Source organism: Microbacterium sp. MMO-35, assembly GCF_037147555.1.
In the GTDB taxonomy this organism is placed as follows: domain Bacteria; phylum Actinomycetota; class Actinomycetes; order Actinomycetales; family Microbacteriaceae; genus Microbacterium.
Map to the genome: position 1 here is coordinate 114,153 of NZ_JBBCVH010000004.1, position 113,417 is coordinate 227,569.

The 113,417-nt window shown below is 71.6% G+C and carries 98 protein-coding genes and 1 tRNA gene (1 of these 99 only partly in view); 53 read left to right on the plus strand and 46 right to left on the minus strand.

What is annotated here, in order from left to right:
- Positions 1-498 carry the 5' portion of an RCC1 domain-containing protein gene (locus WFJ01_RS10245; protein ID WP_251445072.1) on the minus strand. Its footprint begins 693 nt before the window's first position, so 498 of the gene's 1,191 nt are visible here — the first part of the coding sequence; the start codon lies at positions 496-498; its stop codon lies beyond the left edge, outside the window.
- 104 nt (positions 499-602) lie between these two features.
- On the opposite strand from WFJ01_RS10245, the gene WFJ01_RS10250 reads away from it, so the two are divergent.
- Complete coding sequence (locus tag WFJ01_RS10250) at positions 603-1,346, plus strand: hypothetical protein (protein WP_251445069.1); 744 nt, start codon at positions 603-605, stop codon at positions 1,344-1,346.
- A gap of 15 nt (positions 1,347-1,361) precedes the next feature.
- Here the strand turns inward: WFJ01_RS10250 and WFJ01_RS10255 are convergent, their stop codons facing one another.
- Positions 1,362-2,561 carry an RCC1 domain-containing protein gene (locus tag WFJ01_RS10255; protein WP_251445066.1) on the minus strand — a complete coding sequence of 400 codons (1,200 nt, stop codon included), beginning with the start codon at positions 2,559-2,561 and terminating at the stop codon, positions 1,362-1,364.
- Positions 2,562-2,750: 189 nt separating this feature from the next.
- Between WFJ01_RS10255 and WFJ01_RS10260 the strand changes: the two genes are divergently transcribed.
- The 11 genes from WFJ01_RS10260 (at position 2,751) to WFJ01_RS10310 (ending at position 22,344) form a co-directional block, all read left to right on the plus strand.
- The gene (locus WFJ01_RS10260; protein ID WP_336628959.1) at positions 2,751-6,161 is read left to right on the plus strand and encodes a DUF7402 domain-containing protein; all 3,411 of its coding nucleotides are present in this window, start codon (positions 2,751-2,753) and stop codon (positions 6,159-6,161) included.
- An 84-nt stretch (positions 6,162-6,245) separates the two neighbouring features.
- Positions 6,246-9,635 carry a DUF7402 domain-containing protein gene (locus WFJ01_RS10265; protein WP_336628960.1) on the plus strand — a complete coding sequence of 1,130 codons (3,390 nt, stop codon included), beginning with the start codon at positions 6,246-6,248 and terminating at the stop codon, positions 9,633-9,635.
- A 244-nt stretch (positions 9,636-9,879) separates the two neighbouring features.
- Positions 9,880-14,376, plus strand: a complete 4,497-nt coding sequence (locus WFJ01_RS10270; protein WP_336628961.1) for a DUF7402 domain-containing protein — start codon at positions 9,880-9,882, stop codon at positions 14,374-14,376.
- A gap of 122 nt (positions 14,377-14,498) precedes the next feature.
- Entirely contained in the window at positions 14,499-15,176 is a 678-nt protein-coding gene (locus tag WFJ01_RS10275) for a glycosyltransferase family 2 protein (RefSeq protein ID WP_251445054.1), read from the plus strand.
- A gap of 8 nt (positions 15,177-15,184) precedes the next feature.
- The gene (locus WFJ01_RS10280; RefSeq protein ID WP_251445051.1) at positions 15,185-15,553 is read left to right on the plus strand and encodes a DUF2304 domain-containing protein; all 369 of its coding nucleotides are present in this window, start codon (positions 15,185-15,187) and stop codon (positions 15,551-15,553) included.
- The gene (gene glf / locus WFJ01_RS10285; RefSeq protein ID WP_295033428.1) at positions 15,553-16,689 is read left to right on the plus strand and encodes a UDP-galactopyranose mutase; all 1,137 of its coding nucleotides are present in this window, start codon (positions 15,553-15,555) and stop codon (positions 16,687-16,689) included. Before WFJ01_RS10280 ends, glf begins: the two co-directional genes overlap by 1 nt.
- Positions 16,686-18,728, plus strand: a complete 2,043-nt coding sequence (locus WFJ01_RS10290; protein ID WP_336628962.1) for an acyltransferase family protein — start codon at positions 16,686-16,688, stop codon at positions 18,726-18,728. The genes glf and WFJ01_RS10290 overlap by 4 nt, the downstream gene beginning before the upstream one ends.
- Positions 18,725-19,672, plus strand: coding sequence for an acyltransferase family protein (locus WFJ01_RS10295; protein ID WP_336628963.1), 948 nt, complete (start codon positions 18,725-18,727; stop codon positions 19,670-19,672). The genes WFJ01_RS10290 and WFJ01_RS10295 overlap by 4 nt, the downstream gene beginning before the upstream one ends.
- Complete coding sequence (locus tag WFJ01_RS10300) at positions 19,575-20,780, plus strand: SGNH hydrolase domain-containing protein (protein WP_336628964.1); 1,206 nt, start codon at positions 19,575-19,577, stop codon at positions 20,778-20,780. The genes WFJ01_RS10295 and WFJ01_RS10300 overlap by 98 nt, the downstream gene beginning before the upstream one ends.
- Before the next feature lie 29 nt (positions 20,781-20,809).
- Positions 20,810-21,604, plus strand: a complete 795-nt coding sequence (locus WFJ01_RS10305) for an ABC transporter permease (protein WP_251445039.1) — start codon at positions 20,810-20,812, stop codon at positions 21,602-21,604.
- Positions 21,604-22,344 carry an ABC transporter ATP-binding protein gene (locus WFJ01_RS10310; protein ID WP_251445036.1) on the plus strand — a complete coding sequence of 247 codons (741 nt, stop codon included), beginning with the start codon at positions 21,604-21,606 and terminating at the stop codon, positions 22,342-22,344. The genes WFJ01_RS10305 and WFJ01_RS10310 overlap by 1 nt, the downstream gene beginning before the upstream one ends.
- 67 nt (positions 22,345-22,411) lie before the next feature.
- Here the strand turns inward: WFJ01_RS10310 and WFJ01_RS10315 are convergent, their stop codons facing one another.
- The 4 genes from WFJ01_RS10315 to WFJ01_RS10330 all read right to left on the minus strand — a co-directional run bounded on the left by WFJ01_RS10315 (position 22,412) and on the right by WFJ01_RS10330 (position 26,801).
- Entirely contained in the window at positions 22,412-23,011 is a 600-nt protein-coding gene (locus tag WFJ01_RS10315; RefSeq protein WP_251445033.1) for a hypothetical protein, read from the minus strand.
- 6 nt (positions 23,012-23,017) lie between these two features.
- Positions 23,018-23,992: a glycosyltransferase family 2 protein gene (locus tag WFJ01_RS10320; RefSeq protein WP_251445029.1), complete on the minus strand. Its 975-nt coding sequence runs from the start codon at positions 23,990-23,992 to the stop codon at positions 23,018-23,020.
- Positions 23,993-24,102: 110 nt separating this feature from the next.
- Positions 24,103-25,398 carry an O-antigen ligase family protein gene (locus WFJ01_RS10325; RefSeq protein ID WP_336628965.1) on the minus strand — a complete coding sequence of 432 codons (1,296 nt, stop codon included), beginning with the start codon at positions 25,396-25,398 and terminating at the stop codon, positions 24,103-24,105.
- Complete coding sequence (locus WFJ01_RS10330; protein ID WP_336628966.1) at positions 25,395-26,801, minus strand: O-antigen ligase family protein; 1,407 nt, start codon at positions 26,799-26,801, stop codon at positions 25,395-25,397. The genes WFJ01_RS10325 and WFJ01_RS10330 overlap by 4 nt, the downstream gene beginning before the upstream one ends.
- A gap of 230 nt (positions 26,802-27,031) precedes the next feature.
- On the opposite strand from WFJ01_RS10330, the gene WFJ01_RS10335 reads away from it, so the two are divergent.
- The 3 genes from WFJ01_RS10335 (at position 27,032) to WFJ01_RS10345 (ending at position 32,117) form a co-directional block, all read left to right on the plus strand.
- Positions 27,032-27,349 (plus strand): WhiB family transcriptional regulator, encoded by a 318-nt coding sequence (locus tag WFJ01_RS10335; protein ID WP_251445020.1) that lies wholly within the window; start codon positions 27,032-27,034, stop codon positions 27,347-27,349.
- Positions 27,350-27,510: 161 nt separating this feature from the next.
- Entirely contained in the window at positions 27,511-30,723 is a 3,213-nt protein-coding gene (locus WFJ01_RS10340; protein ID WP_336628967.1) for a glycosyl transferase, read from the plus strand.
- Positions 30,720-32,117 carry a DUF5719 family protein gene (locus WFJ01_RS10345; protein ID WP_336628968.1) on the plus strand — a complete coding sequence of 466 codons (1,398 nt, stop codon included), beginning with the start codon at positions 30,720-30,722 and terminating at the stop codon, positions 32,115-32,117. The genes WFJ01_RS10340 and WFJ01_RS10345 overlap by 4 nt, the downstream gene beginning before the upstream one ends.
- Before the next feature lie 48 nt (positions 32,118-32,165).
- On the opposite strand, the gene WFJ01_RS10350 is transcribed toward WFJ01_RS10345, so the two are convergent.
- Positions 32,166-32,612, minus strand: coding sequence for a hypothetical protein (locus tag WFJ01_RS10350; protein ID WP_285814262.1), 447 nt, complete (start codon positions 32,610-32,612; stop codon positions 32,166-32,168).
- Between the two features lie 49 nt (positions 32,613-32,661).
- On the opposite strand from WFJ01_RS10350, the gene WFJ01_RS10355 reads away from it, so the two are divergent.
- Positions 32,662-32,868 (plus strand): DUF3499 family protein, encoded by a 207-nt coding sequence (locus WFJ01_RS10355; protein ID WP_336628969.1) that lies wholly within the window; start codon positions 32,662-32,664, stop codon positions 32,866-32,868.
- Between the two features lie 63 nt (positions 32,869-32,931).
- Here WFJ01_RS10355 and WFJ01_RS10360 read toward each other — a convergent pair whose 3' ends face one another.
- Positions 32,932-33,777 (minus strand): RDD family protein, encoded by an 846-nt coding sequence (locus WFJ01_RS10360; RefSeq protein ID WP_336628970.1) that lies wholly within the window; start codon positions 33,775-33,777, stop codon positions 32,932-32,934.
- Between the two features lie 16 nt (positions 33,778-33,793).
- Here WFJ01_RS10360 and WFJ01_RS10365 point away from each other — a divergent pair, with 16 nt between their 5' ends.
- Entirely contained in the window at positions 33,794-34,786 is a 993-nt protein-coding gene (locus tag WFJ01_RS10365) for a stage II sporulation protein M (protein ID WP_336628971.1), read from the plus strand.
- A 15-nt stretch (positions 34,787-34,801) separates the two neighbouring features.
- Here WFJ01_RS10365 and WFJ01_RS10370 read toward each other — a convergent pair whose 3' ends face one another.
- The 8 genes from WFJ01_RS10370 to WFJ01_RS10405 form a co-directional block, all read right to left on the minus strand.
- Complete coding sequence (locus WFJ01_RS10370) at positions 34,802-35,587, minus strand: aquaporin (RefSeq protein ID WP_336628972.1); 786 nt, start codon at positions 35,585-35,587, stop codon at positions 34,802-34,804.
- Between the two features lie 133 nt (positions 35,588-35,720).
- Positions 35,721-37,952: a catalase/peroxidase HPI gene (gene katG, locus WFJ01_RS10375; protein WP_336628973.1), complete on the minus strand. Its 2,232-nt coding sequence runs from the start codon at positions 37,950-37,952 to the stop codon at positions 35,721-35,723.
- Positions 37,953-38,044: 92 nt separating this feature from the next.
- The gene (locus WFJ01_RS10380) at positions 38,045-38,464 is read right to left on the minus strand and encodes a Fur family transcriptional regulator (RefSeq protein WP_292881260.1); all 420 of its coding nucleotides are present in this window, start codon (positions 38,462-38,464) and stop codon (positions 38,045-38,047) included.
- A gap of 74 nt (positions 38,465-38,538) precedes the next feature.
- A complete protein-coding gene (locus tag WFJ01_RS10385; protein WP_336628974.1) occupies positions 38,539-39,849 on the minus strand; it encodes a DUF58 domain-containing protein in 1,311 nt (436 codons plus the stop codon).
- Between the two features lie 19 nt (positions 39,850-39,868).
- Positions 39,869-40,792: an AAA family ATPase gene (locus WFJ01_RS10390; protein ID WP_292881893.1), complete on the minus strand. Its 924-nt coding sequence runs from the start codon at positions 40,790-40,792 to the stop codon at positions 39,869-39,871.
- Between the two features lie 182 nt (positions 40,793-40,974).
- Positions 40,975-42,204, minus strand: coding sequence for a DUF4350 domain-containing protein (locus tag WFJ01_RS10395; protein WP_292881254.1), 1,230 nt, complete (start codon positions 42,202-42,204; stop codon positions 40,975-40,977).
- Entirely contained in the window at positions 42,201-42,902 is a 702-nt protein-coding gene (locus WFJ01_RS10400; RefSeq protein ID WP_251444972.1) for a DUF4129 domain-containing protein, read from the minus strand. Before WFJ01_RS10400 ends, WFJ01_RS10395 begins: the two co-directional genes overlap by 4 nt.
- On the minus strand, positions 42,899-44,275 hold the full coding sequence (locus WFJ01_RS10405) for a glycerophosphoryl diester phosphodiesterase membrane domain-containing protein (RefSeq protein WP_336628975.1): 1,377 nt from the start codon (positions 44,273-44,275) through the stop codon (positions 42,899-42,901). Before WFJ01_RS10405 ends, WFJ01_RS10400 begins: the two co-directional genes overlap by 4 nt.
- Positions 44,276-44,496: 221 nt before the next feature.
- Between WFJ01_RS10405 and mtrA the strand changes: the two genes are divergently transcribed.
- From mtrA to hpf, 5 genes are all read left to right on the plus strand, one after another.
- Entirely contained in the window at positions 44,497-45,177 is a 681-nt protein-coding gene (mtrA, locus tag WFJ01_RS10410; protein ID WP_251444966.1) for an MtrAB system response regulator MtrA, read from the plus strand.
- A 63-nt stretch (positions 45,178-45,240) separates the two neighbouring features.
- Positions 45,241-46,923 (plus strand): MtrAB system histidine kinase MtrB, encoded by a 1,683-nt coding sequence (gene mtrB, locus WFJ01_RS10415; protein WP_251444961.1) that lies wholly within the window; start codon positions 45,241-45,243, stop codon positions 46,921-46,923.
- Positions 46,920-48,629: an LpqB family beta-propeller domain-containing protein gene (locus tag WFJ01_RS10420; protein WP_251444958.1), complete on the plus strand. Its 1,710-nt coding sequence runs from the start codon at positions 46,920-46,922 to the stop codon at positions 48,627-48,629. The genes mtrB and WFJ01_RS10420 overlap by 4 nt, the downstream gene beginning before the upstream one ends.
- Before the next feature lie 153 nt (positions 48,630-48,782).
- The gene (locus WFJ01_RS10425) at positions 48,783-49,460 is read left to right on the plus strand and encodes a ComF family protein (protein ID WP_292881241.1); all 678 of its coding nucleotides are present in this window, start codon (positions 48,783-48,785) and stop codon (positions 49,458-49,460) included.
- Between the two features lie 177 nt (positions 49,461-49,637).
- Positions 49,638-50,291: a ribosome hibernation-promoting factor, HPF/YfiA family gene (gene hpf, locus WFJ01_RS10430; protein WP_251444952.1), complete on the plus strand. Its 654-nt coding sequence runs from the start codon at positions 49,638-49,640 to the stop codon at positions 50,289-50,291.
- 63 nt (positions 50,292-50,354) lie between these two features.
- Here hpf and WFJ01_RS10435 read toward each other — a convergent pair whose 3' ends face one another.
- Positions 50,355-51,677 (minus strand): hypothetical protein, encoded by a 1,323-nt coding sequence (locus WFJ01_RS10435; protein WP_251444949.1) that lies wholly within the window; start codon positions 51,675-51,677, stop codon positions 50,355-50,357.
- Positions 51,678-51,736: 59 nt separating this feature from the next.
- Positions 51,737-52,354, minus strand: a complete 618-nt coding sequence (locus WFJ01_RS10440) for a PadR family transcriptional regulator (RefSeq protein WP_295032463.1) — start codon at positions 52,352-52,354, stop codon at positions 51,737-51,739.
- A gap of 256 nt (positions 52,355-52,610) precedes the next feature.
- Here WFJ01_RS10440 and secA point away from each other — a divergent pair, with 256 nt between their 5' ends.
- The gene (secA, locus tag WFJ01_RS10445) at positions 52,611-55,415 is read left to right on the plus strand and encodes a preprotein translocase subunit SecA (RefSeq protein WP_292881233.1); all 2,805 of its coding nucleotides are present in this window, start codon (positions 52,611-52,613) and stop codon (positions 55,413-55,415) included.
- 62 nt (positions 55,416-55,477) lie between these two features.
- Here the strand turns inward: secA and WFJ01_RS10450 are convergent, their stop codons facing one another.
- From WFJ01_RS10450 to WFJ01_RS10470, 5 genes are read right to left on the minus strand one after another with little or no spacing between them, the layout of a single operon-like run.
- Positions 55,478-56,899, minus strand: coding sequence for a DUF1116 domain-containing protein (locus WFJ01_RS10450; protein ID WP_336628976.1), 1,422 nt, complete (start codon positions 56,897-56,899; stop codon positions 55,478-55,480).
- Positions 56,899-58,446 (minus strand): acyl-CoA synthetase FdrA, encoded by a 1,548-nt coding sequence (fdrA, locus tag WFJ01_RS10455; RefSeq protein WP_336628977.1) that lies wholly within the window; start codon positions 58,444-58,446, stop codon positions 56,899-56,901. The genes WFJ01_RS10450 and fdrA overlap by 1 nt, the downstream gene beginning before the upstream one ends.
- 19 nt (positions 58,447-58,465) lie before the next feature.
- Positions 58,466-59,074: an ankyrin repeat domain-containing protein gene (locus WFJ01_RS10460; protein ID WP_336628978.1), complete on the minus strand. Its 609-nt coding sequence runs from the start codon at positions 59,072-59,074 to the stop codon at positions 58,466-58,468.
- Positions 59,071-60,378, minus strand: coding sequence for a cytosine permease (locus WFJ01_RS10465; protein ID WP_336628979.1), 1,308 nt, complete (start codon positions 60,376-60,378; stop codon positions 59,071-59,073). The genes WFJ01_RS10460 and WFJ01_RS10465 overlap by 4 nt, the downstream gene beginning before the upstream one ends.
- Entirely contained in the window at positions 60,378-61,370 is a 993-nt protein-coding gene (locus WFJ01_RS10470; protein ID WP_336628980.1) for a DUF2877 domain-containing protein, read from the minus strand. Before WFJ01_RS10470 ends, WFJ01_RS10465 begins: the two co-directional genes overlap by 1 nt.
- Before the next feature lie 152 nt (positions 61,371-61,522).
- Between WFJ01_RS10470 and WFJ01_RS10475 the strand changes: the two genes are divergently transcribed.
- From WFJ01_RS10475 to WFJ01_RS10485, 3 genes are all read left to right on the plus strand, one after another.
- Positions 61,523-62,467 carry a carbamate kinase gene (locus WFJ01_RS10475; protein ID WP_251444926.1) on the plus strand — a complete coding sequence of 315 codons (945 nt, stop codon included), beginning with the start codon at positions 61,523-61,525 and terminating at the stop codon, positions 62,465-62,467.
- A 62-nt stretch (positions 62,468-62,529) separates the two neighbouring features.
- Complete coding sequence (locus WFJ01_RS10480; RefSeq protein WP_251444923.1) at positions 62,530-63,186, plus strand: GntR family transcriptional regulator; 657 nt, start codon at positions 62,530-62,532, stop codon at positions 63,184-63,186.
- 97 nt (positions 63,187-63,283) lie between these two features.
- The gene (locus WFJ01_RS10485; RefSeq protein ID WP_251444920.1) at positions 63,284-64,504 is read left to right on the plus strand and encodes a pyridoxal phosphate-dependent aminotransferase; all 1,221 of its coding nucleotides are present in this window, start codon (positions 63,284-63,286) and stop codon (positions 64,502-64,504) included.
- Between the two features lie 12 nt (positions 64,505-64,516).
- Here WFJ01_RS10485 and WFJ01_RS10490 read toward each other — a convergent pair whose 3' ends face one another.
- Both WFJ01_RS10490 and WFJ01_RS10495 read right to left on the minus strand, forming a co-directional pair.
- Entirely contained in the window at positions 64,517-65,764 is a 1,248-nt protein-coding gene (locus tag WFJ01_RS10490) for an AAA family ATPase (RefSeq protein ID WP_336628981.1), read from the minus strand.
- Positions 65,761-66,378, minus strand: a complete 618-nt coding sequence (locus WFJ01_RS10495) for an SAF domain-containing protein (RefSeq protein WP_336628982.1) — start codon at positions 66,376-66,378, stop codon at positions 65,761-65,763. The genes WFJ01_RS10490 and WFJ01_RS10495 overlap by 4 nt, the downstream gene beginning before the upstream one ends.
- 97 nt (positions 66,379-66,475) lie before the next feature.
- On the opposite strand from WFJ01_RS10495, the gene WFJ01_RS10500 reads away from it, so the two are divergent.
- Positions 66,476-66,754, plus strand: coding sequence for a helix-turn-helix domain-containing protein (locus tag WFJ01_RS10500; protein ID WP_251444910.1), 279 nt, complete (start codon positions 66,476-66,478; stop codon positions 66,752-66,754).
- A 15-nt stretch (positions 66,755-66,769) separates the two neighbouring features.
- On the opposite strand, the gene WFJ01_RS10505 is transcribed toward WFJ01_RS10500, so the two are convergent.
- Positions 66,770-67,363, minus strand: a complete 594-nt coding sequence (locus tag WFJ01_RS10505) for a hypothetical protein (RefSeq protein ID WP_251444906.1) — start codon at positions 67,361-67,363, stop codon at positions 66,770-66,772.
- Positions 67,364-67,495: 132 nt separating this feature from the next.
- Here WFJ01_RS10505 and WFJ01_RS10510 point away from each other — a divergent pair, with 132 nt between their 5' ends.
- Both WFJ01_RS10510 and WFJ01_RS10515 read left to right on the plus strand, forming a co-directional pair.
- Positions 67,496-67,882 (plus strand): Rv3235 family protein, encoded by a 387-nt coding sequence (locus WFJ01_RS10510; RefSeq protein ID WP_251444902.1) that lies wholly within the window; start codon positions 67,496-67,498, stop codon positions 67,880-67,882.
- 64 nt (positions 67,883-67,946) lie between these two features.
- Complete coding sequence (locus WFJ01_RS10515) at positions 67,947-69,431, plus strand: sensor histidine kinase (RefSeq protein WP_336628983.1); 1,485 nt, start codon at positions 67,947-67,949, stop codon at positions 69,429-69,431.
- 86 nt (positions 69,432-69,517) lie between these two features.
- Here the strand turns inward: WFJ01_RS10515 and WFJ01_RS10520 are convergent, their stop codons facing one another.
- On the minus strand, positions 69,518-69,766 hold the full coding sequence (locus WFJ01_RS10520) for a WhiB family transcriptional regulator (protein WP_045249333.1): 249 nt from the start codon (positions 69,764-69,766) through the stop codon (positions 69,518-69,520).
- A gap of 251 nt (positions 69,767-70,017) precedes the next feature.
- Between WFJ01_RS10520 and WFJ01_RS10525 the strand changes: the two genes are divergently transcribed.
- A complete protein-coding gene (locus WFJ01_RS10525; protein WP_295032483.1) occupies positions 70,018-70,422 on the plus strand; it encodes a hypothetical protein in 405 nt (134 codons plus the stop codon).
- Positions 70,423-70,431: 9 nt separating this feature from the next.
- Here the strand turns inward: WFJ01_RS10525 and bcp are convergent, their stop codons facing one another.
- From bcp to aroA, 3 genes are all read right to left on the minus strand, one after another.
- Positions 70,432-70,908, minus strand: coding sequence for a thioredoxin-dependent thiol peroxidase (bcp, locus tag WFJ01_RS10530; RefSeq protein WP_336628984.1), 477 nt, complete (start codon positions 70,906-70,908; stop codon positions 70,432-70,434).
- Between the two features lie 163 nt (positions 70,909-71,071).
- Complete coding sequence (gene rsgA, locus WFJ01_RS10535) at positions 71,072-72,139, minus strand: ribosome small subunit-dependent GTPase A (protein ID WP_251444890.1); 1,068 nt, start codon at positions 72,137-72,139, stop codon at positions 71,072-71,074.
- A complete protein-coding gene (gene aroA / locus WFJ01_RS10540; protein ID WP_336628985.1) occupies positions 72,136-73,473 on the minus strand; it encodes a 3-phosphoshikimate 1-carboxyvinyltransferase in 1,338 nt (445 codons plus the stop codon). The genes rsgA and aroA overlap by 4 nt, the downstream gene beginning before the upstream one ends.
- Before the next feature lie 63 nt (positions 73,474-73,536).
- Here aroA and WFJ01_RS10545 point away from each other — a divergent pair, with 63 nt between their 5' ends.
- The 4 genes from WFJ01_RS10545 to WFJ01_RS10560 are packed head-to-tail and all read left to right on the plus strand — an operon-like array spanning position 73,537 to position 77,202.
- Entirely contained in the window at positions 73,537-74,211 is a 675-nt protein-coding gene (locus WFJ01_RS10545) for a sigma-70 family RNA polymerase sigma factor (protein WP_442927965.1), read from the plus strand.
- On the plus strand, positions 74,208-74,453 hold the full coding sequence (gene rsrA, locus WFJ01_RS10550) for a mycothiol system anti-sigma-R factor (protein ID WP_251444884.1): 246 nt from the start codon (positions 74,208-74,210) through the stop codon (positions 74,451-74,453). Before WFJ01_RS10545 ends, rsrA begins: the two co-directional genes overlap by 4 nt.
- A 59-nt stretch (positions 74,454-74,512) precedes the next feature.
- Positions 74,513-75,820, plus strand: a complete 1,308-nt coding sequence (locus WFJ01_RS10555; protein WP_336628986.1) for a GNAT family N-acetyltransferase — start codon at positions 74,513-74,515, stop codon at positions 75,818-75,820.
- 29 nt (positions 75,821-75,849) lie between these two features.
- Positions 75,850-77,202, plus strand: a complete 1,353-nt coding sequence (locus WFJ01_RS10560) for an APC family permease (RefSeq protein WP_336628987.1) — start codon at positions 75,850-75,852, stop codon at positions 77,200-77,202.
- 9 nt (positions 77,203-77,211) lie between these two features.
- Here the strand turns inward: WFJ01_RS10560 and WFJ01_RS10565 are convergent, their stop codons facing one another.
- Positions 77,212-80,910: a multifunctional oxoglutarate decarboxylase/oxoglutarate dehydrogenase thiamine pyrophosphate-binding subunit/dihydrolipoyllysine-residue succinyltransferase subunit gene (locus tag WFJ01_RS10565; RefSeq protein WP_336628988.1), complete on the minus strand. Its 3,699-nt coding sequence runs from the start codon at positions 80,908-80,910 to the stop codon at positions 77,212-77,214.
- Positions 80,911-81,157: 247 nt separating this feature from the next.
- Between WFJ01_RS10565 and WFJ01_RS10570 the strand changes: the two genes are divergently transcribed.
- The 3 genes from WFJ01_RS10570 (at position 81,158) to WFJ01_RS10580 (ending at position 85,130) form a co-directional block, all read left to right on the plus strand.
- Positions 81,158-82,621, plus strand: a complete 1,464-nt coding sequence (locus WFJ01_RS10570; RefSeq protein WP_251444872.1) for a GuaB1 family IMP dehydrogenase-related protein — start codon at positions 81,158-81,160, stop codon at positions 82,619-82,621.
- Between the two features lie 137 nt (positions 82,622-82,758).
- Positions 82,759-84,072 carry a hemolysin family protein gene (locus WFJ01_RS10575; RefSeq protein ID WP_251445392.1) on the plus strand — a complete coding sequence of 438 codons (1,314 nt, stop codon included), beginning with the start codon at positions 82,759-82,761 and terminating at the stop codon, positions 84,070-84,072.
- Positions 84,069-85,130 (plus strand): hemolysin family protein, encoded by a 1,062-nt coding sequence (locus WFJ01_RS10580; protein ID WP_295032496.1) that lies wholly within the window; start codon positions 84,069-84,071, stop codon positions 85,128-85,130. The genes WFJ01_RS10575 and WFJ01_RS10580 overlap by 4 nt, the downstream gene beginning before the upstream one ends.
- On the opposite strand, the gene WFJ01_RS10585 is transcribed toward WFJ01_RS10580, so the two are convergent.
- Complete coding sequence (locus WFJ01_RS10585; protein WP_251444866.1) at positions 85,131-86,198, minus strand: NADH:flavin oxidoreductase/NADH oxidase; 1,068 nt, start codon at positions 86,196-86,198, stop codon at positions 85,131-85,133.
- 107 nt (positions 86,199-86,305) lie between these two features.
- On the opposite strand from WFJ01_RS10585, the gene WFJ01_RS10590 reads away from it, so the two are divergent.
- From WFJ01_RS10590 to WFJ01_RS10610, 5 genes are read left to right on the plus strand one after another with little or no spacing between them, the layout of a single operon-like run.
- On the plus strand, positions 86,306-87,271 hold the full coding sequence (locus tag WFJ01_RS10590; protein ID WP_292881170.1) for an ADP-dependent NAD(P)H-hydrate dehydratase: 966 nt from the start codon (positions 86,306-86,308) through the stop codon (positions 87,269-87,271).
- Positions 87,268-88,626, plus strand: a complete 1,359-nt coding sequence (locus WFJ01_RS10595) for a hypothetical protein (protein WP_336628989.1) — start codon at positions 87,268-87,270, stop codon at positions 88,624-88,626. The genes WFJ01_RS10590 and WFJ01_RS10595 overlap by 4 nt, the downstream gene beginning before the upstream one ends.
- Positions 88,626-88,958 carry a thiamine-binding protein gene (locus WFJ01_RS10600; RefSeq protein ID WP_251444857.1) on the plus strand — a complete coding sequence of 111 codons (333 nt, stop codon included), beginning with the start codon at positions 88,626-88,628 and terminating at the stop codon, positions 88,956-88,958. Before WFJ01_RS10595 ends, WFJ01_RS10600 begins: the two co-directional genes overlap by 1 nt.
- A 9-nt stretch (positions 88,959-88,967) precedes the next feature.
- The gene (locus WFJ01_RS10605) at positions 88,968-90,209 is read left to right on the plus strand and encodes an MFS transporter (protein WP_292881165.1); all 1,242 of its coding nucleotides are present in this window, start codon (positions 88,968-88,970) and stop codon (positions 90,207-90,209) included.
- A gap of 59 nt (positions 90,210-90,268) precedes the next feature.
- Positions 90,269-90,916 carry an NUDIX hydrolase gene (locus tag WFJ01_RS10610; protein ID WP_336628990.1) on the plus strand — a complete coding sequence of 216 codons (648 nt, stop codon included), beginning with the start codon at positions 90,269-90,271 and terminating at the stop codon, positions 90,914-90,916.
- A 13-nt stretch (positions 90,917-90,929) separates the two neighbouring features.
- On the opposite strand, the gene metX is transcribed toward WFJ01_RS10610, so the two are convergent.
- The 3 genes from metX to WFJ01_RS10625 form a co-directional block, all read right to left on the minus strand.
- Complete coding sequence (gene metX, locus WFJ01_RS10615) at positions 90,930-92,138, minus strand: homoserine O-acetyltransferase MetX (RefSeq protein ID WP_292881159.1); 1,209 nt, start codon at positions 92,136-92,138, stop codon at positions 90,930-90,932.
- Between the two features lie 409 nt (positions 92,139-92,547).
- Positions 92,548-93,432 (minus strand): hypothetical protein, encoded by an 885-nt coding sequence (locus tag WFJ01_RS10620; protein ID WP_336628991.1) that lies wholly within the window; start codon positions 93,430-93,432, stop codon positions 92,548-92,550.
- A gap of 305 nt (positions 93,433-93,737) precedes the next feature.
- Entirely contained in the window at positions 93,738-95,060 is a 1,323-nt protein-coding gene (locus tag WFJ01_RS10625; RefSeq protein WP_292881153.1) for a bifunctional o-acetylhomoserine/o-acetylserine sulfhydrylase, read from the minus strand.
- Positions 95,061-95,228: 168 nt separating this feature from the next.
- On the opposite strand from WFJ01_RS10625, the gene WFJ01_RS10630 reads away from it, so the two are divergent.
- Genes WFJ01_RS10630 through WFJ01_RS10650 form a run of 5 tightly spaced genes read left to right on the plus strand, consistent with a single transcriptional unit; the run spans position 95,229 to position 98,707 of the window.
- Complete coding sequence (locus tag WFJ01_RS10630) at positions 95,229-96,035, plus strand: SDR family oxidoreductase (RefSeq protein WP_336628992.1); 807 nt, start codon at positions 95,229-95,231, stop codon at positions 96,033-96,035.
- 2 nt (positions 96,036-96,037) lie between these two features.
- Positions 96,038-96,757, plus strand: coding sequence for a Type 1 glutamine amidotransferase-like domain-containing protein (locus WFJ01_RS10635; RefSeq protein ID WP_336628993.1), 720 nt, complete (start codon positions 96,038-96,040; stop codon positions 96,755-96,757).
- Positions 96,757-97,446, plus strand: a complete 690-nt coding sequence (locus WFJ01_RS10640) for a uracil-DNA glycosylase (protein WP_336628994.1) — start codon at positions 96,757-96,759, stop codon at positions 97,444-97,446. The genes WFJ01_RS10635 and WFJ01_RS10640 overlap by 1 nt, the downstream gene beginning before the upstream one ends.
- Positions 97,443-98,018, plus strand: a complete 576-nt coding sequence (locus tag WFJ01_RS10645) for a GNAT family N-acetyltransferase (RefSeq protein ID WP_336628995.1) — start codon at positions 97,443-97,445, stop codon at positions 98,016-98,018. The genes WFJ01_RS10640 and WFJ01_RS10645 overlap by 4 nt, the downstream gene beginning before the upstream one ends.
- Positions 98,015-98,707, plus strand: a complete 693-nt coding sequence (locus WFJ01_RS10650; protein ID WP_251444828.1) for an aspartate/glutamate racemase family protein — start codon at positions 98,015-98,017, stop codon at positions 98,705-98,707. Before WFJ01_RS10645 ends, WFJ01_RS10650 begins: the two co-directional genes overlap by 4 nt.
- A gap of 21 nt (positions 98,708-98,728) precedes the next feature.
- On the opposite strand, the gene WFJ01_RS10655 is transcribed toward WFJ01_RS10650, so the two are convergent.
- From WFJ01_RS10655 to WFJ01_RS10680, 6 genes are all read right to left on the minus strand, one after another.
- Entirely contained in the window at positions 98,729-99,553 is an 825-nt protein-coding gene (locus WFJ01_RS10655; RefSeq protein ID WP_336628996.1) for an ABC transporter ATP-binding protein, read from the minus strand.
- Positions 99,550-100,338 (minus strand): ABC transporter ATP-binding protein, encoded by a 789-nt coding sequence (locus WFJ01_RS10660; RefSeq protein ID WP_336628997.1) that lies wholly within the window; start codon positions 100,336-100,338, stop codon positions 99,550-99,552. The genes WFJ01_RS10655 and WFJ01_RS10660 overlap by 4 nt, the downstream gene beginning before the upstream one ends.
- The gene (locus WFJ01_RS10665) at positions 100,335-101,222 is read right to left on the minus strand and encodes an ABC transporter permease (RefSeq protein WP_295033113.1); all 888 of its coding nucleotides are present in this window, start codon (positions 101,220-101,222) and stop codon (positions 100,335-100,337) included. Before WFJ01_RS10665 ends, WFJ01_RS10660 begins: the two co-directional genes overlap by 4 nt.
- Positions 101,219-102,172 (minus strand): ABC transporter permease, encoded by a 954-nt coding sequence (locus tag WFJ01_RS10670; RefSeq protein ID WP_292881129.1) that lies wholly within the window; start codon positions 102,170-102,172, stop codon positions 101,219-101,221. Before WFJ01_RS10670 ends, WFJ01_RS10665 begins: the two co-directional genes overlap by 4 nt.
- A 10-nt stretch (positions 102,173-102,182) precedes the next feature.
- Positions 102,183-103,715, minus strand: a complete 1,533-nt coding sequence (locus WFJ01_RS10675) for an ABC transporter substrate-binding protein (RefSeq protein ID WP_336628998.1) — start codon at positions 103,713-103,715, stop codon at positions 102,183-102,185.
- 112 nt (positions 103,716-103,827) lie between these two features.
- Positions 103,828-104,763, minus strand: coding sequence for an alpha/beta fold hydrolase (locus WFJ01_RS10680; RefSeq protein ID WP_336628999.1), 936 nt, complete (start codon positions 104,761-104,763; stop codon positions 103,828-103,830).
- 231 nt (positions 104,764-104,994) lie between these two features.
- On the opposite strand from WFJ01_RS10680, the gene WFJ01_RS10685 reads away from it, so the two are divergent.
- Both WFJ01_RS10685 and WFJ01_RS10690 read left to right on the plus strand, forming a co-directional pair.
- Positions 104,995-105,699, plus strand: a complete 705-nt coding sequence (locus tag WFJ01_RS10685; RefSeq protein ID WP_251444807.1) for a tyrosine-protein phosphatase — start codon at positions 104,995-104,997, stop codon at positions 105,697-105,699.
- A 74-nt stretch (positions 105,700-105,773) separates the two neighbouring features.
- A complete protein-coding gene (locus WFJ01_RS10690; protein ID WP_251444804.1) occupies positions 105,774-106,238 on the plus strand; it encodes an SIP domain-containing protein in 465 nt (154 codons plus the stop codon).
- A gap of 56 nt (positions 106,239-106,294) precedes the next feature.
- On the opposite strand, the gene WFJ01_RS10695 is transcribed toward WFJ01_RS10690, so the two are convergent.
- From WFJ01_RS10695 to WFJ01_RS10710, 4 genes are all read right to left on the minus strand, one after another.
- On the minus strand, positions 106,295-106,750 hold the full coding sequence (locus WFJ01_RS10695; protein ID WP_251444802.1) for a Fe-S oxidoreductase: 456 nt from the start codon (positions 106,748-106,750) through the stop codon (positions 106,295-106,297).
- Positions 106,747-107,559, minus strand: a complete 813-nt coding sequence (locus tag WFJ01_RS10700) for an arginase family protein (RefSeq protein WP_292881116.1) — start codon at positions 107,557-107,559, stop codon at positions 106,747-106,749. Before WFJ01_RS10700 ends, WFJ01_RS10695 begins: the two co-directional genes overlap by 4 nt.
- Position 107,560: 1 nt before the next feature.
- Entirely contained in the window at positions 107,561-108,301 is a 741-nt protein-coding gene (locus WFJ01_RS10705) for a PspA/IM30 family protein (protein ID WP_251444796.1), read from the minus strand.
- Positions 108,302-108,365: 64 nt separating this feature from the next.
- Positions 108,366-110,387, minus strand: a complete 2,022-nt coding sequence (locus WFJ01_RS10710; protein ID WP_336629000.1) for a TPM domain-containing protein — start codon at positions 110,385-110,387, stop codon at positions 108,366-108,368.
- 123 nt (positions 110,388-110,510) lie between these two features.
- Here WFJ01_RS10710 and WFJ01_RS10715 point away from each other — a divergent pair, with 123 nt between their 5' ends.
- The 3 genes from WFJ01_RS10715 to WFJ01_RS10725 all read left to right on the plus strand — a co-directional run bounded on the left by WFJ01_RS10715 (position 110,511) and on the right by WFJ01_RS10725 (position 112,578).
- On the plus strand, positions 110,511-111,374 hold the full coding sequence (locus WFJ01_RS10715; RefSeq protein WP_251444791.1) for a DUF3097 domain-containing protein: 864 nt from the start codon (positions 110,511-110,513) through the stop codon (positions 111,372-111,374).
- 65 nt (positions 111,375-111,439) lie between these two features.
- Complete coding sequence (trmB, locus tag WFJ01_RS10720) at positions 111,440-112,165, plus strand: tRNA (guanosine(46)-N7)-methyltransferase TrmB (protein ID WP_251444787.1); 726 nt, start codon at positions 111,440-111,442, stop codon at positions 112,163-112,165.
- A gap of 26 nt (positions 112,166-112,191) precedes the next feature.
- Positions 112,192-112,578: a DUF1304 domain-containing protein gene (locus tag WFJ01_RS10725; RefSeq protein WP_292881105.1), complete on the plus strand. Its 387-nt coding sequence runs from the start codon at positions 112,192-112,194 to the stop codon at positions 112,576-112,578.
- Positions 112,579-112,611: 33 nt separating this feature from the next.
- On the opposite strand, the gene WFJ01_RS10730 is transcribed toward WFJ01_RS10725, so the two are convergent.
- The gene (locus WFJ01_RS10730) at positions 112,612-113,109 is read right to left on the minus strand and encodes a hypothetical protein (RefSeq protein WP_336629001.1); all 498 of its coding nucleotides are present in this window, start codon (positions 113,107-113,109) and stop codon (positions 112,612-112,614) included.
- A 190-nt stretch (positions 113,110-113,299) separates the two neighbouring features.
- Between WFJ01_RS10730 and WFJ01_RS10735 the strand changes: the two genes are divergently transcribed.
- A tRNA-Arg gene (locus tag WFJ01_RS10735) sits at positions 113,300-113,372 on the plus strand.
- Positions 113,373-113,417: the final 45 nt, after the last annotated feature.

Below are 113,417 nucleotides of genomic sequence, written 5' to 3' on the forward strand. Positions count from 1 at the left end.
GAGCGCACAGGTGTGCGCGCGGCCGGCGGAGACCGCGGAGGCCCGTCCGGGAAGGCCCTGCACCGGCTGCGGGATGGGGTGCGTGGTCGTCGTCGCATCCCCGAGCTGACCCGAGGCGTTCGCGCCCCAGCACCAGACGGCGCCCGCGGCGGTCAGCGCGCACGCGTGCGTGCCGTCGCCCGCGGTGACGGCGACGGCACCGCTGACCCCCTGGACCGCGACGGGGCGCGGGTGCGGCGCGAAGGTGCCGTCCCCGAGCTGCCCGTCGTCGTTCGCGCCCCAGCAGCGCACCGCACCGGCGTCCGTCACCGCACAGCTGAAGTCCGCGCCGGCGGCGATCGTCGAGCGGTACGGCGCGGGCGGCAGGTAGACGTAACGCGGAAGGACGATCACGGCGAGGATCACGGCGGCCGCCACGACGACGAGCGCCGACGCGGCGAGAAGAAGCCGCGGCCGCTCGCGGAGGCGGAGCGGGGGCGGGGGCTCCTCTGCGACCATGCGCACCATCCTTCGGTGTCCGGGCCTGCCTGACGCTATCAGCTGGGACGCGGTCTCAGGCGTAGCATCGACCACAGCAGCATGCCGAGGAAGGTGGTGCCGTCATGGAATCGTCGGAGATGGCCTCGCAGCGCGACGCAGGAGTGGATTTGGGAGCGATCGGCATCGGTGCAGGAATTCTTGTGGGGCCCGCGGGCATCGTGCTCGGAGCCCTCGGGCTGCGACGTGCGGCGACCGCCGATCGACGTCGCCATGCGATCGTGGCGATCGTCGTCGGCGTGGCGCAGACGGTCGTCGTCATCCTCGCCGCGCTGGGCTGGAGCTGGGCGGCCGGACAGGCCGGGGCAGGTCCCTCGCCCTCCGGCGTGCCGCCGGAGATCGTGATCGACGGCCAGACGGTCGCGCCCACCTACAGCCCGAGGCCGACCCCGGTCTTCACACCGCCGCCCACCGCACCGGACGAGCCGCCGATCACGCTCGTGCCCGACACCGTACGGGGCGGTTACGAGGCGGGGGACGTCGCTCCCGACCCGGATGCCGACGACGCGGGCGCGGTGGATTCCGGCAGCACCACCTACACCGGGCCGCAGGGCGACATCGAGCTCCGGCGATCGGCGTGGGAGACGCCCGAGGACGCGGCGCAGTACGCCGAGACGCTCCAGGCGCAGGCCGCCGGAACGCTGCAGAAGTCGGGAACCGTGGGGGTTCCGCCCGACGGCCAGTACTGGTACTACGACGATGACGGCCAGAGCACGATGGTGTGGACCCAGGGCGTCACGGTGGGATACGCCACGGGAGCGGCGGCGGATCTGCAGATGTTCTATCTGGAGCTCGTCTCCGCCTCCTGATCGGGCTCGGCCCGTTCAGAATCCGACGACGCGCACGGGTGTGCCGCTGTCCTCCGCGGTACCCGTGCCGAGCTGTCCGGCGGAGTTCGCCCCCCAGCATTCGACCCGGGAACGGTCCCGGGCGATGGCGCAGGTGTGCATCCCGCCGACGCTGACCGAGCCGTAACCCGAGGTCAGCCCCGCCACGGCGGTCGGGGCCGTCGACGACGGGAACGGCGCGCCATCGGTCTCGCCGCCCCAGCACCGAACCGCCCCGGCCGAGGAGACGGCGCAGGACCGCCGGTACCCCGACGACACGGAGACGGCGTCCTCGATGCCCCGCACCGCGACGGGCCCGGAGCGGCGGCGCGTGTCGCCGACGCCGAGCTGGCCGCCGTCGTTCGCACCCCAGCACCAGACACGCCCGTTCGTGGCGACGGCGCAGGAATTCGTGTCCCCCGCCGCGATCTGGCCGAACCGTTCAGCGGGCGCGATCGGCTGCGGCCCCTCCTGCACGCCGCGTGGCGCACCGGCCTGGCCGTCGCCGCTGTCACCCCAGCAGCGTGCCCGTCCCCGGTCGGTGAGCGCACAGGTCAGGCTCGTCCCCGCCGACACGGCGACGGCGGTCCCGAGTCCGGATACCCGGGTCGGCACCGGCGTCGGATCGGTGCCCCCGATGCCGAGCTCGGCGCTGGCGTTGTACCCCCAGCAGTACACCTGCCCGGACGCGAGGGCGCAGGTGTGCTGACGACCGACGGCGATCGCCGTCACCGGGGACGGCAGGCCCTTGACCGTTCGGGGCGTCGGGCTGGAGGTGGTCGTGCCGTCGCCGAGCTGCCCGTCGTCGTTCGCGCCCCAGCACATCATCGAGCCGTCCTCGAGGAGTGCGCACACGTGCGATCCCGAGCCGGCGGACAGTGCGACGGCGCGGGATGCGCCGATGGCGGCGACCGGCGCAGGGCTGTCGGTGAACGTCCCGTCGCCGAGCTGCCCGGAGTCGTTCGCGCCCCAGCACTTCACCTCCTGCTCGGCGGTGATCGCGCAGGTGAAGCTGCCGCCTGCGGCGACGCTCGACTGATAGGGACTCGGCGCTGCATAGAAGAAGCGCGGGGCCACCAGGAACCCGGCCGCGACGAGGACGGCGACCGCCGGCACGAGGAGCCACAGCAGCCTCAATCTCCGGGGTGTGCGCCGGCGCTCCCGGTCGCGGCGTGCGGGGATGGCGGACGTCGACACTGAACCTCCCAGGGCGGGATCGCCCCCGGGTTTCCGCTGGCGAAAAGTAACGATTGCATGACGGAGTGGCCCACTCGGTGCGCTTCTCGGCACTTGAGGCGAAATCCTACCTCGATCGCGTGCAACGATTTGTCATCGCGTGTGTGATTCTGGGGGCACGCATGGATTTCGCAGGGGAGATCATCAGGTATGTCGACTAGAAGCGCTGGGGCGCGAGTCGCCGAAAGGCCGGGAACGGCCCCGCGGATCTGGATTCTCGCGTGCGTCACGGCGCTCGCACTCCTCATTTCGGTGCTCGGCGCCGGTGCTGCGCAGGCGGCCGACTCGAACCTTGCCCCCTCCGCAGCGGTCACCGCCTCCTCGCAGAACACGGGGACGGGCCAGACGGCGGCGAAGGCGATCGACGGCGTGCCGTCGGGGTATCCCGCGGACTCCTCCAAGGAGTGGTCGACGGTCGGCGGGAAGTCCGGATCCTGGATCCAGCTGACGTGGGCGCAGGCGGTGTCGCTCAACAAGGTGGTGCTCTACGACCGGCCGAACGCCGATGACCGGATCACCGGGGCGACCCTGACCTTCTCGGACGGATCCTCGGTGCCGGTCGGATCGCTGACCAACTCCGGCGCCGGCGTGACGATCACCTTCACGGCGCGCACGGTCACCTGGGCGAAGCTGACCGTGACGTCCGTGGCCTCGACCACCTTCAACGTGGGGCTCGCGGAGTTCGAGGCCTTCGGCTCGACGCAGCCGGGGCCGAACCAGCCGCCGACCGCCAACGCCGGGTCGAACCGTTCCGTGCCGGTCGGGACCTCGGTCACCCTCGACGGGACGAAGTCGGCGGACTCGGACGGCCAGGTGAAGGCGTACACCTGGACGCAGACCTCGGGCGCCTCGGTCGCCCTGAGCAACCCGAACATCGCGACGCCGTCGTTCACGCCGAGTGCGGCGGGAACCTACGTGTTCCGGCTCGTCGTCACGGACGATCGGGGGGCTTCCTCGTCGCCGGCGACGGTGACGATCACCGTGACCCCTCCCGCGCCGAACCAGCCGCCGGTCGCCGATCCCGGGGCGGCCTTCTCCGCTCCGATCAAGACGACCGTCACGCTCGACGGCTCGAAGTCGACCGATCCCGACGGAACCGTCGTCTCCTGGGCGTGGACGCAGACGTCCGGTCCTGCCGTGGCGCTCACCGGCGCGGGAACGGCCAAGCCGACCTTCACTCCGACCGAGACGGGCGGCTATGTGTTCTCCCTCGTCGTCACCGATGACAAGGGCACGGCCTCGGCGCCGGTCACGGTCACGGTGACCGCGGTCGATGCCCCGATCGTCGTCGCGAACATCGCGGCGAAGGGGAGCGCGACCGCCTCGTCGCAGAACACCGCCACAGGCCAGACTGCGGCGAAGGCCGTCGACGGGGTGGCGCAGGGCTATCCGGCCGACTACACCAAGGAGTGGGTGACCGCGGGCGGCCGCAGCGGATCCTGGCTCGAGATCGGCTACGGCACGCCGGTCGTGCTGACGAAGGTCGTGCTCTACGATCGGCCGAACACCAGCGATCAGGCGACCGCCGGCACCCTCACCTTCTCCGACGGATCGTCGGTACCGGTGGGCGCGCTGACGAACTCCGGCGCCGGCGTCACCGTGTCCTTCCCCGCTCGCGCGGTCACGTCGGTGCGCTTCACCGCGACCGCCGTCTCGGCGAGCACCGTCAACGTCGGCCTCGCCGAGATCGAGGTGTGGGGCTCTCCGGCGGGGTCGGGGAACTGGCCGCCGACCGCGAACGCGGGCGCGTCGCAGACGGTCGCGGCCGGCTCCCCGGTGACCCTCGACGGGCGAGGGTCCTCCGACCTGGAGGGCCCGATCGCCGGCTTCGCCTGGGCGCAGACGGCGGGACCCGCCGTCGCGCTCTCGGATGCGACGGCGGCGGCCCCGACCTTCACCGCGCCGCAGGTCGCGCAGACGACGGCGCTGGCGTTCCAGCTCACGGTGACAGACTCCGGGGGTGCGACCGCATCGGCCGCGGTCACGATCACGGTGACGGCTCCCGCGACGATCGTGGCAGCAGACTCCGGGACGTCGGGATCCTTCACGATCACCTACGACCCCTCGTTCGCGGGGAGGACTGCGACCCTGCAGGTGCAGACCATCGCCACGACGCTCACCACGGAGAACCCGGCCAGCGTCTGGAAAGCGGTCGGAACGGTCAAACTCGACGGCTCCGGTGCGGGCAAGGTCACGGTGGCCAAGCCCTACGGCGCCACGCACTCCTATCGGGCCGTGGTCACCGTCTCGGCGACGGACAACCCCACGAACGTGATCACCTACGCCGCGCCGAAGCAGAACAAGAACACCGGGCTCGCGACGGTCTACCTCAACACGAACGAGGGCGCGGCGATCGACTCGAAGGACGTCGACCGCGAGGGCACGATGACGATCGTGGCAGGGACGAGCAGCTGCACCACCGGCACCGGCGAGTCGATCGTCAAGACGTCCGGCCGCGGCAACTACACCTGGACGCTCGACAAGAAGCCGTACAAGGTCAACCTCGGTTCGAAGGCGTCGCTGTGCGGCATGGCGAAGAGCAAGAAGTGGGCGCTGCTGGCGAACCACTACGATCGCTCGCTGCTGCGCACGACGATCAGCCTGAACCTGGGGCAGCAGATGAGCGGTCTGGCGTGGACCCCGCACCTCGTCCCCGTCGACCTGTACGTCAACGGATCGTACGTCGGCGCCTACAACCTGATCGAGCGCGTCGAGGTGGACAGCAGCCGCGTCGACATCGACGAGCTGAAGGACAACCAGACCGGCGCGAACGACGTGCAGCCGAACCTCTCCGGCGGCTACCTGCTGGAGTGGGACTACCGGGCGGATCCCGCCGCGGGCGACGCCGTGGTCACGGTGGGCCCGGATCAGGCGCTGGTCTCGCTGGCCTCGCCGCAGAACGAGACCGACGGGACCGGGGTGACGACGGCTCAGAAGAGCTACATCTCCGGCTATCTGAACAGCGCGAACTCCGCCCTGTTCTCGTCAGGCTTCGCCGATCCGGTCAACGGCTGGCGGAAGTACATCGACGAGGCCTCCGCGGTCGATTACTACCTGATCCAGGAGTACACGAAGAACCTCGACTCGAACATGTACACGTCGGTCTACATGTACAAGACACGGGACTCGGACGCCGGCCCCGGCAAGCTCTTCCTCGGGCCCGCCTGGGACTACGACACCAGCCTGGGCGATGCCGCCTACGAAGGGGGACAGGGCTCCACCTCCGGCTGGTACCTGCGCGACCAGACGGACACCTATGCGAAGCAGACGGTGCAGTCGGGCAAGACCTGGTTCGACCGGCTGAACGAGGACTCCTCGTTCCGTGCGGCGGTGAAGGCCCGCTGGCAGCAGCTGAAGCCCGTGTTCGACGGCCTCCCGGCCTCGGTCGACCAGCAGGCGGCCCTGATCGGCAAGTCGGCCGCGGCGAACTTCTCGATCTGGGACCCGAACCAGCGGCTGGAGGACGTGCAGGTCATCAAGGGCGGCTTCTCGAACGAGGTCGCCTACCTGAAGACGTGGATCGCAGGACGGACGAGCTGGATGGACTCCCAGTTGCGATGACGATCGCGGCGGCGGTCAGGAGGATCTGACCGCCGCCGCGGAAGCGCCGCGGGCGGGGACCCGCGGCTGAGAAAGGGGACAGACGTGATCGGGAGCCGAGCACGCGGATCGAGGATCGCCGGGGCGGGTGTCGTCGCGGCCCTGCTGCTGACCGGGGTGCAGGCGCTGCCGGCCGCCGCCGCGAGCGTGAACCTCGCATCGAAGGCGACGGTCACCGCGACCTCGCAGAACACGGCGACGAGCCAGACGGCGGCCAAGGCCGTGGACGGGGTCGCTCAGGGGTACCCGGTCGACGCCACGAAGGAGTGGGCGAGCGTGGGCGGCAAGTCCGGGACGGCGATCACGCTGACCTGGCCCGCTGCGGTCTTCGTCGACCAGATCCGGCTGTACGACCGCCCCAACCTCGACGACCGGATCACCGGCGGGACGTTCACCTTCGACGACGGCTCCACCGCCGCCGTGGGCTCCCTCACGAACAACGGCACCGCGGTCACCGCGGCATCCTTCAGCACGCCGAAGAGGATCACCAAGGTGACGTTCACGGTCACCTCTGTCGCGTCGACGACCTACAACGCCGGCCTCGCCGAGATCGAGGTGTTCGGCACCGAAGCGCCGGCGGAGAACCAGAAGCCCACGGCGGACGCCGGAGCCTCCTTCTCGAGCGTCGTCGGAAAGTCGACGAAGCTCGACGGCTCGAAGTCGAAGGATCCGGACGGCTCGGTCGCGTCGTACACCTGGACGGTCGAATCGCAGCCGAGCGGTTCCTCGGTGTCGCTCGCGAACACGGCGAGCCCGTCGTTCACGCCCGCGGTGGCCGGCACCTATGTGTTCGGCCTGGTCGTGACGGACAACGCGGGAGCTTCCTCGAGCAAGGCCACCGTCACGGTGACGGTGACCCCGCCGCCGCCGAACCAGCCGCCCAAGGCGGATGCCGGCCCGGACCAGACGGTGAGCGTCAACAGCTCTGTGACTCTGACCGGCGCGGCATCCGCCGACCCCGACGGCACGATCGCGGCGTACGCCTGGACCCAGGTGTCCGGCCCCGTGGCGTCACTGTCCAGCACCTCCGCGGCCAAGCCGACGTTCACGCCGACCGCGGTCGGCGCGTATGTCTTCGGACTGGTCGTGACGGATGACAAGGGCGCGGTCTCCCCGGCCGACCAGGTCAGGATCACCGTCACCGACGCGCCCGTCGTGCCGCTGAACCTGGCCGGGCAGTCGGCGGTGACGGCGTCATCGGACAACGTCGCGACGAACCAGCAGTCGGCGAAGGCCGTGGACGGCGTCGCGCAGGGGTACCCGGCCGACTCGACGAAGGAGTGGGCCACGAAGGGCGGCAAGGCAGGCAGCTGGATCCAGCTCGCCTGGCCCGCACCCGTCTCGCTCGGCAAGGTCGTGCTCTACGACCGGCCGAACAGCGACGATCAGATCACCGGGGGGACGCTCACCTTCTCCGACGGCTCGTCCGTCGCCGTGGGCGCCCTGACCAACACCAGCGGCAGCGCGGGATCGGCCGCGGGGGTTCCGGTGACGTTCCCGGCGCGCACGGTGACCTGGGCGCGGCTGACCGTCGACAAGGTCTCCGCGACCACGCACAACGTGGGCCTGGCGGAGTTCGAGGCGTGGGGCAACGCGGCGGGCCCCGTCGACCTCCCTCCGGTCGTGAACGCCGGCACCGCACAGACCGTGGCCTCCGCGCAGACGGGCGTGACGCTGAACGGCTCGGCGTCGCGGGATCCCGAGGGCGGGGCTCTCACCTACGAGTGGGCGCAGACGGCCGGGACTCCCGTGACGTTGAGCGGTGCGACGACCGCGATCTCGACGTTCGACGCCCCCGCCGTGACCGCGGTGACCCCGCTGACGTTCCGGCTCACGGTGCGCGATCCCGGGGGCCAGAGCGCGTCGGGGACGGTCGTCGTGACGGTGAGTCCGCCGGCGACGGTCACCGCGACAGATGCCGGTGCGGCAGGCTCGTTCGCGATCGGCTACGGCTCCGCGTTCGCCGGCAAGACGGCGACGCTGCAGGTGCAGACCATCGCCACCACCATGACGACGGAGAACCCGACGTCGAGCTGGAAGGCCCTCGGGACGGTGGTCCTGAACTCCTCCGGGGCGGGCACGGTCACGGTGGCGGATCCCTATGAGGTGACCCATCAGTACCGGGCAGTGGTCTCGTCGGGCGGGATCGACAGCCCGACGAACACGGTCCCCTACGCGGCGGTGCGTCCCAACAAGAATCTCGGGCTGCCGGCGCTGTACCTCGACACCAACGAGAGCGCCGCCATCAGCGACCGGGACACCGACCACGAGGGCGCGATCCAGCTGGTGCCCGGCTCCGGCAACTGGCCGGCCTGCACCGCGGTGCCGCGGGACACCAAGGTCAAGGCAGCCGGCCGCGGCAACTCGACCTGGAATCTGCCGAAGCGGCCGTACAAGTTCTCGACGGACAAGAAGACGGCGCTCTGCGGCATCCCCGCGGGCAAGAAGTGGGCGCTGCTGGCGAACTATGAAGACGTGTCGCTCATGCGGAACATGGTCGCCCTGCAGATGGGGTCGCAGTTGGACGGGCTCGCCTGGACGCCGCGGACGCATCCGGTAGACCTCTACCTTAACGGAAGCTACAAGGGCCAGTATCTGCTCGCCGAGCGGATCACGATCGGCGCCACCCGGGTCGACATCGACGAGCTGAAGATCGATCCTTCCGCTCCGGGAGCACAGGACGTGGCGCCCGAAGTGACCGGCGGCTACCTGATGGAGTGGAACCACGGGCAGGCCGGGGACGCGGGCGTCGAACCGCCCGACATCACCACGGACCGCGGCGGCCTCTACCTGAAGGAGCCCGATGCGGCCGCGGGCGAGATCACCCCGGTGCAGGAGCAGTACATCGCGGACTGGATGGACGAGGCCGACAGGGTGCTCTTCGACGACGCGACGTGGCTGGATCCGGACAACGGCTGGCGCAAGTACATCGACGAGTCCTCGGCGATCGACTTCTGGATCGTCAACGAGGTCACCAAGAACTACGGTGCGAACTACCGGTCGAGCGCCTGGATGTACAAGGCTCGCGACGTGCTGAACCCGGACGGGACCACGACGGTCGGCAAGCTCTACCACGGCCCGCTCTGGGACTTCGACACGGGCCAGGGGAACGCCGACTACGGCGCGGGCCAGGCGTCCACCTCGGGATGGTGGATGCGGGACTCCAACGACGCTCCGCGGCAGGCCTCCGTGACGTGGATGAACCGGCTGTTCCAGGACCCTGAGTTCAAGGCCGCGGCGAAGGCTCGCTGGCAGCAGGTGTCGCCGCAGCTGAAGGATGCGACGGCGTGGCTGGGCGTCCAGCAGCCGGCGTTGAAGGCGTCGGCAGATGCGGATCACGCGCTGTGGGGTCTGGGCTCGTACAGCACGGATGCGAACGCCCTGCGCGCCTGGCTCTCGGACCGGATCGCCTGGATCGACGCGAACTTCCGTTGAACCGTTCCGGCGGTCGCGCGCGACCGCCGGAACGGCCTATACTGGCGGCGACTCCCGCTTCTGAGGGTGGTATGGGAACCCTCTCAGATGGAGTCTCTTGGGGAATCTGGGGCGAAGTATGGCTGTTCGGCGTGCGTACACGCACGCCCTGGGGATCTGGGGTGTACTCCTTGGGGCTGTCGCGACGATGCTCGTCGAGCCCTCCGCAGCATGGGCGGCGCCCTGTGTGGGGGGAGCGACGCAGGTGGTCGCACATCAAGACGACGATCTGCTGTTCCAGAATCCCGACGTGCTGCACGACGCGGCCGCCGGTGCATGCCTGCAGACGATCTACGTGACCGCGGGCGACTCCGGGCACGGGCTGTCGTACGCGCGCGAGCGCGCCATCGGCCCCGAGGCCGCGTACGCGACGATGCTCGGCGTGCCGAACTCCTGGACGACGTCGGACGCCGGTGTGCCGGGGGAGAGCATCGTCCGTCGCACGCTGGCCACGAAGCCGAATGTGTCGATCGTGTCGCTCTACCTGCCGGACGGCGCGGTGATCGGATCCGGCTTCTCCGCGACCGGATACGCGAGCCTGGAGAAGCTGCTGACGGGGCAGATCGGGCGCATCTCCGCGATCGACGGATCGGCGAGCTACACGCGCGACGAACTGGTCACGGTCATCGCCTCCCTCGCCGCGCAACAGGGCGCGACGCAGATCCGCGCGCTGAACTACGGCGGGGGCTGGGACGACGGCGATCATTCCGACCATCACGCGAGCGCCTATCTGACCTTCGACGCCAACCAGGTGCTCACCACCGGGCGTCGGATCACCGGCTACACGGGATATCAGACCCAGGACAAAGCGGCCAACGTCTCCGGTGCGGATCTCACCGCCAAGCGTGCCGCCTTCAACGCCTATGCCGTCCACGACGAGTGGAAGACCGGCTCCGAATGGTCGAACTGGGGGGCGCGCCAGTACGTCGACGACACCACGCAGTACGCGGACACGAGCGGCCTTCGGGTCAACGCCGGTCCGGACCGCACCGGGACGACCGGCACAGCGGTGACGCTGGACGGGTCCGCGTCCTCCGCCACCACCTATCAGTGGACGCAGGCCTCCGGGCCCGCCGTCACCATCAGCACCCCCACCGCTGCGGTGGCGGGCTTCACGCCCACCGTGCCCGGCCGCTACGTGTTCACTCTCGTGGGCCGCAAGAGCGGCGCGTCGGCGTCGGACAGCGTGACGGTCACGATCCGCGACGCCTCCCAGCAGAACCTCGCCCGGGTGGCGGGCACGGTCGTGACCGGGTCGAGTCAGGCGACGGCATCGGGGCAGGGTCTCACGAAGGCCGTGGACGGCGTCGCGCAGGGCTATCCGACGGATTCGAGCAAGGAGTGGGCGACGTCCGGCGGCAAGACGGGCAGCTGGATCCAGCTCACCTGGCCGAACCCCGTGACGCTCAGTCAGGTCGTCCTCTACGACCGGCCGAATCTCGATGACCAGATCACCGGGGGCACGCTGACCTTCTCGAACGGCGCGAGCGTCCCCGTGCCCTCGCTCGCCAACGACGGCAGCGCGGTCGCCGTCGACATCCCTGCGATCACCACCACCACCGTGCGTCTCACCGTCACCGCGGTGTCGTCGAGCACCTCCAGCGTCGGGCTCGCCGAGCTGGAGGCGTGGGGCGTGAACGGCGTGCCGCCGGTGGCGAACGCAGGCCCGGCCCAGACGGTCACCGCCGGCAGCACCGTCACCCTGGACGGCAGCGCATCGACCGTGCAGAGCGGCCGTACCGCGAGCTACTCCTGGGTGCAGTCCTCCGGGCCGGCGACGTCGCTCAGCGGTGCGACCACCGCACGCCCCACGTTCGCGCCCGCGACCGCAGGGGTGTACGTGTTCACCCTGACCGTGGGCGACGGCTCGCTCAGCGCCACCGGCACCGTGACCATCACCGTCCTGGCGCAGAACCGTGCTCCGATCGCGAACGCGGGGCCCGCACAGACGACGACGGCGGGGAACCCCGTGCAGCTCGACGGCATGGCGTCCAGCGATCCCGACGGCAATCCGCTCACGTACGCGTGGTCGCAGGTCTCCGGGCCTGCGGTGACGTTGAGCAGCGCCACCGCGGCCAAGCCGACGTTCACGCCGGCCACGGCGGGCAGCTACGTCTTCGCGCTCACCGTCAGCGACGGCACGGTCGGCAGTGCCGCGTCGCAGGTCACGATCACGGTCCTCCCGGCGAACGGCCTGCCGGTCGCGGACGCGGGACCGCCCCAGACGGTCAAGGCCGGCACGCTCGTCACGCTGAACGGCGCGGGATCGGCCGATCCGGACGGGACGGCTCTGAGCTTCTCCTGGGCGCAGACCGGCGGACCCGGCACGACGCTGACCGGTCCGGCCACGGCCGCGCCGACCTTCACGCCGTCCGCCGAGGGGAGCTACGTCTTCGCCCTCACCGTCTCGGATGGAGCGGCGACCAGCAGCGCATCGGTGACGATCACCGTGCTGCCCGCCAATCGCGCGCCGAGTGCGTCCGCCGGGCCGAGCCAGTCGGTCGTCGTCGGCGCCACGGTGTCGCTCAGCGGCTCGGCGACGGATCCCGACGGAGACTCCCTGACATACGCCTGGGCGCAGGTCGGCGGGACGCCGGCGATGGCCCTCGCCGCGACGGACGCCGCACAGTCGTCCTTCGTGGCGTCCTCGCCGGGGGTGTTCGCGTTCACGCTGACGGCGACCGATCCCGGCGGGCTCGCATCCACCTCCCAGGTGACCGTCGCGGTGTCGCCTCCGGGAACGCTGCCGCCTGCGGCGGATGCCGGGAGCGCGCAGAGCGTGACGACTGGAACGCTCGTCCACCTGGACGCGTCGGCCTCCTCGGATCCGCAGAACCTCGCACTCACCTACTCCTGGGAACAGACGGCCGGTGCGTCCGTGGCGCTGTCCGACCCTGCCGACGTGAAGCCGACGTTCACGCCGACGAGCCCGGGTTCGTACACGTTCCGCGTGACGGTGCGCAACGCCTACCTGTCGGCGAGCGCCGACGTCACGGTCACCGTCGTGCAGGCCAACCGTCCTCCGACGGCGAACGCGGGGCCGTCGCGTACGGTGACCGCCGGAACCGCCGTGACGCTGGACGGCTCCGGCTCCTCCGACCCCGATGGGACCGCCCTCAGCTACGCCTGGAGCCAGGTCTCGGGCCCCGGGGTGTCGCTCGGTGCTGCGGCGCAGGCGAAGGCCGCGGTGACGCCGACGGTCGTGGGCACCTATGTGTTCCGGCTCGTGGTCTCGGACGGAGCGCTGACCGGCACCGCAGACGTGACCCTCACGGTGACCCCGGCGAACCGGGCACCCGTGGCGAAGGCCGGGGGAGCGCAGACGGGGCTCACGGGAACACGTCTCACCCTCGACGGCACCGGATCGAGCGATCCCGATGGCGACGTCCTGACGTACGCGTGGGCGCAGACCGCCGGCGCGCCGGTGGTGCTGACCGGCGCGGGCACGTCGTCGGCGACGCTGACGCCCACCGCGGCGGGCAGTTACGCCTTCACGCTCACCGTGTCGGACGGGGGCCTCTCCGCGACGGACACCGTGACCGTCACCGTGACGGACCCGGTCCTCACGAACGTCGCCCGATCCGCCGCGGCGACGGCTTCGTCCCAGAACACGGCGAGCGGTCAGACGGCGGGGAAGGCGATCGACGGCGTCGCGCAGGGCTACCCGACGGACTCGAGCAAGGAGTGGGCGACCGCCGGCGGCAGGGCCGGCAGCTGGATCCAGCTGAACTGGAGCTCGGCCCTGACCCTCTCCAAGGCGATTCTCTATGACCGGCCCAACGGCGACGACCAGATCACGGGTGGGACGCTGACGTTCTCCGACGGTTCGAGCGTCGCGGTCGGGGCGCTCAACAACAGCGGGACCGCCACGGCCGTCACGTTCCCGGCGCGCGTCGTCACCTGGGCGCGCCTCACCGTGACTGGCGTCAGCGGCACCACCTACAGCGCGGGCCTGGCCGAGTTCGAGGCCTGGGGGTATCTCAGCTCCACCCCGCCGGTGGTGCTTCCCCCCATCGCCAGCGCCGGGGCCGATCAGCAGGGCTTCACCGGTGCGCAGGTCACTCTCAACGGATCCGGATCCAGCGACCCGAATGGCCGCACGCTCACCTACGCGTGGACGCAGACGTCCGGCCCGACGGTCGGCCTCGTCGGCGCCAACAACGCGAAGCCGACGTTCACCCCGGCCGCCGCGGGCAGCTACGTCTTCTCCCTGACGGTGTCGAACGGCTCCCTGTCCGCGACCGCCTCCACCACGGTCACCGTGTCGCAGGCGCCGCCCACCCCGACGAACATCGCTCGCCAGGCCTCCGCCACGGCCTCCTCGCAGAACACCACGACCGGGCAGACGGCGGCGAAGGCGATCGACGGCGTGGCCCAGGGCTATCCGACGGATTCGAGCAAGGAGTGGGCGACGTCCGGCGGCAAGGCCGGCAGCTGGATCCAGCTGACCTGGTCCGGCCCCCAGAGCATGTCGAAGGTGGTCCTCTACGATCGGCCCAACAGCTCCGATCAGATCACCGGCGCGACGCTGACGTTCTCCGACGGGTCGAGCGTGGCGGTCGGTTCGCTGAACAACTCCGGTTCCGCCACGACCGTGTCGTTCCCGGCTCGCACCGCGACGTGGGTCAAGCTGACCACGACGACAGTGAGCTCGGCCACGGCCAACGTCGGTCTCGCCGAGTTCGAGGTGTGGACGGGGTGACCGCGGAAGGCGGTCGGCGGCGGGGGAGCGGCGGCCCGCGCCGACCGGCGGAGGTGTGTGCGGGCTGAGAAGCCGGCGAGAGCACGGCCGGTATGATCGATGGGATTCCGATGCGCACACATATGAACTCCCCCTACGCCGACACGTGGCTGATCGTCCCGCTGTACAACGAGGCGACGGTCGTGCAGGACGTCGTCCGCGAAGCCCGGCGCACCTTCCCGAACATCGTCTGCATCGACGACGGCAGCAGTGACGGCTCGGCCGAAGAGGCCCTGGCCGGAGGCGCGGTGGTGCTTCGTCACCCGATCAACCTCGGGCAGGGGGCCGCGCTGCAGACCGGGATCGAGTTCGCTCGCGCCCAGCCCGGGGCCGAGTACTTCGTCACCTTCGACTCGGACGGCCAGCACCAGGTCGACGACGTGGTCGCGATGGTGCAGCGCCTGCGCACCGAGCCCTACGACATCATCGTCGGCTCGCGCTTCCTGGACGGCCGTACCAACGCGAGCGCCCTGAAGAAGTTCGTCCTCCGGCTCGCCGTGCTCTTCGAGCGCATGAGCACGGGCGTCCGTCTCACGGATGCCCACAACGGGCTCCGGGCGTTCAACCGCGTGGCGGCGGGCAAACTGCGGATCCGCCAGAACCGGATGGCGCACGCCAGCGAGATCGTCGCGCAGATCGGCGAGCACAAGCTCCGCTACGCCGAGCAGCCCGTGCACATCGTCTACACCGACTATTCACGGTCGAAGGGGCAGTCGCTCTGGAACTCCGTGAACATCCTCAGCGAACTCTTCATCAAGTAGGACCCCGCATGTTCGATCAGATCATCATCAAGGTCCTCCTCATCGGGGCCTTCGTCATCTTCGGCCTCATCCTGCTGCGGCCGGGCGGATCCGCGCGCAACCAGGCGATCCGCACCATCACCCTGCTGCTCCTGCTGGTGGCGGCGGTCTTCGCCGTGCTCTTCCCCGGCATCATCAACGACCTCGCGCTGAGCGTCGGCGTGGGGCGAGGCACCGATCTGCTGCTCTACGCCTTCATCGTCGTCTTCGTGGGCAACGCGCTCACGGCCGTGCGGCACCGGCGCGCGCAGGACGCGCAGATCACCCAGCTCGCGCGGCAGATCGCGCTGCGCTCGCCGGAACGCCCCCAGGATCCCACGCCGGACGGAGAGCTCTGATGGATCTCCTCATCGTCGGGTCGGGCTTCTTCGGCCTCACCATCGCGGAGCGCGCCGCCGCCGCGGGCCGCAAGGTCACCGTCGTCGATCGTCGTCACCACATCGGCGGCAACGCGTACAGCGAGGACGAGCCGCTCACCGGCATCGAGGTGCACCGATACGGGGCGCACCTGTTCCACACCTCCAATCCCACGGTGTGGGAGTACGTCAACCGGTTCACGACGTTCACGAACTACGTGCACCGCGTCTACTCGACGCACAAGGGCGAGGTCTATCCGCTGCCGATCAACCTCGGCACGATCAACCAGTTCTTCCGGGCGGCCTACACGCCCGACGAGGCGAGGGCACTCATCGCCGGGCAGGCGGGGGAGTTCGACGCGCACGAGGCGAAGAACCTGGAGGAGCGCGGGATCGCGCTGATCGGGCGACCGCTGTTCGAAGCGTTCATCCGCGACTACACGGCGAAGCAGTGGCAGACCGATGCGCGGGAGCTGCCGGCGTCGATCATCAGCAGACTGCCGGTGCGCTACAACTACGACAACCGCTACTTCAACGACACGTGGGAGGGGCTGCCCACGGACGGCTACACCGCATGGCTCGAGCGGATGGCCGACCACCCGAACATCGAGGTCGCGCTGAACGTCGACTTCTTCGACGAGTCGCAGCCGCTGAACAAGAAGGCGACGGTTGGGCAGTTGCCGATCGTGTACACCGGGCCGGTGGATCGCTACTTCGACTACGCCGAGGGAGAGCTGGGCTGGCGCACGATCGACCTCGAGCAGGAGGTCCTGGACGTCGGCGACTTCCAGGGCACGAGCGTGATGAACTATCCGGACGCGGAGGTGCCGTACACGCGCATCCACGAGTTCCGCCACTTCCACCCCGAGCGCGCCGATCGATATCCGACGGACAAGACCGTGATCATGCGGGAGTTCTCCCGATTCGCCGAGCGCGGTGACGAGCCGTACTATCCGGTGAACACGTCGACGGACCGCGAGGGGCTCCTCGCATACCGCGAGCTCGGCAAGGGCGAGCGCGACGTGCACTTCGGCGGACGTCTGGGCACCTATCAGTACCTCGACATGCACATGGCCATCGGATCCGCCCTGTCGATGTGGAACAACCAGCTGGCATGACGGTCCACCGGGAGACCCGGCGCGCGAGCAGGGCCCGGGCCGGATCGGGCGCGCCCTCGTACCGCCAGGACATCGAAGGGCTGCGCGCGGTCGCGATCCTCCTCGTCGTGGTCTATCACGTGTGGATCGGCCGCGTGTCCGGCGGCGTCGACGTGTTCCTGATGATCTCGGCGTTCTTCCTCACCGGCTCGTTCCTGCGGCGGATGCGGGCCGGCGCGCCCCTCGCGGTCGGCGGCTTCCTGCTCGGCCGCTTCCGCCGTCTCATGCCCGCCTCGTCCGTGGTGCTCGCCGCGACCCTGCTGGCCTCCTGGCTGCTGCTCTCGCAGACGAGCTGGCCGCAGCTGTGGCGTCAAGGCTGGGCGAGCCTCGGGTACGTGCAGAACTGGGTGCTCGGCGCAGAAGGGGTCGACTACTACGCCCGCGGCAGCACGCTGCTCTCTCCGCTGCAGCACTACTGGTCGCTCTCGATCCAGGGGCAGGCGTTCGTGCTCTGGTCCCTGCTGTTCCTGCTCGGTGCCCTCATCGCCCGGCGGACCGGGCGGCCCGGGGCTGTGATGGCCGTCCTGTTCGGTCTGGTGTTCGTCGCCTCCCTCGCCTTCTCCGTGGTGGAGACGAGCGCGCAGCAGAGCTTCGCCTACTTCGACACGCGTGCCCGGCTGTGGGAGTTCGCGGCGGGCTCGCTCCTCGCGATCGCGCTACCGCAGCTGAGGCTGGGGCGAGTGCTGCGCGCGGTCCTGGGGTGGACCGGCCTGGTCGCGATCGTCGTGTGCGGGATGGTGCTCGACGTGCGCGGCGGGTTCCCCGGCTACCTCGCGCTGTGGCCCATTCTCGGAGCCGTCCTCGTCATCGTGGGCGGAACCCGGCCCCCCGGCGACTCGGGGGAGCAGCGCGATCTCGGCGCCGGGGCGTTCCTGACCCTGCGGCCGGTGCGCGCTCTCGGACGCGATGCCTATGCGCTGTACCTCGTGCACTGGCCGCTGCTCACGCTGTGGCTCGCCGTGCGCAAGGAGCCCAGGCCGTCGCTGCTCGAGGGGCTGATCATCGTCGTGGCCTCGCTGCTGCTCGCGCGCCTGGTCACGATCTGCGTGGAACGCCCGTTGCGCCTGCGCTCCGGCAGCAACGGCGGGCCCTGGCGGAACGCGGCCGTGATCGCCGGCTGCGTGGCTCTGGTCGCGGCCGTCCTCGTCCCCTGGCAGTGGGGCGCGACGAGCACGGCAGTCGCGCAGCAGCGGGCGCACAAGAACGTCTATCTCGGGGCGATGGGTGCTCCGGGAACACCGCCGAAGAGCGACCCCGTGCCGGTGATCCCCGGCGTGAACACCCCGGAGCCGGAGAAGTGGACGTGGCTGGACGGGCCCTGCACCGGCCGGTTCGCCTCCTCCGTCGACGTCGTCCAGGAGAGCTGTCGCCAGACCTCCGATGCTGCGACGGCGGAACACGTGGTCGTGGTCATGGGCAATTCGCACGCCCAGCAGCTGGGAACGGCGGTCGACGCCGTCGCCAAGAAGCGGGGATGGGGCGTGGTCCTGGTCTACCGGGACTGGTGCCTGCTCGACGAGAACGAGCCGGGGACCGATACCCGCTGCGACGAGTGGCAGGGCGCCGCCCGCGACCACGTGGTGGAGATCCATCCCGACGCGGTCTTCCTGCTCGCGACGGCCGCGAGCCCGGACAGCCCCGACGAGCAGGTGGCGACGGGACTGGATGTGGTGCTCGACACCTTCGATGCGGCGGGCATCCCCGTCGTCGGCGTCCGGGACAGCCCGCGGTCGGCCGTGACCAACTTCTTCACGTGTGCGGTGGACCGCCTGCCCTGCGATCGCCCGGTGGCAGACGTCCTCGCCGCGGAGAACCCCGCCCTGCCGTATGCGGATCGGATGAGGCTCGTGGACTTCACGCCCTGGATCTGTCCGGACGGGACCTGTTACATGGTGATCGGGCACATCGCCGTCTATCTCGACATGAATCATCTCAGCGCGCAGTTCCTGGCGACTCTCGGGCCTGCGCTCGACGAGCAGTTGAAGGACTTCCTCCCATGACCATCGACACGACGACACGGCGTTCGCTGAAGACGTCGGAGACCCGCGGCGCCTACCGCCGCGACATCGACGGCCTCCGCGCCGTGGCGATCCTCTTGGTCGTGATCTATCACGTGTGGATCGGGCGGGTGTCCGGCGGTGTCGACATCTTCCTGATGATCTCGGCGTTCTTCCTCACGGGATCGTTCCTCCGCAGGATGCAGGCCGACCGGCCCATCGAAGCCGGCCGCTTCCTGATCAGCCGGTTCCGCCGTCTGATGCCTGCCGCGGCGGTCGTCCTCGCCGCGACCCTCGGCGTCTGCTGGGTCATGATGCCCGAGACGATGTGGCCTCAGCTCTGGAAGGAGGGGTGGGCCTCCCTCGGCTATGTGCAGAACTGGGTGCTCGCCTTCGACGGAGTCGACTACTACGCGCACGACGCGGCCCTCGCGTCCCCGCTGCAGCACTTCTGGTCGCTCTCGGTGCAGGGTCAGGTCTTCGTGCTGTGGGCCCTCCTCTTCCTGCTCGGCGCTCTCCTCGTCCGCTGGACCCGCCGGTCGCCGGCGACCGTCATGAGCGTGCTCTTCGGAGTCGTGTTCGCGGGTTCCCTGGCCTTCTCCGTCTACGAGACGGAGACGGTCCAGACGTTCGCGTACTTCGACACGTCGGCCCGGCTCTGGGAGTTCGCGGCCGGCTCGCTGCTGGCGATCGCGCTGCCGCATCTGCGCGTGCCACGGGTGCTCCGCGCCGTGCTGGGCTGGCTCGGTCTGATCGGGATCGTCGTCTGCGGAATGGTCATCGACGTGCAGGGGGGGGTTCCCGGGCTATCTCGCGCTCTGGCCGATCGTCTCGGCAGCGCTCGTCATCGTGGCCGGGACCAGGCCGCGCGGCGAGCATCCCGAGCTCCGCAGCTTCGGCCCGGACCGTCTGCTGGCGACCCGCCCGGTCCTCGCACTCGGCCGTGACGCCTACGCGCTCTACCTGGTGCACTGGCCGGTGCTCATCCTGTGGCTCACCTGGCGCGACGAGACCCGTACGTCGATCCCGGGGGGCCTCCTGGTGATCGTGGTCTCGCTCGTGCTCGCGCGCCTGGTGACGCTCTTCGTGGAGCGCCCGCTGCGGCTGCCGGCGGGGGAGCGGGGAACCGTCCTGCGCAATCTCGGCGTGATCGGCCTCTGCATCGCCCTGGTCGCGGCCGTGCTGCTCCCGTGGCAGATCGGGACCAACGTGCGCAATGCAGAGCTGCAGCGGCAGTACGCGAAGACCTACACGGGAGCCATGGGAGGCGACACCGCCAAGGAGGACGGGCAGATCCCGCTCGTCCCGGCGCCCGGGGCCGGCGACCGGGAACGCTGGTCGCGCTTGGACGGATCCTGCACCGGAAGGTTCGCTTCGAAGGCGGCCACCGTGCAGGAGAGCTGCTCCCAGACCGAGAACGCCGCGAATGCGGAGCACCTGGTCGTCGTGATCGGCGACTCCCACGCGAACCAGTTCTCCGGTGCCCTGCGTCCTGTGGCGGACGAGCGCGGCTGGGGCGTCGTGATGCTCATGAGGCCCTGGTGCTCGCTGGAATCGCACGAGGAGGGAACGGAGCTGGCCGACTACTGCGATGCCTGGCAGCGCGAGGCGGTCAAGAAGGTGCTCTCCCTCAAGCCGGACGCGGTGTTCACGATCGTGACGGCGGCATCACCCGACTCCGCCGACGAGCGTCTCATCGACGGCGCCGAGGAGACGGTCGACGCCTTCACCTCCGCGGGGATCAAGGTCTTCGGTGTGCGGGACAACCCCCGATCCGCGGTCTCGAACTACTACGAGTGCGCGATCTCGCACGAGCCGTGCGACTTCCCGGTCGAGAACGCGCTCGCCGCGGACAACCCGGCCCTTGCCCTCGGCGACCGGATCACCCCGATCGACTTCACGCCCTGGATCTGCCCGAACGGGCTCTGCCTGACGGAGATGGGGCACGTGGCGGTCTATCTCGACACCAACCATCTCAGCTTCCCGTTCGTGAAGTCGCTCGCTCCCGCGCTGAGCAGGCAGCTCGGCGACTACCTGACCGCCTCGCACAGGTGAGCAAGGCCCTGCCGCCTAGACTCGGAACCGTGAGTCACACGACGGTCGCCGCCCCCGGCACGCCTCGGCGCTATCTGCATTCGCTGTGGCTGCTGTCGGCCCGGGACCTCCGCGTGCGCTACGCGACGAGCATCCTCGGCTACCTGTGGTCGGTGCTCGACCCGCTGGTGATGAGCGCGATCTACTGGTTCGTGTTCACGCAGGTCTTCCACCGCGGCGCGGTGGGCGAGCAGCCCTACATCGTCTTCCTCATCACGGCCCTGCTGCCGTGGGTGTGGTTCAACACCTCGGTGGGGGAGTTCACGCGCGCCTTCAAGAAGGACGCCCGGCTGATCCGGTCCACGGCCATCCCGCGGTCGATCTGGATCCTGCGGGTGATCCTCACCAAGGGCCTGGAGTTCGTGTTCGCGATCCCCGTCCTGGTGCTGTTCGCGCTGTTCGCCGGCGCGAAGGCGAACTGGTCGCTGCTGCTCTTCCCCGTGGCGATGATCTGGCAGACGCTCCTGCTGGTCGGGCTCGGCCTGCTCGTGGCCCCGCTCTGCGTGCTCTGGGCCGATCTGGAGCGGACGACGGCGCTCATCCTGCGCGCGCTGTTCTACGTCTCGCCGATCATCTACGGCTTCAAGGACCTTCCGGGGCCGCTGCACTTCATCGGGGCCCTGAACCCGCTCTCCGGCATCTTCACCCTGTACCGCGTCGGGCTGTTCCCGGGGCAGTGGCACACCGAGCCCGTGCTCGTGGGTGCGATCGTGACGCTCGTCTTCCTGGGGCTCGGCCTGTTCACCTTCCGCTCGCTCGAGCGCGACGTCCTGAAGGAGCTGTGATGGGCGAGCGGGAGCCGGCGATCGACGTCGAGGGGCTCGGAGTGCGGTTCCGGCTGGGCCGCCGTGGTCGACGCAGCTTCAAGGATCTCTTCGCCGGAGCGAAACGGCGCAACCGGCCCGGGGAGTTCTGGGCGCTGCGCGAGGTGTCGTTCACCGTGCACCAGGGCGAGGCGATCGGCGTCGTCGGCCGCAACGGCCAAGGCAAGTCGACGCTGCTCAAGCTCGTGGCGGGCGTGCTGCTGCCCGACGAGGGCCGCGTGCGGGTGAACGGCGGCGTCGCGCCGCTCATCGAGCTGACCGGCGGGTTCGTGGGAGACCTGACCGTGCGCGAGAACGTGCGGCTCACCGCGGGGCTGCACGGGATGAGCCGGGCCGAGGTGGCGGCGCGCTACGACGAGATGATCGCGTTCGCGGAGCTCGCGAAGTTCCAGGACACCCCGTACAAGCACCTCTCGAACGGGATGAAGGTGCGTCTCGCGTTCTCCGTGGTCTCCCTGCTCGACGAGCCGATCCTGCTCGTCGACGAGGTGCTGGCCGTGGGCGACAAGGCGTTCCGGGACAAGTGCTACCGGCGCATCGACGAACTGCTCGCCGAGGGGCGCACTCTCTTCTTCGTGTCGCACAACGAGAAGGACCTGCGTCGGTTCTGCACCCGGGGCCTCTACCTCGACAAGGGAGGGCTCGTGCTGGACGGCCCGATCGGCGAGGTGCTCGACCGCTACAACGCCGACAACTCCTGATCCGACGCCGACCGCACCTCAGCGGTGCGCTGACGGGGGCAGCCGCCGATCGAGGGATCGGGCTCGATCAGAGCCCGACGAGCGCCCGCAGCTGTCCGAGCGCCGCCCGGGCGTCGGCGAGAGCCGCGGATGCGTCGGATCCTCCGGAGAACGCCGCGCGCAGAGCCTGCAGCTTCGCGGAGTAGGACGTGACGCCGTCGCTCCACGCCGCGGAGATCGAGGACGGAGCGGGCTGGCTCGCCAGGTTCTGCGCATCGTTCTGCAGCGAGTCCACGATCTGCACCGCGGCGTCGCCGCTCTGGTTCTGAGCCAGGTCCAGACCGGTCGACGCGTCGTCCAGGCGAGGCTGCACCACGCCGCGGAACTGAGCGACCGAGGGGTCGGGGACCGGGGGCGGCGACGTGACCGGCGCGGTCGGCAGGTCGGTCGGGACCGTGGTGGGCGTGGACGTGGGGGAGACCGTCGGCTTCGGGGTGCTCGTCGCCGACGTCGTGGGGCTCGGCGTCGGCGTAGGAGCGCCGTCGCCGTGCGGGATCAGGAACAGCACCACGACGCCCGCGGCGACCAGCGCCGCCACGACGAGTCCGACGACGAGCGCGATCCGCCCACCGCGGTTCTTCGGCTCCTCGGGGAAGACCCAGACGGCTTCGGGCTTCTGCTCGCTCATCTGTCCTCAGTCCTCCAGTGCGGGCATGGGGCGCCAGCTGCGGTCGCGTCCGATCTTCCCGCCGTCGCGGAGCCCTCGGAACAGGTTGCTCGTGCCGCGCACGGTGCGCTCGACGAAGAACAGCCGGATGAGCTCCTTGGCGAACGTCATCGTGGTGCCGAGGCCGAACAGCACCGGGTTGTAGACCTCGTGGCGGCGGTAGTACTGCTTCAGGTAGGCGCGGTTGCGCATGATGTAGTAGCGGTACGCGTTGCTGGACGCGTTCATGTGGCGGATGCCCATGTCCCACTGCTTGATCTCGCGGGTGCGACGCAGCACGAACTCGTCCACGATCACGGCCTGCGTCTTGCGCGATGCGAGCCAGCCGTACATCTGGTCGTCCCAGTAGATGAAGAAGCGCGGATCGGGGAGGCCGATCTCCTTGACGATCGAGCGGTGGATGAACATCCCCTCGAAGCAGCCGCTGTTCATCGGCTTGAAGCCGGTCGCGTCGAAGCCGGCGGGCGCGAACGGGATCGGGATCGCCATGCGCTCCGCGATCCGGTACTGCCAGTAGAAGGCGCTGCCGTCGTAGTCGTAGCGCCGCCCTTGGATGCTCTTGAAGCGCGGAGCCCAGGCGCCCATCCGAGCGAGGCCGTCGGGCAGCACCTCGACGTCGTCGTCCATCATCCAGATCCATTCGGATCCGAGCTCGTACGCGGTGCGCATGCCCTCGCTGAACCCGCCGGATCCGCCGGTGTTGGTCTCGAGGCGCCGGTACACGATCTCGGTGCCGAGCCGCGGGCGGAAGGAGTCGACGACGTCTGTGGTGTCATCCGAGGAGGCGTTGTCGATGATGACGACGCGTCCCGGCTTCGGGTCCATCCGCACGATGCTGTCCAGCAGCCCCGTCAGCAGATGCGAGCGGTTGTAGGTGACGACGACGATCGTCGCGGTGGCCGGATCGAAGCCGGCGGCGGCGTTCTGCGGGTCAGGGGTCACGGATGTCGCTCCAGAGAGGGGTGAGGGAGGCCTCCAGCCTACCGGGGGATGCCCGGGCGACCCTGCGAACGACTGCGCGTGCCGCGCACCGGCCGCCGCCGTGGCGCCCTCTAGCGATCCGGGAGCGGGGTGGAGCTCGTCTGGACCGCGTCGATGTTCTCGCGCCAGGATCGGGACTGACCGGCGCGCAGGGCGCACAGCACGAGCAGGAACCACCCGGGGCCGACCAGCGTGAAGCTCTCGAACACCGAGTCCATCGCCAGGGCCACCAGTACGAGAGGCGCCCAGGCGTAGACGACGGAGCGGCGCACGCTCGCGACCAGCCACGAGCGCACCAGGGCGATCCCGCCGAGCAGGCAGAACAGCAGCAGACCGCCGCCGCCCACCTGCAGCAGGGTGTCGAGGAACGCGTTCAGGGCGCTGCCGTGATGGTCGTTGGTGAAGTAGTTGATGCTGTTGAACGGATACAGATCATCGCTCCACAGCCCGAACCAGCCCCAGCCCTGAGCGGGGCGCTGCTGCGCATAGCCGAGAAGCGTCGTCCACAGTTCGACCCGGGTGTTGAAGTCGCTTCCGGCGTCGAGCAGGACGACGATGCGCTGCCGGAACACAGCCACGGCGATCAGGGCGGCCAGCACGACGCCGCCGATCGACCACTGCAGCGGCCGGCGCTTCGCCGGGGGCGCCTGGCGCACCATCACGAGCGCCACGGCCGCGATGCCCACCACCGCTGCGAGCACGAGCACGGTGGGAGAGGCGGAGAACAGGGCCAGCAATCCCGCCACGACCACGGACGGGACGGCCACGGAAGCCGAGAGCGACTGCGAACGCCACTCCACGACAAAGGTGATCACCGCGATCACGGCGATGAGGCCCAGCAGGTTGCGGGTTCCGAAGAGCCCCTGGATGGGGCCGCCCTGGGCCAGTTCGCCCTGGATGCCGAGGAACCGGAACGGCATGTCGAGGAGGATGCCGCTCATGACCTCGGCGATCAGCGACGCGGCGAGCAGGATCCGCAGCGCGTCGCCGAGCGCCCGCACGGTCTGCAGGGTGTCCCTGATGTGGCCGACGACGATGGCGATCACCGCGTAGCCGGCCAGCGCGGCCCACGCCTTGAGCGTCGCCGCCGACGCCGTGGACCATACCGCGCTGGCGAGCGTCCAGGCGAGGAACGCGAGGAGCGTCGACGGCGCGATGCGCAGCGGGCTGAGCTCGTCGCGGCGCACCCAGAGGATCCCGACGCCGATCACGCAGAGCACGGCGATGATCGTGTTCCGGGTGGCGGAGGAGGTGAACGCGCCGATCACGAAGGAGCCGAACACGGCCAGCAGGGCGCAGGTCGTGTAGGCGCGGGCCATCTCGACGGAGGCGAGCAGCCTCGCCAGGCGTCGCCGCGGAGTGGTCATGCGGTCTGCCGGCGCGACTGCGGAGGCGCGCCCTCTCCCGGACCGGATCCCACGAACGGCGAGATCTTCAGCTTGAAGGACAGCAGGATCACGAGCAGCCAGCCCCACAGCATGATCGGCGTCGACTCGGCGAGTCCGAGCACGAGCAGCATCGCCACGAGGACGGTCGGCAGCAGGGAGAGCGCCGCATAGGGGCGATCCTTGACGAGGTCCCAGCGCGGGCGGTCGATCGCGAAGAACCAGGCCCGCCAGGCGAAGGCGAAGAACACGACGGCGATCAGCACGACGCCGAGGGCCCCCAGCTGCAGGAACACGTCGAGCCACATGTTGTGCGCCATGAACACGGTGATGCGGTGATCGATGATCCAGTCGTGGAAGGCCGGATCCCACGGCACCCACGGCGAGGAGAACCCGTTTCCGAACACGGGACGCTGCACGGCGCGCTCCCACACCTTGCGCCAGATCTCCACGCGACCGGTGAGGTCGGACGACTTGCCGAGCGCCCCGAACAGCGCATCGCGCGCGAACCACGCGGCCGCCCCGCCGGCGACGGCGAGTCCGGCGAACAGCGCGTACATCCGGCTGCGGGCCCCCGGCGTCCTGGTTCGGCGCATGAGCAGGGCGGCGCCGAGCACCAGTGCCCCGACGCCCAGGGACGCGAACGCCGTGGCGGATCCGGCGCGCAGGAAGAGGAAGGCCGCGACGACGAACCAGACGAGCAGCGCCGGCCGGCGCCGCGCGCCCTGCGCGTACAGCAGGCCGAAGACCACCAGGGCGAAGGCGCACAGGATCCCGAGGGTGTTCGAGTTGCCGACGATGCCCTGCAGCCGGCCGCCGTCGAAGAGGTCGCCGCGCACCCAGTACCAGTGCGGATCCGGCTTGCCCGCGGGAAGGTCGGAGAAGAACGGGAGCAGCGGGTGCCGCAGCACGAGCGCGACCCAGAGCTCGAGCAGCAGCGACAGCCCGATCACCCATTTGAGGGCACTGGAGAGCGCTCGCGCGATCTCATGCCAGCTCAGGGTGAACGCGATGAACAGTGCGACCACCGTGATCGAGGCCTGAAGCGTCCAGGTGAGCAGGGTCGCCCAGGGCCAGCCCGACCAGAGCACCGACAGCAGGGCGAACACGAGATAGCCGAGCGCGGCCCACGGCATCCGGCGCCAGGGGAAGCGTGCGGGGCGCGCCAGCGCGATCCTCGGCACGGCCAGCCCGAGCGTGCCCAGGAGCAGTACGCCCAGGACGACGGCGGCTCCATCGACGCCGAGCAGGTTGAACACGGCCGTGTGCGCGAACACGCAGAACACCAGCAGCACGATGTGCGCGCGCAGCAGGAGGTGCCCCGTGGACTCGCGCGCCGGAGCTGTCGGCGGAGGTGCCGTGGAGAGTCGGGAGTGCTGCGCCATCGTGGTTCAGAGTATCGCGCGCACCGCATCGGGACCCGATCCGGAGCCGGAGGGCCGGCGTTGCGCGGCTATCCGACACGCCGATGCGACACGCCGAGCGCGCCGAAGAACGTTCAACGGGTGATTGAGGGTTTACGATCCGCGACTTGACCCACGCGAATGACACGGGTGTAATTAGTAGTGCAACGCGGCCCGCGGGGCACCCGGGGGGAAACGAGGGAGAGGGCGACATGACGGCTTACCGTTCAGACGTTCCCGACGACTGGTTCGTCGATCCGGTCCAGTTGGGGGTTCCGGGCGTCCGTCGTCCGACCGAGGGCGACGACAACACGCTGGCCTGGCAGAGCGAGGCGCTGTGCGCGCAGACGGATCCTGAGGCCTTCTTCCCGGAGAAGGGCGGGTCCACCCGCGACGCCAAGCGGATCTGCACCTCCTGCGACGTCCGTGGCGAGTGCCTGGAGTACGCCCTGAGCAACGACGAGCGATTCGGCATCTGGGGCGGTCTGTCCGAGCGCGAGCGCCGCAAGCTCAAGCGCCGCGCCGTCTGAGGCACTCGGTCGACGATCACGCGTCGACGGCCCCGGCCATCGCCGAGCAGGCCCGCCGCCGGTGAACCCGGCCTCCTCTCCCCATGCATTCACCGGGAAAACGGTGACGCGCCCAGCCGGTAGCCGATCCGTCCGGTCCTCCCGCTTAGGCTGACCCCGTCATGTCTGCCCGAGTACACGCCGTCCTCGTCGCCCGTTCGGGGTCGACCTCCCTGGCGCGCCTGCTGCGCGCCCTCGATGCGCTCGCCGCGCAGACCCGCCAGCCGGATGCGCTGACGATCGTCGCCTGCGGTTCCTCCACGGCGCTGCGCGGCAGCGCCCGCGTCGCGCAGGCTGCAGAGGCCGTCATCGAGACGAGGGCCTCCACCACGCTCGCCGCGGCCGTGGCGCTGGCGCTCCCTCGTGTGGCGGATGACGCCGCGCTCTGGATCCTCACCGAGGACTGCGCGCCCGCCCCCGCGGCACTGGAGCAGCTCGCCGGAGCGCTGGAGCGCTCGCCCGCCGCATCGATCGCGGCGCCCAAGCTGCTCAGCGACGTGGACGAGCATCGCATCGCCTCGTTCGGACAGAGCATGACCCGCCTCGGTCGCGCGGTCGATCCTGCGCGGGGCGAGCTCGACCAGGGCCAGCTCGACGGCCAGGACGACACGCTCGGAGCGGATGTGCGAGGCCTGCTGGTGCGCGCCGGTCGGGGGCTCCGGCCCGATCCCGGCCTGGGCGGTCGCGACGAAGGGCTCGACCTCGGCATCCGCGCCCGCCTGGCCGGCGGGCGCATCGTCCTGGCTGCGGGCGCGCGCATCGCGGTCGACGACGCCGGCGGCGAGGGGACCGCGTCGGACGCGTTCGCCCGACGGCGTGCGCAGCTGCACCGGCGGCTGAGCTACGCCCCCGCGGTCGCCGTGCCGCTGCACTGGCTCTCGCTGCTGCCGCTCGCGCTCTGGCGTTCGATCACCCACCTCACCGGCAAGCGTCCCGCAGCGGTGCTGCCGGAATGGGGGGCAGCCGGCGTGGCGATGGTCTCGGGCTCGGTGGTGGCGCGTTCCCGGCGGGCGATCCGCGCGAGCCGCAGCGCGAGCTGGGCGAGCATCGCACCGCTGCGCACGACACGGGCGCAGCTGCGCGAGCGCCTCGACGACGGCCACGGCACGGACGCCGGCGTGCACGAGGAGCTGGGCTTCTTCTCCGGGGGCGGAGCGTGGGCGGTGCTGGCCGCTCTGGTGGCCGGGGTGGCGCTGTTCGTCTCGCTCCTTGCATGGCCCGCCCTGGGCGGCGGTGCGCTGCTGCCGATGCGGCAGACCGTCGCGGCGCTGTGGCGCGACGCCGCCTACGGACAGCGCGGTTTCGGGGTCGACGTGGTCGGCCCCGCGGATCCGTTCTCCGGCGTGCTCGCCGTGCTCGGCTCGCTCTGGCCGGGTGCGCCCTCGTATGCGCTCGTGCTGCTCTGGGTCGCCGCACTTCCGCTCGCGATGCTCGGCGGCTGGTTCGCCGCGACGCGCATCACCGATCGTGCGGGGCTGCGGATCCTCGCCGGAGCGGTGTGGGCGCTGGCGCCAACGTTCCTCATCGCGCTGTCCGAGGGGCGTCCCGCCGCCGTGCTGCTGCACCTGCTGCTGCCCTGGGTGTTCCACACCGCGCTGGCGGCGCACCGCTCCTGGGGTGCGGCGGGGGCCGCATCGCTGGTGACCGCCGCGAGCCTCGCCTGCTCTCCCTCGCTCGCTCCCGCGTTCGTGCTGCTGTGGCTGATCGGGATCGTATGGCTGCTCGCCCGGCGGTCCGTGCGCGGAGCGGTCCGCATGGTGTGGATCCTCGTCCCCGCCGTCGTGGTGTTCGCACCCCTCGCCATCTGGCAGGCGACGCGCGGCTCGCTGTGGGCGCTGCTGTCCGACCCCGGTGCGATCGTCGCGGCGCCGCAGGCGGCGGCGGATCCGGCCGGGCGGCTGGCGCTCCTCGGCGGGCTGCCGACGATGGACGAGGCCGGCTGGCCCGCGCTGCTGCATGTGCAGGGCGGCGCCCCCTGGGTCCTCTGGCTCGCGGCGCCGCTCGGCCTGCTCGCACTGGTCTCGACGATCACCCGGCGCTGGAGCGTCGGGGTCGGCTCCCTGCTCGTCGCGGCCTCGGGGCTCGCGACGGCCTTCGGCGTGGTCGGCATCGCGGTCGCGTTCGCACAGTCCCAGACCGTGCCGATCTGGCCCGGATCCGCCCTCAGCCTCGCCTGGATCGGCGCGCTCGGCGGCGCGCTCGTCACGCTGGACTGCGCCATCACCCGCCCGCTGTGGCGCGGCCTCGCCGTCGCCGTGACGGTCGCCGGGATCGTGGTGTGCGCCGTGCCGACCGGGGTCGCGCTGGTCACGGGTCAGGCGGCGATCCACCGCGGCGAGCTGACCACCCTGCCCGCTTATGTGAACGCGCAGGCGCGCGCCGATCGGGAGCTGGGCACCCTGGTGCTCACCGCTCAGCCCGGCGGCGAGCTCGCCACCACCGTCGTCTGGGGCGAGAGCGCGACGCTCGGAGCCCAGGCCACCATGATCACCACGGCGGACACCCCGCAGGGCGCCGACCTCACCGAGCTTTCGGTCGATCTGGTGTCGGCGCGGCAGTTCGACGCCCCGAAGGCGCTCGGAGCTCTCGGAGTGCGCTTCGTGCTCCTGGAGCCGGCCCAGGGGAAGGAGACCTCGGCGGCGCGCTCGCTGCGGCTGCAGTCGGCGACGGCCCTGGATCAGCGTGCCGGGTTCGTCCGCGTGGGGGAGACCCCCCGCGGAGTGCTCTGGCGCATGGAGGCGGAGCCGGCGGCGCGGCCCGGGCCGAGCGTCGGTCAGCGCGCCACGGCGCAACTGGTGGTCACGGTGGAGCTCATCGTGCTGCTCGCGGCCCTGCTGCTCTCGATCCCGACCCGGGCCTCGCGCCGCGCCGCGCGCGCGGTTCCGCGCGCGGTGGGCGTGCTCCCGGAGCGCGCGCCGCGCCCCGTCAAGCCCGAACGCGAACGGAAGGCGCGCCCGTCCCGGAAGGCCAAGGCCGCGGCTCCGTCGCTCGTGATCCCGGTGTCCGCGCTGGAGACCTCGACCGCTGCGACTCCGGAGACGGCCTCCGCGCCGGAGACGGAGCCGGCCGCCGCCCCTGCACCGGAGACCGCGGCCGATCCCGCGTCCGAGGCGACGAGCGCCGCGAACGAAGCGGAGGCGCAGGTCCCGGAGCACCCGACGGCAGACGCCGCGGAGGCGCAGTTCCCGGAAGATCCGACGGCGGACGCCTCGGAGACGCAGCCGAGTGCCCCCGCCGCCGACGCGGATGGTGACTCCGCAGCGCCGACGGAGCACGAGAGCGCCGCGCCCCTCGAACAGGAATCCGCGCCCGCGAAGGAGGCCGAGGAACGATGAGCAGCAAGACGTCCACGCGAGTCGTCGCCACCGGCGCCCGCCTGATCGCCGGTGTGGCGGTCTCCGCCGCGTGCGTCGCCGGCGCGGCCTTCGCGGTTCCGACGATCTGGCCGACCGTCGAGCGCATCCCCGCGCACGCGACGATCACTCCGGTCGCCGGCGACACGCTGCTCAGCTGCACCGGATCCTTCCTCGCGCTGGGCCGCGACGCGACCCAGGCGTCGCAGTTGAGCGTCGCGGCGACACCGCGGCTCGTCAGCGGCACCGCGGGCTCCGCGCTCACGACGATGCAGCTCGGCATGCCCGAGGTGCTGAACGGCGGCTCCGCCCCGGGGTTCAGCGCGCCGCCGGACGGCCGCAAGCCCGCCCTGGCCGCGGCGGCCCAGTCGCTGACCGTGAGCGCCGATGACCTCTCGGGGTTCGCCGCCTCCGCGTGCCGCCCGCCGAGCATGGAGTCGTGGATCGTCGGCGGAGCCGGCACGACCGGCTCGAGCGACATCCTCATGATCGCGAACCCGGGCACCGTGACGGCGAACGTGGTCTTCACCGAGTACGGGTCCCAAGGCGGCACGCATTCCTCCGAGCTCGTGGTGGCGCCGGGAACGCAGGCGACCGTGCCGCTGGTCGCCGGATCGGCGGGCGAGAGCAGCCCCGTCGTGAAGGTGACCTCGAGCGGTGCGGCGGTGCGCGCGGCCCTGCAGTCGAGCCTGATCCGCACGCTGGATCCGGTCGGCATCGATGTGCAGGACGCGATCGCCCAGCCGCTCCCGGAGTTCTCGCTCCTGGGCGTGCGCGCCGTCGTCGGATCCGATGACGACGACAACGCGTCCACGGCCGTGCGCCTGCTCGCCCCGGATGCCGACGCCACCGTGACCCTGCAGCCGCGCAGCGCCGCGGACGGATCCAAGGTGGGGGAGCCGAAGACGGTGAAGCTCACAGCGGGCCAGGTGGGATCCGTGAACTTCTCGGCGCTGAAGCCCGGGCTGTACGCGATCGACGTCAAGGCGACCTCGCCGGTCGTCGCGGCGGCGTGGCAGAGCACGGGCTTCGTCAAGGGCTCGGACTTCGCTTGGATGACGCCGGCCCCGGTGATCACCGGGGAGACGGCGTTCGCGGTGGCCGACGGCCCCTCGCCGCAGCTGCACCTGCAGAACGCGTCCGATCAGCCGGCGACCGTCGAGGTCGCGCCCATCGACGGCGGTGCACCGCAGCGCGTCGCGCTGAAGGCGGGCGGTGCGGCCACGGTGTCGCTCGGCGCCTCGGCGGTGTATACGCTGTCGTCTCCGACGGCCGTGCGCGCGGCGGTCGTCTACTCGGGGATCGGGCTGCTCGCGGGATACCCGGTGTGGGCGTCCGACGCCGCGGCGGCGCCGATCACCGTGTATCAGCGGTAGGCGTCGCGGGGGCGGGAGACCGGAGAACCGGAATCCGGGAATGCGCCGTCACTCGTCCGCGTCGAAGCCGCGCTGGTCCATCTCCCAGGGCTCGCGGCCGATGTACTGGGCCGCGGCGCGGAAGACCGCGCCCTCGATCGCGAGGCGGCGGTGGGCAGCGTCGTCGTGGCCGGGTTCGAGCAGCCGCTCGATGGGTACGCGGAAGAGCACGATGCGCTGCGCCGCGGTGTCGACCAGCCAGCGCGGGAGGCCGTCGGGGTCGGAGTGCGCGGGCATCGCGGCGATCTCGATGCGCACCGGGCGCAGATCGGGCCACATCGAACGCAGCAGCTCCACGGCCGAGCCGACGTGCAGGTCGAAGGTGTCGAGGCGTCCGTCCAGGGGCGGCAGGGGCGGGCGCACCACGGAGCTGCGTCCGAGGCGGCCGTGCCTGCCGTGCCGGTCGCCGCGACGCGGGACGGCCGCGGTGCGGCGGGATCCACGGAGACGGCGCATGCGGCAAGTCTAAGCGGCGCAGGGGAGCCCCACGGCTACTCTGAAGGGGATGTACGGACGACTCTGCTCCAAGGTGGGCTGCGCACGCGAGGCCGTGGCGACCCTCACCTACGACTACGGCGACCAGATGGCGGCCGTCGGCCCGCTCGGCGTCGAGAACGACCCGCACGCGCACGACCTGTGCGCGGTCCATGCCGAACGTCTCTCGGTCCCGTCCGGATGGATCGTCGTGCGTCACGAGACGCTACAGGCCTGACGCGCCGGTCCAGGGCGCGGGACGCGGAGATCCCGGAACGGAGGATCCGGCTCCTGGATCGGTTCAGACGCCGACGCGCACTCCGCTGAGCTTCTGCACGCGCTCGTCGGCGATCCGCAGGGCGCGGGTCTCGCGGTCTCGGCGCAGCGCGGTGGCGGCGATGAGGACGATCTCGGGCGGTGCGGCGGGGATCGGGGAGATGTAGGCCGATGCCTCGGTCAGCAGCTCGTGCGCGATCCTGGCGCGTGCGGCGGGCAGCAGCTGCGGTGCGCTGTCGAGGAACTGCGAGATGCGCCGGGCGAGCCGATCGGGCATCCGGGCGACATCGGCGATCGCCGCCCAGGCTTCGAGCCCGGCGGGCATGAGGATCGGCCGCGGGGCGAGTCTCGGGGTGCGCACCTTCTGGCTGTAGGTGCCGGCGACGAGGTCGCCGAGGCGCTGGGACCGCGCCGTGAACGCCGCGGTGAGGAACGCCACGGCTCCGAAGGTCAGATAGAGCTCGAAGACGCCGAGGAGCGCCCGGATGAGCGCGTGCCGGAATCCGGCGGCGCCCCCGTCCACGCGCACGATCCGGCCGCCGACCGCGAGCCGGCCGAGGCTGCGCCCGTGACTGAGGGTCTCGACGGCGCACGGCACGATGACGAACGCGGTGACCAGTGCCAGCACGCCCAGGATCCGGTCAAGGGCGGGATCTGCGAGCGCGGCGAGCAGCCAGAACCGCACGACGATGTAGCCGATGTAGATCGCCCAGCACAGCGCGCCGTCGATCAGCGCGCCCAGGGCCCGGAAGAAGAGCCCGACCGGCTGCACCTCGATCGCGACGGCCTCGCCGGACAGCACCTCGTCATCGTGGTCGATGGCCGCAGAATGCGCGTTCGTCACCGGGTTCGGGGCGCTGGCATCCGACATGAGTACAGTAAAGCAGGTGGACGCCGACGCACTCGCCGATGCCAGGAGCCGAGAGTGGGCGCGCCTGGACGAGCTCAGCCGGCAGCGCCTCGACGGTGCGGGCGTCGACGAGCTGATCACGCGCTACCGCGCGGCCTCCGCGGATCTCGCCGACCTGCGCAGCTCGGTCGGGTCCTCCCCGCAGAGCGCGCACGTCTCCACGATCCTCGCCCGTGCGCGGCTGCGGCTCACCGGGCAGAGCGACAACGTGCTGCGCCAGACCGGGCGCTTCTTCACCCGGCAGCTCCCCGCGGCCCTGTACGGCCTGCGGTGGACCACCCTGGTCATCGCGCTCGCCAGCCTCGCCGTGATCGTCGGCGTGGCGATCTGGATCGGCTCGGATCCGGCGCTCATCGCAGCGCTCGGATCCCAGGCCGACCTGCAGTACTACACGGAGCACGCGTTCACCGACTACTACACGGAGAACCCGGCGGCGGAGTTCGCCGGCATGGTGTGGACGAAAAACGCGTGGATCGCCGCGCAGTGCGTCCTTCTGGGGATCACCGGCATCTGGCCGATCATGGTGGTCATGCAGAACGCAGTGAACGTCGGCCTCGCCGTCGGGATCATGTTCGCCTACGGTCGCGGCGACGTCGTGGTGCTCTACCTGCTGCCGCACGGCATGCTCGAGCTGACCTGCATCTTCGTCGCGGCCGCCGGCGGTCTGCACATCTTCTGGGCCTGGATGGTGCCGGGCGCGCGCAGCAGAGGCGCGGCGCTCGCGGCCGCCGGGCGCTCCCTGGCGACCGTCGCGATCGGTCTCGTCTTCGCGCTCGGCCTCTCAGGGCTCGTCGAAGGGTTCGTGACCGGCTGGGGCCTGCCCTGGCCCGTCAAGATCGGCATCGGCGCGCTCGCGCTGGCCGTGTTCCTCGCGTACATGCTCGTCGTCGGACGGCGTGCGCACCGCATGGTCGAGACCGGAGACCTCACCGAGTTCGAAGCCGGGACGCCGACGCTCGTCGCAGGCTGACTGGTTCCGCGCGTCTCAGCCCTGCGCGGCCGTCGCGCCTCGACCGTCGAACAGCGCGCGATAGGTGAAGCCGGCGATGAGGGCGCCGAGGACCGGGAAGACGAGGAAGACCCACAGCTGGGTGAGCGGTGCGACTCCGCCGTAGATCGCCGTGGACAGCGAACGTGCGGGGTTCAGCGAGGCGTTGTCGACGGGCAGGGTCGCGAGCACTCCGAGCGTGAGGGTCAGACCGATCGCGATACCGGCGAACGGCGTGCCGCGCAGCGGATGGGTGACTCCGAGGATCACGAACAGGAACAGCGCGGTGAACACCACTTCGACGATGATGGCCGCCCAGATTCCGAACCCTCCGGGGGAGAGCGCGCCCCAGCCGTTGCTCGCGAAACCCGCGTCCTGCGCGCGGGGCAGCCAGCCGTCCGGGCCGAACGTTCCGATCAGCGTCAACACGGTCGAGGCCACGACGCCGCCGACGCACTGCGCGACGATGTACGGGCCGGTGTCCTTCCAGGCGATCCGTCCCGCCGCCGCCGCGCCGAGGGTGACCGCGGGATTGAAGTGGCCGCCGGAGATGGGGCCGAAGGCATAGACGCCCACCAGCACAGACAGCCCGACCGCCAGGGCCACCGCCAGATAGACGGAGCCCTGCGCACCGGGATCGGTGAAGTGGCTCGACGCGAACAGCGCGGTGCCCATGGCCGCGACGACGAGCAGGAACGTGCCGAGCCCCTCGGCGACGAGGCGCGCGGCGAGGGGCGATGCCGGGGCGGGGAGCTCCGGCGCGTCGATGGGGGAGGAGGACATGGGGCTCCTTGCTCTCGGGCGCCGTGCGGGCGCCGCTGTCCGTGAGCGAGACTACCCGCGATGCCCGGAACGGCGCGGCAACGCCGACGGCCCGCCCCGGGATCGGGACGGGCCGTCGGTCATGCGGATCCGCTCAGCGCACGTCGTAGCGGTCGAGCTCGGCGACCTTGACCCACGCCTTCACGAAGTCGTCCACGAACGTCGCGCTCGCGTCGTCGCTGGCGTACACCTCGGCGAGGGCCCGCAGCTCGGAGTTGGAGCCGAAGACGAGATCGGTGCGAGTTCCCACCCAGGTCTTCTCGCCGGTCGCGTCGTCGGTGGCCTGGAACGCGTGGGATCCGGGATCCAGGGGCTTCCACGTCGTGTTCAGATCCAGCACGTTCACGAAGAAGTCGTTCGTGAGCACGCCCGGCGTGCGGGTGAAGGCGCCGTAGGCGGATCCGTCCCAGTTCGCGCCCAGCACGCGCAGCCCGCCGACCAGCACCGTCATCTCGGGCGCGGACAGCGTCAGCAGTCCCGCCCGGTCGACGAGCAGGTGCTCCGCGGGGATGCCGCGCGCCACGTCGCTGACGTAGTTGCGGAAGCCGTCGGCCTGCGGGTTCAGGTATTGGAAGGACTCGACGTCGGTCTGCTCCTGAGTGGCGTCGGTGCGTCCCGGCGTGAACGGGATCTCGACGGCCCGCCCTCCGGCGGCCGCGGCCTGCTTCACGCCGACGTTGCCGGCGAGCACCACGAGGTCGGCGAACGACACCTGCGCGCCTCCGGCGGCGTTGAACGCCTCCTGCACGCCCTCGAGCGCGGCGATCACCCGGGCGAGCTCGGCGGGGCGGTTGACCTCCCAGCTGCGCTGCGGCTCGAGGCGGATCCGGCCGCCGTTCGCGCCGCCGCGCTTGTCGCTGCCGCGGAACGAGGCCGCCGCGGCCCACGCGGTCGACACGAGGTCGGACACGCTGAGCCCGGTCTCGGCGATGCGCCGTTCGAGCTCGGCGATCTCCGCGGCTCCGATGAGCGCGCCGGTGCGCGCGGGCAGCGGATCCTGCCAGAGCAGGTCCTCCGCCGGCACCTCGGCGCCGAGGTAGCGCGCCTTCGGCCCCAGGTCGCGGTGGGTGAGCTTGAACCAGGCGCGGCTGTAGGCGTCGGTGAACGCGGCCTGGTCGTCCTTGAAGCGCAGCGAGATCTCGCGGTAGATCGGATCCTCGCGCAGCGACAGGTCGGTGGTGAGCATGCGCGGCTCGCGACGCCCCTCGCCCTGCGCCTCGGGGACCATGTCGGAGCCGGCGCCGCCGACCGGCTTCCAGTGCTTGCCGCCGCCGGGGCCCGTCGTGAGCTCCCAGTCGTAGGCGAAGAGGATGTGGAAGAACTCGTTGTCCCAGCGGGTGGGGTGATAGGTCCAGGTGACCTCGAGACCGGATCCGATGGTGTCGTTGCCGTGACCGGCGCCGTGGCTGCTCTTCCAGCCGAGGCCCATCTGCTCCATCGGGGAGCCCTCGGGCGACTCGCCGACGTTGCCCGCCTCGGGGGCGGCGCCGTGCGTCTTGCCGAAGGTGTGCCCGCCGGCGATGAGGGCGACGGTCTCCTCGTCGTTCATCGCCATGCGGCCGAAGGTCTCCCGGATGTCCTTCGCGGCGAGAAGCGGATCCGGGTTGCCCTCCGGGCCCTCCGGGTTGACGTAGATGAGGCCCATCATGGTGGCCGCGAGCGGCTTCTCGAGCGAGCGCTCGCCGGCCTCGTCGGTCGAGATGCGGGCGCTCGAGTCGAGCCAGATCTTCTCGGACCCCCAGTACACGTCGTCGTCCGGCTCCCAGACGTCGGCGCGTCCGCCGGCGAAGCCGAAGGTGGGCATGCCCATCTGCTCATGCGCGACGTTGCCGGCGAGGATCATCAGGTCGCCCCAGCTGAGCGCCTTGCCGTAGGCCTTCTTGACGGGCCAGAGCAGACGTCGGGCCTTGTCCAGGCCCACGTTGTCCGGCCAGCTGTTCAGCGGGGCGAACCGCTGCTGCCCGGTGCCGCCGCCCCCGCGGCCGTCGAAGACCCGGTAGGTGCCGGCGGAGTGCCAGGCCATGCGGATCATGAGCGGACCGTAGTTGCCGAAGTCGGCGGGCCACCACGGCTGCGACTCGGTGAGCAGGGCGGCGATGTCGCGCTTCACGGCATCGAGGTCGAGTGCCTCGAAGGCGGCGCGGTAGTCGAAGTCCGCGCCGTGCGGGTCGCCCACGGCGGGGTTCTTCGCGAGCTGGCGGAGGTTCAGGCGCTCGGGCCACCAGTCCGTGTTCCCGGTGCGTCCGCCGGTGGGGCGCGAGGAGCGTCCGGCGTGGTCGATGGGGCATTCCGCGGTGTTCTCAGATGCAGTGCTGATCTCAGACATGGCAGATCCTTTCTCTTCTGGGGTCGGTCGATGGCGCGCCGAACACCGCTCCCAGGCGGTCGGATCCTCGGGGCGGTCGGCGCGGGTCGGGGTCAGGCGGGTGTGTGCACCTCGTCGCAGGCGGCGCAGATCGCCCGGTAGGTGACGGAGGCCTCGAGCAGGCGCATGCCGTGGTCCTCGGAGGGATGCAGGCAGGGAGAGGCGCCGACGGCACATGCGACGACCTCCAGCCGGCCGCAGCGCACGCACTGCATGTGATGGTGGTTGTCGTCGGGCTCGACCTCGAACAGTGCGCGATCGGCGTCGGGCAGGCTCACCCGGCGGATGATGCCCGCCGTGGCCAGGTCGCCGAGGATCGCGTGCACGGTCGGCAGCGCGATGCCGGAGCCTTCGACGGCCGTGTGGATCCGGTCCGCGGGGCTGTGCGGGGCGAGGGCCAGGGCCTGCAGCACCGCGATGCGCTGCACCGTGACGCGCAGTCCTGCCGCGCGGAGGATCGCCGAGGTGTCCATGAGGCCACTCTAGCTTTTTCTGAATGATTCAGGAAAACGTCGGCGGCTAGGCGTGTCGCATCCCTGCCGCGCGCTCAGAGCCGGCCGGCCGCTTTGAGCTCGAGGTAGCGATCCGCGATGCGCGGCGGGAGGTCGTCCGGGTCCGCGGCGAGCGGCTCGGCGCCCGCCCTCCGGATCGCGTCCGCGACGCGGGCCGCATCGGCCAGGGTGCGCTCGGCCGCCGCGGCGAGGTACACGTCCTCCCGGGAGTCGCGCGCGCGGGCGAGGGCGTCGATCGAGACGTCGGTGGCGGACCCGACCAGCACCGTGGTCGCGCGGGAGACGTTCGGGAACGCCCCGAGGAAGGAGCGTGCGCTCTCGACTGCATCCTGCGCGGTGAGCACGACGACGAGCGACGGGCGCGTGGTCACTGTGCGGATCGCGGCGAACGCGGAGCCCCAGTCGGTGTCGACGAGTCGCGCGTGCACCGGTGCCATCGCGTCCGAGAGCGCGGGCAGCAGAGCGGTGCCCTCGACGCCGCTGACCCGTCCGCGCACGGCGCGGTCGAACAGCAGCAGGTGCACGTGGTCGCCGGCGCGCTGCGCGAGCGCGGCCAGCAGCAGCGCGGACTCATAGGCGGCGTCGAGCCGCGTGCCGTCTCCGACACGGGCGGCCGAGGTGCGCCCGGTGTCGATGAGGATCACCACGTGCCGGTCGCGCTCCGGGCGCCAGGTGCGCAGCATGGTCGTGCCGGCGCGTGCCGTGGCACGCCAGTCGATCGAGCGCACGTCGTCGCCGCGCACGTACTCGCGCAGCGAGTCGAACTCGGTGCCCTGGCCGCGCACCTGCACGCTCGTGTTGCCGTCGAGCTCGCGCAGGCGCGCCAGCCGCGACGGCAGGTGGCGACGGGAGGTGAACGGGGGCAGGATCCGGATCGCCCCGCGCACGCGGTGGCGTCCCTGACGACCGGCGACGCCCAGCGGCCCGGTCGAGCGCACGGCGACGAACTCGCTGGACAGTTCGCCCCGGCGCCGGGGCAGCAGCGCGATGGGCAGCCGTCGCCGCTCGCCGGCGGGAAGATCCAGCCGAGCCCTTCCGTGCTCCGCGGCGTCGGCGGTCGGCTGCCAGCCGTCGCGGATCCGGCCGCGCAACCGGCGCGTGCCGAGGTTCTGCACGATCACGGTCGCCGTCACCGGCTCGAGCTGGCGGCCGCGGCTCGGCACCTCGCGGGTGATCCGCAGCGCGCCCACCGGCGCCGCCAGCAGCACGTCGACGCCGACGAGCGCCGCGCACAGCGCGAGCCAGCCGATCAGCACGAACCACGGCGGGACCCCGAGGGCGTCGAGCAGCACGAGCGGGACGACGCCGAGCGCGGCGGCGATCACGAGGCGGCCGGTGAGGAACATGACGGGGTGGTCTCCGGGCTCAGATCGGGACGCGGGTCTGCTGAACGACGCTCGTGAGCACGGCGTCGGCGGAGACGCCCTCCATCTCGGCGTCGGGCCGCAGCTGCAGGCGGTGGCGCCACACCGGGATCAGCATGGTCTGAACGTGGTCGGGGGTGACCGCGCTCGAGCCGTTCAGCCACGCCCAGGCCTTCGCCGCCGCGAGCAGGGCGGTCGAGGCGCGGGGGCTCGCGCCCAGCTGCACCGAGGGGGACTGGCGGGTGGCGCGTGCGAGGTCGACCACGTAGCCGAGCACGTCGTCCGTCACCTGCACGCGCCCCGCGGCCTGCTGCGCGGCGAGGATCTCCTCGGCCGTCACGACGGGGTGCAGATCCGTGAGCTCGCGCGGCGAGAAGCCGTCGGCGTGGCGGCGCAGCACCGACACCTCGGCATCGCGTTCGGGCATGCCGACCACGAGCTTCATGAGGAACCGGTCCAGCTGCGCCTCCGGCAGCGAGTAGGTGCCCTCGTGCTCGATCGGGTTCTGCGTCGCGGCGACGAGGAACGGATCCGGAAGCGGCAGGCTGGCGCCGTCGGAGGAGACCTGGCGCTCCTCCATGGCCTCCAGCAGTGCGGCCTGCGTCTTCGGCGGGGTGCGGTTGATCTCGTCGGCGAGCAGGATGTTCGTGAACACGGGACCGCGTCGGAACTCGAACTCCCCGGTGCGCGCGTCGTAGACGAGCGAGCCCGTGACATCGCCGGGCATCAGGTCGGGCGTGAACTGGACGCGCTTCGTGTCGAGCCCGAGCGCCCGGGAGAACGAGCGCACCACGAGGGTCTTCGCGACACCGGGCACGCCCTCCAGCAGCACGTGCCCGCGCGCGAGCAGCGCGACGAGGAGCCCGGTGACGGTGCCGGCCTGGCCCACCACGGCCTTGTCCACCTCGGCGCGCACCCGCTGCATGGCCTGGCGCAGCGCGGCATCCTCGGACGTGGGGGCGCTCGCCGCCGCGGGCGCCGGTGCAGCGGTCGTCGTCGGTGCGGCACCGGCGTGGGGCGCCGGAGCCGGCGCCGCCGGGGGAGCGGGCGGGGACGGAGGACGCCCCGGGGCGGCGGATCCTGCGGGGTCGTAGCCGGGATGATCGGTCACGGGCTGCTCCTTTCGATGCGGACGGCGTTCTCGACCGCGGTCTCGAGCTCGGCGAGTCGGCGGGCGTAGGGCACGAGTTCGGCGTCGGCGCCGGGGAGGGGGCCGACGAGCAGGGCGCGGCAGTCGGCCCGATCGACCCTGATGCGGTCCGCCGCGGCGTCGGCGACGGCACCGGGGTCGGCGCGGGCGGCGAGGCCGAGGCGCAGCGCGAGCCGGGCGAGCGTGCCGGCGCGGAGCGCTTCGGCCGCATGCGTCGCGTCGGCCGCCTTCGCGGTGAGCCGGGCGCGGCCGAGCATCGTCTCCGACGCACGCACGGTCACCGGGAGGGTCTCGGCGACGAGCGGGCCGAACCGGCGCCCGCGCCACACGGCGGCGAGCAGGGCGGTGATCATGCCGAGCGCGACGACCGGACTCACCCAGCCGGGCGTGAGGTCGGCGAGGCTCTTCGGCACGTCGACGTCCGTGCGGTCCGAGTCCTCGAAGGACGGCACGTACCAGACCACGTGCGCACGGGCGCCGAGCAGGGCGAGGCCGAGGGCGGCGTTGCCGTTCTCGGCGAGCCGCTCGTTGGTGAACAGGGCGGCGCCGTCGACGATCGCCCGGCGTCGCCCGGCGTCCTCCGAGATCAGCACGGCCGCGCCGTCGGCGTCCCCGAAGCAGGCGGTGACCCCGGAGGCCGGGAGGAAGAGCTGTCCCGGCTCGATCGTGCCGACGTGCGCGAAAGCCGGTACGTCGCAGTCGGCGCCGACGGTCGGCGGGGCGGACGGGAAGGCGTAGCTCCCGAGGTCGAGCGTGCGCAGCATGCGGGCGCTGGAGGAGGTCAGCACCACGTCGTGCGCGGCGTCGGTCAGCTCGGCCACGGCGGCGTCGCTGAGCGTGTACGGATCGCTCATCACGAGCGTCGTGTCCTCGTCGAGGCGACGTTCGGCCTCGGCGCGGGTGCGCACGACGTCGACCGTCACGCCCTGCTGCCGGAGGATCTGCGCGAGCGCCTGCATGCCTCCGGGGCCGGGGCGTTCGGGGTCGAGACCGTCGCGCTGTGCGGACGAGGGGACGGCGAGCAGCAGCCCCGCGGCGCCGACGATGAGCACCAGGGCGACGACGAGCACCCAGCCCAGGGCGCGCCGCAGCCGGCCGGGGACGCGAACCAGGGTGTCGCGCGGCTGAGGTGCCGCTGGGGGATCCGTCTCGGCGCGGGCCGGAGACGACGGAGGCGCGGCGGTCATGCGGAGACCGCCTCCGGCAGGAGGGCGGGCCTCAGCGCACGGAGCCGATCGTCCGTCTGCGCGAGCGCGCGGTAAAGCCCGGCGGAGCCCGCATGACCGAGGTAGCGGACGTCGTCGAACGCCACCGCGGCGTCGTGCAGCGCCTCGCCTTCGCCGGGGAACGGCACCACCGCCTCGCGCGCGATGGTCTGCGCGGTCGCGCCGGGCGCGGGCGAGATGAGGTCGCGCTCGATGAGAGAGCGGGCGACGGCGCGATAGCGCAGCACGATGGCCTCGGCCCAGTCCTCCGCGCGGGCGGCGCGCTCGGCGTCCGCACGCAGCTCCGCCGCGGAGCGGTCGTCCGCGGCGCCGAGCAGCACGGCGCCCGACGCGCGGGAGCGCGAGCGCCGGGGCCGACCCCAGATCAGGAGCACGGCGATCAGCGCGGCGACGAGGACGGCCCCGATGACGATCGCGGCCCAGGGCCCCAGGTCCACCGCACGCTGCGGGGTGAACAGCTGGATCAGGAAGTCGACGACGGCGCGCGCCCACTGGTCGATGAGCGTCGGCTTCGCCGCCTGGTACTCGGGCTTGGCGAGCTCCTTCTCGGCGAGCTCCCTGGCGCCGTCACCGTCGGGGATGAGCGGGATCGCCGCGAGTCCGAACCACAGCGCCGCCGGTCCGACGGCACGCGCGAGACGACGAGGGGATCCGGTCATCGACGATCGGACCCGGGAGCGGCCCAGCTCTCGTCCGGCGTCGCCCACGGGCTCTGCTGCGCGGGCGGGATCGGGGCGGCGGGCGGCGGCGGGGCGAAGGAGGGCGGCGGGGTCGCCGCGTCGGGCGCCGGCGCCGGGGCCGGCACGGGGGCGGCCGGGTAGCCCTGCGGCACCGGGTAGCCCTGCGTCCCGGGGTAGCCCTGCGTCCCGGGGTAGCCCTGCGGCGTCGGGTAACCGGGAACCGGGCCCGGAGGAAGGGGATACGGCACGGCGGGGCGTGCCGGGCGGAAACCCGCACGGACTGCTCTGGCCGCGTCGGGACGGAACGGATCCGACCCGTCATCGAAACCGGCGGCCCGGCGCTCCATGGCCGCCATCAGATCCTGGTCGAGGCCCTCGTACCGCATCCGGCAGTCGATGTAGACGAGCGCTCCCGCGGTGGACTGCACGACCGAGCTGATCGACTGCAGCACGACGACGATGATCTCGGTGATGATGAGCCCGATGAGGGCGCCGGCGCTCGCGGAGAACTCTGTCATGCCGGTGGGGTTGAAGACCGGGCCGAACAGCGACGTGACGATGCTGCCGATCATGCCGACGGCCTGGGCGCCGATGTACATGATCGCGCCGATCACGAACACGATCCCGAACGCGAACCAGAACCGGCCGCGGGTCAGTCGCCAGGACCGCACGAGGGCCTCGCGGAGTCCGGCGCCCTCGATCACCAGGAGCGACGGGACCAACATGAGCTTCGTCCCGATCCAGATCGACAGGGCGATGAGGCATCCGATCCCGAGCAGCACGGCGAGCACGGTGAAGACCACGCCGGCGCTGTCGAAGCCGGTGGGCAGCCCGATCGCGAGGAACGGGACGCCCAGGATCACCACGGCGGCCAGCGCGCCGGCCAGGCCGTACAACAGGGTGTAGCCGATCAGGCGCCACGCCGCGGGCCGCACGCGCTTCCAGAGGGCGCCGAGCGTGGCCGTCTCCCGCAGCACGGCCGCGCGCACATCGGCGGCGACGATGCCCTGCACGATCGCGGTGAAGGCCACGGAGAACAGTCCCATCAGCAGGCCGGCGCCGCCGATGAAGGCGAACGAGCCCAGATAGAGCGTGAGCCACTCGTCGCTGCCCGGCTGCACCGTGTCGAGCCTGCTCAGGGTCGCGAACGAGACCACCCCGACGACGGAGAAGACCGCGACCATCACGACCAGCTGCACCACGACGGCGAAGCCGAACAGCACCTTGGGGTTGTGCCGCAGCGCGGCGAACGACTTGCCGAGGATCGTGCCGAAGCCGAGCGGCCGCAGCGGGATCAGGCCGGGCTTCGGCGCGGGGGTCCAGCCCTGCGCGGTGACACTCTGCTGGCTCACGAGTCCTCCGGTTCGCGTGTGGGTCCATCGTGTCACACCGTCATCGCCCCGGGGAGGACGACGGGGTCACGGCCGCGACGGCGCGAAGGAGCGGTCTCACCGGGATCCGCGAACTCCAGCGGGTGGTGAAGTACGCTGGACCGACGTGGGGGCGCTGGTACGCGCCCGCACGTCCGACACAGATCCGAACACCGCGAGATCCGAAAGACGACTGGCCGCCCATGACCTCACGCATCCTCGTGGTCGATGACGACACGGCTCTGGCCGAGATGATCGGCATCGTGCTGCGCACGGAGGGCTTCGAGCCCGTGTTCTGTGCGGACGGCGCGAAGGCCGTGGACGAATGGCGGGCCCAGCGCCCCGACCTGGTGCTGCTGGATCTCATGCTGCCCGGCATGGACGGCATCGAGATCTGCACGCGCATCCGTGCCGAGTCCGGCGTCCCGGTGATCATGCTCACCGCCCGCGGGGACACGGCCGACGTCGTGCGCGGACTCGAGGTCGGCGCCGACGACTACATGGTCAAGCCGTTCAACCCGAAGGAGCTCGTCGCCCGCATCCGCACGCGGCTGCGCCCGACGCCCCAGGCGACCAGTGAGGTGCTGCGGATCGGCGACCTCACGATCGATGTGGACGCGCACGAGGTGCGCCGCGGGAGTGCGCCGATCGCGCTGACCCCGCTCGAGTTCCAGCTGCTCGTCGCCCTCGCCTCGAAGCCCCAGCAGGTCTTCTCCCGGGAGATGCTGCTGGAGCAGGTCTGGGGCTACCACTACAAGGCCGACACCCGCCTGGTGAACGTGCACGTGCAGCGGCTGCGCGCCAAGGTCGAGCTCGACCCCGACAACCCGCGGATCGTGACCACGGTGCGCGGCGTCGGCTACCGCGCGGGGAGCGTGGTCTGACCCGGTCGGGTGGCGTCCGCGCCCCTGCCGCTGCAGAGCCCTCCCGTCGATGAGGATCCGCCGATGACGAACACCGTGGCGCTGGCGAACTCGGCCGCCCGTGGCGTTCGCCGCAACGGGCGCCGTCTCGCCCGACTGTGGCGTCAGTCGCTGCGATTCCGCACGATGGTGATCGCGCTGGCGCTCACCAGCGTCGCGGTGCTCGTCACGTGCGTGCTGATGGCGCTCGCCGTGCAGAACCAGCTGTGGGACGCACGCAAGGACCAGGCGCTGCGCGATGCCTGGCGGGCCGCCAACTCCGCTCAGTCCGTCCTGTACTCGGCGAACACCCAGGGGTCGCAGACGGCAGGGCTCGGACTCATGCGCGACGTCCGGGACACCGTGCAGGGGGTCTCCGCCTCGCGCGTGCTCGGCGTCTTCCCGCTCGATCCGAACCAGCTGGTGCCGGGCATCGCGGTGGGCGGCTTCAACCGGGACGAGCTCGTCAGCGACCAGTTGCAGCAGCGGGTGGCCAAGGACGCCAGCACGCAGTGGTGGCAGCCGGTCGCGCTGCGCGACGCGGACGGATCCGAGCACGCCGGGATCCTCGTGGGGCAGCAGCTGACGGTGCCGGGCTCGGGCTCGTACGCCCTCTACGTCGCCTACGATCTCGCCGACACCGAGCAGACGCTCGCGCTCGTGCAGGGGAGCCTGTGGATCGCGGGTCTCGTGCTGGTCGCGCTGATCGGCGCGATCGCGTGGTTCTCCCTGCGCACCGTCGTCGAGCCGATCACGGCGGCGGCCGAGACGAGCGCGCGCTTCGCCGGAGGCGATCTCGACGTGCGCCTGCCGGTGCACGGCCAGGACGAGCTCGCGACGCTGGGTCGCTCCTTCAACGCGATGGCCGACAGCATCGAGGCGCAGATCAAGGAGCTCGGCGAGCTGTCGCTCGTGCAGCAGCGGTTCGTCTCCGACGTCTCGCACGAGCTGCGCACGCCGCTGACCACGATCCGGCTCGCGGCGGAGATGCTCAACGACCGTCGTGAGGAGTTCGATCCGACCACGGCGCGCACTGCGGAGCTGCTGCAGACCCAGGTGCACCGGTTCGACACGCTGCTCGCCGACCTGCTGGAGATCAGCCGCTACGACGCCGGCTCCGTGCAGCTGGAGACCGAGGCCACGAGTCTCGCCCATCTGGCGGAGGACCTGGTCGACGAGATGCGCCCGCTCGCGCAGACCCACGACACCGAGCTGCGCTTCGTCGCCCCGGGCGGGCACACGCCCGTCGACCTCGATCCGCGCCGGGTGCGCCGGATCCTGCGCAACCTCATCGGCAACGCCATCGAGCACGGCGAGGGGCATCCGATCGTGGTCACCGTGGACAGCAATCAGAACGCGGTGGCGGTCGGCGTGCGCGATCAGGGGATGGGGATGACCGCGGAGGACGCCGAGCGGGTGTTCGACCGGTTCTGGCGGGCGGACCCGTCCCGCCAGCGCACGATCGGCGGCACCGGGCTGGGGCTCTCGATCGCCCTGGGTGACGCGCGGCTGCATCGCGGAACCCTGGCGGTGTGGTCGCGTCCGGGGGAGGGCACCAACTTCGTGCTCACGCTCCCGCGCGGGTCGCGGCCCCTGGACGGCGCTTCGCCCGTCCCGCTGGAGGCGGTCGAGCCGATCGCCGAGCTCGGCGTGAGCACGGCCCCTCTCGCCGTCGCCGAGGCGGGCGCCGCCCTCCGCCAGACGGACGAGGATCAGGGGGAGTCATGAGAATCGGACGCATCATCCGCGGCGCGGTCGTCGCGCTCGCCCTGCTGGGGCTCACCGCCTGCGCGTCGCTGCCGGTCACGGGCGATGTGCGCCCCGGTCTCGCCGCGCGTCAGAACGACAGCGGATCCGATCTGGCGTTCGTTCCGCAGGGACCTTCCGACGGCATGGATCCGAAGCAGATCGTGCGCGGGTTCATCGATGCGGCTTCCAGCCCGAAGGACAGCTGGAGCATCGCCCGCCTGTTCCTTACCTCCGATGAGGCGCAGAAGTGGAAGCCGGACGTGGGGGTGACGATCGACACCGGCTCCGCCGATCGGCACTACGACGCCGCCGACGTGACGAAGGAGACGACCTCCACCACGGTGCGCCTCGGTCTGCAGCAGACGGCGAGCGTCGACGAGACGGGCGCGTATGCGGGCCAGCCCGTCAACCGCGCCGCCGACCTTCCCTTCACGCTCACCAAGACGAAGAACGGCCAGTGGCGGATCTCGCAGGCCCCCGACGGGATCGTGCTGGATGCCGACTCGTTCGCCGCAGCCGACGTCTTCGCGCCGTATGCCCTGCAGTACTTCGACCCCTCCTGGACGTACCTCGTGCCCGATGTGCGGTGGTTCCCGAAGCGGGAGAACACGGCCAGCCGCATCGTGCAGTCGCTCATCGGCGGCAAGCCCAGCCCGTGGCTCGCGAACGGCGTGCGCACCGCGTTCACGGGCGATGTCGCGCTCGCGCGGAACACGGTGACGCCGGAGTCGCAGGTCGCGGAGGTCGCTCTCAACGACGCCGCGCTCGTCGCGAACTCGGTCACCCTGTCGCGGATGCGCACGCAGCTGGAGCACAGTCTGAGCGGTCTCGGCGTGCTGCAGGTGAAGATCACGATCGCCGGTCGCGACACGGTCGCGGGGACCGCCTCCGTCGCGCCGACGACGGTCGACACCCGTCCTCTCGCGCTCACGGAGAAGGGCTTCGGTTTCCTCTCGAACGGAGAGATCGTGCCCGTCCCCGGGGTGTCGACGCAGATCGAGGACTTCCCTCAGGCGATCACGGCGATGAGCGCCGCCAGCGGCGCGCAGCGGGTCGCCGTGCAGGGCGGGGACGGAGCGGTGTACGCGGTCGCCGGGGGCAAGACCGACCAGATCGACGCGCGGCCCGATCTCATCGCCCCGACACTGGATCCCTTCGGGTACATCTGGACCGTGCCCGCGCAGAGCCCGGCGTCGATCTCGGCGTGGCCGGCGTCGTCGACGACCGCACGCGTGATCGCCGGTCCGGCGGACGCGGGCCGGGTCACCTCGTTCGCGGTCAGCAGGGACGGTGCGCGGCTCGTGATGGCCGTGGTGGCCGGGGGGCAGTCCCGGGTCGAGGTCTTCGCGATCACCCGTGACGACCGGGGAGCGCCTTCGGCGCTCGGCCCGGCCAATGTGATCGCCTGGCCCACCAGCGCCGTGGACGTGGCGTGGTTGGACGATTCGACGGTGGGGATCCTCGGCACCGATGGGTCCAACCTCGTCCTGCACGAGCAGCCGGTGGGCGGGCCCGCCAAGACGATCGACGCGCCCGATGCCGCGCAGAGCTTCGCGCCGGCGTCGCCGGTCTCGAACGTCCGGGTGCTCGGGGGCGGAGTGCTGTACCAGCGCAGCGGCCCCAACTGGCAGCAGGAGAGCACGGGAGTCAAGGTGCTCGCGGTGCAGCTCGGCGTCGGCGGCTGAATCCGGGGAGCCGCCCTGGACGCGGCCCCTGGCGTACTGCCACGCTCGCGGGGCGGATCCGGGTCGTTCCGCACCGGGGAGTCCCGGGCTCCGCAGTGCACCGGTTCCGGCGAGCGGCGTTTCGGCGGTTCGGGAGCGTCCGAGACTCGGGGGATGTCCTCGGCGAACCGTCTCCTCCCGATCCTCCCTCAGGGCAGCGCCCGGCTGATCCGCGAGGTCGTCGACTTCGCCCTCGCCTCCGTGTGCGCCGGATGCGGTGCGCCCGGCACGGCACTGTGCGCGGAGTGCGAGGCGACGCTCGCACCGCGGGTCGTGCCGGTGCGCACCGGCGACGTGCCGGGATGCGCGGGGCTCGCCTTCGACGGCGTCGCCGCCGCGGTGCTGCGGGCGATCAAGGAGGACGGGCAGACGTCGCTGATCCGGCCGCTGCGACCGGCGCTCGCCGCGGCCGTGACGGCGCTGTGCTCCGGATCCGGCCGGGTGCTCCCGGTCGACGTGGTCGTGCCCGTGCCGACCTCGCGGGCGGCGTTCCGCCGCCGGGGCTTCCGGCTGCCCGAGCTCCTCGCACGCGGGATCGGCGTCCCGATGCAGCGTGCGCTGCTGCCCGCCCGCCGTGTGGCCGACCAGCGCCTCCTCGGGGTGCAGGCACGGCGCACGAACCTGGCCGGCGCCTTCGTCGCGAACCGGGACGGAGGCGGTGCTTCGGCCGTCCTCGTGGACGACGTGATCACCACCGGGTCGACCTGCGGAGAGGCCGCGCGGGCGCTGCGCGCCGCGGGTTTCTCGGTCGTCGGCGCGGTCGCCGTGGCGGCGACGCCGCGACGTCGGTGAGCCTGCCGGACGGGTCGTGACGGGCGCTGCCGCAGATCCTGGCCGAGCTCGCAGCGGATCCCCACGACACGCAGATGAATTGTGGATGACATCACGGGATCCGGCGACTACGGTGGGGACTCACAAAGGCGACCACGGTCCGCCCCCTACCGGTCGGACCGGAAAAAGGAGGTCAGGATGGAAACGAACATCGTCGGTGTCGGAGTCGGCATCAGCGATCGATTCCGAGCGGTGGTCGAGGAGAAGACCGCTCGGATCGCGACTATCGCGACGAAGGCGACGAGCCTGGACGTGAAGGTCACCCATCGTTCCTATCGCGGCGGTCATGTGGAGGATGAGACCGTCGAACTCACTCTCAACGGCAAGGGCCCGCTGGTCCGGGCCGAGGCGCGTGACGCGGACAAGTTCGCCGCGCTGGACCTCGCCGTCGACAAGCTCATCGAGCAGGTGCGGCGGGCCAAGGAGCGCCGCATCGACGGCCGGCACCATCCGCGCGGCGCGCACTTCGAGAAGGGCACCGGCGAACTCTCGGGCATCGACGTGCAACCGGTCTCCGTCGACACGCTGCACGCCGTGTCCACCGGCGCGATCCCGACGCTGGAGAGCGAGGAGGAGTACTCCCCGGTCGTGATCCGCACGAAGAACTTCGATGCGGAGTGGATGACCGTGGAGGAGGCCGTGGACCGCATGGAGCTCGTCGGCCATGACTTCTTCCTGTTCGTGGACGCCCGCAGCGACCACCCGAGCGTCGTGTACCGCCGCAAGGGCTGGGACTACGGCGTGATCTCGCTCACCACCCAGGCGGCTCCCGCCGAGGAACTGGTGGGCTGAGCCGCACCCCTAGACGCAGAAGCGGCCCGGGACCTCGGTCCCGGGCCGCTTCGTGTGCGGGGGTCAGTCGAAGATGTCGCCGAGCAGGCCGCCGATCACGAGTCCGCCGAGCACGCCGGTGACGACATCGCCGCCGCCTCCGCCGCGGCCGCCGCCCCCGCCCCAGCCGCCGCCACCGCCCCAGCCCTGATCGGGGCGGGAACGGTCGATGTCGTGCTGGGCGAGCTGCAGGGCCTCGGCCGCCAGCTGCGCGACGCGCCGGGCGGTGCTGAGCGCCTGCTCGCGCGTCTCCTCCGCGGGCAGCAGCGAGGGCGCGTCCACGCGCAGGCGCTCGGCCTCGGCAAGACGGGTGCGGGCGTCGGCGCCGATCCAGCCGCGGTGCCCCTCGATCAGACCGCGTGCGATCCCCAGCTGGCGATCGGCGTCGTCCAGCGCGTGTTGCACGGCGGCGATCGTCGGGAGCGGGTGCTCCGCGCGGTAGCGGGCGTCGGCGACGGCCGCGTCCAGGGCGGTGTTCGCGGCGCGCAGCCGGGTCAGCTCGCCGAACGGATCCGTGCGGCTCCCCGCCGGCGCGAGCTCGTTCAGCGCCTGCTGCAGGGCGACCGCCGCAGCGGAGACCGCCGGAGTGGCCGGCGCCTGGGACAGGGCGGCCAGGTCGCCGCGGGAATCGGCGACGACCTCGGCGAGCGTGGACTCGGCCCGCAGCGCCTCGATCTCGAAGTCGTCGACCGCGTCGAGCAGGGCCGCGGCGCGGCGGGTGGCCTCGGTCGCCGTCTCGAGCGCCAGCACGGCCTCCTGGTTGCGCCCGGCGTCGCGGCGACGCTCGAACACGTCCGCGCCGTGCGACGCGAACACGATGAGCTGCGCCGCCTCCTCCGCACTGCGCGCGATGCGCTGCATGGCGGCGTCGGAGTAACGGGTGGCGAGGCGGTCGACGGACGACTGCGCCTGCGGCACCCGGGTCTCGAGGGCGGCGGCATCGGCGCGCACGCGGGCGACGACCTGCGGGGCGTTGCGCACCCGGTTCACCGCGTCGGCGATCGCGGCCGACTTCTCGTCGATCAGATCCTCGGCCCACTGGCAGAGCTGCACGATGCGCGCGTTGCGGGTGCGCAGCTCCTCCGGCGTATCCGGGATCTCGTCGTGGTTCAGCTGGTGCAGCTGGAACGCCTCGCCCATGTGCGTGCGCACGGCGTCCACCGCGGCGCGGAAATCCGCCGTCATGTCGTCGCCGAGCTCTGCGGCCGCGAAGGCGAGTTCGTCGGCCGAGGTGCGGATCCGCTCGTCGGCGGCGACGATCGCCTGCTCGGCGCGGCGCGCGAGATCCGCGTCCTGCGCCTGCAGCTCGTCCTGTTCACGTTTGCGTCTGCCCCAAAAACCGGCCATGGGCCGATCCTATGGGCCGCGACCCTGCGGCGGCTGTGCATCCGCTACGCCCTCGGCGATCAGACCGCGGGCGGCGCTCCGGTCGTCGCCGCGCTCTTCGTCGGCCGCCCCCGCTTCGGACGATCGGCGGACAGCCCCAGCTCCCGCGCATGCCGGGGGCGGGTGGCGAGCCGCCGCTCGGTGTGGTCGAGCCAGCGGAGCTCGGCCTCCGCAGCGAAGATCAGGGAGTCGATTACGAGCGTCCAGGCCAGCTCCTCGGGCCCGTCGGAGTGGGCGCCCGCGTACGTCGCGCGCTGAAGCTCCTGCATCCTGCTCAGCGATGCCCGGCGCTGCGCCTGGATCACGCTCGTGACGTCGACGCCGGGAAGCGTCGCGGCGACGGCGAGCTTGATCGCGAGCTCGTCCCTGGTTCCCGCTCCGCGCTCGACGGGGGAGGAGAGCCAGCCGGCGACCTCGGCGGATCCGGCGTCGGTGATGACCCAGTACACGTGCCCCTGCTCGTCGGCGTCGCCGCGTTCGACGAGTCCGTCCCGTTCCAGGCGCTCCAGGGTGTTGTAGATCTGTCCGACGTTGAGCGGCCAGGTGGATCCGGTGCGGCGGTCGAACTCCGCCCGCAACTGGTAGCCGTAGCAGGGGCCCTGGTCGAGGATGGCGAGGAGACTCTGACGCACCGACATCGTCTTTCCTTTCCCGGAATCGCTTTCGCAGTATATGCATACCGGGAAAGCGGGGGAGAGTCCGGATCCGAGCGCGTCACCGGAGGCGGATCCGCCCGCCGTCGGTCCGGGATCGGCTCGGCCGGGACCGGCAGCTCGCGGTCGATGATCATGCGCCGGACCGCCCAGAGGATCGACAGGTCACAGCCCGGTAACATGAACCCGTATGCCGTGCGCGTGACGCGCGGCACGAGACACCCTGAGGGAGATGGAATCCGTGGCGAATCCTCTTGAGAAGCTGCTGCGCGCGGGCGAGGGACGGATCCTGCGCCGCCTGAACGGCGTCGTCAAGGCCGTGAACGCGCTCGAGGACGACTTCGCGAAGCTCAGCGACGAGGACCTGCGCAACGAGACCGCCGAGCTGCGCGCGCGGTTCGAGAAGGGCGAGACCCTCGACCAGCTCATGCCGGAGGCCTTCGCGGCGGTGCGCGAGGCCGCCAAGCGCACGCTGGGCATGCGCGCCTACGACGTGCAGATCATGGGCGGCGCGGCCCTGCACGAGGGCAACATCGCCGAGATGAAGACCGGTGAGGGCAAGACCCTCGTGGCGACCTTCCCGTCGTACCTCAACGCCATCGCCGGCCAGGGCGTGCACGTCATCACCGTGAACGACTTCCTCGCGACCTACCAGTCCGAGCTCATGGGCCGTGTCTACCGCGCGCTCGGCATGACCACCGGAGTGATCGTCTCCGGACAGACGCCCGAGGTGCGGCGCGAGCAGTACAACGCCGACATCACCTACGGCACGAACAACGAGTTCGGCTTCGACTACCTGCGCGACAACATGGCGTGGCGCAAGGAGGACCTCGTCCAGCGCGGGCACTTCTTCGCCATCGTCGACGAGGTCGACTCGATCCTCATCGACGAGGCGCGCACGCCGCTGATCATCTCCGGTCCGTCGTCCGGGGAGGCGAACCGCTGGTTCGCCGAGTTCGCGAAGATCGCGCGCACGCTCGAGGCGGGCGAGGACTACGAGGTCGACGAGAAGAAGCGCACCGTCGGCGTGCTCGAGCCCGGCATCGAGAAGGTCGAGGACTACCTCGGCATCGACAACCTCTACGAGTCGGCGAACACCCCGCTGATCTCGTTCCTGAACAACTCGATCAAGGCGCTCGCCCTGTTCAAGCGCGACACCGACTACGTCGTCATGAACGACGAGGTCATGATCGTCGACGAGCACACCGGCCGCATCCTCGTCGGGCGCCGCTACAACGAGGGCATCCACCAGGCCATCGAGGCGAAGGAGGGCGTGCCGGTCAAGGCCGAGAACCAGACCCTCGCCACCGTCACGCTGCAGAACTACTTCCGCCTGTACGACAAGCTCGCCGGCATGACCGGAACGGCCGACACCGAGGCCGCCGAGTTCATGTCCACATACAAGCTCGGCGTCGTGCCGATCCCGACCAACAAGCCGATGATCCGCCAGGACAAGGCCGACCTCGTCTACAAGAACGAGACGGCCAAGTTCGCCCAGGTGGTCGAGGACATCGCTGCGCGGCACGAGAACGGCCAGCCCGTGCTCGTGGGAACCGTCAGCGTCGAGAAGAGCGAGTACCTCTCCCGGCTGCTGAGCAAGAAGGGCATCAAGCACGAAGTCCTGAACGCGAAGAACCACGCCCGCGAGGCCGAGATCGTCGCCCGCGCCGGACGCCTGGGCGCGGTCACCGTCGCCACCAACATGGCCGGTCGAGGCACCGACATCATGCTCGGCGGCAACGCCGAGTTCCTCGCGGTGCAGGAGCTGAAGTCGAAGGGCCTGGATCCGGTCGAGACGCCGGAGGAGTACGAGCAGGCCTGGGACGAGGCCTACGAGGCGATGAAGTCCAAGGTCGAGACCGAGGGCGCCAAGGTCGTCGAGGCCGGCGGACTGTACGTGCTCGGCACCGAGCGCCACGAATCGCGCCGCATCGACAACCAGCTGCGCGGCCGCTCGGGCCGTCAGGGCGACCCGGGCGAGAGCCGGTTCTACCTCAGCCTCACCGACGACCTCATGCGGCTCTTCCAGCAGGGCGCCGCCGAGGCGATCCTCGCGCGCACGAACTTCCCGGAGGACATGCCGATCGAGTCGGGCCTGGTGACCCGCGCGATCCGCAGCGCGCAGAGCCAGGTCGAGGCGCGCAACGCCGAGATGCGCAAGAACGTCCTCAAGTACGACGACGTTCTCAACCGTCAGCGCGAGGCGATCTACACCGACCGCCGGCACATCCTGGAGGGCGACGACATCGCCGACCGGGTCAAGCACTTCGTGGAGGACGCGATCGGCGCGGTCGTGGACGACCACACCGCCGAGGGCCACACCGAGAGCTGGGACTTCGACAGCCTGTGGACCGAGCTGAAGACGCTCTACCCGGTCGACGTCACGATCGACGAGGTCGTCGCCGAAGCCGGCGGCCGCAAGGGCGGGATCACCGCCGAGGGGCTCAAGCGCGAGCTCGTCTCCGACGCGATGGTCGCCTACGAGAAGCGCGAGGCGTCGCTCGGCGAGGCCGCCACCCGTGAGCTGGAGCGCCGGGTGGTGCTGCAGGTGCTGGACCGCCGCTGGCGCGACCACCTCTACGAGATGGACTACCTGAAGGACGGCATCGGCCTGCGCGCGATGGCGCAGCGCGATCCTCTGGTCGAGTACCAGCGCGAGGGCTACTCGATGTTCCAGGCGATGATGGGCCAGATCAAGGAGGAGTCGGTCGGCTACCTCTACAACCTCGAGGTCGAGGTGCGTCAGGCCGGCGACGAGGGTATCACCGAGGTCGAGGCCAAGGGGCTCACCGAATCCGCGGGCGACCAGCGCCTCGAGTACTCGGCGCCCAACGACGCCGGCGACGTCGAGGTGCGCAACGACCGCGGCCAGGTGCAGCAGGCGGCGACGGATCGCCTCCGCCAGGCGGCTGCTCGGGCTCAGGCCGGCGACGACGAGCAGCCGGCGCAGCCGGCGGCGCGCGGCGCCTTCGGTCAGCGCGTGGACGCCGGCGACGCGGCTCCGGCGAATCGCGCCGAGCGCCGCGCCCAGGGCAAGAAGAAGTAGGCGTCGTAGGACGACGAAGAGGCCGGCACCCCGTTGGGGTGCCGGCCTCTTCGTTCCGCGGGTCAGACGATGCGGTCGGCGAGCGCGACGAGCGCCTGCTGGAACGCCTCGACGGGCGGGTGGGTGATGCCGGCGCCGATCATGCCGATGCCCGGATCCTTATGCGCGATCGCGGTGTTGATGATCGGCAGGATCCCGGTCTCCATCACCTTGCGCACGTCGATGCCGGTGGGCACGCCCATGAAGTCGAGTGCGGGGATGGTGATGTTCGGGTTGTTCCCGGTCGTGATGTCGTTCATGGTGCGCGAGTAGCCCATGGCCTCGTCGACGGTGCCGCCGACGAGGGCGACGATCGCGGGGGCGGCGGCCATCGCGAACCCGCCGATGCCGAAGGTCTCGGTGATCGCGGAGTCGCCCATGTCGAGCCCGGAGTCGGCGGGCGTGTACCCGGCGAACATCGGACCGACGACCTGCTGGGCGGGGCCGGTGAACCACTGTCCGCCGGTGCCCGAGACGCGGATGCCGAAGTCGACGCCGTTGCGCGCCATCGTGGTCACGAGCGTGGAGTCCTCGATCCCGTTCGCCGCGTCGAGCGACGCCTTCGCCGTGACCATCCAGGTCGGTCCGGAGAAGTAGTCCGACGAGGCGACGAAGTCGAAGACCTCGCGCTTCTCCCGGGTGGTGAAGTCCGTCTCCAGGATATAGGGCGCCAGCGCCTGGATGAGCAGCGTCGTGCCGGCCACGTTGCGGTTGTGCGCCTCGTCGCCCATGTGCAGCGCCTGGGAGAGCATCAGCCGCAGATCGATGCCGTCCTGGTTCAGCGTCATGGCGCCCGACAGCACGGGGCCGAACACGTCGCGCATCCAGTTCAGGCGGTCGATCACCGACTGGTCGTTGGCGCCGAAGCGGAGGATCTTCGACAGCTGCTCGGACAGGTTGGTGAAGGCGAGGTTGCCGTGCGTGCGGTTGCGCACCTGGTGCACCCACATGCTCGCACTCGTGACGCCGGCCATCGAGCCGACCGACTGGTGCTCGTGGCAGGGCGAGAACGTGATCTCGCCGGAGGCGGCGAGCTCGAACGCCTCGTCGAGATCCGCGGCGAGCCCCTCGAAGACGAGCGCTCCGGTGACGGCGCCCTTCATCGGCCCCGACATGCGCGGGAACTCGATCGGGGGGCCCGCGTGCAGGATCGTCTTCGCGGTCATCCCGGGAACGACGTCGATCGCCTGTCCGAAGCCCTCCAGGAAGGGCTGGGCGGCGAGGATGCGGCTCAGCGCCTCCTGGTTGGCGGCATCGATCCTCGCCGCGACGGCCGGGTCCTCGAGCCGGCTCAGCGCGGCGATGACCTCGGGGTCGCCGCCGCCCGGAGGAGTCCAGTCCATGAGCACCGGGCTGACGCCCTGCGCCGCGAGGTCCTCGGCGAACATGTCGAGGCCGAGGTTGACCGGCTTCAGTGCGGATCCGAACAGGTCGTTGACGCTCATCAGTGGTCACCCTTCGCGACGAATTCGCGGGCCAGCAGCCCGAGGTTGGTGGAGGAGGAGGCGATCGTGACGCCGGCCGCCTGGAGCTTCGCGACCTGGTCGGTGATCGCCGGGGTGTCCAGGTCGGTGCCGAGCACGTAGCCGAGGATCTCGAGGTGCTGTCCGCGCGCGGCGGCCTTCGCCTTCGCCTCCTGGATGGCCGGGATCGTGACGCCCACGGGATCCTCGTGCGCGCCGAAGCCGAGGATGAAGTCCATCGCGATCACGCCCACGGTGGGGTCGTCGGCCTCCTGGACGAGGCGCTGCAGCCGCAGCGTCGGGTCGATCATCGGGTGCGGGCGCCCGTTGGTGAAATCGTCGTCGCCCATGTCGAGGTAGGTGTGGGCACGGGAGGCGTCCGTCGCGCCGATCACGCGGGCCGGATCCTTCTGGATGTTGGAGTACACGTCGTCGTAGGTCGCAAGGGCCGCGAACATCGCCTCGTCGCACAGCGTGCCGCCGCAGAACAGTCCGCGCACGTAGGTCTGCTCCGGTGCGAGCTTGGCGCGCACCTCCGCGATGAGGGCGAGGTTCAGCGGATGGGTGTCGAGCGTGGACTCGTCGACGCCGCTCGCGACGACGGCCGCGATCGCGGTCGGCTTGGTGCCGGCGACGAGCGTCACGTTGTCGTAGCCGCTGGAGGTGCGGGTGGACCCGAGGAAGGTCACCACGACGGGCTTGGACGCGGCGCCGGCGGCGGCGAGCACCTTGTCCGCGACCTCTTCGGCCGGGGGCTTGGAGACGACGACGATCACCGCGGTCTCCGGATCCGCGTCGAGGGCGGCGATGCCGTCGATCATGGAGATGCCGCCGATCTCGGTGCTGAGGTCGCGTCCGCCCGTGCCGATCAGCTGCGAGACGCCGCCGCCGAAGTCGTGGATCCGCACGCTCAGCTCCTGGCTGCCGGTGCCGGAGGCGCCCACGATGCCGATGGATCCGCGGCGCACGGCGTTCGCGAAGGCGAGGCCGGTGCCGTTGATGATCGCGGTGCCGCAGTCGGGGCCCATGACCAGCAGCCCCTTCTCGTGCGCGAGGGTCTTGAGGGCCCGCTCGTCGTCCACCGACACGTTGTCGGAGAAGATCATCACGTGCTTCCCGGCGTTCAGCGCCTTGCGCGCCTCGCGGGCGGCGAAGGCGCCGTTCACCGAGATGAGCACGAGGTTGCTGTCGGGGACCTCGGCGAACGCGCCGTCGAGGGTGCGGTAGCGCACTTCGGCCGTGCCGGCGGCGCTCTTGTCCTTGCGCGCGAGGATGTCGTCGACCGCCTGGATCGCCGCCGCGATGGTGTCGTCCGAGGCGTCGACGACGATCATGAGGTCGCTCGGACGGGCCTCGTCGATCGCCGGATCCTGGACGCCGACGTTGCGCAGCACTTCCTTGTTCATCGGTGTGGCCATGCCGAGCAGCGCCTGGGTCACGCCGTCGACGGCGTTCGCCTTGGTGCTCATGGACATGAGCGAGACCGAGTCGAGGTAGGTGTTCTTCCTGATTTCGATGTGTCTGGTCATCGTGTTCCTTTCGGGGGTCTCAGACGCGGGGACGCTCGAGGATCGCGACGATCTCGTCGTATCCGCGTTCGCGGGCCAGGTCGGCGGGAGAGACGCCCCACGGATCGGGCATCCCGGGCTTGGCGCCGTGCGCGAGCAGCAGCTCGACGATCTGCTGGCGCACGGACCCGCCGTCGCCGAGGATGATCGTCTCGATCAGGGCCGTCCAGCCCAGGTTGTTGGTGAGGTTGACGTTGATGCGGGTGTTCTCGAGCAGAAAGCGGACCACCTCGAGATGGCCCTTCTCCGCCGAGGGGGTGAGCCCGTTCCCGCCCATCCGGGTCAGCCGCTTGAGGTCGGCGCCCGCTTCGGCCATGGTCCGCACGAGCTCGAGGTCGTCGTTGATGCATCCGTACAGGAACGGGTTGGAGCAGGTCTGATCCTGCGCATCGATGTCGACTCCCTCTGCGATGAGAGCGCGCACGACGGCCAGGTGACCGCCGCGTGCCGCGTGCAGGATGGCCGAGGCCTCCTCGCGGTCCTGCGCGTCCTTGTCCGCGCCGTCGGCGAGGGCGGCGCGGACGCCGTCCAGGTCGCCGGACGCCGCTGCCGCGAGGTAGCGCTCATCGGCGCCGATCGAAGCGGTCATCGGTTCGTCTCCTTTGCGAGAGGGGCGTGCGAGCGGGGGATCTGCTCGAGGGCGAGATAGGCGAGGCAGCCCACGACCAGACCGACGACGGCGTCGCTCAGCACAGGCGCGAAGAAGTGCGAGAGCAGCGCCGCGCCGGCGCCGATGGCCCAGGCCAGCAGCGCGGTGAGGCGGAACCGCTGCGGCGCGCGACCCGCGTTGCGCTTCGCGAGGATGATCTGATCGGCGATGAGCACGGCGCCCAGCGGAGGCACCAGCACGCCCAGCAGGACGAGCCAGTTCACGAAGTAGTGCCACGCGCCGAGCACGGCGACGAGAGTGCCGATGACACCGAGGATCAGCGTCAGCACCCGCATCTTCGAACGCGTCAGATGCGACCAGCCCAGGGCGCCGTTGTAGAGGCAGTGCGTGCAGACGGATCCGAGGTTGATCACGACGAAGAGGAGCAGGAACACATCGAGCAGCGGGTTGCGGGTGCTCGTCAGGATCGGTGCGAAGTTGCCGCCGTTGACGGCGGGCTCGGCGATCGCGCCGGCGGCGACGAACAGCGCGCCGCTGAGCTGCGCGACCAGGCTCGCCACGGGGAACGCGGTGACCGTGGCGATCACGGCCTCCTTGCCGTTGCGCGCCCAGCGCGTGAAGTCGGCGGTCATCGTGCCGGAGTCGGCGAAGGTGGCCATGATCGCGGTGACCGCGACACCGAACGACATCGCCCCGCCGCCGACGCCGTGGTAGCCGAACACGGCCGAGAAGTCGTGGTTCTGCGCCGCGATGGTGATCGCGATGATGACGGCCGCGATGAACAGCGGCGCGGCGATGGATCCGAGCACGGACAGGGCGCGGATGCCGAGGTAGGTCACCGCGATGAAGACGAGGCCGGCGAGCCCCGCGACCAGGGTCTCGTTCCAGCCGAACGCGGTGCTCAGGCTGTCTCCGGTGGCGCCGGTGTTGAAGGCGAACCATCCCACGACGACGGTGGACAGGAACCCGGAGGCGATCGCATAGCCGGCGGTGCCGAAGGTCTCCGTCGCCTGCAGCGAGAAGCTCTTGCCGGTGCGGCCGGCGCGCCAGCTGAGCAGGCTCACGTAGACGAACATGATCGCGTTCGCGGTGAGGATCGCGCCGACGCCCGGCCAGAATCCCAGCATCGCGACGACGAGACCGCCGGGGACGGCGTTCGTGAGGATCATGGGGAAGCCGAACCACACGGCCGAGACCGTGAAGAGCGACTTCCGGTGACTCTGCGGCACGGGTTCGTGCTCGAACTCCGAGGTGCTGCTCTCCGCGGGTGCTGTCTTGGTCATCACACGTGCTCCTTGGGGACGTTCCCGGACGCCGGCGTCGCGGGGAGGGGTGCGGTGCGCAGGGCCGCCTCGGTGCGCAGAGCCAGGCGAACGCCCGTGAGCATGTCCGACCCGGAGGTGTGTCCGATCGCCGCGACGTGCGCGGCGGCGCTGCCGAGGCGCACGGCGTCGTCGTCGCGCAGCGCCTGGACGAGGGCGTGCAGTCGCTGCGGGGCGCGGGCGCGCAGGGCGTGCCGGATGGCCGCCGTGCTCAGCGGCGTCGTCCGCGCAGCGCCCGCACGGTCGACGGCGGCGGCGAGGGAGGCCCGTGCGGCGTGCAGTCGCATCCCGCGCTGAGCGCTCAGGAACGCGACGCCCGTGAGGACGTCGTCCCCGGACGGCGTGAGGCCTTCGCCGAGGCCGAGGAGAGGGATCGCCGCCTGCGTGATCCCGGAGGGATCGCCGTGCCGCAGGGCCGTCTCGAGGGCGTCGGCGTGCTCGGCCAGCAGTGGGGCCGCGATCCGGCCGAACGCGGTCAGCGCAGAGGGCGCCGGGGTGCGGCCGATGATCTCGTCCGCGCGTCGCAGTTGCGCGGGCGACAGGCTGCAGAGGCAGACGTCGTCGGGGAGCCAGGGGTGGGCGGGAGCGGTGAGGACCGCGATCGGACCGAGCGCCGTCTCGATCCGCAGTCCGTCGGATCCGATCCACACCTCGTCCCCGGACTGCACCGGCAGCGTCGTCCAGTCGTGGACGGGGACGCGCACCGTGGCCGGCGCGTCGTCGAGCTCGGGGGAGACGAGCGCCACGAGCTCATCGGCGATGTGCAGGTTCACGGCTCGGCGGTGCACGGAGTGCACCCGGTGGAGCGGAGCGGACGCCGCCTGCGGCACCGGGCGGACGCGGGTGAGCACCGAACGGAGCGATGCTCCGTCCTCGCCGCTCGGGAGCGTGTCCTCGAGTGCAGCGTCCCAGCTGAGCGCGCGCACGGCGACGGGGGTGGCGACGGGGGGCATCGTGTTCTCTCCGGGATCTCCGCGGGCCGTGGTCCACGGCGTCGGAGGATGGTCACATGTTCTCTCTCGTGTATACCATTGTTTGAAATGGAGTACCAGTCCTGAATCACCTACCGGTCGCGTCCGCGGCCTCAGCATGAGGGAGAAACCAGATGCGTGTCGTAGTCGCACTCGGGGGCAACGCCCTCGCCCGTCGGGGCGAGCCGATGACGGCCGAATACCTGCGCGCCAACGTGAAGGCGGCGTGCGAGGCGCTGGCGCCCTTCGCCCGTGACAACGAGGTCGTCATCACGCACGGCAACGGACCGCAGGTCGGCCTGCTCGCGCTGCAGAACCTCGCCTATCAGGACGTCGCCGCCTATCCGCTGGACATCCTCGGGGCCGAGACCCAGGGCATGATCGGGTACGTCGTGCAGCAGGAGCTCTCCAACGCGCTCGCCGGCGAGCGCGAGGTCGCCGGCATCATCACGACGACCGTCGTCGACGAGAGCGACCCCGCCTTCGTGCGACCCACGAAGCTGATCGGCCCGCAGTACTCCGCGCACGACGCCGCCGAGGCCGCCGCGGAGTACCGCTGGACGATCGCCAAGGACGGGAACGCCTTCCGTCGGGTCGTGCCCTCGCCCCAGCCGCTCTCGATCGTGCAGGCTCCGCTGATCCGCCGCCTGCTCGAAGCCGGCAGCCTCGCGGTCTGCGTCGGCGGCGGAGGGGTGCCCGTGCGCATCGACTCCCGGGGGCGCCACATCGGCGTGCAGGCGGTCGTGGACAAGGATCTGGCCAGCGCCGCGCTCGCCGAGGACATCCAGGCCGACACCCTGATCATGCTCACCGACGGGGACTACGTCAGCGAGAACTGGGGCACGCCGGAGCAGCGCGACATCCACACCGCGTCGGCGGACGCCGTGGCGGCGATGGCCTTCGCCGAAGGGTCGATGCAGCCGAAGATCGACGCCGCGATCCGCGTCGCGCGGGCCGGCGGCCGCGCGCTCATCGGGCCCCTCGACCGACTGGACGACCTCCTCGCCCGCACGATCGGCACCGAGATCGTGCCCTCGCTCAAGGAGGGGATCCGCTGGGTCGAGTCCCCGGCGGGCTGACCGGCGCGCCGTCGCCGCACCATGGTCGCGGAGGGCGCGGCTCTCGATGGAAGAATAGGCCCGTGACCAGCACGGAAGAACGTCAGCTCGAATCCACGAGGATCGCGGTGTGGTTGCGCGACGCGATCCTCGACGGGGTGCGGGCCCCCGGCAGCCGATTGATCGAGCGCGACCTCGCGACCGAGTTCGGCGTGAGCCGGGTGCCGGTGCGCGATGCGCTCAAGGTGCTCGTGGCGGAGGGACTCGTCGAACTGCGTCCGCACACCTGGGCGGTGGTGCGCGAGTTCACGGACGCGGATCTCGCCGATCTCGACGAGGTGCGCGCCGTGCTCGAGCCCCTGGCGTTCCGGCTGGCCGCCGAACGGTACCGGCGGGACGGGCTGGCGCGCCTGCAGCAGTCGATCGAGACCGAGCAGAGCGGTGCGCGCGTCGGCGACGGGATCGGATCCCGTCGGGCCGCGGCCGACTTCCACGAGATCGTCACGGACCTCGCGGAGAACCAGCTGCTGAGCGACATGATGAAGGGCATCCGCAGCCGGTTGCGCTGGGCGCTCTCGCAGCACGACGATCTGCAGCACTTCAGCGAGGAGCACGGCGAGCTCTTCGAGGCGATCAAGGCGCGCGACGGCGAGCGCGCGGCGGCCCTCGCCGCCGCCCACGTGGAGAGCAGCCGACGGGCACGCATCGCTCATGTCGAAGCGCGCCGCGCCAGGGCGTGAAGGCCGGTCGCTCCGACGCGGTCCAATCGACGGTGCGTGGCCCTTTCGGCGCCCCGGTGTGCACGGCGGGGCATCGATCGGCGGATAGGCTTTCGAGATGCCACGTACCTTCGACCAGTCGTCCAAGCTGAAGAACGTCCTCTACGAGATCCGCGGCAACGCGCTGGTCGAGGCGGCGCGGCTGGAGGCGGCAGGTCACTCGGTGCTCAAGCTGAACACGGGCAACCCCGCCATCTTCGGCTTCGAGGCTCCCCAGCAGATCGTGCGCGACATGCTCGCGACGCTGCCCGGCGCCCACGGCTACAGCGAGAGCAAGGGCATCGTCTCGGCCCGCCGGGCGGTGGTCAGCCGCTACGAACAGGTCGAGGGATTCCCGCTCGTCGATCCCGAGGACGTCTACCTCGGCAACGGCGTCTCGGAACTCATCACCATGACCATGCAGGCGCTGCTGGACGAGGGCGACGAGGTGCTCATCCCCGCCCCGGACTATCCGCTGTGGACCGCGATGACCAGCCTCGCCGGCGGCACCCCGGTGCACTACCTCTGCGACGAGGAGAACGGGTGGAACCCGGATCTGGAGGATCTGCGTTCCAAGGTGACCCCGCGCACCAAGGCCATCGTCATCATCAATCCGAACAACCCCACGGGCGCCGTGTACTCGCGCGAGGTGCTCCAGGGCATCGTGCAGGTGGCGCGCGAGAACGACCTGCTGCTGCTCTCGGATGAGATCTACGACCGGATCCTCTTCGACGACGCGCAGCACATCCCCACCGCGACCCTTGCCCCCGACCTGCTCTGCCTGACCTTCAACGGGCTCTCCAAGACCTACCGCGTGGCCGGCTACCGCTCGGGCTGGCTCGTCATCACCGGCCCGCAGCAGCACGCGAAGGGGTTCATCGAGGGCATCACGCTGCTCGCCTCGACCCGGCTCTGCCCGAATGTGCCGGCGCAGCACGCGGTGCAGGCGGCGCTCGGCGGGGTGCAGTCGATCGAGTCGCTGATCGCCCCCAGCGGCCGGCTGCATCTGCAGCGCGATGCCGCCTGGGAAGGGCTGTCCGCCATCCCCGGAGTGAGCTGCGTGCGGCCCGCCGGCGCGCTGTATGCGTTCCCCCGCCTCGATCCCGAGGTGCACGAGATCCACGACGACGCGAAGCTCATCTACGACCTGCTCGTCGCGGAGCGGATCCTGCTCGTGCAGGGCACCGGGTTCAACTGGCCGACGCCGGACCATCTGCGCGTCGTCACGCTGCCGGAGCCCCGGGTGATCACCGAGGCGATCGAGCGTCTGGGCAACTTCCTCGCGAGCTATCGGCAGTGATCCCGTTGCGGATCACGCGGTGGCGGCCCCGCGGCGTCGCGCTCTGCGCGTGACGGCGGGGGGCTGCTCGTCGCGCAGCAGCGCCGCCGCCAGCGATCGCATCGAGACCGTGAAGGCCGCCCGCCCCGACACATCGGCGACGGGGCGGGCGTGCAGCGCGGCCGCGTCGAGAGCGCGCGGGTCGAAGGGCAGGAAGTGCACGTCGCGGATCCCGGAGAACCGGTCCAGCGCCCGCCGGATCTGACCGCGCGCATCGATGCCGAGCGGGCCGGGGCGCACCTTGTTGACGGCGACCGTGACCGGCGCCTCGCCGATCTCGGCCCGCAGCTCGGCGTAGCCGCGGACGAAGCGGGCGATGCCGAGCGGGTCGGCCGAGGCGACGGCGACGATGCGGTCGGCACAGCGCAGCGCCGTCAGCGTCGCGGTGTTGCGTCGCAGACCCTCGAGGTCGCTGACGATCTCCTCGTCGGCCTCGAGCGAGGCGGCGACGTCGACCACGGTGACCGCGCTCCACTGCCGGCACGCCTCGAGAGCGCCGTGCAGCCGGGGTGCGGTGAGCTCGGGCCAGCGCGCGGGACGGTTGATCCCGACCAGCACGTCGACGGCGCCTGCCGCGGTCTCGACCGGAGTCGCGAGGCGGCTGAGCTCCGCCGCGTCGAGGAGCCCGAGCTCTGCGCGACGGCAGGCCGCGGCGATCCCCGGGCCGTCGTCGGTGAGACCCAGCAGAAGGGCGATCGCGGGCGCGTGCGTGTCGGCGTCGACGAGGGCGACGCCGCGGTCGGGCGCCGCGAGGAGCGCCGCCAGCTGCACGGCCACCGTGCTGCGTCCCGGCGCGCCGTGCGGGCCCCAGACGGCGATGAGGCGGCTCGTGGGCGGATCCGCGGCATCCGCCGCATCCCGGAGGGAGCCGCCGTCGTCGCGCGGCAGCAGCGCATCGGCGACATCCCAGCCGCTCGCGGAGGCGGGCAGCGGTGCGCCGAGGCCGTGCCGCCGGGCGATCCGTGCGGCGGCCGGGCCGTCGCCGAGCGTCAGGATCCGCACACCCGCGCGATCGCAGGCGTCGCGCAGCGCTCCGCTGAGCCAGGCGCGGTCCGCGGGGATCAGCAGCGCGTCCGCGGCGCGCAGCTCCTCCGCGTGCGGCGCGAGTCCGGCCGCCCGCTCGGGCGTGAGCCGCGAGACCACCTCGATGCCGGCGAGCTCCAGCTCGTCGGCGAGCGCATCGGCTCTCTCGCGGGCGACCGCCAGCACCACCGCGGTCACGAGCGGGCTCCGACCGGGACCACCGAGAGCGAGGCTCCTCCGCTGAGCGCGGTGAGGACCTCGCCGACCGCGCTCCGGCTGACGACGAGCTCGAGCGTCGTCGCGTTCGCCGAGAGCGGCCCGTCGTCACGGCCGACGGAGGCGACGACGGCGTCGGAGAGCAGCACGCGGGGCTCCGCGAAGCCCTTCCCGTCGTCTCGCGGGTCGGCTGCCCACACCTCCACGACCGTGCCGGTCTCGACGGACGCCGGGACCGGCACGGTGCTGCGCACGACCACCGACGTCGTGCGCCCCTGATCCGCGTCGGCCGCGGCGGAGGACGGCACGAGCTCGCCCTCGGCGATCGTGCGGGTCGCGATGAGACCCGGCTGGAGCCTGGCCGGGGTGAGATAGCCGGTCCCCGCGGTCCCCAGCATCACCTCGACCACGCGCACGTCGGCGGAGGTGAGCGGCTCGCCGGGCACGATCGTGCGCGCCGCCTGCAGGACAGGGGTGGTCTGCCGCGCCGCGCCGACGACCAGCCACACCCCGGCGACGGAGAGCACGATCAGCAGGAGGCCGATGAAGAATCGCAGATCGGTCCAAGGGCGTCGGCCTGTTCGTGGGGTGCGCATGGGGACATGGTCACAGATTCCGGATCCGCGCCGGAGAAGTTGTCCACAGCCCCGGGTGGTGCATCATCCACGGGCGTGCGCGGAGCACAATGGGTGCATGCCCGACGCATCCGCTGCTGCACCGCGCCATCTCGCTCCCGCCCAGGTCGCCGAGCTGCTCGGCGTGCAGGCGGACGAGGTCGTCGAGCTGATCCTGCAGGGGCGGCTCCGCGGCGCCAGGCTCGGCGACCCCGGCGCCTGGAGGGTCGAGGAGGACTCGATCTCCGACTACCTCGCGGAGCAGGCCGAGGACGCCCGGCGCCGGGCGCTGTGGCGGCAGGCGAACGCGGCGAGCTTCCCCGAGCTGTGGGGTCCGCCGCTCCGCCGGGGGGAGTAGCCCGGGGCGTCGTGCTCAGGCCGGCCCGCTCGCCGGTGCGTCGGCGCCGATCATGAGCACGGACGCGAACGGCACCATGCGGAAACCCGTGACCGCGCGTGCCCGGCGAGGGGCGCCGGCGTCGTGCAGCGCCAGGTCGAGGTGGTCGGCTCCCGCCCGGTCGATCGTCCCCGTCAGCAGCGTCCCGGAGCGTGTGCGCAGGGTGACGCCGCCGCGGCGTCGGGCGAGGTCGCGCACGACGAAGCCGAAGGTCATGCGCTCCCGGAGCGGGGAGAGCGGCGCGGCGCCGACGCTGGACAGGAGCGCCCCGTGATCGAGCGACCACAGTTCCACGGCGTGCGCGGGCAGCAGGGCCAGCCCGGCCCCTTCCTGCGGCTGCACGGCGGTCCAGTCCGCACCGACCGCGCGCAGCCGTCCGTGCACGCGCGTCGCATCGGCGAGCACCGCGGTCACCGTGGTCCCCTCGTCGGCGAGCGCTCCGAGCCGGGTACGCAGATCGAGCCGCGCGATCCGCAGCCGCTCCGCCTCGGCGTCGAGCGCCGCGCGCTCGGCCTCCCACCCCGAGGCGATCTGATCCTCGAGATCCTCGAAGAGCCGATCCCATTCCATAGCGACGAGCGTAGGCGGCCGCCGCGCGCCGCGTACGGGTTATCCACATTCCTCGCCGGCCGTCGCCCGAGCCGTGCGCCGATGTGCTCGAATGCCAGACACGCCATGTTCGAGTGCCGAGGGGGGACGCCGATGGTGACGTTCGAGGACTTCGCGCGGCAGCCGACGCCGACCGCGGACCTGCCGGATCCGACCCCGCTGCTGCAGAGCCTGACGCGCGGCGTGCTCGAGGTCCTCGCGGGTGTGCGGGAGACCGACCAGCTCGCGCGCTGGCTCACGGAGGAGGCCTTCGTGGCGTTGACGGCGCGAGCGAACCTCTCCGCCCGGGCGCGCAGTGCGCGCGGCGTCGCTCCGGCTCGTCCCGTCTTCCGGATCCTCTCCACGCACGTGTCCGAGCCCGCCGACGGCGTCGTCGAGGCGACGCTGATCGTGCAGACGCCGGGGCGCACGCGCGCGGTGGCCGTGCGCCTGGAGGGGCTGGACCGGCGCTGGCGGGCCACGTCGCTGGCGATCCTCTGACCGCCGTCCGCGCGCGGGGCGTCGCGCGGAGGGAGCGCGTTCGTCCACACCTTAGGCTGTCAGGGTGTCGACTCTCAGTGATCTCGCCCAGGCCCAGGGCTGCCTCGACGACGAAGACGTCGAGTGGCTGCATCGTCTCGCCGGCGACGGACAGCTGCTGGCCGACCTCGCCTCCGCCGACATCGTGATCTGGATCGCGACGGCCGAGGGCTCCTTCATCGCCGTCGCGCACACGCGCCCGAGCGGCGCGGCGACGCTGTTCTACCGGGACATCGTGGGGGAGCGGGTGCGGCCGCAGTGGCGCACCCAGGTACAGGGCGCCTTCGACACCGCGGAGATCGTCGACTCCGCCAACCCGGACTGGTTCGAGGAGACGCCGACCCGGGTGCGCGCCGTGCCGATCGTGCGCGCCCGCGGCAGGGACGGCGAGGGGGCGCGGCCGATCGGCGTGCTCACCCGGCACACGAACCTCGGCGAGGCGCGCACGCCCTCCCGTCAGCAGATCACCTTCAACGAGGCCGCCGACGACCTGTTCGGCATGATCTCGGTGGGCGAGTTCCCCGACCTCTCCGCGCCGACCTCACCGCGCCGCGGCGCCCCGAGAGCGTCGGACGGTCTCATCCGCATCGACGTGGACGGCGTCGTGACCTTCGCGAGCCCGAACGCCCTGAGCGCGTTCAACCGGATGGGCTTCGACGAGGAGCTCGAGGGGGAGTCGCTCGTCGAGGTCACGACGCGGATCATCCCGCCGTCCCGCCAGGTCGACGAGTCCCTGCCCGTGGTGGTGACGGGACGCGCGCCGTGGCGCACCGACGTGGAGGCGCGGGGGGTCACCGTGTCCCTGCGGGCGATCCCGCTCAAGGGCCACGGCACGCGGATCGGCGCGATCGTGCTCTGCCGCGACGTGTCGGAGCTGCGCCACCAGGAGCAGGAGCTCATCACGAAGGACGCGACGATCCGCGAGATCCACCATCGCGTCAAGAACAACCTGCAGACCGTCGCGTCGCTGCTGCGGATCCAGGCCCGACGCACCCACTCCGAGGAGGCGCGGGACGCGCTCACCCAGGCCATGCGCCGGGTGGAGTCGATCGCGGTCGTCCACGACACGCTCGCCGGGGGGCTGGCCCAGAAGGTCGACTTCGACGAGGTCTTCGCGCGCGTGCTCAAGCTCGTGGCCGAGGTGGCGTCGGCGCCCAACACGCGGGCGCGCACCCAGTCGACCGGGCGCTTCGGCGTGCTGCCGAGCGAGTACGCGACGCCGCTCGCGCTCGCCCTCACCGAGGTCGTCACGAACGCGGTCGAGCACGGGCTGGCCGGTCAGGAGGGCCTCGTCACGATCGAGGCGCAGCGCACCGACGAGAACCTGAGGGTGATCGTCCGCGACACCGGGCACGGCCTGCCGGAGGGCCGGATCGGTCAGGGGCTCGGCACGCAGATCATCCGCACGCTGATCCAGGGCGAGCTCGGCGGCACGATCGTGTGGGAGGGCTCCGACGGCGAGGGCACGACCGTGACGATCGACATCCCGATGCGCTGGGTGAACGGCTGAGTCGAGACGGGGCTCAGCGGGCCCGCGACGGCGGAACGAGCCGAGGCCCTCGGCTGCCCTGTGGCTCGGTCCGCGGGCGCGGCGGATCAGCCGGCGCGGCGGGCGCGGGCGGCGCGGCGCTTGAGAGCGCGGCGCTCGTCCTCGCTGAGTCCTCCCCAGACGCCCGAGTCCTGGCTGGACTCGAGGGCGTACTGCAGGCAGACCTCGGTGACGGTGCACCGGGCGCACACGGCCTTCGCCTTCTCGATCTGATCGACGGCCGGACCGGTGTTCCCGACGGGGAAGAACAGCTCGGGGTCGACGGTGAGACAGGCGGCCTTGTCGCGCCAATCCATGGGGGCTCCTCAGTGTGGAAATGTCGTGGGTGCGCGAGGTTCGCGTGCCCGGAATTCGTAGGCGGCGTTCGGGGGCCGACGCCCATTGGTGATGCGAGCAGCTGCTCGCCCCACGCCGCTGTGGGAGCACATGGCTGTGATCTATTCTCTTACATGAAAGGCGAACGATCAAGGTTTTTCTGGACCGGGTGTGAACGGCAGGGGAACCGCGAGCGAACCGCTGCCGCCCCCGATGATCCCCAGGAGTCCGTATGCGCCCGTCGAGACTGACCATCGCCGCCGCGACTCTGCTCGCCCTGGAGGCGCTCGCCCTGCTCGTCGTCACGCTCGTCGAGGTGTTCGGCCTGAGCTCCGGCACTGCGACCTCGCTGCCGTCGGCGCTCGGTCTCATCGGGCTCAGCGCGGTCGGGGCCGTCGGGCTGGGCGCGCTCGCCTACGGCGTGCTGCGGGAGCGCTCCTTCGGGCGCAGCGGGGGCATGGTGGTGCAGATCCTCGCGATCGCGGTCGCGCTCAGCGCCGTGGGCATCCGGCCGTTCCCGACGACGTTCGTGCTGGCCCTGCTGATCCCCGCCGCGCTCGGCGTCGTGATGCTGTTCCTGCTGACGCGCCGCGCCGGGGCCGAGACCCGCGGGCACGGCGACGCCGCGCAGGACTGAGCGGCGCGGTCAGGCGGCGAGCCCGACCAGCTTGCGGATCCGGGCCACGTGGCCCGTGGCCTTGACGTTGTACAGCGCGTGCTCGACGACCCCGTCCTCGTCGATGACGAAGGTCGAGCGGATGACGCCCTGGACGACCTTGCCGTAGTTCTTCTTCTCGCCCCACACCCCGTAGGCGCGGTGCACGGCGAGGTCGGCGTCGCTGAGCAGGGGGAAGGACAGCCCGTCGCGCTCGGCGAACTTCTTCAGCTTCGCGACCTCGTCGCGGGAGACGCCGAGGACGGCGTACCCCGCGCCCTGCAGCGACGACAGGCTGTCGCGGAAGTCGCAGGCCTCGGTCGTGCAGCCCGGCGTCATCGCCGCCGGGTAGAAGTACAGGATCACCTTCCTGCCGCGCAGGTCGTGCAGGGAGACGGACGCGCCGTCCTGATCCTGCAAGGTGAAGTCGGTGGCGGTGTTTCCGGATTCGAGGCGCTGCTCAGTCACCCGTCCAGGCTACCCGGATCCACCAACCGCGAGACCGAACCTGCGTCGCGAGACCGAGGCGGAATCACGCGGTCTCGCGACGCAGGTTCGGTCTCGCGGTCAGTTCTCGGGTCGACGGGGCACGGGACACAGGGCACGGGGCCCGGGCGCCGGGCGTCGGCCGTCAGAGCTTGTCGGCGAAGGTCGCGAGCAGCCGCTGCAGCGACTCCAGCCGCGCCAGCCCCGCGTCCCCGAGGGCGCCGTCGGCGGCCGCCTCGTTCAGCGCGCAGTCCTCGGCGTCCGCACGGTGCGTGCAGCCGCGCGGGCAGTTCTCGGCGATCGTCGCGAGCTCGGTGAACGCCGCCAGGATGTTCTGCGGATCCACGTGACCGAGCCCGAACGACCGCACGCCGGGGGTGTCGATGACCCAGCCCGAGCCGAGGGGCGTGCCGGGACTGAGCTCCGGGGCGATGTAGCGCAGCGACACCGTCGACGAGGAGGTGTGCCTGCCTCGCCCGGTCACCTCGTTCACGTGGCCCGTCGCACGCCCGGCGCCCGGGACGAGGGCGTTGACGAGCGTGGACTTGCCGACCCCGGAGTGCCCGACGAACACCGTGGAGTGCCCGATGAGCGCCGCCCCGATCTCGTCGACGGGCATCTCGCCCTGAGCGCTCGTGAAGACCTGCAGATCGAGGCCGTCGAAGTGCTTCAGGAACTCGGAGGGATCGGCCAGGTCCGTCTTGGTGACGACGAGCAGCGGGCGGATCCCGGCGTCGAGCGCCGCGACGAGGTAGCGGTCCACGAGACGCTCACGCGGCTCCGGATCCGCCGCGGCGACCACGATGAGCATCTGATCGGCGTTGGCGACGATGACGCGCTCCACCTGATCGGTGTCGTCCGCGCTGCGGCGCAGCAGCGAGGAGCGGTCGAGTATTCCGACGATCCTGCCGAGCGTGCCCTCCTCGCCGGTGAGGTCACCGACCACGCGCGCGGCGTCGCCCGTGACGATCGGGGTGCGGCGCAGCTCGCGCGCGCGTGCCGCGGTGATGGTGCGCTCGTCGTCGGTCCCCTCGCCGAGGAGCACGGCGTAGCGTCCGCGGTCCACGCCCAGCACGCGTCCGACCTCGGCGTCCGCGTGCGCGGGACGGCGCTTGGTGCGCGGCCGGTTGGCCTTCGGATTCGGACGCGTCCGGATCTGCGACTCGTCGAAGTCGTCGAGCTCGTCGTCGCCGTCGTCGTCCAGCCAGCTCACGCGGTCTCGCTCCTCGTCGCGGGAGCGGCCAGCAGGCGGGTCCACAGCTGGGTGAACTCGGGCAGGGTCTTCGCGGTGGTGCCGATCTCGTCGATCTCGACGCCGGGCACGCGCAGGCCGATGAGCGCTCCGGTCGTCGCCATGCGGTGGTCGTGATGGGCCGGCCAGGTGCCGCCGCGGAGGGCGCGGGGAAGGATCCGGATGCCGTCCTCGAGCTCCTCCGCCTCGCCGCCCAGGGCGCGCAGGTTGCCGGCGAGCGCGGCGATCCGGTCGGTCTCGTGCAGCCGGATGTGCCCGATCCCGGTGATCGTGGTCGGCCCGTCGGCCAGGGCGGCCAGCCCGACGAAGGTGGGGGCGAGCTCGCCCGCCTCGGACAGGTCGAACTCGCCACCGCGGATCGCGCCGGTGCCGCGCACCGTGAGCACGTCGCCCGCGCGGTGGATCTCGGCGCCGAGGGGCGCGAGCAGCTCCGGCAGCAGTGCCCCGGGCTGCGTGGACCGGGCGGGCCAGCCCGAGATCGAGACCTCGCCGCCGAGGACGAGAGCCGCGGCCAGGAAGGGGGCCGCGTTGGAGAGATCGGGCTCGATCGCGATCTCGCGGGCGCGCGGCACGCCGGCCTCGACCATCCATTCGCCCGGGGCCGGCCGGGAGACCTTGATGCCGCGTCGGGTCAGCGTCTCGACCGTCATGTCGATGTGCGGCATGCTGGGCAGCCGGGCGCCGGTGTGCACCAGGTGCAGGCCCACGTCGAAGCGGGGCGCGGCGAGCAGCAGGCCCGAGACGAACTGGCTGGACGCGGAGGCGTCGATCTCCACGCGGCCCCCGCGGATGTGGCCCCGCCCGCGGATCGTGAACGGCAGCGACCAGCTGCCGTGGTCCTCGACGTCGACCCCGAGGTCGCGCAGCGCGTGGATCATCGCACCCATCGGACGGTGCAGCGCGGTCTCGTGCGCGGTGATCAGCACGTCGCCGTCCGCGAGCCCGGCGAGCGGGGCGATGAAGCGCATGACGGTGCCGGCCTGGCCGCAGTCGATCGTCGCGCCGCCGCGCAGACGCGCGGGGGAGATCCTCAGGTCGGGCCCGAACCCGCCCGATCCCGGCTGCTCCTCGACGCCGACCCCGAGGGCGCGCAGGGCGTCGATCATGCGTGCGGAGTCGTCCGAGTGCAGGGGAGCGGTGACGAGCCCCGGGCCGTCGGCGATCGCCGCCAGGACGAGCTCCCTGTTCGTGAGCGACTTGGATCCCGGCACGTGCAGCCGGGCGTCCACGGCGCCGGTGGCCTGGGGCGCGATCCAGCGGCCGCGGGGTGCGGGGGAATACGTCGAAGCGCTCATCGGTTCCTACCCTACTGAAGGGCTCCGATCGGAGGCCGCGGGAAGACGGAGAAGGACGGGCTCATGCTGGCGACGCTCGAGCGGGTGCCCCGGGAGGTCTTCGGCCTAGACTGGCTGGCGATGAACGATCAGGCACCGCTGGACGCGCAGCCGGACGCGGAGTCTTCCGCGCGCCGGGAATTCGAGGAGCAGGCGATCCCCTTCATGGATCAGCTCTACGCCGCCGCCATGCGCATGACGCGCAATCCGGCCGATGCCGCGGACCTCGTGCAGGAGACCTTCGTGAAGGCGTTCGCCTCGTGGTCGAGCTTCACCCAGGGCACCAACCTGAAGGCGTGGCTCTACCGGATCCTGACGAACACCTATATCAACATCTATCGCAAGCGGCAGCGCGAGCCCTATCAGGGCACGATCGACGAGCTCGAGGACTGGCAGCTCGGCGGCGCCGAGTCGACCACGGCCTCGCACAGCCGCTCGGCCGAGGCCGAGGCGATCGACCGCATGCCCGCCTCCGTCGTCAAGGAGGCGCTGCAGGCGGTCCCGGAGGACTTCCGGCTGGCGGTGTACCTCGCGGACGTCGAGGGCTTCGCCTACCAGGAGATCGCCGACATCATGAAGACCCCCATCGGCACCGTCATGAGCCGCCTGCACCGCGGGCGACGCATGCTGCGGGAGCTGCTGGCGGACTACGCCGCGGAGCGAGGCATCGCCGCGGCCGGCACGAGGAGCACGAAATGACGGACTGCGGATGCGCCAAGGCGCGGCAGGACCTGGAGGAGTACCTCCGCAACGAGATGTGCAAGACGGAGCATTCCGATATCCGCGAGCATCTCGACAACTGCCCGTCCTGCGCCGAGGAGGCGCTGGTCGCCACCACGCTGACCGAGGTCGTGTCGCGAGCGTGCAAGGAGACCGCGCCCGAGGAGCTGCGCGACCAGGTGCTCGCTCGCCTGCGGGCCGTGCAGGCCGCCGCGCACTGACGCATCGCACCGCGCCGGGAGGCCGACGCCGCGTCGTCGGCCGTGGTTAGGCTGAGGTCATGGCAGACCTCGACGCCCGTGACATCCCCGTCGACCCGCTCTCGCGGGAGCGGCTGAGCGCGTCCCAGCTCGACTACCGCGTGGTCGACGTGACGGATCCGGTGCAGCTGCGCGGGTTCGCCCGTGCCGACGCGAGGGGCTTCCTGGACAAGGAGCCCGACGACGACGCGATCCGCCTGATGGGCGAGATGATGGCGCTCCGGCGCAACATCGGCGTGTACGCCCCGGGGATCGAGCTCCCGGTCGCGACCGTCGACTCCTGGGTGACGCCCATGACGGTGCCGGGAGGTCCCGGCGCGCACGTGGACATGTGGGCGATCAGCATCGTCACGGTCGCGGCCACCCACCGTCGGCGCGGCATCGCGCGCAACCTCCTGGAGGGCGAGCTGCGCGCCGCGGCCGCCGCGGGCGTTCCCATCGCGGGGCTCACGGCCACCGAGGCGACGATCTACGGGCGCTACGGCTTCGGCCCCGCGATCCCGGTCGCGCACCTGCGCGTCGACGCCCGGCGCGCCGGCGGCATCCGGCTGCCGGTGACAGACGCACTCCCGACGGTCGAGTACCTCGAGCCGGAGGCCCTCAGGACGGCCCTCGACGAGGTGCACGAGCGCGCTCGTCTCGGCCGGGCCGGCGAAGTCCCGGGGTGGCCCCTGCGCTGGCTGCGCATGGCGGGACTCACGCCGGGGGACGAGCGGTCCCGGGCAGTCCGCGGAGTGAGGGCCGTCGACGCCGACGGGGTGACCCGGGGTGTGCTGGCCTACACGCTCGACATGCTCCCCGACGAGTTCGGCGCCGATCTCGCGATCCGCCACCTCGACGCAGAGACCCCGGAGGCGCTGCGCGCGCTCTGGGCCTTCGCGATGAACCACGACCTGATCCGCACGGTGCACGCCGACCTGCGTCCGCTGGACGACCCGCTGCCCTGGCTCGTCGCCGACCAGCGCGCCGTGCAGACGACCGTCCACGACCACGGCTGGCTCCGGATCCTGGACGTCCCCGCGGCGCTCGCCGCGCGCGCCTACCGCACCCCGCTCGATCTCGTGCTGCGGGTGACGGATCCGCTCGGGCTCGCCGAGGGATCCTGGCGGCTGCGGGTCGATGCGGAGGGCGACGCGGTCGTGGAGGCGACGTCGGACGCCCCGGACGTGGAGCTGGGGGTCGACGCGCTGTCGTCGCTGTACCTGGGCGGCGTGAGTGCGATCGCGCTGCGGGCCGCCGGGCGGATCTCCGCATCGGCGGAGGCGGCGGTGTCGATCCAGGACGCGTTCGGCTCGGCCGCGGCGCCTGCGCTCACCATCTGGTACTGAATGTCCGGCCCCCTCCCTAGGGTGAGGGCATGACCGCACTCCGTCCCGCCGAGGGATCGGACGGCACCGATCTCGGCGGCCTCGCGCAGCCGGGTGCGCCGTCCGGGCTCGGTCTCGCGCAGGGCATCGCCCTGTATCTCGCGTCCGTGCTCGGCACCGGGCTCCTGGTACTGCCCGGGCTCGCGAGCGCGACCGCCGGCCCCGCCAGCCTCGTCGCGGTCGGGGTCATCACCCTGCTCGCCGTGCCGCTCGCCGGCGCGTTCGCCGCGCTCGCGGCGCGCCATCCCGACCCCGGAGGCGTCGCCAGCTATGCGCGCACCGCGCTCGGACCCGTCGCGGCGCGGGCCACGGGCTACTGGTTCCTCTTCGGCGTGGCCGCGGGCGGCCCGGTCGTGGCCGTCCTCGGCGCCCGGTACATCGCGACCGTCGTCGGGATCGACCGCGCGGCGATCCCGTGGCTCGCCCTGGGATTCCTCGTGGTGCCGTTCGTCGCGAACCTGTTCGGGGTGCGGCTCACCGGCTGGCTCCAGCTCGTGCTCACCGGCCTGCTGCTCGCGATCGTCGTCATCGTCGTCGCGGTCGCCGCGCCCGCCGTGCGCCCGGAGAGCTTCACGCCGTTCCTGCCGCACGGCTGGGGCGGCGTCGGCACGGCGATCGTGATGTTCGTGTGGGCCTTCGCGGGCTGGGAGGTGGGCACGCACATCTCCGGCGAGTTCGCCCGCCCGAGGCGCACCATCCCGCTGGCGACCGCGATCACGCTGGTGCTCGCGGGCGGGAGTTATCTGGCGCTGCAGATCGTCACGGTCGGAGCGCTGGGGGAGCGATCGGGGCGCGGCGACGTCGTGCTGCTGGACCTCGCCGAGGCGGGCGGTGTGCGCGCGGCGCCGGCCCTCATCGGCGTCGTGTCGGCGGTCGTGGCGCTCGGCGTGCTCAACGTCTACCTCGCGGCGTTCGGCAAGCTCGGCGCGTCGCTCGCCGTGAACGGCGACCTGCCGCGGTGGTTCGCCCGCGGCGCCGAGTCCGGCGCGGTTCCCCGGCGTGCGCTGCTGCTGTCGATGACGCTCGTGCTCGCGTACTTCGCGGTGTCCTGGGCGACGGGGTTCGATCTGCAGCCGTTCATCCTCATCCACACGGCGAGCATGGTCGCCGTGTACACGGTCGGCATGATCGCCGCGATCAGGATCCTCCCGCGGCGCACCCCCGGATGGTGGATGGCCGTGGTCGCCTCGGTGTGCACGATCGGGCTGCTCCTGCTCGCGGGCGCCGCGCTCCTGGTGCCCGCCGCGGTCGCCGTCATCGCCGTCGCGGTGACCCTCGTGCGCCGCGGCCGGAAACGGCGACGCGGCGCCCCGGAGAACCGGGACGCCGCGTCGGACGGCTGAGCGGGCGGCTCAGAGGGTCAGCGCCCGCGCGATCAGATCGGCCTGCTCCGCGGCGTGCACCTTCGAGGAACCCGTCGACGGCGCGGCCGAGGCCGGGCGCGTGATCGGGCGCACGACGCGCGGGCCCGGCACGGTCTGGAAGTGCAGCGCGAGGAACGGCCAGGCGCCCTGGTTCTCCGGCTCCTCCTGGACCCAGACGATCTCGGCGTTCGGGTACGTGTCGGCGACGGTCTTCAGGGCGCGCAGCGGCACCGGGTAGAGCTGCTCGACCCGCACCAGGGCGATCTCGGGGTTGGGGTTCTTCTCGAGCTCCGACACCAGGTCCCAGTGCACCTTGCCGGAGTGGAAGAGCACGCGCTTGACGGCGTTCCGGTCCAGCTCGCGGCTGTCGTCGATCACCGTCTCGAACCGGCCCTGCGTGAAGTCCTCCACCGGGCTGGTCGCGCCGCGCAGACGCAGCATGGCCTTCGGCGTGAAGACGATCAGCGGTCGGCGCGGACGCGCGTACGCCTGCCGGCGGAGCAGGTGGAAGTAGCTCGCCGGGGTGGATGGACGCGCGACCGTCATGTTGTCCTGCGCGCACAGCTGCAGGAAGCGCTCCATGCGCGCCGAGGAGTGGTCCGGTCCCTGACCCTCGTAGCCGTGCGGCAGCAGCAGCACGACGCTCGACTGCTGGCCCCACTTCTGCTCGGCCGCGGAGATGTACTCGTCGATGACCGACTGCGCGCCGTTGACGAAGTCGCCGAACTGCGCCTCCCAGAGCACCAGCGCCTCGGGACGCTCCACCGAGTAGCCGTACTCGAAGCCGAGCGCGGCGTACTCGCTGAGCAGCGAGTCGTACACGAAGAAGCGGGCCTGGTTGTCGGAGAGGTTCGCCAGCGGCAGCCACTCCTGGCCGTTCGCGCGGTCGTGCAGCACGGCGTGGCGCTGCACGAAGGTGCCGCGACGGGAGTCCTGGCCGGCGAGGCGCACCGGGATGCCCTCGACCAGCAGGGACCCGAAGGCGAGCAGCTCGCCGAAGCCCCAGTCGATCCCGCCGTTGCGGCTCATGTCGACGCGCTTGTCCATCGCCTGCTGCAGCTTCGGGTGCACGGTGAAGCCCTCGGGCTTGTTCGCGTGCGCGTCGCCGATGAGGTGGACGACCTCGACGGGCACGCCAGAGAACTCCAGGGATCCCGTCTGCGCGTCGACCGGGGGAAGGTCGGGCATGATCGGCGTGGCGCCGGTCTCCGCCGCGTGCGTCTCGGCGAACGCGATCTCCAGGCGGTTCTGGAAGTCGGCCTTGGCCTGGTCGTACTCTTCCTGGGTGATGTCGCCGCGGCCGACGAGCGCGTCCGTGTACAGACTGCGGACGGAGCGCTTCGCCTGGATCAGGTCGGTCATCAGCGGCTGCGTCATCGACGGGTCGTCGCCCTCGTTGTGCCCGCGGCGGCGGTAGCAGACGAGGTCGATCACGATGTCGCGGTGGAAGCGCTCGCGGTACTCGAAGGCGAGCTGGGCGACGTGCACCACGGCCTCGGGGTCGTCGCCGTTCACGTGCAGCACGGGCGCCTGGATGGTCTTGGCGACGTCGGTCGCGTACACGGAGGTGCGCGAGTCGTTCGGCAGCGTGGTGAAGCCGACTTGGTTGTTGACCACGACGTGCACGGTCCCGCCGGTGCGGTAGCCGCGCAGCTGCGACATCTGCAGGGTCTCCACGACGACGCCCTGGCCGGCGAAGGCCGCGTCGCCGTGCACGAGGATCGGCAGCCAGGTGAAGGTCCCGATCGGCTTGCGGTCCTGCTTGGCCCGCGTGATGCCCTCGAGCACCCCGTCCACGGTCTCCAGGTGCGACGGGTTGGCCGCGAGGAGGATCGGCAGCTCGGCCCCGTCATCGGCGACGAAGGTGCCTTCCTTGCCCAGGTGGTACTTCACGTCGCCGGATCCGCGCTGGTTGCCCGGCTGCATGGAGCCCTCGAACTCGCGGAAGACCTGACCGTAGGTCTTGCCCGCGATGTTCGCGAGCACGTTCAGCCGGCCTCGGTGCGCCATGCCGATCGCGGCGCCGTCGAGGCCCGCACCGGCCGCGCCCTGCAGGATCTCGTCGAGCAGCGGCACGAGCGACTCCGCGCCCTCGAGCGAGAAGCGCTTCTGGCCGACGTACTTGGTCTGCAGGAAGGTCTCGAAGGCCTCGGCCTCGTTGAGCTTGCTGAGCACGCGCAGCTGCTCGTCGTGGCCGGGCTTGACGTACTTGACCTCGACCTTGTCCTGGAACCAGCGGCGCTGCTCCGGATCCTGGATGTGCATGTACTCGATGCCGATCGTGCGGCAGTAGGAGTCGCGCAGGACACCGAGGATCTCGCGGAGCTTGAGCTGGCGCTGGCCGCCGAAGCCGTTCGTGACGAACTCTCGGTCGAGGTCCCAGAACGTCAGGCCGTGGGTCTCGATCTCGAGGTCGGGGTGCGTGCGCTGCACGTACTCGAGCGGGTCGATGTCGGCCATGAGATGTCCGCGCACCCGGTAGGAGTTGATGAGCTCCTGCACGCGGGCGGTCTTGTCGATGCGCTCGGCGAGGTCGACCGCGATGTCCTTGCTCCAGTGGATCGGAGCGTAGGGGATGCGCAGCGCGCGGAAGACGCCCTCGTAGAAGCCGCGCTCGCCGATGAGGAGCTCGTGCACCTTCTTCAGGAACTCGCCGGATCCGGCGCCCTGGATGACCCGGTGGTCGTAGGTGCTGGTGAGCGTGATCGTCTTGCCGATGCCGAGGACGTCGATCGTCTTCTGGCTGGATCCCTGGAACTCGGCCGGGTACTCGAGGGCGCCGGCGCCGATGATGCAGCCCTGGCCCTTCATCAGACGCGGCACCGAGTGCACGGTGCCGATGCCGCCCGGGTTGGTCAGCGAGAGCGTGGTGCCCTGGAAGTCGGCGGCCGTTAGCTTGTTGCCGCGGGCGCGCCCGATGAGGTCCTCGTAGGCGGAGAGGTACTCGCTGAAGGTGAGCGTCTCGGCGCGCTTGATCGAGGGGACGAGGAGGGCGCGGGTGCCGTCGGGCTTGGGGATGTCGATCGCGATGCCCAGGTTGACGTGCGCGGGTGCGACCACGCTCGGCTTGCCGTCGACCTCCGCGTAGTACACGTTCTGGCTCGGGAACTCCTTCAGCGCCTGGATCAGCGCCCAGCCGATGAGGTGCGTGAAGGAGACCTTGCCGCCGCGGGTGCGGGACATGTGGTTGTTGATGACGATCCGGTTGTCGATCATCAGCTTCGCCGGCACGGTGCGCACGCTCGTCGCGGTGGGCACGGTCAGCGACTCGTCCATGTTGGCGGCGAGGGTCTTGGGCATGCCGCGCAGCGGCGTCACGAGGTCCTCGTGCTGCTCGGCGCCGGGCTCGGCGGCCGTGCGGTCCTGGGCCTGTGCCGGGATCGGCGCCTGCCGGGCCGGCTTCGTCGTGGTGCGGGCGACCGGCTGCTGGCCGATCACCGGGATCGGCGCCGTCACCGGGTGCGTGACCTCGGCGGCCGCGGCCGGTGCGGGCGATGCGGCGGGGGCGGGGGCGGGGGCGGGGGATCCGGCTTCCGACGGACGGTAGTTCTCGAGAACCGGCCACCACTCCTTGTCGACGGAGTTGCGGTCGACCTTGAACTGCTCGTACAGCTCGTCGACGAGCCAGGAATTGGCTCCGAACTCTCCATCTCCAGAAGTCCCGACGCCGGTCACCTGGCTCGACACGCTCGATCGCCCTCTTTCGTCGCTGAAGCTGTGGGATCCGTCCCCGGTGATCTCCGGGTATGGCCACTCATCCGGGTATCAAGCCTAACGGGTCTGCGGGGCTCCGCGGTCGCCGACATGGGCGCGTGACGGCCCCGTCACGGGAGGCATTCCGGATCCGGATCACGGCATTCCGGATCCGCAGGGCGGGCGAGCCGGCACCCGCGGCACCCGAGGCGTTCCGGCGGGGGACGGCTACCCTGAGAGCATGCAGTTCTCCGGCGAACTCCCGATGGTCGATCTCACCTACTCCGACGTGTTCCTGGTGCCGCGTCGCTCCGATGTGACGAGCCGCCTGCAGGTGGATCTGGCCCCGCAGGACGGGACCCCCGCGACCATCCCGCTGGTGTCCTCGAACATGAACTCCGTGACAGGCCCCCGGCTCGCCGCCACCCTGGCCCGCCGCGGGGGCATCGGCGTGCTCCCGCAGGACATGCCGCTGCAGGAGCTGGACGAGGCGATCCGCTGGGTCAAGCGCCAGCCGGTCGCCTGGGACACCCCGATCGTGCTCTCGCCGCTCGCGACCGTGGAGGACGCGCTGCGGCTGATGCCGGCGACCGACGGGCACGGCATCGTCGTCGCCGAGGCTCCCGGCGGTCCGGACGGCCTGCACATCGACGCGATCCACGGAATCCTCCCGGCCGCCCGGCTCGCGACCGCGCTGCGCGACGCGCAGCTGGGCGACCTGACCCGCGCGGACACCCCGTCCTTGGACGCCGAGGACGTGGCGGACCCGCGTGCCGCATTCGACGCCATCACGGCCGTGGACGCCGAGATGGTGACGGTGCTGCAGCACGGTCACCTCGTCGGCACGCAGACCGCGCGCGGCGCGCTGCGCTCCACTCTGTACCGCCCGGCGGTCGACGCGTCGGGGCGCCTCGCGGTCGCCGCGGCGGTCGGCATCAACGGCGACGTCGCGGCCAAGGCGAGGGCGCTGGCGGCCGCCGGTGTCGACGTGCTCGTGGTCGACACCGCGCACGGCCACCAGGAGGGCATGCTGCGCGCCCTGCGCACGGTCGCGGCGCTCGAGCTGGGCATCCCGATCGTGGCGGGCAACATCGTCACGGCGGACGGCGTGCGCGATCTCGTCGATGCCGGCGCATCGATCCTCAAGGTCGGCGTGGGACCCGGTGCGATGTGCACCACCCGCATGATGACGGCGGTCGGCCGCCCGCAGTTCTCGGCCGTGCTGGAGACGGCGCAGGCCGCCGCGGAGCTGGGCGCGCACGTGTGGGCGGACGGCGGGGTGCGCTATCCGCGCGACGTCGCCCTGGCGCTCGCCGCGGGCGCCGCGTCGGTGATGATCGGCTCCTGGTTCGCGGGCACGATCGAGGCTCCGGGCGAGCTGCAGGCGGACGCCGAGGGGCGGATCTACAAGGAGTCCTGGGGGATGGCGTCGACCAAGGCCGTGCAGGCGCGCTTCGGACGCCTCGACGCCTACGAGCGGGCGCGCAAGGAGCTGTTCGCCGAGGGCATCTCGTCGTCGAGGATCTACCTGGATCCGCTCCGGCCCGGCGTCGAGGACCTGGTCGACATGATCACCTCGGGGGTGCGGTCCTCGTTCACCTACGCGGGCGCCTCGTCCGTCCCGGAGTTCCACGAGCGGGCGCTGGTCGGACTGCAGTCGGCCGCGGGGTACGAAGAGGGCAAGGCGCTGCCGGTCAGCTGGTGAGCACGGGAGCGATCGGGCATCCGTTCAGCTTCGCCGCCGCCGAGGGACAGTAGAATCGGTGCCACCATGGACGACCCTCCCTCGTGTAGTACCTCGCCCCACTGCCCGCTCTCCGCTTCGTCGGAGGTGACACCGTGATGGACTACATCTGGTTGGGCGTGGGGCTTCTGCTCATCGTCGGGACGGGCCTGTTCGTCGCCAGCGAGTTCGCGCTGGTGAACCTGGACCGCGCCGATCTGGAGGCGCGGCGGGATCGCGGCGAGAGCCGGCTGGGCATGACCATCGCCGCTCTCAAGATCACCTCGACGCATCTGTCGTCGGCGCAGCTGGGCATCACCCTGACGACGCTGCTCACCGGTTTCACCATGGAGCCGGCGCTGTCGAACCTGCTGCGCCCCGTGCTGTCGTCCTGGGGCCTGCCCGAGCCGGTCACGGTGACCATCGCGGTGATCGTGGCCATGACCGTCGCCACGATGCTCTCGATGATCCTCGGCGAGCTCGTGCCGAAGAACTTCGCGATGGCGCTGCCGGTCGCGACCGCGAAGGTCGTGATCCCGTTCCAGACCGCCTTCACCACGGTCTTCCGGCCGATCGTGGCGCTGCTCAACGGCAGCGCGAACGGGGTGCTGCGGGCGATGGGCATCGAGCCCAAGGAGGAGCTCAGCGGCGCCCGCTCGGCCGAGGAGCTCAGTTCGCTCGTACGACGCTCCGCCAGCGCCGGCGTTCTCGAGGAGGACACCGCGACCCTGCTGGACCGCAGCCTCGGGTTCGCGCGCCTCACCGCCGGCGACGTGATGACCCCGCGCCCCAGCATGCACGCGATCGCCGCCGCCGAGTCCGCCGATGACGTGATCGGCCTGGCCCGGCGCACCGGCCACAGCCGCTTCCCCGTGTACGACGAGGACCTCGACGACATCACCGGCGTCGTGCACCTCAAGGCCGCGGTGTCGGTGCCGCGCGACCGGCGCACGGAGGTACCGGTCGGCGCGCTCTCCTCCGAGCCGCTGCGGGTGCCCGAGACGGTGCACCTGGACGCGCTCGTGGCCGAGCTGCGCGGCGGCGGCTACCAGCTCGCGATCGTCGTGGACGAGTACGGCGGCACCGCCGGGATCGTCACGCTCGAGGATCTGGTCGAGGAGATCGTCGGCGAGGTCTCCGACGAGCACGACCGCACCCGCGCCGGCGTCGTCCGGGGCCGTGACGGCATCACCTTCCCCGCCGAACTGCGCCCCGACGAGCTGCGGGCCAGCACCGGCATCGAGGTGCCGGAGGGCGACGTCTACGACACCGTCGGCGGGTACGTGATGAGCGTGCTCGAGCGCCTGCCCAAGGCCGGGGACGAGGTGCCCGTGGCCGGCGGGACGCTGCACGTCGTGCGCATGCAGGGCCGCCGCGTGGATCGGATCCGCTTCGTCGCGGATCCGGCCGTCGAGGAAGGGGGTGAGCGATGAACGACTGGGCCGGAATCGCATGGCTGTTCGTGCTGCTCGCCTTCAACGCCTTCTTCGTCGCCGCGGAGTTCGCGGTGATCTCGGCGCGCCGCTCGCAGATCGAGCCGCTCGCCGAACGCGGATCCCGATCCGCGCGCACCGCCCTGTACGCGATGGAGCATGCGACGCTCATGCTTGCGACCTCGCAGCTGGGCATCACGGTGTGCTCGCTGCTGATCCTGAACGTCTCGGAACCGGCGATGCACCACCTGCTCGCCGCGCCCCTGGGGGCCATCGGACTCGCCGAGGCGGCGGTGGACGCGATCGCGTTCATCATCACGCTGGTGATCGTGTCGTTCCTGCACGTGGTCTTCGGCGAGATGGTGCCGAAGAACCTCGCCTTCTCGGTGCCGGACCGCGCCGTGCTCATCCTCGCGACCCCGCTGGTGTGGATCTCGAAGGTGTTCTACCCGGTGATCCGCGGGCTGAACGCGACGGCCAACGGCGTCGTGCGGCTGTTCCGCGTGGAGCCGAAGGACGAGGCCGCCTCGACCTTCACGCTCGACGAGGTCGCGACGATCGTGGACCAGTCCCGGCGCGAGGGCGTGCTCGCCGACTCGGCGGGCACGGTGAGCGCGGTGGTGGAGTTCACCGACAAGGACGCGCGCGACGTCGCGGTGCCGCTGGCGGACCTGGTGACGCTGCCGCTCGGCGCGACCCCGGACGACGTGGAGCGCGCGGTCGCCAAGCACGGCTTCTCCCGCTATGTGGTGGTCGACGCCGAAGGGGCGCCGGTCGGCTACGTGCACCTGAAGGACGTCATCCGCTCCGCCGAGGGGCCGGAGGCCGCGGCACGGGCCGGGCTCCCGATCCCCGCGAAGCGGATCCATCAGATGGTGCCGATGCAGGAGGACACCGACCTCGAGGACGCGCTCGCGATCATGCGGCGCGCGGGGCGTCACCTCGCGCAGGTGCGCGACGCCTCCGGCGAGACCACCGCGATCCTGTTCCTGGAGGACATCATCGAGGAGCTCGTCGGCGAGGTGCGCGACATCACGCGGCGCGGCTTCGGCCGCTGATCAGCGCCAGCGCGCGCGGAGGTACTGATCGGGCCAGGCGACGGCGTCGCCGAGCTCGTGCGCGGCCCGCAGGCCGAAATGCGGGTCGCGCAGCCACTCCCGGCCCGCGAAGACCGCGTCGGCGGCGCCGCTCTGGAGCACGGCCTCGGCCTGGGCGCCGTCGGTCAGCAGTCCGACCGCGGAGGACGGGATGCGGCCGCCCTGGCGCACCGTGGCGGCGAGCGGGACCTGATACCCAGGGTGCACGTCGATCCGCTGATGGGCGACGAGCCCGCCGCTGGACACGTCGATGAGATCGGCCCCGCGGGCCACCGCCCAGTCGGCCACGATCGCCGCCTCGTCGGGGGTGAAGCCGCCGGGAGCGTGGTCGGTGGCCGAGATCCGCACGAAGACGGGGACCTCCTCGCCCGCGACCGCGCGCACGGCCGCGGTGACCTCGAGCAGCAGCCGTGCGCGATTCTCCAGGGTCCCGCCGTAGGCGTCCTCGCGGTGGTTGCTCAGCGGCGACAGGAACTGGTGCAGCAGGTAGCCGTGCGCGCCGTGGATCTCCAGCACGTCGAAGCCCGCGTCCAGCGCGCGGCGCGCAGCGTCGGCGAAACCCGCGACGACGGCGGCGATCCCGGCGTCGTCGAGTGCCGCAGGCTCCGCGAAGCCCTCGAAGGCGATCGCGGACGGGGCGACCGTCGGCCATCCGCCCTCGGTCGCGGGCACGGATCCGGACTCCCCGGCCCACGGCCACCACGTCGACGCCTTGCGTCCGGCGTGGGCGAGCTGCACGCCGATGTGCGCGCCGCGGGCGTGCGCGGCCGCCACGATCGGCGCCCAGGCGTCGCGCTGGGCGTCGTTCCACAGACCCGTGTCGCGCGGGCTGATCCGGCCCTCGGGCAGCACCGCGGTGGCTTCGGCGACGATGAGGCCGGCGCCGCCCGAGGCGAACTGCGCGAGGTGCGTGTGGTGCCACTCCTGCGGCAGGCCGTCGACGGCGCTGTACATGCACATGGGGGAGACCCACAGGCGGTTGCGCAGGGTGAGGGAGCGGATGGTCATCGGGGAGAACAGAAGGCTCACGCGACGACGCTACCCGCCGTGGAGGGGGTGCGGATCCGTCGTCGTCGTTTCCGTGCCTCGAGGCGATGCGACGGCGCGCACAGCCGCGGCCCAGTACCGTGGATCCCATGCCTTCTCCGTCCGCCGGCGTCCTCGACGCGCACGGCCGCCTCGTGTGGACGCGCCGGGACGTCCGCCGCCTGCTGCGCGTGCCCGGCCGGACCGACGACAAGCGCAGTCGCGGCGTCGTCGCGCTGCGCACCGGATCCGATGCGTATCCCGGTGCCGCCGTGCTCGGCGTCGAGGCGGCATGGCGCGCCGGATCGGGCTATGTGCGCTACGTCGGACCGCGCCGTGCCGTGGATCTGGTGCTCGCACGCCGCCCTGAGACCGTCGTCTCCGAGCCGGCAGCGGGGGAGGAGGCACGGGCCGACGCCTGGGTGATCGGATCCGGTACCGACCCCGCGCTGCGCTCCGCCGAGGAGACCGCTGCGCTGCGCCGCGTGCTCTCCGGTTCTGCAGCGGTCGTCGTCGACGCCGGCGCGCTGGGGCTGCTCCCGTCCTCCGCCCCGGTGGTCGCCACCCCGCACGCCGGGGAGTTCGCCCGGCTGCGCGAGACGCTGGGCCTGGCCTCCGCCGGGCCGGAGATCCTGGACGACCCCGTCCGGCGCGCGGCGGCCGTGGTCGAGACGGCGGGCGCGCTCGGCGGCGCCGTGCTGCTCAAGGGCGCGACGACCCTCGTCGCCGAGTCCGGGGCCGGGTACGCGATCGCGGTGGACGCCGGCACCGCCTGGCTCGCCGCGGCGGGCACCGGAGACGTGCTCGCGGGTGTGCTCGGCGCACTCGTCGCCGCCGATCGGGCCGCCGGGCGTGGGACTCCGCTGGCCGATCTCGCCGCGAGCGCGGCGTGGCTGCACGGAGCGGCCGGACGGATCGCCGCCGAGGCCGACCCGGCGGACGGATCCCCGGGGCACCCCCTCGTCGCCCTGGACGTCGCGGAGGCGCTGCCCGCCGCCATCGCGGGGGTGCTCGCCGGCGACGGCGACCCCGACGAGAACGAACACCACGAAGAGACCGAGGAGGGCCGCGCGTGAGCGGTGCCGAGCCGACGGGCGCGACCCGTGCCGAACCGACCCGAGGCGGCGAGCGTCGCGCATCCGCGGCTCTGCGCCGGGCGGGCCTGCCGCTCTCGGTGCTCTGGCTGGCCTTCGTCGTCGCGCACCTGTACGTCGCGATGATCGGGTGGTGGATGCCGGCGCTGCCGATGGGCGACACCGTGTTCGTGTACGAGCCGTGGGCGAGGAACGCGCTCAGCGGGGGAGCGATCGTCGGCGTCACCGAGAGCTGGGTCTACCCGCAGCTCGCGCTCGTGCCCATGCTGATCGCGCAGGGGATCTCGCAGCTGATCCATCCGCTGTTCCCGGGGGCGTACGCGGTCGGATCCGCGAGCTACGTCGTCGCCTGGTCGATCCTGGTGACGGCGCTCGACGCGATCGGCTTCGCGTTCCTGCTGCGCGGCACGCGGGCTCGCCGCAGCCGGGGCCGCAGGACCGCGGCCCTGCTCTGGATGCTCGCGCTCCTGCTGCTCGGTCCCATCGCGATGTTCCGGATCGACGCGATCACCGTGCCGCTCGCGATCATCGGCGGACTGTGGCTGTTCTCCCGGCCGGCGGTGGCGAGCGCCCTGTTCACGATCGGCGCCTGGATCAAGATCTGGCCTGGCGCCCTGTTCGTGGCCGGTCTCGCGCTCCTGCGCGGGCGGATCCGGATGATCGCCTCCGCCGCGATCGTGACCTTCGTTGTCGTGCTGGGCCTCGTGCTGCTGGGCGGATCCAAGAACCTCCTCGGCTTCCTCAGCCAGATGAGCGGCCGCGGCCTGCAGATCGAGGCGGTCGGCGCGACGCCGCTGCTGTGGCTCACCCAGATCGGCGTGACGCGGATCGAGTACAGCCGCGACATCCTCACCTTCCAGCTCACCGGGCCCGGAGTGGATCTCGTCGCCGCCGTGCTCACCCCGCTGATGGCGCTCGGCGTCGTCGTCATCGCCGCGCTGGCGCTGTGGAAGCTCCGGGCCGGAGCCTCCGCGCGGCGCCTGCTGCCGGCGACCATGCTCGCCCTGGTCGCCGTGCTGATCGCGTGCAACAAGGTCGGCTCGCCGCAGTTCCAGGTGTGGATGCTCGCCCCCGTCGTGCTGTGGTGCCTGCTCGACGGCCCTCGCGTGCGGATCCCCGCGATCCTCCTCCTCGTCGACTACGCGCTGACCCAGGCGGTCTACCCGGTCGTGTACGACCAGCTGCTGGCGGCGCAGGCGCTTCCGATCGCTCTGCTGAGCGCGCGCAACATCCTCGTCGTGGTCATCTGCGTGGTCGCGATCCGCGCGATCGTGCGCACGCCGGTGCGCCGCCCCTCGTCCCTCACCCCCGAGCTCCCCGAAACCAGGAGGTCCTGATGCTCGTCGCCTTCTCCGTCGCCCCCAGCGGATCCGCCCCCGATCGCCCCGAGAGCGCCGACGCCTCGGTGCACGACGCGGTCGCCGCCGCGGTGGCCGTGGTCCGCGCCTCCGGGCTCGCGCACCGCACCACGAGCATGTTCACCGAGATCGAGGGTCCCGACTGGGACACGGTCATGGACGTCGTCAAGCGCGCCACCGAGGCCGTGATGCCGTTCGGATCCCGCGTCTCGCTCGTGCTCAAGGCCGACATCCGCCCGGGCTACACCGGCGAGATCGACGGCAAGATCGCGCGCCTCGAGCGGGCGATCGACGACTCCGGCAGCCTCTAAGCTGGACGGATGAAACCCTCGAGCCTCTCGAGGGGTGCGGCGATGCGGGCGCTCCTCTCCCTCGCCATCGGCAGCTTCGGCATCGGCATGACCGAGTTCGTCGCCATGGGCCTGCTCCCCAACATCGCGCAGGACCTGCTGCCCGAGCTGTGGGCGCAGAACCCCGACGAGGCGATCGGCCGCGCCGGCCTGCTGGTGTCGCTCTACGCGCTGGGCGTGGTGCTCGGCGCTCCCACCATCGCCGGCCTCGTCGCGCGCTTCCCGCGCCACCGCGTGATGGTCGGGCTCGCGATCGCGCTCACCCTCGGCAACGGCCTGGCCGTGGTGCTGCCCACGTTCGAGACCGTGGGCCTCGCGCGCTTCATCGCGGGTCTGCCGCACGGAGCCTACTTCGGGATCGGCGCCCTCGTGGCCTCCGACGTGCTCGGCCCGGGCAAGCGCGCCAAGGGCGTGGCGTTCATCCTCACCGGTCTCACCATCGCGAACGTGGTGGGCGTGCCGGCGGGAACCTACCTCGGGCAGCACGTCGGCTGGCGCAGCGCGTTCCTCGTCGTCACGATCGTGTTCGCGCTCGCCACGGTGTGCATCGCCTTCTTCGTGCCGCAGCACGAGGGGGATCCCGGACGCACGTTCCGCGCGGAGCTGCGCGTGTTCCGGCGTCCCCAGGTCTGGTTCGCGCTCGCGACCGGCGCCATCGGCTTCGGCGGGTTCTTCGCCGTCTACAGCTACATCGCCCCCGTCGTCACGGAGCGGGCGGGGGCTCCCGAATGGATGGTGCCGATCACGCTCGTGGTGTTCGGGCTGGGGATGACCGTCGGCAATCTGCTGGGCGGCGTCTTCGGCGACCGCAATCTCCGGCTCACGCTGCTGGTCGGCCTCGGGGCGATGGCCGTCGTGCTCGTGCTGCTCGCGATCCTGTCGTTCTCGATCTGGCTGCTCGTGCCGCTCTCGTTCATCATGGCCCTGCTGTCCTCGATCCTGAGCCCGGCGATCCAGACGCGGCTCATGGAGGTCGCGGGGGACAACCAGTCCATCGCGGCGGCGCTGAACCACTCGGCGCTGAACATCGGCAACAGCCTGGGCGCCTTCCTCGGCGGGCTCGTGATCGCCTGGGGCTGGGGTTTCGCCGCGCCGTCCTGGGTGGGCGCCGGCCTTGCGGTGCTCGGTCTCGGAATCGCGATCGCGTCCTACGCGGTGCAGCGCCGGTACCACACCGAGACCGGATCCGTGCGGGTTCGCGACCTGGCCTGAGCCGGCCGGATCGGTCCGTCGTCGCGCACCGCGTCGTGGGTGCGTCCTAGCATGGGCGGATGAGCTCCGCCGAGGACGACGACCTGCCCGTCGCGGGCACCGCGGTGATCCTGCGCGACGCAGCGGACGGCATCGAGGTGCTGCTGCTGCGGCGACCGGACAGAGGGTCGTTCGCGGGCGCATGGGTGTTCCCCGGGGGCATGGTGGAGCCCGAGGACCGGATCGCGGGCGCGGACGAGAGCGAGGACGCCGGGCGCGCCGCGGTGCGCGAGACCGCCGAGGAGGTCGGGCTCGCCCTGGAGCGCCTGGCGCTGCTGTCGTGCTGGGTGCCGCCGCCCGGCATCCCGAAGCGCGTGCGCACCTGGTTCTTCGTCGCCGCGGATCCCGGCGGGGCGATCCGTCCGGCCCTGGACGAGGTCGTCGAGACCCGCTGGCTGACCCCGGAGGCGGCGCTCGCCGCCCGGGACGCGGGGGAGATCGCCCTCATGCCGCCGACCTGGCGCACCCTGCACGCGTTGCAGGGGACGACCCGGGTGGAGCATGCCCTGGCACGGGTCGGCGACGCGGTCCTGTTCCGCACGCGGGCCACGCCCACGAAGGCGGGCATGCTGCTCTTCTGGGACGGCGACGAGCTCGCCGGAGCGCCGCAGGGCGCCCGCGAGCGGTTGGTCGCCGAGGATCCGGTCTGGCGGTTCGAAGGTCCCTGATCGCACCAGGGCATCAGGACGAGAGCAGCCTCGTGAGGTGCCGGCCGACCTCGTCGGTCTCGATGAGGAAGCCGTCGTGGCCGAAGTCGCTCGCGAGCACCACGGCCTCGGCTCCGTCGAGCGTCCGCGGGATGCCCCGGGCGATGCGGTGCTGGCCGTCCACGGGGAACAACCGGTCGGTGTCGATGCCGAGCACGAGCGTCGTCGCGCTGACCCGCTTCAGGGCGTCCTCGACACCGCCGCGGTCGCGCCCGATGTCGTGCGAGTTCATCGCCTCCACGAGCGTCAGGTAGCTGTTCGCGTCGAAGCGGCGGGTGAACTTGTTGCCGTGGAAGTCGAGATAGCTCTCCACGGCGAACCGGCCGCCCTGTCCGAGGGGCGACACGTCGGACTGCCACGACCGCTGGAACCGCTGGTTCAGCTCGATCGGGCTGCGGTAGTTCAGCAGCGCCATGCGGCGCGCCAGCGCGAGGCCGCGGTGGGGCCCCTCGCCGACGGGCGCGTCGTAGTACTCGCCGCCGGCGAAGCGCGGATCCATCCGCACCGTCTCGAGCTGCACGAAGTTCAGTGCGAGCTGGTCGGCCGTCGTCACCGGGGGAGAGGACAGGATGGCGAGACGCTCGACGCGGTCGGGGTGCCCGACCGCCCACTCCAGGGCGTGCATGCCGCCCATGGATCCGCCGATCACGGCCCCCCAGCGCTCGATGCCGAGGGCGTCGGCCAGCAGCACCTGCGCGGCGACCTGGTCGCGGATCGTGAGGTAGGGGAAGCGCGAGGCCCACTCGTAGCCGTCGGGCGCGATGCTGGAGGGGCCCGTGGACCCCTGGCATCCGCCGAGCATGTTCGGCGCGATCACGAACCACTCGTCGGTGTCGATCGCGCAGCCGGGTCCGACGATCTCGCCCCACCAGCCGCTCGTCGCGTGTCCGCGGCCGGCCTCGCCCACCACGTGGCTGTCGCCCGTGAGCGCGTGCAGGATCAGGATCGCGTTGTCCCGCGCCTCGTTCAGCTCGCCCCAGGACTCGTAGGCGAGCCGGATGAGCGGCAGCTGCTCGCCGCCCTCGGTGCGGAACGGCCCGAATGCCTCGAACCGGCGGTCTCCGGCGGGATCGCCGTCGCGCCAGGCGCCCGTGGCCGGCGGACGCGCACGCAGCAGGCGGGCATCCGCCTCCGAGACGCGCGCCGAGGGCACCGTGTCCTCCGAGGTCGTCTGCCAGTCCATGGATCCATTCTCCTGGGTGCGGGCGGCAGAGCGCGGAAGGTTACGGATCCTCGTGCGTCGCGGGGATCGCGGTGCGGTTGTCGCGGTGCGGGGATCGCGATGCGGGCTTGTTGCGTCGGCGCCTGCCCCGTGTCCTCGCCTCATTCGTGTTTCCCTCCCTCCGTCGCCTTTCCCTCCCCGGAGCAGCGCAAATCAGGCGAGGGAAAGGCGGCCGAGGGAGGGAAACACGATCCTGCACCCGGCAGAATAGGTGCCCGAGCGCGGCACATGCGAACCCAGGCGTGGCGCAGGAGCGGGAGAGTGAGCGCGACTCATCCCGGCGGGCGCACGCCGAAGCGGGCGAGGCGTCGGCCCAGGATCTCCGCAGTGCCGATGTGCGTGCTGTCCCAGCGCGCGAAGCGCCAGCCGGTCACGCCGCGCACGTCATCTTCACGCCGCTTCTCATCGAGGACGACCTCTTCCGCGGCACGCCCCTCGCGAAGATCATCGTCGAGGTACTTGCCCCGGCCGTCGAACTCTCCGAACACCTTCGCACGCGGAAATCCGAAATCCAGCCAGTATCGATCGCCGTCCGCACCGGTGACCGGCACCTGGAGGAGCAGACCGCGAAACCCGAGACGATGCAGCTGCAGCCTGCTGACGCTCTCTCCGGGCAGCTGCGCGCGGCCGTCGGCGAACGCGAGCAGTTCGCGAGCGCCCCGGATGCCCCACGCCCGGCTCGCTGCGGCGCGGTCGGCCAGGCGCGCGTGCCAGAGTGCGGCGCGATCCGCGGGGACTCGTTCCCCACGACCGTCTCGCGGCGCTGCGCGGCGTCGGCGGCGCACACGGCCGCCTCGGCCGGGACCGTGCAGGCGAGGTCCAGGATCGTGCGGTCCAGCGAGGTGCACAGGATCCCGTCGATGTCGATCACGTCTCCGACGCCGAGAGACACCTCGTGCTGCCGGACGCCGGCCCGTACGCGGCCGTGGTGGCCGCCGAGGATCACCGTGTGCACGCTCGCCGGGCGGAGGCGGTAGAGCGGCAAGCCGTGCAGCACGGCGGCGGACGGACCCCAGAACACTGCGCTGTGATCGTCCAGGTTCTTCGCAGCGGCGACGGTCTGGACGAGGTGGCGGCCTTCGCTCCACAGCGCCTCGTACGCGGCTGCATCGACATATCGATCGCGTCGCAGCCGCAGCAGCTCGCCCGCCGCGAGGGCCGCGTCGATCGCGCGTTCGCTCGTCCCGGCCGAACGCAGCTGCGCACGAGTGCGCAGGAGCGCGCGGGCGTCGGAGATCCCGAGAGGGTTCGTCATCATGCGATCGTGCGTGGGCGGCACAGCTCAGGGGACGTCGTTCACGAACCCGGTGGAGAGCCGGCCCGGCTGCAGCCGTGTGCGGAGCGACACCCGTCCGTCCCCGCCCCTTGCCCCCCGAGCCCCTGTTTCCCTCCCCGCAGCTTCTTTCCCTCCCCTCAGCGACGCGAACCAGGGGAGGGAAAGGCGACAGGGGGAGGGAAACGCGGCGATGGAGGGGGCGTCGACACCAGGCGCACGCTCACGAAGACGGGAGCGCCCCGGATCCGAAGACCCGGGGCGCTCCCGTCTCTGAGGAGGAGTCGTCAGGCGCGCGCGGCCTCGGAGACCTTGCGCGCGGCGGCGAGGGCCTGGTCGAGGTCCGCCTTGAGGTCCTCGATGTTCTCGAGGCCGACCGACAGGCGCACCAGGCCCGGCGTGACGCCCGTGGTGAGCTGCTGCTCCGGGGTGAGCTGGGCGTGCGTGGTGGAGGCGGGGTGGATGACCAGCGAGCGCACGTCGCCGATGTTGGCGAGGTGGCTGAACAGGGTGAGGCTGTTCACGAACTCGCGGCCGGCGTCCACGCCGCCCTTCAGCTCGAACGAGAGCACGGCGCCCACGCCCTTCGGCGCGTAGGTGTTCGCCGCGGCGTACCAGGGCGAGGTGGGCAGGCCCGAGTAGTTGACGCTGGCGACGTCGTCGCGGGCGTCGAGCCACTCGGCGATCTCCTGGGCGTTCTGCACGTGGCGCTCGATGCGCAGGGACAGCGTCTCGATGCCCTGGATGAGGTTCCAGGCGCTCTGCGGCGCGATCGCGGAGCCGAGGTCGCGGAGCAGCTGCACGCGCGCCTTGATGACGTAGGCGAGGGCGTCGCCGACCGCGGTGGTGTAGCTGGCGCCGTGGTAGGAGGGGTCGGGCTCGGTGAGGCCCGGGAACTTCTCCACGTTCTGCGACCAGGCGAACTTCCCGCCGTCGATGATCGCGCCGCCGATGGTGGTGCCGTGGCCGCCGAGGAACTTGGTGACGGAGTGCACGACGATGTCGGCGCCGTGCTCGAACGGGCGGATCAGGTACGGGGTCGCGATCGTGTTGTCGACGATGAGGGGCACGCCGGCCTCGTGCGCGGCGTCGGCCACGCCGCGGATGTCGAGCACGTTGATCTGCGGGTTGCCGATGGTCTCCGCGAAGAACAGCTTCGTGTTCGGGCGGACGGCGCGGCGCCACTCGTCGATGTCGTCCTGGTTCTCGACGAACGTGACCTCGATGCCGAGCTTGGCGAGCGTGTACTTGAAGAGGTTGTAGGTGCCGCCGTAGATCGACGAGCTCGACACGAAGTGGTCGCCGGCCTGGGCGATGTTGAGGATCGCGAACGTCGAGGCCGCCTGCCCGCTGGAGAGCACGAGCGCACCGGTGCCGCCCTCGAGCGCGGCGAGGCGCTGCTCGAGCACGTCCTGGGTGGGGTTCTGGATCCGGGTGTAGATGTTGCCGAACTCGGCGAGCGCGAAGAGGTTCGCCGCGTGGTCGGCGTTGTCGAAGACGTACGACGTGGTCTGGTAGATCGGCGTCGCCCGGGCCTTGGTGACCGGGTCGGGCGCGGCGCCCGAGTGGATCTGCTTGGTCTCGAAACGCCAGTTCTCGGCAGCGGTCATGATGTCTCCTTGGGGGTGAGCGACACCGAACCGCGTCGCAGGGTAGGTGGGCCGCTCCCGTCGACGGGCTCGGGGGCCGCGGCATTGCATCGAGAGTACGAACCGCGGGCACCTGTCAACAAGGCGCGGGAAATGTGACGTAACAGGGGGATCCCGTAGCGTGGTCGCATGACCACCAGCATTCCTGCGGCAGGAGAACGCCGACGAGCAGTCGTGACCGGGGCGAGCACCGGGATCGGCGAGGCGACGGTGCGGGCCCTCCGGGCCGGTGGCTGGGACGTCGTCGGCGTCGCCCGTCGCGAGGACCGCCTGCAGGCGCTGGCCGCGGAGACCGGATCCACCGCCTACGCCGCCGACCTCACCGACCCGGAGCAGATCGCCGGACTGGCCGCGCACCTGGCCGAGACGGGACCCGTGCACGCCGTCGTGCACGTCGCCGGCGGCGCCCGCGGCACGGACCGCGTGGAGGACGGCTCCGCCTCGACCTGGCGCTGGATGTTCGAGGCGAACGTGCTCGCGGTGCAGCAGCTCACCGCGGCCCTGCTGCCGCAGCTGCGGGCGGCGGCGGGCAGCGGCGGTCATGCCGATCTGCTGTTCCTGACTTCGACCGCGGCGCGTCAGGCGTACCCCGGCGGAGCGGGGTACAACGCCGCCAAGGCCGCCGAGGCGATGATCCCGCAGGTGCTGCGCCAGGAGCTCAGCGGCGAGCCGATCCGGGTGACCGAGATCGCGCCGGGTCTCGTGCGCACCGAGGAGTTCGCGCTGCGCCGTCTCGGCGGCGATGCGGTCGCCGCCGAGGCCGTTTACGCGGGCGTCGAGGCTCCGCTTCTGGCCGAGGACGTGGCCGATGTGATCGCGTACGCGCTCAACGCGCCGGGCCACGTGAATCTCGATCTCGTCGTGATCCGGCCCGTGGCGCAGGCCGCGGCGCACCTGCTCGCGCGCGGTCCGCTGCGTCCGCGCGGGGAGGACTGACCGTGGGGGTGCACCTGGTCGGCGGCGGGTTCGGCCGCGCCGCTTTCGCCGCGTTCACGGCGGAGGTCGTCGCCCTCGCCGCCGCGGACGGGCGGCAGCGGCCGTCGGTCGTGGTGGTGACGGTGCGCGAGGACGCGTCGGCGAAGCACGCCGGCGACCTCGTCGACGCGCTCACGGACGACGGCGCGATCCCCGTCGACGCGAAGGTCGTCGCCGTGGGGGAGAGCGACCTCGTCGATCCGGGCGTCTTCGCCGGCGCTGACGGCATCGTCATCGGCGGCGGACTCACCCCCGCCTACCATGCGGCGCTGGAGGGCGGCTACGACGTCATCCGCGCCGCGGTGCAGGGCGGAGTCCCGTACCTGGGCTTCTCGGCGGGCGCGATGATCGCCGCCGAGCATGCGATCCTCGGCGGCTGGCGGATCGGCGGCGTCGCCGTCGCGCCCGAGGAGACCGCGGAGGACCTCGACGAGGTCACCGTTGTGCCCGGCATCGGCCTCGTCGACGTCTCGGTCGACGTGCACGTCGCCCAGTGGGGCACGCTCACCCGCCTCATCGCGGCGGCCGAGTCCGGGGCCGTGGACGGCGGCGTCGGCATCGATGAGAGCACCGCCCTCATCGCGGACGCCGAGGGGCTGCGCATCGCCGGTGCGGGCAGCGTGTGGCGGGTCTTCGCCGGATCCGACGGCGTGACCGTCTCGAGCGACCGGGCCGCACGCTGATGCCGAAGTCGCTGGCCGCGCTCGCGGCCGAGGGACAGCTCGATCCGGGCTGGGCGAAGGCACTGGATCCGGTCGCCCCGCTGGTGGCGGAGCTCGGCGACCGGCTGCGCGCCGAGACCGCCGCGGGCCGCGGCTATCTCCCCGCCGGAGCGAATGTGCTGCGCGCCTTCTCTCGGCCGCTCGCCGACGTGAAGGTGCTCATCGTCGGCCAGGATCCCTATCCGACGCCGGGGCATCCGATCGGCCTGTCCTTCGCCGTTGATCGCGAGGTGCGGCCGCTGCCGCGCAGTCTCGGCAACATCTACCGCGAGCTGGAGAGCGATCTCGGGATCCCGCCCGCCGCGCACGGCGACCTGTCGAGCTGGAGCGATCAGGGCGTGCTGCTGCTGAACCGGGTGCTCACGGTGCGACCGGGCGCGCCCGCATCGCATCGCGGCTGGGGGTGGGAGAAGGTCACCGAGCTCGCGATCCGCGCGCTCGTCGCCCGGGACGCGCCGCTCGTCGCGGTGCTCTGGGGGAGGGACGCCGAGGGGCTGCGCCCGATGCTCGGCGACACGCCGGTGATCTCCTCGGCCCACCCGTCGCCGCTGTCGGCGAGCCGTGGCTTCTTCGGATCCCGTCCGTTCTCCCGTGCGAATGCGCTGCTCGAGGAGCAGGGCGCCGCGCCCGTCGACTGGAGGATCGCATGAGCGACACCGGGACCGCGTCGTCCGCCGAGGGGGGTCAGGGGGTCCGGATCCGGCCCACCCGATCCGACGATCTCGCCGCGATCCGCGACATCTACAACCACTACGTGCGCACCAGCACCGTGACCTTCGACGAGGAGGAGACGGAGCAGGCGGTCTGGGAGCACAAGCACGAGCTGCTCGCGGAAACCGGGTTGCCGTTCCTCACCGCCGAGGACGCGGACGGCACGGTGCTCGGCTTCGCATACGCGCAGCACTGGCGCGCGAAGTCGGCCTATCGGTTCAGCGCCGAGAACACGATCTACCTGAGCCCCGAGGCGGCGGGGCGCGGGCTCGGCAAGGCCCTGCTCGAGGCGCTGCTGGACGCGAGCGCCGCGGCCGGACTCCGCGAACTCATCGCGGTGATCGAGCCCACGGCGGCCGGAGCGTCCATCGCCCTGCACCGCCGCTACGGCTTCGTGGACGCCGGGCACCTGAAGAACGTCGGCGTCAAGTTCGGCCGCTCCCTGGACGTGCTGTTCCTGCAGAAATCGCTGCCGCGCACGGGGGACGACGCCGCAGGGAACCCGGAGTGAAGACGATCGGCGTTCTCGGCGGCATGAGCTGGGAGTCTTCCCTGGAGTGGTACCGCCTGGCCAACGAGCAGGTGAGGGCGGAACACGGGGGATATCACTCCGCTCCGATTCTGCTCGACTCCCTCGACTTCGCCGAGATCGAAGCGCTCCAGGCCGAGGGGGACTGGGAAGCGGCGGGGCGAATCCTCGCAGCGCACGCCGTCCGACTGGAACAGGCAGGGGCGGAGCTCGTCGTGCTCTGCACGAACACGATGCACATCGTCGCCGACGAGATCGAGGCGGCGCTCGGCGTGCCCTTCCTGCACATCGCCGACGTCGTGGCCACGGCGATCGCGGGAGCCGGCGGCATCCGTACGATCGGCCTGCTCGGCACCGCTTTCACGATGGAGCAGCCGTTCTATCGTGACCGGCTGGCCCAGCACGGCTTCGACGTGCTCGTCCCCGATGCGGAGGGCCGTCGCGACGTGCACCGGATCATCTACGACGAACTCGTTCAGGGCGTGGTCCTCGAGCAGTCGCGGCATCGCTATCGGGAGGTCATCGCGGACCTCGTGGGCCGGGGTGCTGAGGGGATCGTCCTGGGCTGCACCGAGATCGAACTGCTCGTGAAGGCTACGGACGTCTCGGTGCGTGTGTTCCCCAGCACGGCCCTGCACGTCGCCGCGGCGCTGCGGGCCGCGGCGGGATGACCGCGCTCCGGTCCGCCCGGCTCAGCGCCCGGGGATGACCGGGATCGCCGCGAGCAGCCGCTGGGTGTACGCGTGCGCCGGGTGGTGCAGCACCTGCGCGGTCGGCCCGTGCTCGACGATGCGGCCCTCGGTCATCACGGCGACGTCGTCGCACAGGTTCTGCACCACGCCGATGTCGTGGGAGACGAGCACCAGCGTCATGCCGTCCGTGCTCAGCTCGCGGAGCAGATCGAGGATCTGCGCGCGCACGGTGACGTCGAGCGCCGACATGGGCTCGTCGCCGACGAGGATGCGCGGCCGGTGCGCGATCGCGCGGGCCAGGGCGACGCGCTGACGCTGGCCGCCGGAGAACTCGTGCGGGTAGCGGTCGGCCATCGCCGGGTCCAGCCCCACGCGCCCGAGCACCTCGGCGACGCGCGCGCGATGATCGCCCGCGATGCCGAGCGCGCGCAGCGGCTCGGACACGATGCGGCCCACCGACTGCCGCGGATCCAGCGATGCATAGGGATCCTGGAACACCAGCCCGGTCTCGCGGCGCAGCCAGTGCAGCGCCCGCGCCGAGGCCGAGGCCTCGACCGGGCGGCCGCCGACGCTCACGGTGCCCGCGGTGGGCCGGTCGAGGCCGAGCAGCAGCCGGATCAGCGTGGACTTGCCGGATCCGGACTCGCCGATGATGCCGAGCGCGCGGCCCGCGGCGACGTCGAGGTCGACATCGTCGAGCGCGACCGTGCGTGTGCGCCGGGCGAACGGCTCCTTCCGTGCGGCCAGATACTCCCGGCGCAGCCCGCGGGCGCGGATCAGCGGCGGGGCGGAGGCCTCGTCGGAGTTCGTCGTCACGTCGCTCATGCCTCCTCCTCGCCGCGCCACAGCGTGGCAGTGGCGTCGCGCAGCAGCCCTTGCGTGATCGGCGAGGTCGGCGCGGTGAGCAGCGCCTCGAGGGGCCCGGACTCGACCACGCGGCCGTGTGCGAGCACGACCGCGTGCGTCGTGACCTGGGCCAGCACCGCGAGATCGTGCGTGATGAACACCAGCGACATGCCGTCCGACTCCACGAGCGACAGCAGCAGCCGCAGCACCCCCGCCTGGATCGTGACGTCCAGGGCGGTGGTGGGCTCGTCGGCGATGAGCAGCCGCGGACGGGCCGCGAGCGCGATCGCGACCGCCGCCCGCTGGCGCTGACCGCCGCTGAGCTGGTGCGGGTAGCGGTCGATGATCCGCTCGGGGTCGGGCAGCGCGACGCGCGCGGCCTCGGCGACGGCGCGGGCGCGGGCCGCGCGCCGGTCGACCCGCTCGTGGATCCGGATCGTCTCCGCGATCTGACGGCCGATCGTGCGGATCGGGTTGAGGGCGGTGCGCGGCTCCTGGAACACCATCCCGATCTCGTCGCCGCGGATGCCCGCGAGCTCGCGGTCCGGCATCCCCAGGATCTCGCGGCCGTTCCAGCGCACGCTGCCGGATGCGGTGGCGCCGTCGGGAAGCAGTCCCATGACGGCGAGGGCGGTGAGCGACTTGCCCGACCCGGACTCGCCGATGAGCCCCACGCGGGCGCCGTCGGGAACGGCGAAGGACACCCCGTCGACGACCCGGCGGCCGTCGATCTCGACGACCAGGTCGGTCACCTCCAGGCTCATGCGGTCACCTCCGGGAGCGGTGCGGGGCCGCGACGTCCCTGCCGGGCCGACCGCTTCCCCGTGCGCAGGGTCGGATCCGTGGCGTCGCGCAGGGCGTCGCCGAGCAGGTTGAAGGCGAGCACCGTGACCGTGATCGTGAGACCGGGCCACACGACCGAGAGCGGATGCACCTGGATGTAGCGCTGCAGGTCGGCCAGCAGGATCCCCCAGGACGGATCCACGACGGAGGCGCCGAATCCGAGGTAGGAGAGCCCGGCCTCGGCGAGCACGGCGGTCGCCATCGCCCAGCTCAGCTGCACGATGAACACCGGTGCGACGTTGGGCAGCAGGTGCTGCACGAGGTTCTGCGCGGGGGTCAGCCCGGAGGCCCGTCCGGCGACGACGAAATCGCTGTGCTGCACGCGACGCAGCTCCGGACGGGTCACCCGGGCGACGTTGACGCCGAATCCGATCCCGACCGCCCATACGACGACCCACAGGGAGCCTCCCTGCACCGTGGAGATGAGCATCGCGATGATCAGCACGGGGAAGGCGATGAGGATGTCGACGAACACGGCGACCGTCTCGCGCACCCAGCGCGCCGTGAGGGCGCCCAGCGCGCCGAGCGCGATGCCGATCAGGGTGGCCACCAGGCCCGCCCCGGCCGAGACGAGCACGGTCGTGCGCGCGCCCGCCATGAGCAGGCTCAGGATGTCGCGCCCGGTCAGATCGGTGCCGAGCAGATGCGGCCAGCCGGGCGGCAGCCAGCGGGACGTGACATCCGTCGCGCGGGGGTCGAACGGCGTCCAGAACAGCGACACCAGGGCCGTGACGAGGATGAGCACCACCACGATCAGACCGAACAGTCCCGCGGCAGAGGAGCAGAGCCGTCGCAGCGCGGTCATTCGTCGGCCTCCCGCTGCCTCGGGTCGAGGGCGCGGTGCACCAGGTCGACCACGAAGCCGATGATCAGCACCATGCCGGTCAGCACCAGCAGCTCGCCCTGCACCTTCACGAGGTCGCGTGTGCCGACGTCCGCGACGAGCATGCGCCCGATGCCCGGCAGGGTGAACAGCTGCTCCACGACGACCGAGCCGACGATGATGCCCGCGACCTGGATGCCGAGCACGGTGATGACGGAGAGCCCGACGGCGGGCAGCCCGTGCAGCAGCAGGGCACGGTTGCGGGTGAGGCCCTTCGCCGCCGCCGTGCGCACGAAGTCCTGCGAGGCGGCCTGCAGCGTCGCGCTGCGCACGAAGCGCAGCAGCAGGGCGCCCTCGACGACGCCGATGGTGAGCGCCGGCAGGAGGAGCGCCTGGAACGCCGCGCCGGGATCCGCCCAGCCGTCCCGCGGGAAGCCCTGGGCGGGCAGCCAGCCCAGCCAGACCGCGAACACCACGACGAGCATCATGCCGGCCCAGACGACCGGCACCGCGGCGACGGCCTGCGCCGCGACGTTCAGCGCGGTGCCGGCGGCCCGGCCGCGCAGCATCGCGGATCCGATGCCCGAAGGCACAGCGATGAGCAGGGCGATGATCAGCGCGAGCGCGGCGAGCGGCACAGTCACCTGCGCCTTCTGCGCGAGCTCGGCGGCGACGGAGGCGCCGTTGAGCTGCGACGTGCCGAGATCGCCGCGCAGCACCCCGCCGATCCAGCCCAGATACTGCAGCGCCAGGGGCTGATCCAGACCGAGTCCCTGACGGATCGCCTCGACCTGCGCCGGCGTGGCCTTGTCCCCGGCGAGCAGCTGCGCCACGTCGCCGGGGAACACCCGCAGCGCGAGGAAGATCAGCACGCTCGCGACGAGGAGCCCCACGATGAGCAGGGCTCCCCGGGTGAGCGCGTAGCGGAGCACAGGGCCGAGGTTACTTCGTGACGGTCACGCCGCGCAGATCCAGCCGCGAGTTGATCGACTCCTTCGGGAAGCCGTGCACCCCGGGGCGCACCGCGGTCAGGGTCTCGTCCTCGTACAGCCAGTCGGCGGCGGCGTCCTTCGCGACGATCTCGGCCGCCTGGGAGAGCAGCTGCGCCGACTTCTTCGCGTCGAGCTCGGTCTGCGACTGCGCGTACAGCTTCTGCACCTCGGGGTTGTCGTAGCCGAAGTAGTAGTCGGGGTTGGCGAAGTTGCCGAAGTCGCGCGGCTCGACGTGCAGCACGAAGCTGAGGTCGTAGTCGTGCTTCGTGTACACCGAGTCGAGCCAGGCGGGGAACTCGACCGAGTTCACCGTGAGCTTGACGCCGATCTTCTTGAAGTCGCTGGTGAGCAGCTGCGGGACAGTGGATCCGTAGAACGACGGGATCGTGAGGGTGAGGGCGAGGTTCTCCTGGCCGGCCTCCTTCAGCAGCGCCTTCGCCTTGTCCGGGTCGTACGGCGCGGTGCCGGAGAGATCCTGGTAGCCGGGGTCGAGCTGGGGGATCGGGCCGTACAGCGTCGTGCCGATGCCGCGGGCCTCGATGATCGCCTTGTGGTCGATCGCGAGGCGCAGCGCCTCGCGCACGCGCTGATCGTCGAGCGGCGCCTTCGCGTTGTTGAACGCGAGCGTCCCCTTGTCGGTGGTGCGGCCCTTGGTGAGGGTGAACTTCTTCTCCAGCTGCGGGGCGAGGTTCGCGTCGACGGCGGTGAGCACGTCCAGGGTGCCGCTCTGCGCGGCGTTGACCCCCGCGGTGAAGTCGGGGATGTAGTCGAACACGATGCTCTTCACACCCGCCTTCGTGCCCCAGTACTGGTCGTTGCGGGCGAAGGTGAGCGAGTCGCCCTTCTTCCACTGGGTGAGCGTGAACGGCCCGGTGCCGTTCTCCGCGGCCTGCAGGTCGGTGGTGTCGCCCTTCTGGAACACCAGACCCGCGGTGCCCGTGAGGCTGAACAGGAAGTTCTGGCTCGGCTGGGTGAGCGTGATGGTGACCGTCTTGTCATCGGTCGCGGTGATCGATGCGACGCCGGCGAGGTCGGCGTGACCCTGCACGGTCGGGTCGTCCTTCGCCGTCTGCAGCGAGGAGACGACGTCTGCGGAAGTGAGCTTCGCGCCGTCGTGGAAGGTGATGCCGTCGTTCAGCACGAACGTGTAGGTGAGTCCGTCCGCGGAGATCTCGTGGCTCTTCGCGAGGCGGTCGACGATCTTGTTGTCCTGCGTGCGGGTGACCAGGCCTTCGTAGATGTTGTCGACGAGCACCTGCTCGAGCGCCGCCCCGGCGGTGTGCCGAAGGTCGAGGCTCGACGGCTCGAGCACGAGACCCACGGTGAGAGTGGCGTTCTCATCCGCGGCGCCGGTCGCACCGCTCTTCGAGGGCGAGGCGGATCCGGAGCAGGCGGTGAGCAGCAGGGCGGCCGCGGTGAGGCCGGCGAGCACGGCGCCGACGGTGCGGCGGCGCGGGGTGAGAGCAGCGCGGGTGCGGTGCATGAGGGGATCCTCTCGGGCGGGGGCTGTGTGGTGCGGTGGGTGCTGTGCGGTCGAGCCTAGGCGGGGCCTGTGCCTCGTCGACGCGGGTGCGGAACGCGGCGTCACAAACCGTTCAGGGACGGGCGTCGACGGCGGTGCGGATGATGTCGGCGAGAGCCGCGGGGGCGGTCTCCTGCAGGTTGTGGCTGCCGTCGAGGTGCAGTACCTGCGCGGAGGGCACCCGGGTGCGGAACTCGGTCTCGGCATCCTCCGAGACGAAGCCGTGCGAAGCGCGCACCAGAGCGATCGGTGCGGTGGCTGCCCCGAGATCCGACCAGCCGTGCTCGCCGAGGATGCCCGTCGTGGCGGCGGGCGAGGCGGCGTCGGAGGGAGCCGCCGTCAGCAGCTGCGCGGCGATGTGCGCGAAGTGGTGCTTCCACTCCACGCGGCCGTCGGGGCGCACCCGCGTGTTGAGGAACACGCCGCGGGCGGTGTCGTCCCGGGAGCCGCCGAACCCGAACTGCTGGGCGCGGTCGACGAGCTCGTCGCGGGAGGCGCCGTCGACCACACGGTAGAACTCCCGGAGCGCGGCGGGACCGACGCTCTGATCGACACCCGGCGTGATGTCGATGACGATGAGATCCCGCACGAGCTCCGGGGCGTGTGCGGCGACGGCCGCGGCCGTGAGGCCGCCGAGCGACTGACCGACCAGCACCTGCGGTCGGTCGGTCCAGATGCGCAGCGCCTCGATGACATCGGCGGCGAGCGTCCGCCCGGTGTAGTCGGCGTCCTCGCGCCACGAGGAGTCGCCGTGCCCGGCGAGGTCGATCGAGAGGGCAGGGCGGCCGAGCGCGAGCACGGTGGTGTCCCAGGTGTGCGCGTTCAGTCCCGCGCCGTGCAGTAGGGTGACCTCGACGGGGTCGTCGCCGTAGCGCAGCGCGCTCAGCGTGCGGCCGTCCGGGAGGGGCAGCGACACGCGACGCACGGGCGGCACCTCGACGTCCAGGGCGCGGGCCTGACCGGCGAGGAAGGAGAACTCGGAGGTCTCTTCTGATGCGAGGGAGGACACGCCTTCATTGTGCTCCCGTCGCGCTGCCGACGCGACTCGCGAGATCAATATGATCAACTGTTGCCGTCCAGGGCTGGCTCTTTCCCAATGAAGTGGCGTCCATGAGTGGACATATCGATCCCGAGAGGACTCCGCACCCGACCGTGCACGCGTCCTGCGGGCGACCCAGGCGCCGGTGGGCACACCCTAGGCTGGAGCCATGATCCGGATGCAAGGAGCCGAGGTGCGCGGATGACGGTCCTGACGGTGCCGGGGATCACGAACCTGCGCGACGTCGGAGGCATCCCCGTCGGCTCCTCGCGCGTCCGGGAGGGCGTGCTGTTCCGCTCCGGCAACCTCGCGCACGCCGGCGCGGAGGCGGAGGAGTTCCTCGCCGCCCGGGTCGCGCGGGTCATCGACCTCCGCGACGACAGCGAGGTCGGCGCCGAGCCGTGTGCGCTGCCGGGACTGCGGATCGACCGCGTGCCGCTCTTCTCGGGTTCGGTGGCCTCCTTCCTCCTCGGCGACGTGAGCCTGACCGGGCTGTACCGCCACATCGTCACCGGCGGCGCGGATCGCATCGTGCAGGTCGTCCGGATCCTCTCCGAGGGGGAGTCCACGCTGGTCCACTGCACGCTCGGCAAGGACCGCACCGGCGTGAGCGTCGCACTCGCGCTCGCCGCGGTCGGCGCCGATCGCGATGCGATCGTGGAGGACTACGCGCTGACCGCGTCGCAGCTGCCGGAGTCGCGCAATCGGGCGATCGCCAAGTGGCTGGAGGAGCGCCTGCCGATCGCGCACGACGCCATCGCCGTGGCGACCCAGTCTCCGGCGCCGGTCATGCGCGAGCTGCTCGAGACCATCGACGCCGAGCACGGATCCGCCGCCGACTACCTGCTGGCATCCGGCCTGACGAGGGCGGAGCTCGAGGCGCTGGGGACCGCGCTCGTCGGATGATCACGGTGAGCGGCCCTCGGGCCGTGCGGGGGTAGGTTAGGCAACCCTTCATCCGGTGGTATCCTGGAGGCATCATGACCACCGCGATCCGCACCACAGCGCGCGCAGGACGCCGCGCCCAGCGCCGCTCGTCGAAGGCCCAGCACCTCGTCGTCGCCGACGAGGCCTCCTTCGCCGAGCTGGAGGCGGTGCTGGCCACCCTGCCGCTGTGCGCGACCGGCCGCGTGTTCATCGAGGTGCCCGATGCCGCCTCGATCTCCGCGGTCTCGGTCCCGCCCCGGATGACGGTCACCTGGCTGCCGCGTGCGACGCGCAGCGGTGCGCCCGGGACCGGACGCCGCTGCACCCCGGGGGCGGCGGCATCGCGCGCTGCGATCGCCTGGGCCGACGAGATGCTCTGCGACGGGGCCGAGGATCACACCACGGTCACGCTGCTCGGCGGCTTCCTCGGCACGGCCGACATCGCCGAGCACCTCACCGAGCGCCTCGGCATGGCTCCCGAGCGCATCACCGCTCCGGAGCGCTTCGGCCTGCTCTGAGTCCACCCGTCCCGGCGCGCGTCGGAAGGCTCCGCGGTCCGTGTCCGGGGCGCGGGTCACCGGCGCGGCAGGTAGTGCCCGTCCTCCAGGCCGGCTTCGATCTCGAAGCGGTTGCGCAGCGGATCCCGCCCCGCGAACAGGTACAGGAACGGCATGAGGAAGCCGTAGCGCAGCCATTGCCGCTTGTGCACGGCTTCGTGCCGCAGCACCCGGTCGTCCGGCACGTGGTCGCCGGTCAGGTAGCAGCCCGCCACGCAGACGCCGCCCCGCGCGAAGGTCCACGCGGGCATGCCCCGGAAGATCCACAGGCCCTCGCGTCGTTCCACGGGACCGGTGCTCCACAGGCCGCCCCAGATCCAGCCCACGGCCATTCCCCAGGCGTAGCCGATCCGGCTGACCGGCGAGCGCAGCAGCACCGTCGGCAGGCGCAGGTCCTGCCGACGTCCGCGCTCCAGGATCTCGGCGGCCTCGGCCTCGATCGCGGCGATGCGGGCGGCGTCGCCCGCCGTCACGCGAGGGCGCCGATCAGGCGCAGGATGGCGCCCAGGTCCTGCACGGCATCGCCGGGGGAGCGCGGGGCGAAGCCTGCGATGGTCGCTCCGGCGAGCGGCAGCCGCTCGCGCAGCGCCTTCACCGCGCCGACGACGTCGGCCGTGCGCAGGCCGAAGGGCACGGCGGAGGAGACGCCGGCGAGCTCCGACGGATCCAGCACGTCGACGTCGATGTGCACGTACACCCGCGCGGCGCCGGTCGCGGCGACCGCCTCGGCGAGCGCTTCGACGTCGTCGAGCCCGTCGATGCGCACGATCTCCGACGAGCCGAGGTACTCGGTCTCCGCGTCGTCCTCCGAACGCGCGCCGACGAGCACCGTGCGCTCGGCGCTGAGGCCCGGCGGCCCCTCGAGCGGGAACGAGTCGTGGCCGAGCAGGGCGCGCAGGGCCATCCCCGCATAGGCGCCGGAGACCGACGACTCCGGGGTGTGCAGATCCGGGTGCGCGTCGAACCAGACGATCGCGACGTCGTGCAGGGCGCCCGGGAGGGCGGCGACCGCGGCCACGCTGACTCCGCAGTCACCGCCCACCACGAGCGTGGGCTCGGCATGCGCCGTGATCGCTTCCTCGATGAGCTCCCGGGTGCGCCGCAGGCTGCTGAGCCTGTGCACGCCGGTGCCCTCCGCGTCTCCGGCCTCGAGCGGGACCTCCAGCACGGTGGTCCGCGCGCTGGGGAGGTCGCCGGCGATGGCGGCGGCCCCCTCGGTGAGCAGCATCGCCCGCGGGGCAGGGGAGCCCTGCCACTGCGGGACGACGAGGAAGCGGGTCATCTCAGCCCTCGAGGGCTTCCTGGGGCTTCGTGGATCCGGCCTTCAGCTCCGCCAGGCGGGCTTCGACCTCGGTCAGCTGGCCGATGTCCTCGAGGCTCTCGAACTGCGCGTCCAGGCTCGACGCCGCAAGCTCCGCCTTGCCCTGGGCGAGGGCCTCCTGACGGCGCACCTTGTCCTCGAAACGCCCCAGCTCGCTGGTCGGGTCGAGCACGTTGATCGACGAGACCGCGTCCTGCACCTTGGTCTGCGCCTCGGCGACCTTGGCGCGGGCGAGCAGCTCGCTGCGCTTGTTCTTGAGCTCGCCGAGCTTGTCCTTCATGCCGTTCAGGCCGGTCTTGAGCTTGTCGACGATCTCGGTCTGGGCCGCGATCTGCGGCTCGGCCGTCCGCGCCTCCTGCTCGGAGCTGATCTGACGCTGCAGTGCGACCTTGGCGAGGTTGTCGAACTTGTCGGCGTCGGCGGTGTTGCCGGCCCCGCGCAGCTCGTCGGCCTTGCGGCTGGCGGCGAGGGCCTTGTTGCCCCACTCCGCGGCGGACTGCACGTCCTCCTGGTGGTCGCGCTCGAGGAGGCGCAGGTTTCCGATGGTCTCGGCGATGGCCGACTCGGCGTCCGCGACGTTGTTGGTGTAGTCGCGAACCAGCTGATCGATCATCTTCTGCGGGTCCTCCGCGGAATCGATGAGCGCGTTGACGTTGGCCTTCACCAGGGTGGAGATGCGGCCGAAGATGGACTGCTTGGTCATGGGATGTCCTTTCCAGATGTCCGGTCGATGGGTCGTGCACGTGTAAGGGATCAGGATCCGGCTGTCAGAAGCGACCGCCCGATCCGCCGCGGCTGCCGCCTCCGAAGCTGGAGGGACGGAATCCGCCGCCTCCGCCGCTGGAGCGCCAGCCGCCGCCTCCACCGCCCCAGCCTCCGCTGCTCCTGCCTCCGCCTCCGCCGGACAGGATGCCGCCGATGATGCCGCCGAGGATCGCGTCGCCCATGCCGCTGCGGTTTCCGCCGCTCCAGCCGCCTCCGCCGCCGCCCGAGCCCCACGAGTCGATGGAGCCCGCGGCGAGCTGCGTGGCCTCGCGGGCGAGCGCGATCGCGCGCTGCGCGTGCTGCAGCGCCGCGTTCGGATCCGCGACGCGGGCGGCCTCGGCCTGGTCGTACTCGGCGGACGCCTGCGCGGCCCTGGTACGGGCGTCGGGGCCGATCGCGCCTCGGTGGGTCGTGATGTAGCTGTTCGCCGTCGAGATCTCGGCGCGGGCCTGGGTGAGCGTCTGCTCCAGCACCTGCTGCGCGCGCTCGGCCTGCTGCTGGGCGTTGCGGATCGCGTCCACCGTGCTGTCGATGCGCGAGTTCGCCGCCGTGAGCGACTCCAGCACCGCCTGCGGACGACGGCCGGTGCCGGTCGCGTCGGTGCGGGCCTGGTCGAGGGCGGTGCGCGTCGCGGCGACCGCGGCGTTCAGCTCGGGGGAGGCCGGCAGCGCCGCGGCGCCCGCGAGATCCTGTTCCAGGTTCGCGATGAGCGCCTGAGACTGCGCCTCGGCCGCCGCGAGGTCGGCCTGCAGCGTCGTGATGGCGCCGGCCAGCTGGGCGGCCTGCAGCACGCCCTCCTCGCCGGTGCGGATCGCGAAGGCCGCCTCGCCGTGCTTCCCCTGGGCGATGAGGTCGCCGGCGGAGGCGATGTTCGCGTCGGCGAGCTCGAGCCGGCTCGCGGCTTCGGCGGGGTTGCCCGCGACGGTCTGCAGGGCGGTGGGGTCGTAGACCGCCGACAGCGTCTGGAGGGCCGCGGGGGCGGCGGCGACGGCGGCGGCCGCGGCCTCTCGATGGGCCTTCAGCTGGGTCAGGGCCTGCTCGGCGTCCTGCTCCAGCTTGCGGAGCTCGTCGAAGGCGGTGACGTTCGCGTCCAGCGCGGTGTCGGCGCTCTCGCACAGCCGGATGATCTGGAGAAGCCAGTCGCGGCGCTGCTGATCGGTGTCGGGGATCTCGTCGTCGAGCTTCTGCTTGAGCGAGAACGCCTCGTCGAGCTTGGCCTTCGCCTTGTTCACCACCTCGGTGAACGAGCTCGTGGCGGTCTCGCCGAACTGGGCCGTCGCGAAGCCGAGGTCCTCGGTCGACGAGGTGATGGCGTCGTCGGTGTGCACGAGGGCCAGACCGGCCCGGCGGGTCAGCTCCTCATCGCTGATGGCATCGAGGGGATCGCCCGTCGGGGTCGGTGTCGCCCGCCTGACGCGGGCCGCCGCACGGCGGCGCATCACGACCAGGACGATGATCGCCCCGATCACCGCGAGCACGCAGAGGACGATGAGCAGGATGCCGCCGATGTCCGAGGAGCCGGATCCGGAGAACCCGTCTGCGGCGGTGCGGACGGCGCCCGCCCAGTCTTTCGTGCGCAGGTCGTTCACGAGCGACTGCGAGATCTGGTCGACGCGCGACAGCGGGACCGGGCCGGCCTTGTCGGCGGAAAGATAGAACTGCCGCGACTGCGTCGCGACGGCCAGGAGGTACTGCTGCTGGCCGAGGCCGTTGTCGATCGCGACCTGGTTGGTCCACTCCTGGCTGTTGGCGGGGGTCGTGAACGTGTCGACGAAGACGACGAAGAGCTGGATGTTCTGCGTGCGGCTCAGCTCTTCGAGCCGGCCGTTCAGCTCCTCGGTCTCCGAGGATCCGAGCGCGCCCACGAGGTCCGTGACGAAGTCCGAGCCCAGGGTCACCGGAGCGGTGGCGGGGACGGAGGTCGTCAGCGGCGCACGAGGTGCGGCGGATGCGGGGGAGACGGCGAGCGACAGGCCCAGCACACCCAGGATCACACCCACGACGACAGCCCAGCGCGCCCGCATCTTCGCTCCTCCCGGGGCCCGGAAAGCCCCTGGGAGCGAGTCTAGGGCGTGTCTTCCTGTGTTTCCCCTGCCGCGGACCGGAGCTCATCGGGGCCGGGGCGTCCGCTCGGTAGGCTGAAGCCGATGGACGACAGGTACGGATCCGATGTGCTCGCAGCCGGATGGCGGGAGCGCGGCGCCAAAGTCGCCGTGGACGTCCCCGCCGAACGCGATCTCGTGGTCGAGGTCGCCGTCGACGGGTTCTGCGGGGCGGTGACGCGCATCGAGTCGGGACAGGTCGAGCTCGAGGACTACAAGGGCCGTCGGCGGCTCTTCCCTCTCGGCGCAGGTTTCATGATCGACGGCGAGCCGGTGCGGCTCGTGCATCCGTCCAAGGCCTCGGGCGGCGGCTCCCGGCGGACCGCCTCGGGATCGTTCGCCGTCGCGGACTCCCGCGCGCGCACCGCTCTGCCGAGCCGGATCCTCGTCGAGGGCCGGCACGACGCCGAGCTCGTCGAGAAGGTGTGGGGCGACGACCTGCGGGTCGAAGGCGTGGTCGTCGAGTACCTGCAGGGCGTCGACCTGCTCGAGGAACTCCTCGCCGAGGCTCCGCCGCGGCGCGATCGCCGGTACGGCGTGCTCGTGGACCACCTCGTCCCGGGCTCGAAGGAGACTCGGATCGTGGAGCAGATCCTGCGCGGACCGCACGGTGCGCACCTGCGCATCGTCGGTCACCCCTATATCGACGTGTGGCAGTGCGTCACGCCGGCGGCGATGGGCATCCGCGCGTGGCCGCAGATCCCGCGCGGCACCGACTGGAAGACCGGGATCTGCCGCGCGTTCGGCTGGCCCGCGGACTCGCAGGCCGACATCGCGCACGCCTGGAAGCGCATCCTGTCCCGTGTGTCGAGCTACCGCGACCTGGAGCCGTCGCTGCTGGGCCGCGTGGAGGAGCTCATCGACTTCGTGACGGAACCGATCGCCGCCGCCCCGGGGGCAGGACGATGAGCGGCCGGTCGGCCCGGGGCGCCGGGAGAGCCGGGAACGCGAGGGACGGCGGATATCCTGGAGGGATGCCCGAACCCCGTACCTTCCGCGACGAGCCCGTCTCCTTCGTGCGCCGCAGCGGCCGCATGTCCGAGGCGCAGGAGCGGGCCTTCGCCGAGCTCGCGGAGTTCTACGTGCTGGACGTGCCCCGCGACGTCGCCTGGACCTCGGTGCACCCCGAGGCGCGGCTCGATCCGGCCGCCGCGTACGGACGCGAGGCCCCGCTGACCGTGGAGATCGGCTCGGGGCAGGGGCACGCGATCGTCTCCGCCGCCGCAGCGCATCCGGAGCGGGACTTCCTCGCGGTCGAGGTGTTCCGCGCCGGCCTCGCCCGGACGATGCTCGATGCGGATCGCGACGGTGTGCGCAATCTCCGGCTGATCGAGGCCAACGCCCCGGAGGTGCTCGCGACGTACCTTCCCGCGGGCGCGGCCGACGAGGCGTGGATCTTCTTCCCCGACCCGTGGCACAAGAAGCGGCACACGAAGCGCCGCCTCGTGCGCCCCGGCTTCGGCGCCACCGCGGGCGCCGCGCTCCGCGACGGCGGGCTGCTGCGCCTCGCGACGGACTGGGAGGACTACGCCCTGCAGATGCGCGAGGTGCTCGACGAGGCGCCCGAGTTCGAGCGCGCCTTCGAGGGGGAGTGGGCCGAGCGCTTCGACGGGCGGGTGATGACCGCGTTCGAGCGCAAGGGCATCGCGAAGGGACGCGACATCCGCGACCTCGCGTACCGCCGCGTCGCGCGGGCCTGAGGCGCCGGGTGCGGGACAATCGCACCATGTTCCTGCTGATCGGATCCGTCTTCGCGGGGCTCGCCGCCCTGGTCCACGTCTACATCTTCGTGCTGGAGTCGGTGCGCTGGACGCATCCCTCCACGCGGCGCGTCTTCGGCACCTCCGCCGAGGACGCGGAGATCACCCGGCCGCTGGCGTTCAACCAGGGCTTCTACAACCTGTTCCTCGCCGTCATCGCGGTGATCGGCATCGTGCTCGCCGCGGCCGGCTCCGCCACCGTCGGCATCGTGCTGATGCTGGCCGCCACGGGGTCGATGCTCGCGGCCGCCCTCGTGCTGATCCTCTCCGATCGGTCCAAGGCCCGCGCCGCGAGCGTCCAGGGGCTGTTCCCCCTGATCGCGGTGGTGCTGCTGGTCCTCGCGCTCGTCTGACCGGCGCGCGGCGGGACGGAGGGCGCTCGGCGGTCAGGCGATCGTGCCCAGTCCCGCGCGCATGACGTCGAACATCGCGAACATGAGCCAGAACGTCCAGCCGAAGCTGACCAGGAGGCTCGCCGCGGTCGCCGCGAGGGCGATCCACATCGTGGCCGAGCCCGCCCCCGCCTGCCGGCGCACGACGACGGCGCGGCCGATCGGATACACCGGGGAGAGGAAGCTCCACGCCCAGTGGAAGCGCTTCGGATAGCCGAGACGGCCGAGTTCGACGTAGTCACGGTACCCGGCGACGATGGCGAGCGCGTAGAGGGCCCAGCTCAGGAGAGTGCCGACCAGCGACGCCGTCATGAGACCCGGCATCACATCGGACAGGATCGAGAGGATCACGCCGGGTGGCACGCTCGTTCCCGTGGCGGACAGGGTGCTCAGCTCGACGATACGTCGCACGTAGTCGAGCATCGGCCCGGTCATCAGCCACATCATGAGGGCCGAGGCGACGACCGCCGCCACCGTCGTCCAGGCGGTCACCCATCCCCAAGCGGTGTAGACCGGCGTTCCGCGGGGGACACGGGGCTCCGCGGCGACGGCGGGCGGCCAGGGGGAAGGGGGGAACGGAAGCGCTCACCGGGTCCTCATCGATCGGTCGGCTCCTCGCGACACTACCGGGATCCCCCACGGTCGGAGAGGAGGCGGATCCGATGCTAGGCTCGTCCGGTACGCCTCCGTAGCTCAGCGGATAGAGCGCCGGTTTCCGGTACCGTAGGTCGCAGGTTCGATTCCTGTCGGGGGCACGAAGAGAGAAGGCCGCCCATCCGGGCGGCCTTCTTCGTCTTCCG

What these genes read in the sequence shown, in the direction of transcription:
- WFJ01_RS10250 (WP_251445069.1), top strand. Translation starts at nt 603, where the DNA reads ATGGAATCGTCGGAGATGGCCTCGCAGCGCGACGCAGGAGTGGATTTG.
- WFJ01_RS10260 (WP_336628959.1), top strand. Translation starts at nt 2,751, where the DNA reads ATGTCGACTAGAAGCGCTGGGGCGCGAGTCGCCGAAAGGCCGGGAACG.
- WFJ01_RS10275 (WP_251445054.1), top strand. Translation starts at nt 14,499, where the DNA reads ATGAACTCCCCCTACGCCGACACGTGGCTGATCGTCCCGCTGTACAAC.
- WFJ01_RS10280 (WP_251445051.1), top strand. Translation starts at nt 15,185, where the DNA reads ATGTTCGATCAGATCATCATCAAGGTCCTCCTCATCGGGGCCTTCGTC.
- glf (WP_295033428.1), top strand. Translation starts at nt 15,553, where the DNA reads ATGGATCTCCTCATCGTCGGGTCGGGCTTCTTCGGCCTCACCATCGCG.
- WFJ01_RS10290 (WP_336628962.1), top strand. Translation starts at nt 16,686, where the DNA reads ATGACGGTCCACCGGGAGACCCGGCGCGCGAGCAGGGCCCGGGCCGGA.
- WFJ01_RS10295 (WP_336628963.1), top strand. Translation starts at nt 18,725, where the DNA reads ATGACCATCGACACGACGACACGGCGTTCGCTGAAGACGTCGGAGACC.
- WFJ01_RS10310 (WP_251445036.1), top strand. Translation starts at nt 21,604, where the DNA reads ATGGGCGAGCGGGAGCCGGCGATCGACGTCGAGGGGCTCGGAGTGCGG.
- WFJ01_RS10315 (WP_251445033.1), bottom strand. Translation starts at nt 23,011, where the DNA reads ATGAGCGAGCAGAAGCCCGAAGCCGTCTGGGTCTTCCCCGAGGAGCCG.
- WFJ01_RS10325 (WP_336628965.1), bottom strand. Translation starts at nt 25,398, where the DNA reads ATGACCACTCCGCGGCGACGCCTGGCGAGGCTGCTCGCCTCCGTCGAG.
- WFJ01_RS10330 (WP_336628966.1), bottom strand. Translation starts at nt 26,801, where the DNA reads ATGGCGCAGCACTCCCGACTCTCCACGGCACCTCCGCCGACAGCTCCG.
- WFJ01_RS10335 (WP_251445020.1), top strand. Translation starts at nt 27,032, where the DNA reads ATGACGGCTTACCGTTCAGACGTTCCCGACGACTGGTTCGTCGATCCG.
- WFJ01_RS10340 (WP_336628967.1), top strand. Translation starts at nt 27,511, where the DNA reads ATGTCTGCCCGAGTACACGCCGTCCTCGTCGCCCGTTCGGGGTCGACC.
- WFJ01_RS10345 (WP_336628968.1), top strand. Translation starts at nt 30,720, where the DNA reads ATGAGCAGCAAGACGTCCACGCGAGTCGTCGCCACCGGCGCCCGCCTG.
- WFJ01_RS10350 (WP_285814262.1), bottom strand. Translation starts at nt 32,612, where the DNA reads ATGCGCCGTCTCCGTGGATCCCGCCGCACCGCGGCCGTCCCGCGTCGC.
- WFJ01_RS10355 (WP_336628969.1), top strand. Translation starts at nt 32,662, where the DNA reads ATGTACGGACGACTCTGCTCCAAGGTGGGCTGCGCACGCGAGGCCGTG.
- WFJ01_RS10360 (WP_336628970.1), bottom strand. Translation starts at nt 33,777, where the DNA reads ATGTCGGATGCCAGCGCCCCGAACCCGGTGACGAACGCGCATTCTGCG.
- WFJ01_RS10370 (WP_336628972.1), bottom strand. Translation starts at nt 35,587, where the DNA reads ATGTCCTCCTCCCCCATCGACGCGCCGGAGCTCCCCGCCCCGGCATCG.
- katG (WP_336628973.1), bottom strand. Translation starts at nt 37,952, where the DNA reads ATGTCTGAGATCAGCACTGCATCTGAGAACACCGCGGAATGCCCCATC.
- WFJ01_RS10380 (WP_292881260.1), bottom strand. Translation starts at nt 38,464, where the DNA reads ATGGACACCTCGGCGATCCTCCGCGCGGCAGGACTGCGCGTCACGGTG.
- WFJ01_RS10385 (WP_336628974.1), bottom strand. Translation starts at nt 39,849, where the DNA reads ATGTTCCTCACCGGCCGCCTCGTGATCGCCGCCGCGCTCGGCGTCGTC.
- WFJ01_RS10390 (WP_292881893.1), bottom strand. Translation starts at nt 40,792, where the DNA reads ATGCAGCGGGTGCGCGCCGAGGTGGACAAGGCCGTGGTGGGCCAGGCC.
- WFJ01_RS10395 (WP_292881254.1), bottom strand. Translation starts at nt 42,204, where the DNA reads ATGACCGCCGCGCCTCCGTCGTCTCCGGCCCGCGCCGAGACGGATCCC.
- WFJ01_RS10400 (WP_251444972.1), bottom strand. Translation starts at nt 42,902, where the DNA reads ATGACCGGATCCCCTCGTCGTCTCGCGCGTGCCGTCGGACCGGCGGCG.
- mtrA (WP_251444966.1), top strand. Translation starts at nt 44,497, where the DNA reads ATGACCTCACGCATCCTCGTGGTCGATGACGACACGGCTCTGGCCGAG.
- mtrB (WP_251444961.1), top strand. Translation starts at nt 45,241, where the DNA reads ATGACGAACACCGTGGCGCTGGCGAACTCGGCCGCCCGTGGCGTTCGC.
- WFJ01_RS10420 (WP_251444958.1), top strand. Translation starts at nt 46,920, where the DNA reads ATGAGAATCGGACGCATCATCCGCGGCGCGGTCGTCGCGCTCGCCCTG.
- WFJ01_RS10425 (WP_292881241.1), top strand. Translation starts at nt 48,783, where the DNA reads ATGTCCTCGGCGAACCGTCTCCTCCCGATCCTCCCTCAGGGCAGCGCC.
- hpf (WP_251444952.1), top strand. Translation starts at nt 49,638, where the DNA reads ATGGAAACGAACATCGTCGGTGTCGGAGTCGGCATCAGCGATCGATTC.
- WFJ01_RS10435 (WP_251444949.1), bottom strand. Translation starts at nt 51,677, where the DNA reads ATGGCCGGTTTTTGGGGCAGACGCAAACGTGAACAGGACGAGCTGCAG.
- WFJ01_RS10440 (WP_295032463.1), bottom strand. Translation starts at nt 52,354, where the DNA reads ATGTCGGTGCGTCAGAGTCTCCTCGCCATCCTCGACCAGGGCCCCTGC.
- WFJ01_RS10450 (WP_336628976.1), bottom strand. Translation starts at nt 56,899, where the DNA reads ATGAGCGTCAACGACCTGTTCGGATCCGCACTGAAGCCGGTCAACCTC.
- fdrA (WP_336628977.1), bottom strand. Translation starts at nt 58,446, where the DNA reads ATGACCAGACACATCGAAATCAGGAAGAACACCTACCTCGACTCGGTC.
- WFJ01_RS10460 (WP_336628978.1), bottom strand. Translation starts at nt 59,074, where the DNA reads ATGACCGCTTCGATCGGCGCCGATGAGCGCTACCTCGCGGCAGCGGCG.
- WFJ01_RS10465 (WP_336628979.1), bottom strand. Translation starts at nt 60,378, where the DNA reads ATGACCAAGACAGCACCCGCGGAGAGCAGCACCTCGGAGTTCGAGCAC.
- WFJ01_RS10470 (WP_336628980.1), bottom strand. Translation starts at nt 61,370, where the DNA reads ATGCCCCCCGTCGCCACCCCCGTCGCCGTGCGCGCGCTCAGCTGGGAC.
- WFJ01_RS10475 (WP_251444926.1), top strand. Translation starts at nt 61,523, where the DNA reads ATGCGTGTCGTAGTCGCACTCGGGGGCAACGCCCTCGCCCGTCGGGGC.
- WFJ01_RS10485 (WP_251444920.1), top strand. Translation starts at nt 63,284, where the DNA reads ATGCCACGTACCTTCGACCAGTCGTCCAAGCTGAAGAACGTCCTCTAC.
- WFJ01_RS10495 (WP_336628982.1), bottom strand. Translation starts at nt 66,378, where the DNA reads ATGCGCACCCCACGAACAGGCCGACGCCCTTGGACCGATCTGCGATTC.
- WFJ01_RS10500 (WP_251444910.1), top strand. Translation starts at nt 66,476, where the DNA reads ATGCCCGACGCATCCGCTGCTGCACCGCGCCATCTCGCTCCCGCCCAG.
- WFJ01_RS10505 (WP_251444906.1), bottom strand. Translation starts at nt 67,363, where the DNA reads ATGGAATGGGATCGGCTCTTCGAGGATCTCGAGGATCAGATCGCCTCG.
- WFJ01_RS10510 (WP_251444902.1), top strand. Translation starts at nt 67,496, where the DNA reads ATGGTGACGTTCGAGGACTTCGCGCGGCAGCCGACGCCGACCGCGGAC.
- WFJ01_RS10520 (WP_045249333.1), bottom strand. Translation starts at nt 69,766, where the DNA reads ATGGATTGGCGCGACAAGGCCGCCTGTCTCACCGTCGACCCCGAGCTG.
- WFJ01_RS10525 (WP_295032483.1), top strand. Translation starts at nt 70,018, where the DNA reads ATGCGCCCGTCGAGACTGACCATCGCCGCCGCGACTCTGCTCGCCCTG.
- aroA (WP_336628985.1), bottom strand. Translation starts at nt 73,473, where the DNA reads ATGAGCGCTTCGACGTATTCCCCCGCACCCCGCGGCCGCTGGATCGCG.
- WFJ01_RS10545 (WP_442927965.1), top strand. Translation starts at nt 73,537, where the DNA reads ATGCTGGCGACGCTCGAGCGGGTGCCCCGGGAGGTCTTCGGCCTAGAC.
- rsrA (WP_251444884.1), top strand. Translation starts at nt 74,208, where the DNA reads ATGACGGACTGCGGATGCGCCAAGGCGCGGCAGGACCTGGAGGAGTAC.
- WFJ01_RS10555 (WP_336628986.1), top strand. Translation starts at nt 74,513, where the DNA reads ATGGCAGACCTCGACGCCCGTGACATCCCCGTCGACCCGCTCTCGCGG.
- WFJ01_RS10560 (WP_336628987.1), top strand. Translation starts at nt 75,850, where the DNA reads ATGACCGCACTCCGTCCCGCCGAGGGATCGGACGGCACCGATCTCGGC.
- WFJ01_RS10570 (WP_251444872.1), top strand. Translation starts at nt 81,158, where the DNA reads ATGCAGTTCTCCGGCGAACTCCCGATGGTCGATCTCACCTACTCCGAC.
- WFJ01_RS10575 (WP_251445392.1), top strand. Translation starts at nt 82,759, where the DNA reads ATGGACTACATCTGGTTGGGCGTGGGGCTTCTGCTCATCGTCGGGACG.
- WFJ01_RS10580 (WP_295032496.1), top strand. Translation starts at nt 84,069, where the DNA reads ATGAACGACTGGGCCGGAATCGCATGGCTGTTCGTGCTGCTCGCCTTC.
- WFJ01_RS10590 (WP_292881170.1), top strand. Translation starts at nt 86,306, where the DNA reads ATGCCTTCTCCGTCCGCCGGCGTCCTCGACGCGCACGGCCGCCTCGTG.
- WFJ01_RS10600 (WP_251444857.1), top strand. Translation starts at nt 88,626, where the DNA reads ATGCTCGTCGCCTTCTCCGTCGCCCCCAGCGGATCCGCCCCCGATCGC.
- WFJ01_RS10605 (WP_292881165.1), top strand. Translation starts at nt 88,968, where the DNA reads ATGAAACCCTCGAGCCTCTCGAGGGGTGCGGCGATGCGGGCGCTCCTC.
- WFJ01_RS10610 (WP_336628990.1), top strand. Translation starts at nt 90,269, where the DNA reads ATGAGCTCCGCCGAGGACGACGACCTGCCCGTCGCGGGCACCGCGGTG.
- metX (WP_292881159.1), bottom strand. Translation starts at nt 92,138, where the DNA reads ATGGACTGGCAGACGACCTCGGAGGACACGGTGCCCTCGGCGCGCGTC.
- WFJ01_RS10620 (WP_336628991.1), bottom strand. Translation starts at nt 93,432, where the DNA reads ATGACGAACCCTCTCGGGATCTCCGACGCCCGCGCGCTCCTGCGCACT.
- WFJ01_RS10625 (WP_292881153.1), bottom strand. Translation starts at nt 95,060, where the DNA reads ATGACCGCTGCCGAGAACTGGCGTTTCGAGACCAAGCAGATCCACTCG.
- WFJ01_RS10630 (WP_336628992.1), top strand. Translation starts at nt 95,229, where the DNA reads ATGACCACCAGCATTCCTGCGGCAGGAGAACGCCGACGAGCAGTCGTG.
- WFJ01_RS10640 (WP_336628994.1), top strand. Translation starts at nt 96,757, where the DNA reads ATGCCGAAGTCGCTGGCCGCGCTCGCGGCCGAGGGACAGCTCGATCCG.
- WFJ01_RS10645 (WP_336628995.1), top strand. Translation starts at nt 97,443, where the DNA reads ATGAGCGACACCGGGACCGCGTCGTCCGCCGAGGGGGGTCAGGGGGTC.
- WFJ01_RS10655 (WP_336628996.1), bottom strand. Translation starts at nt 99,553, where the DNA reads ATGAGCGACGTGACGACGAACTCCGACGAGGCCTCCGCCCCGCCGCTG.
- WFJ01_RS10660 (WP_336628997.1), bottom strand. Translation starts at nt 100,338, where the DNA reads ATGAGCCTGGAGGTGACCGACCTGGTCGTCGAGATCGACGGCCGCCGG.
- WFJ01_RS10665 (WP_295033113.1), bottom strand. Translation starts at nt 101,222, where the DNA reads ATGACCGCGCTGCGACGGCTCTGCTCCTCTGCCGCGGGACTGTTCGGT.
- WFJ01_RS10675 (WP_336628998.1), bottom strand. Translation starts at nt 103,715, where the DNA reads ATGCACCGCACCCGCGCTGCTCTCACCCCGCGCCGCCGCACCGTCGGC.
- WFJ01_RS10685 (WP_251444807.1), top strand. Translation starts at nt 104,995, where the DNA reads ATGACGGTCCTGACGGTGCCGGGGATCACGAACCTGCGCGACGTCGGA.
- WFJ01_RS10690 (WP_251444804.1), top strand. Translation starts at nt 105,774, where the DNA reads ATGACCACCGCGATCCGCACCACAGCGCGCGCAGGACGCCGCGCCCAG.
- WFJ01_RS10700 (WP_292881116.1), bottom strand. Translation starts at nt 107,559, where the DNA reads ATGACCCGCTTCCTCGTCGTCCCGCAGTGGCAGGGCTCCCCTGCCCCG.
- WFJ01_RS10705 (WP_251444796.1), bottom strand. Translation starts at nt 108,301, where the DNA reads ATGACCAAGCAGTCCATCTTCGGCCGCATCTCCACCCTGGTGAAGGCC.
- WFJ01_RS10710 (WP_336629000.1), bottom strand. Translation starts at nt 110,387, where the DNA reads ATGCGGGCGCGCTGGGCTGTCGTCGTGGGTGTGATCCTGGGTGTGCTG.
- WFJ01_RS10715 (WP_251444791.1), top strand. Translation starts at nt 110,511, where the DNA reads ATGGACGACAGGTACGGATCCGATGTGCTCGCAGCCGGATGGCGGGAG.
- trmB (WP_251444787.1), top strand. Translation starts at nt 111,440, where the DNA reads ATGCCCGAACCCCGTACCTTCCGCGACGAGCCCGTCTCCTTCGTGCGC.
- WFJ01_RS10725 (WP_292881105.1), top strand. Translation starts at nt 112,192, where the DNA reads ATGTTCCTGCTGATCGGATCCGTCTTCGCGGGGCTCGCCGCCCTGGTC.